The organism is Enterobacter sp. PL_is514 (assembly GCF_055816715.1).
On the sequence record NZ_JBVPGN010000025.1, the window covers coordinates 57,672 to 145,290 of the forward strand.

The following is an 87,619-nucleotide window of genomic DNA, read 5'->3' on the forward strand; positions in this document are numbered from 1 at the left end:
GGGCTGACGTGGGCGGTAGAGCAGGCCGCCGCCGCGCAGGTGATGCTGGCGGTAGAGATCATGGATACCGCGTTTATGAACTCCATCAGCAAATGGAAAAAGTGGGACGACATGCTCGCCTCGCCGTGGTTCAGCGTTTATCCGGACGTTGGCAACCTGAGCGCGTGGGGCAACGACGTCACCGCCGAGCTGACGCTGGGCATTGACCGCATTGCGGCTATTCACCTGAAAGACACCCAGCCCGTCACCGCGCAAAGCCCCGGACAGTTCCGCGACGTGCCGTTTGGTGAAGGCTGCGTCGATTTCGTTGGCGTCTTTAACACGCTGAATCAACTGAACTATCGCGGCGCGTTTCTGATTGAGATGTGGACTGAAAAAGCAAAAGAGCCGGTGCTGGAGATTATCCAGGCGCGCCGCTGGATTGAAGCCCGTATGCAGGAAGGAGGCATGACATGCTAGACGAACTCAAAGCCGAGGTACTGGCAGCAAATCTGGCGCTGCCCGCCCACCAACTGGTGACGTTCACCTGGGGCAACGTCAGCGCGGTTGACCGTGAAAGCGGCATGATGGTGATTAAGCCCTCCGGCGTGGAGTACGACGTGATGACGGCGGAGGATATGGTGGTGGTGAATATCGCTACCGGCGAAGTGATCGAGGGAAATAAAAAACCCTCTTCAGACACGCCCACCCATCTTGCGCTGTACCGCCGTTACCCGGAGATTGGCGGCATCGTGCATACCCACTCCCGCCACGCCACCATCTGGTCGCAGGCAGGACAGGATTTACCCGCCTGGGGCACAACGCACGCGGACTATTTCTACGGGGCGATCCCCTGCACGCGCCTGATGACCGCGGCAGAGATTGCCGGAGAATACGAATACCAGACGGGTGAAGTGATCATTAAAACCTTCGAGGAGCGCGATCTCAGCCCGATGCAGGTCCCGGCGGTGCTGGTCCACTCCCACGGCCCGTTTGCCTGGGGTAAAGACGCTGCCGATGCGGTCCATAATGCCGTCGTGCTGGAAGAGTGCGCCTATATGGGCCTGTTCTCTCGCCAGCTCGCGCCACAGCTTCCGGTTATGCAGCAGGAGTTGCTCGACAAGCATTATCTGCGCAAGCACGGTGTGAATGCCTATTACGGGCAGTGATCATCCGGAATTGATATGCTCTTTACAGTACCGCCGTTTCCAGACGGCGGGTGTTAGCCCGGTGTGCTTCGAAAAGATCTGCCGAAAATAGCCCACGTCATTAAAGCCGCAGCGGGTTGCCACTTCGGTAAGCGAGGCAGAATCATCCAGCAACAGCTTTTCCGCCGCCCTGACGCGCTGGCGATGTATCGCCTCCGTCAGGGTTAAATGGAACGTCCGGCGAAACACACGTCCGAGATAATCGGCATTGCAGTGCAACGCTTTTGCCAGCTGCGAGGTAGAAAGCGGTAAATGAAACTGCGTGCGAATAAGCTGTTTCGCCTTCCACGCCATTGCCGCACCGGCTTCATCTGCGTTATCTTCATAGCCTGATGAAATAGAAATTTGCTGCAAAATCAGTAATAAAATGATTTCCAGCGCCACGCTTCGCTGTAATTTTTCCTGCTCGCTCAGGAACTGGCGAAATAGAGAAATTACATACTGTGCATCTCTCACGCGGCAGTGTTGTTCGATTGCCAGATTGGGCAACCGGTGCGGATGATGTTCAACCTCAAAATGCAGCCAGTAAAATTTAAGATCGGCCGGAAAGTCGCCCACGCCCACATGGCGACGGTCTGGCCAAAGCAGCAAACTCTCTCCTGCTTTTACCTCAAATAACGTGTTTTCTTCCTGAATCGTTAATGTCCCTTTTTCGACAAAAATAATCTCCCACGACGTTAATTTTCGCGCAGGGTGGCGGCCCACGCCCCGGGAGATAAATAACCCGCCATTTTGGACCTTAATCGGAAGCGCTATGGATAATTCAAGCATGGATATTCACCATTCCGCTTTTATTGCCGTTGATATTCAACTTACGCTTTGATTATTAATCAATATTCGAATAACTGTCCGATCGGAATCACATTTTTATCATCAGGTCGGAATCGTCATCTTTTTATACTTTTCCCTTCCCTTGTTGGCCTTTCCGTTCGGTGCAGAATAAATGTGTACCTTGCACAAATACGATAATAAATTCGATTACCGAGGAGTTACTTCATGACTTCCACACCGATTACAGAATCAGACGTGACACAAGGGGCAACAGATAGCCACTTGTCCGTGCGCGAAAAAATTGGCTACGGCCTGGGCGACGCGGGCGGGACGGTGATTACCTGCCTGATCATGAATTTTCTGACCTTTTTCTATACTGATGTCTTTGGCCTGACCCCTGCGCTCGTGGGCACGTTGTTTATTGCCTTGCGCGTATTTGACGCCATTTCCGACCCGGTAATGGGCATTATTGCCGACCGCACGCAAAGCCGCTGGGGGCGCTTTCGTCCGTGGCAGCTGTGGGTCGCCTTCCCGATCGGAGTTATCGGCGTGCTGACCTTCACCGTTCCGGAAGCCAGCATGGGCGTGAAAATCGCCTGGGCATTCGGGACCTATCTGCTGCTGTCCGTCGGCTATACCGCCATCAACGTTCCCTACTGCGCGCTGATTAACACCATGACCACCCGTCACAATGAGGTGATCTCCTGCCAGTCATGGCGCTTTGTGCTCTGCGGCGTGGCGGGGTTTTTGGTCTCCGTGGGCCTGCCGTGGCTGGTCGCGGAGTTAGGCCAGGGAGATGCCGCGAAAGGGTATCAGCTTGGCGTCGGGGTGCTGTGCGCCATCGCGGTGGTGATGTTCCTGTGCTGCTTCTTCTGGGTACGCGAGCGTGTTCCGCTGGCGCTGATGGGGAAATTTACCCTGCGCGAGCATCTGGCCGGTCTGCGTAAAAACGATCAGCTGCTGCTGATGCTGGTGATGTCATTTCTGCTGATTAACGTCTTCAACATTCGCGGCGGCGGGTATATGTACTTCATCACATATGTGCTGCAGGGCAGTACCGCCTATACCTCGCTGTTTTTCACCATGGTGACCTTTGCGGCCATTCTGGGGGCGGTCATCGTCAGCCCGCTGTCGCGCCGTATTGATACCGTCAAACTCTATTACTACACCAACCTGGCGCTCGCCGCGCTCGCGGTGGGAATGTGGTTCCTGCCTGGCGGCCCGGCGCACCAGACGCTGTGGCTAATCGTCATTTTGAGCAACGGCGTCATTCTCGGGTTTACCCTGCCGCTGCACTTCTCGCTGATGGCCTTTGCCGACGACTATGGCGAGTGGAAAACCGGGGTGCGTTCGTCGGGCATGAACTTCGCCTTCAACCTGTTTTTCATCAAGCTCGCGTGGGCCTCCAGCGCCGGGATCATCAGCCTTGTGTTTATCGCCGTGGCCTACCAGCCCGGTGCGGGCAACCAGACGCCTGCTTCGCTGCAGGGCATCACCGCCATGGAGACGCTGCTCCCCGCCCTTTTCCATCTGCTGCTGGCCGTCTCTATCCGCTGGTGCAGACTCAACAACCCTATGATGTCGCGCATTGCTACCAACCTGCGCCAGCGTCACGTACCCTCCTGAGGAGAACACGATGTCCATAATGGAAGCCAATCTGCATAAACTGAAAATTAACGACCCGTTTCTCGGGCAGTATCAACGTCTGGTACGTGAGGTGGTGATCCCCTACCAGTGGGATGCGCTAAACGACCGCGTGACGGAAGCCGAACCCAGCCACGCCATCACCAACTTCCGCATTGCGGCGGGTCTGGAACAGGGTGAATTCTACGGCATGGTATTTCAGGACAGCGACGTGGCGAAATGGCTGGAAGCCGTGGCGTGGTCGCTGTGCCAGAAGCCTGATGCTGAACTGGAGAAAACCGCCGACGAGGTGATTGAGCTGGTCGCTGCGGCGCAGTGTGAAGACGGTTATCTCAACACGTACTTCACGGTAAAGGCACCGGGCGAACGCTGGACGAATCTGGCCGAGTGTCACGAGCTGTACTGTGCCGGACATATGATAGAAGCGGGCGTAGCGTATTTTCAGGGCACCGGAAAACGCCGTCTGCTGGAGGTGGTGTGCAGGCTGGCAGACCATATCGACAGCGTGTTTGGCCCCGGCGAGAACCAGCTACACGGTTATCCGGGCCATCCGGAAATCGAACTGGCGCTGATGCGGCTTTACGACATCACGCAGGAGCCCCGCTATCTCACTCTGGTGAAATATTTCATCGAGCAACGCGGCGTTCAGCCTCACTTCTACGATATCGAATACGAGAAGCGCGGCAGAACGTCGTACTGGAACACCTATGGCCCGGCCTGGATGGTCAAAGACAAAGCCTACAGCCAGGCGCATCAGCCGCTTTCGGAACAACAAACGGCCGTCGGCCATGCGGTGCGTTTTGTCTATCTGATGGCGGGCATGGCGCATCTGGCGCGCCTGAGTCATGACGAGGGTAAACGACAGGACTGTCTGCGGCTGTGGAAAAACATGGCGCAGCGCCAGCTGTATATTACCGGTGGAATCGGCTCACAAAGCAGCGGCGAGGCGTTCAGCAGCGATTACGATCTGCCCAACGATACGGTGTATGCCGAAAGCTGCGCCTCCATCGGCCTGATGATGTTTGCCCGCCGGATGCTGGAGATGGAGGCCGACGGCCACTACGCCGACGTAATGGAGCGCGCGCTATACAACACGGTACTGGGTGGAATGGCGCTGGATGGTAAGCATTTCTTCTATGTGAACCCGCTGGAAGTCCATCCGAAAACCCTGGCGTTCAACCATATCTACGATCACGTGAAGCCCGTCCGCCAGCGCTGGTTTGGCTGCGCCTGCTGCCCGCCGAATATCGCCCGCGTGCTGACGTCACTGGGGCACTACATTTATACCGTCCGCCAGGATGCGCTTTTTATTAACCTTTACGTGGGCAACGATGTTGCCATACCGGTTGGAGACGAAACCCTGGCGCTGCGAATTAGCGGTAACTATCCGTGGCATGAACAGGTAAAAATCGACATTACCTCGCCTGTTCCCGTCACGCATACGCTAGCCCTGAGGCTGCCAGACTGGTGTGCCGCGCCTGACGTTTCATTAAATGGAGAAGCGGTAACGGGCGAGATCTCCCGTGGATACCTTTATCTCACCCGCAGCTGGCAGGAGGGTGACGACATTACGCTAACGTTACCTATGCCGGTTCGCCGTGTGTATGGCAACCCACAGGTCCGCCAGCAGGCGGGGAAAGTCGCCCTACAACGCGGACCTCTGGTTTATTGCCTGGAAGAGGCCGATAACGGCGCCAATCTGCATCACCTTTCTCTGCCTGAAAACAGCGAGTTCAGGGTCTTTGAAGGGAAAGGGATTTTCGCGCACAAGATGCTAGTACAGGCAGAGGGGATTGGGTGTCACGTGGAGGACACGGATGCGCTGTGGCAGTACGATCGCTCGCCGGTACAACGTCAGCCCCGCACGCTGACCTTTATTCCCTGGTTTAGCTGGGCTAACCGGGGAGAAGGAGAAATGCGGATCTGGGTGGATGAAGGTTGAATTTCTGCGGCCTGTTGCCCTCACCCCATCCCTCTCCCACGGGAGAGGGAGTAAACAGGCTTTACCCCATCAGAAACGCCAGGTCAGGCCGGTCATCAGCGCGAAGCTGTCGTCGCGGTCGATCATCGGGCTGTTCTTCACGTCGTCAGGCAACACGGTGTAGACCGCGCTGGCGTTGAGGTACAGCTTCTGGGTTAACTGATATTTAGCCGCCAGCCCAACGTATGGCGTCCAGCTGTCACCAGCGGTGTATTGATCCAGTCCTGAGCGGCGAGACTCGCTGCCGGATACGCCATAGTAGTAGTCGTTATAGCTTTCGTCGCTGTAGAACACACCAACAGAAGGCGTCAGGGTCAGGCGCTCCATCCTGATTGGACGGAAGTAAGATACCTCGCCGATCACGCCACCGCTTTCATCCATGGCATCACCAGAGACCGCCACTTTGAGCGAACCCCAGCTCTCATGGCGGTAGTACGCGCCGCCGAGGAAGGCAGACGCTTTACGCTCATCCAGCTGCTTCATCTGATGGTCGTCGTTGTCATCAGGATCGAAATGCAGCGGCATCCACGACGCTGTCAGACTGAATTCATTTTTTGCGTCTTTCCACAGGATCCATCCGCCAGTGGTCTGACGAACATAGAAACGATCGCCTTCATAGCTTATTAACGGTACTGCGGTAGTATTTTCGTTATAGCCTTTGTAAGGAGACTCATTAAATACAGCCCCCGCTCCAAGTGAAAAGTCACCGGCCATTGCTGAGGATGTTGCAAATAACGTGGCAGCGATGAGTAAATTGTATTTAATAGTCATTACATGTAATCCATTAAAATGCCAAACAAGCGAGGCGCATAATAATGGTTACAAATTTGCCAATGCAACGCTGCGGTTTATATAATATTATATATAAAATCATATAGATGGGTGCGCATGATGAATAAATTACAGCTAAAGCCACGCGAATTAAAAATTATATCCGTCATCGCAGCCACCCACAGCATTGGTGATGCCGCGGCCCTGCTGGGCATGGCGCAGGCCAACGTCAGTAAATATCTGTCTGATTTTGAAACGCGGGTTGGACTGAAGGTGTTTGAGCGCACCACGCGCCAGCTGGCCCTGACCCAGTTTGGTGAAGCGTTACTCCCTTACGTTAATGCCACGCTGGATAAGAACAGTCAACTCGTTAATTTCATTGCTGATTATAAGCATGAAAAGCGCGGAAAGGTCACAATCTATGCCCCCACAGGTATCGTGACCTATCTCGCGCGCCACGTGATCCATCAGATAGAAGACATCGGTGACATTCGCATCTCCCTGAAAACCTACAATCTGGACCGGAATGAATTTTCAGAAGGCGTTTCCTTTCCTGATGACTGCGATATTTTAATTACCTATGCGCAACCGAAAGACGAAAGCCTGGTCGCCAGCGTGTTGACAAAATATTCCGTTACGGCATTCGCAACCGTAGAGTATTTAAATAAACATCCCTTAACGGGACCTGAAGATTTAATTAATCACTCCTGCATTCTTATTGATTCCATGCTGGTCGATGATGCGAACATCTGGCGTTTCCGCGTGCACGGCAGTGATAACGTGCACGACTACCGGGTGACCGGTAATTATATTTGCGACAATACGCAGACGGCCCTGGAGCTGGCAAGAAATAATCTTGGGATTGTTTTTGCACCCAAAGAGAGTCTGAAGAAAGAATTAACGCGGGGGATGCTGGTCCCCTGCTTCCCGCATCAGGAGGAGTGGTGGCTCGATCTGACGGCCATCTTCCGCAAACGTGAATACCAGCCCTGGCGTGTGCAATACGTCCTGGACGGCGTTCTGAACTGCCTGCGCCAGCAAATTGCTCAGGCCGCCCATGGACGGCCTGAGCTGGGCGATTAGAACAGCCCCAGCGGTTTATCGGAGTAGCTGACCAGCAAACATTTCGTCTGCTGGTAATGCTCCAGCATCATCTTGTGGGTTTCACGCCCGATGCCCGACTGCTTATAACCGCCAAAGGCCGCGTGCGCCGGATAGGCGTGGTAGCAGTTGGTCCAGACGCGCCCGGCCTGAATGCCGCGGCCCATTTTATAGGCCAGATTACCGTTGCGGCTCCAGACGCCTGCCCCCAGGCCATACGGCGTGTCGTTGGCAATCTCCAGCGCCTCCTCCATCGTTTTAAAGGTGGTCACGGCCAGCACCGGTCCGAAAATTTCCTCCTGGAAGACGCGCATGTTGTTCTGACCGAAGAGGATCGTCGGCTCAAGGTAATACCCTTCCTGCAGATCTCCTCCCAGCACTTTACGGCGTCCGCCGGTCAGAATATCCGCCCCTTCTTTCTTGCCGATGTCGATGTAGTTGAGGATAGTCTCCAGCTGTCCGTGTGAAACCTGCGCGCCCATCTGCGTGACGTTATCGAGCGGATTACCGCTGCGGATAGACTCAACGCGGCGAATGGCCCGCTCCATAAAGCGCTCATAGATGGACTCCTGCACCAGCGCGCGGCTTGGGCAGGTGCAGACTTCGCCCTGGTTAAACGCAAACAGCGCAAACCCTTCCAGGGCTTTATCGAAGAAGGCATCCTCTTCCTCCATCACGTCCGCGAAGAAGATGTTCGGGGATTTCCCGCCCAGCTCCAGGGTCACCGGAATGATGTTTTGCGTAGCGTACTGCATGATCTGCTGGCCCACTTCCGTCGACCCGGTAAACGCCACTTTAGCGATCCGTTTCGAGGTCGCCAGATATTCCCCTATCTCACCGCCAGCACCGTTGACCACGTTAATCACGCCCGGCGGCAGAAGATCGCCAACGATTTCCATCAGCAGCAGCACCGAGAGCGGCGTCAGACGCGCCGGTTTCAGCACAATACAGTTCCCGGCCGCCAGCGCGGGCGCCATTTTCCAGCTCGCCATCAGTAGCGGGAAGTTCCACGGAATAATTTGCCCGACGACGCCCAGCGGCTCGTGGAAGTGATACGCCACGGTGTCGCTGTCTACCTCGCTTATTCCACCCTCCTGAGCGCGAATACAGGAGGCAAAATAGCGGAAGTGGTCGATGGCCAGCGGCACGTCAGCCGCCATCGTTTCGCGGATAGGCTTGCCGTTATCCCAGGTTTCCGCCGTCGCCAGCAGCTCAAGATTTTGCTCCATCCGGTCGGCGATTTTGAACAAAATGGCCGCGCGGTCCTGAACGGAGGTATGAGCCCATTTCTCTTTCGCTTTGTGCGCCGCATCCAGCGCCAGGTCGATATCGCGCTTGCCGGAGCTGGCAATCTCACACAGCGGCTGGCCGGTAACCGGGGTCAGGTTGGAATAGTATTCGCCGTCGACGGGAGCGACCCAGTCGCCGCCAATAAAGTTGTCATAACGGGGCTTCAGCTTGAGGGGAAAACCATACTCGCCGGGCTGGATACGCGATGAGGGAGGATTGTTTGTCATGACCGTCTCCTTGCTGTTGGTGTACAACAAGGGTAGTTCCGGCTGGCGATTTTCTCGCCAGCCGGTAACGGTGTTTACGACGGAGGTCACGGAGTTTCAGGAAATAGCAACGAATCTCGCAATAAATGATCGTTACCGCGACGGCGGGTAAAGCCGATGCGGTTGAAATACTCCAGGATCTGAATCGCCAGCTTGCGGCCCACGTTCAGCCGGTCGCGGAAATCGGCCGCGCAGGTGGAGCCCCGCGCCTGATCCAGCTCGCGGATCAGGTTGGCAAACGCCACAATGCGATCGTTACGGTAATAACGATCTTTCACGATCGCGACTATCAGTCCCTGCTGCGCCGCATGGCGCAATACCTGACGCATCACCTGTTCATCGGTGTTGGTTTCGCGAGCCAGATCGCGAACCCACCACGGCTCATCACCAAACAGCGTGGCGACTTTTTGCCATATCGCCTCTTGCTCTGCGGTGAACCCGGCCTTGTGATCCGGCAGATGCAGCCAGCCGTGGTGGCTTTTAATCACCCCGCTTTCGCGCATGTTTTCAATCAGCAGCAGCACCAGCGCGTCGTCTTCCATCGGCAACGCCATGCGTCGCAGACGCTCACGGCCCGGGCCTGGCTCGTCCTGATGCTGTTCATGGTACGTCGCCAGCGTATTCAATATCTTACGCTGCCAGTGTGCCGCAACCGGGGCATTAAGCAGACTGTTTCCAGCCTGAATAAAGCCCGGCTGCCGGGTCAGCTGGATTAGGCCTTCCTCGCTCAGCTGGCGTGCCCATGCAAAATCACGCAGACTTACCGCGCCGCGATCGAGATGTACCCGCAGCGCGGCGTTATCATCGCTGGCCAGCGCCAGCGCGGCCAGCCACTGCAGATATTCAGGTTTACGCTTGCCGCGTCGCGGTGGATTCAGCGCGACGACCCGCGCCCCGGCCAGCGTTTCCCGCGCGGAAATATCACGCAGTACCAGACGATCGTTGTCTGCCAGCCAGAGCGGGGAATCGAATACCAGTTCGGCAAGGTCGTTTTCCAGCAGCGACACGCGCCCGGTGATATGGCTGGCCGCGTGGTGAATATGCAGCGGCTGCCACTGGGTCAGCGGCATGTGTGTCTGCAGGGAGACAATCACGCGTTCAGACGGTTCCGGCGGGGCATCGGCCAGCAGCCAGTCTCCGCGATTAAGCTGCTCTTTTTCCGCATCCCCGGCAATGTTCAGCGCGATACGCTGTCCGGCACGGGCACGTTCAGCGGGCTGGTTTTGCGCGTGCAGCCCGCGCACGCGCATCGGTTTGTTCACGCCCGTCAGCCAGAGCGAATCTCCCACGCTGACTTCACCACTCAGCGCCGTGCCGGTAACCACCAGACCCGCGCCTTTGACGGTAAACGCCCGGTCAATTGCCAGACGGAAGCGGTGATGGCTGGCGTGATTGCGCGACGAAAGCTGCTGTAAGTGGTGGCGAAGTTCCTCGATACCCCGCCCTTCTGTCGCCACGGTGACAAAAAGCGACGCGTCGGCAAAACCATACTCCCGTAAGGTCGCCTGGACCGTTTCGCGCACCTCGCGGACGCGTGCGTCATCCACGCGATCGGCTTTGGTCAGCGCCACGGTCAGCTGCGGGTTGCCGGTCAGCTGTAGGATCGCCAGGTGCTCACGGGTTTGCGCCATGACGCCATCATCGCAGGCCACCACCAGCAGGGCATGATCGATGCCCCCCACTCCCGCCAGCATGTTGGACAGAAACTTTTCATGCCCCGGAACATCTATAAAGCCCAGCACGCGGCCATCAGGCTGGGGCCAGTAGGCATAGCCAAGATCGATGGTCATGCCGCGCTTTTTCTCTTCCGGCAGGCGGTCGGCGTTAATGCCAGTAATCGCCTGCAGCAACGTGGTTTTTCCGTGGTCGACATGACCGGCGGTGGCAATAATCATTTCAACAACATCTCCAGAAATCGCTCTTCATCTTCAAGGCAGCGCAGATCCAGCCACATTCGGCCGTCGTAAATCCGCCCGATAACCGGCGCAGGCAGGCCACGCCAGCGCGACGACAGGGCGTCAAGATGGCTGCCGCGCCCGTCACGCGGGGTGAACGTGAGTGCTTCACTCGGCAGCCTGTCCACCGGCAGCGAACCGCTGCCAATCTGCGACTGGCAGGGCTCAATGCGAACGTCAAAATCGGGGTAGTGCGGGGCAATGCGCGGCAGCAGCAGTTCGGCCTGGGCGCGAATCGAGGCGGCATCGCGGCTTAACAGGCGCAGCGTGGGCAGGCGGTCGGCCAGTTTTTCCGGATGGAGATAGAGCCGCAGCGTCGCCTCCAGCGCGGCAAGCGTCATTTTATCGGCGCGCAGGGCGCGCTTGAGCGGATGCTGCTGCAGCTGCGCAATCAGCTCGCGCTTGCCGACGATAATCCCGGCCTGCGGCCCGCCCAGCAGCTTGTCGCCGGAAAAGCTGACCAGGCTAACGCCCGCCGCAATCATCTCCTGCGGCATCGGCTCTTTCGGCAGCCCGTAAAGACTCAGATCCACCAGCGAGCCGCTGCCAAGATCGGCAATCACCGGGATATCCAGCTCACGCCCTATTTCCGCCAGCTCCGCCTCGTCAACCGTTTTGGTGAAGCCTTCAATATGGTAATTGCTGGTGTGGACCTTCATCAGCAGGGCGGTATTTTCATTCACCGCCGCGCGATAATCTTTCGCATGGGTGCGATTGGTGGTGCCCACTTCATGTAGCGTGCAGCCTGCCTGGCGCATCACGTCCGGGATACGAAACGCTCCGCCAATCTCCACCAGCTCGCCGCGGGAAACCACCACCTCTTTGCCGCTGGCGGTGGCCGCCAGCATCAGCAGCACCGCGGCGGCGTTGTTATTCACAATGCAGGCATCTTCCGCGCCGGTCAGCTGGCACAGCAGCTCCGCCAGCGCCCGGTCGCGGTGCCCGCGTCCGGCGCCGTCCAGATCGTACTCCAGCGTCACGGGCGCTCGCATGGCCTGCACAACCGCCTCGACAGCCTCTTCTGCCTGCTGCGCGCGGCCCAGGTTGGTATGCAGTACGGTACCGGTCAGGTTTATCACCGGGCGTAACGCGCTTTGCGCTTTCTCATCCAGCCGGCGTTCAACTTCCTGCTCCCACGCCGCGCACCAGTCGGGCAAGGCGTTTTCTGACTGAATAGCGCATCGGGCTTCGTCCTGAAGCAGGCGTAACATCTCCACCGTCGCGGTATGGCCGAAGCGCTCAACAACAGCATGAATGCGGGGCTCGCGAAGAAGTCGGTCGATAGCGGGGATCTGGCTGTACAGCAAATGATGAGTAGTCATGAAAGCGCCTGGCGAGTAAATATCTTCCCCCCTCCCGACGGGAGAGGGAGTTAACATGTGGAGGGATTGTACCGCCTCCGACGCCGAAGTGTTATAACCCGCGTCAAGCCTTTGGCGGTTCGGTACGGGCAAAGCTCTCGCGGCTAAACAGCGTGTCTGCCAGTTTCACCAGCAGCGGACGGTCGACGCACCAGCCCGGGGAGACGCGGCGGAAGTTGAGATAGCCGATGGCGCAGGCGATGGCGATGGTCCCCAGGTTCAGGCTGTCGGGGTGAATCTTACCCTCCCGGATAAGCTGCTCGCACCTGTCCAGGCTGCGGCTGATTTTTTCCCGCTGGCGTAACAGTTCCGTTTCCGACTGCTGGGCGGCGGGTCTGGCCTGTTCCCGTACGGAGGTTAACGCCGCATCCATAATGCCATCGGCCAGGGCTTCGATTTGCTTCACTGCCAGCGCCGCTTTTGGGTCAGCCGGCAGCATGGCCGGGGCAACGCCCAGCAGCTCGATATACTCGGCAATTATCGGGGAATCGAACCAGTATTCGCCCTCGTCCGTCACCAGCGCCGGGACTTTCCCCAGCGGGTTGTACTGCGCAACGCCGTTTTCCGCGTTGTAGGGCTGTTCATTCACGAATTCAAATTCAATCCCCTTCTCCAGCAGGAGAATCGAGATCTTTCGCACGAAGGGACTGGTGTAGCTACCGATGAGTTTCATTGCCTGATCCTTGATGCTGCAAAAAAGTCAGTATGGATCAAGCGATGAAAAAAGGGCAGGTCTGCGTGTCGCATTCCTGCCCTGGAAGGATTAGTGATCGAGGTAGAGGTAGTGCATCCAGCTGGTCATACGGAGCAGCACTTTACGCATGACCGAGACGTGGGCGAAGTGGTCCGAATAGACCGCCACCTGGGCAAAAATACCGTCTGGCAGCGCATCGACCTCCGCATTGGGGTTCAGCTCAATGATGGCCTGCACACCATCACTACCCGGAGTGACCGTCAGCGACTGCAGCGCGCCCTGCGCCTGATAGGTCCCCCCCGGCACCACCGGCAGAATCGCGGTAAGCTTCCCGGAGAACACCTGGCCCGGCAGCGCGTTAAACACCACTTCCGCTTCATCACCCGGCTTCAGACGCAGCAGCGAGTTCTGACGGAACTGGGCCACAATCTGACGCTTCTGTTCAGGAATAAAGACCATCACCGGGCGCAAAGGCAGCGCGGCGGCATAGGTCCCCGGACGGATCAGCACCTGGGTGATGTAACCATTGCTTGGCGCGCGCACCACGGTCTGATCCAGATTGTATTTGGCTTCGGCAAGCTGGGCGCGTAAGGAGGCAATCTGCGACTGTTCACCGTTCACCATGCTGTCTAACTGGCTTTGGATCTGCACCTGTTCAGCCACGGAGCCTTTCACCAGCGCATCCTGCGCCAGATAGTTCTGCCGCGCGTTGTCGATATCGCTTTCAGAGAACGGATTCACCTTCGCCTGGCTGCCTTTCAGGTAGCGCTGATAATCTTTATAGAGGCGATCGCGTTCAGCGGAGACGCGCGTGGTATTGGCAACGGCTTCCGCCAGCTGCGCTTTCAGATTATCGATATTGTGCGTCGCGGTTACCAGGTCGGCCTGAAGTCTGTCGACGCGTGCCTGGTAGCGGCCAGGATCCAGTTTAAATAACACTTCGCCTTTTTTAATGAGCTGATTATTTTTATCGGTCACTTCGCTGACCACACCGGTCACCTGCGGCGTGATTGGAATAGAAATAACCGCTTTTTGCGCCGTAAAGGTATACGGGTGGTTATAGTTCATTAACAGAATAAGTCCGGCAACAATAAATACGCCGCCTAATGTTGCGGTGGCAAGCGTCCACTGGTTGACCGGAATTCGGAATATTTTAAAGATGGCCCAGGCAAATGCCACGTAGGTCAAAATAATCAACAGATCCATGATTAGCGCTCCAGCGTGTTCTTATCAGCAGCAGGCTTTACCGCGGCCAGCTTTTGTTCGAGTTCCGCCACGCGTTTGGCGAGCGCATCCATGCCCGGGACCTCATCAGGCTTTGTAATGTGGTTTTGCATACCCCAGCCACGATCTTCGCGGTACAGGGTGGCCCAAATCCACAGGAACGGCCAGATGGCATGGAGCGTAAACAGGCTAATCCACCCTGCCGTGTGAATTGCATCGGCATGCGGATGGTTACGCTTTTTGGCCATATTGTAAGGGATGTCATGAATGGCGATGATTCCGTAAAACAGAACCAGAAATACAAAAATCAATACGCCCAGCGCAAAATAGTTGAGAAACATATTCTCCTCACTTAAACAACGTCAACTCATTAAATTAATAAAACGGTACGCAACCTAATTAATTTTTATAAACACGGGGTTGTGTTCATTATTCCCAGGGCCGGGAAGTATGTATTTTTATAATATCTCCATGCAAGTTTATAAGCGTGTCAAAATATATCCTGAATAATAATAGACTTAACCTTACAATATGAGCGTAATCCACCTTTTAACTTTTCGCCATACCACACATGAAAAGTGGTTTTTTAGCTTATCGTGTCGCGCAATATCATCCTGGCGCTGAATCGCGAATCAGAGTTTGCCGCCGATCACAGCCGGAGAAATCCGCATAAAAATATTTTGTGAAATCAGTCACAATCCAGAAACAAACACATAAAATCAAAATGTGACAAACATCACGAAAAGGGGTGGTTTTTGCCGTATTTCTCGCCATCGTATTTTTTTTGCACACCTGTTTTGTGATTAAGATCACCTCATTGATGTCCACACCCCCTACATTTACGTGACATGCGTCACACAAATTTTCGCTGTCTGGACAGTTGAACGATTCAGTGCCAGATTTCACAGCATCAGAACAGGGTCCGGCTACCTCTGCCGCCTCATTAACAATAAACCTCGGGCCGCAAGCCTAAGCGTAAACAGAAGAAGGGGTGTTTTATGTCATCCGATTTCAAGATCAAAGTTCAAAGCTTTGGTCGTTTCCTCAGCAACATGGTGATGCCAAATATCGGCGCGTTTATCGCGTGGGGTATCATCACCGCATTGTTCATTCCGACAGGGTGGTTGCCTAACGAAACGCTGGCGAAACTTGTTGGCCCAATGATTACCTATCTCCTGCCGCTGCTCATCGGTTTCACCGGGGGTCGTCTGGTGGGCGGTGACCGTGGTGGCGTCGTGGGTGCTATCACAACCATGGGTGTTATCGTCGGTGCGGATATGCCGATGTTCCTCGGGGCGATGATTGCCGGTCCTCTGGGCGGCTGGGCGATTAAGAAATTCGACGTCTGGGTTGATGGTAAGATCAAATCCGGCTTCGAAATGCTGGTGAACAACTTCTCTGCGGGCATCATCGGGATGATCCTCGCCATTCTGGCGTTCCTCGGCATCGGTCCTGCGGTTGAAGTGCTGTCTAAAATTCTGGCGGCAGGCGTTAACTTCATGGTTGCGCACGACATGCTGCCGCTGGCGTCTATCTTTGTTGAACCGGCGAAAATCCTGTTCCTGAACAACGCCATCAACCACGGCATCTTCTCGCCGCTGGGTATTCAGCAGTCTCACGATCTCGGCAAGTCTATCTTCTTCCTGATCGAAGCCAACCCAGGCCCAGGTATGGGTGTTCTGCTGGCGTATATCTTCTTTGGCCGCGGCAGCGCAAAACAGTCTGCTGGCGGTGCGGCGATCATCCACTTCCTGGGCGGTATCCACGAAATTTACTTCCCGTACGTGCTGATGAACCCACGTCTGATCCTGGCCGTTATCCTCGGCGGTATGACCGGTGTGTTCACCCTGAGCGTGCTGGGCGGTGGTCTGGTTTCTCCAGCCTCTCCGGGGTCTATCCTGGCGGTACTGGCGATGACGCCAAAAGGCGCTTACTTCGCGAACCTCGCGGCTATCTTTGCGGCAATGGCCGTCTCCTTCGTGGTCTCTTCAATCCTGCTGAAAACCAGCAAAGTGAAAGAAGATGATGACATTGAAGCGGCAACCCGCCGTATGCACGACATGAAAGCCGAATCCAAAGGCGAGACGCCACTGGCAGCAGGTGATGTCTCTAACGACCTGAGCCACGTACGTAAAATCATCGTTGCCTGCGATGCCGGTATGGGTTCCAGCGCAATGGGTGCAGGCGTGCTGCGTAAGAAAGTGCAGGATGCGGGCCTGACCAACATCTCCGTGACCAACAGCGCCATTAACAGCCTGCCGCCGGATGTTGACCTGGTTATCACGCACCGCGATCTGACCGAACGCGCCATGCGTCAGGTACCACAGGCACAGCACATTTCGCTGACCAACTTCCTCGACAGCGGCCTGTATACCAGCCTGACCGAACGTCTGGTTGCCGCGCAGCGTCACGAAGACAACGAAGTGAAAGTGCGCTCCAGTCTGCAGGACAGTTTTGACGAGAGCAACGCCCACCTGTTTAAGCTGGGTGCGGAAAACATCTTCCTCGGTCGTACCGCGGCCACCAAAGAAGACGCGATTCGCTTTGCCGGTGAGCAGCTGGTGAAAGGCGGCTACGTTCAGCCTGAATATGTCGACGCGATGCTGGAACGCGAAAAACTGACCCCGACCTATCTGGGCGAATCCATCGCGGTGCCGCACGGTACGGTTGAAGCGAAAGATCGCGTCCTGAAAACCGGCGTCGTATTCTGCCAGTATCCGCAGGGCGTGCGCTTCGGTGAAGAAGAAGACGACATCGCCCGTCTGGTGATTGGTATCGCCGCTCGCAACAACGAGCACATTCAGGTGATTACCAGCCTGACCAACGCGCTGGATGATGAGTCCGTCATTGAGCGTCTGGCCAACACCACCAGCGTTGAAGAAGTTCTGGCTCTGCTTAACAAATAACGGTACTCCTCCCTCTCCCCCCGGGGAGAGGGCTAGGGTGAGGGGAAAACGTTCCTCACCCCAGCCCTCTCGGGTAAAAACATTGATGAAGGTTAACACTATGAAAGCATTACATTTTGGCGCAGGTAATATCGGTCGTGGTTTTATCGGTAAACTGCTGGCAGACGCGGGCATTACCCTGACATTCGCCGATGTGAATCAGGTTGTCCTGGATGCCCTGAATGCGCGTCATAGCTATCAGGTCCATGTGGTCGGTGAAAACGAGCAGGTCGAGACGGTATCGGGCGTCAACGCGGTCAGCAGCATCGGTGAAGACGTTATCGACCTTATCGCCAGCGTCGATCTGGTCACCACTGCCGTAGGTCCGGTCGTCCTTGAGCGCATCGCTCCTGCGGTCGCGAAAGGCCTGGCAAAACGTAAAGCGCAGGGCATCGACACCCCGCTGAACATCATCGCCTGTGAAAACATGGTGCGCGGCACCACGCAGCTGAAAGGCCACGTTCTTAACGCTGTAGCAGACGAAGATAAAGCCTGGGTTGAAGCGCACGTCGGCTTTGTGGATTCCGCCGTGGATCGCATCGTTCCGCCGTCCGAATCCGCCACCCACGATCCGCTGGAAGTGACCGTGGAAACCTTCAGCGAGTGGATCGTTGATAAAACCCAGTTTAAAGGCGCCCTGCCGACCATTCCGGGAATGGAATTAACCGATAACCTGATGGCATTTGTCGAACGCAAACTCTTCACGCTGAACACCGGGCATGCTATAACCGCGTACCTCGGAAAATTGGCCGGTCATCAGACCATTCGTGACGCGATCCTCGATGAGAAGATCCGCGCAGTGGTAAAAGGGGCAATGGAAGAGAGCGGCGCGGTGCTGATCAAACGCTACGGTTTTGATGCTGAGAAACACGCAGCATACATCCAGAAAATCCTCGGTCGCTTTGAAAACCCGTATCTGAAAGATGACGTTGAGCGCGTGGGCCGTCAGCCTCTGCGCAAACTGAGCGCGGGCGATCGTCTGATTAAGCCGCTGCTGGGCACGCTGGAATACGGCCTGCCGCACGCCAACCTGGTGAAAGGGATTGCCGCCGCAATGCACTACCGCAGCGAGCAGGACCCGCAGGCACAGGAACTGGCTCAGCTGATTGATACCAAAGGCGCACAGGCTGCGCTGGCGCAGATTTCCGGTCTGGACGCCAACAGCGACGTGGTTGTGGAGGCGGTTAACGCATACAACGCAACCAAATGATGCACAGTGAGGCGCAGGTTAGCCTGCGCCCGGATAACAGATTGTCAGATATGCAGGCAATAATGGAACAAACCCAGGCCTTTGAAAATCGTGTGCTTGAGCGTCTGAATGCTGGCAAAACCGTACGAAGTTTCCTGATTGCCGCCGTCGAGCTGTTAACCGAGGCGGTGAATATCCTGGTGCTTCAGGTGTTTCGCAAAGACGACTACGCGGTAAAATATGCTGTAGAACCGTTACTGGACGGAGACGGACCGCTGGGCGATTTATCCGTGCGTCTGAAGCTGATTTATGGTCTTGGCGTGCTGAACCGGCAAGAGTATGAAGATGCGGAGCTGTTAATGGCGCTGCGCGAAGAACTCAATCATGACGGTAACGAATACACCTTTACCGATGATGAGATCCTGGGGCCCTTCGGCGAGCTGCACTGCGTCACCGCGCTGCCCCCTGCTCCCCATTTTGATAACAGCGACCCTGAGCTCTACGCGATGCAAAAGCTGCGTTATCAACAGGTTGTCCGTTCCACGATGGTTCTCTCCCTGACTGAGCTGATTTCACGAATCAGCTTAAAAAAAGCGTTTCAGAAGTAAGCCTGCTCACATTGGTGTATCCTTCCCTGTAAATTCCCCGTTTTCAGAGTTATTTGTCATGAAAGAAGTCGAAAAGAACGAAATTAAACGCCTGAGCGACCGCCTGGATCTAATCCGTCACCAGATGGCGGGCCTGTCACTGGTCGATTCCGCCGAGAAGTACGCCGAGCTGGAAAAAGAGGTCGCCACGCTGGAAACAGAAATCGAACGCCTGCGCGAAGTGAAAGGCCAGAAGCTGAGCAAAGAAGCGCAGAAGCTGATGGACATGCCGCACCGTCGTACGATCACCAAAAAAGAACAGGCCGACATGGGCAAGCTGAAGAAAAGCGTCCGTGGTCTGGTGGTGGTACACCCGATGACCGAGCTTGGCCGCGAAATGGGCCTGAAAGAGATGACGGGTTTTTGTAAGACCGCGTTCTGATACTTCCCCCTCACCCTAACCCTCTCCCCAAAGGGGCGAGGGGACTGTACGGTGCGGTTTTCTCCCTCTCCCCGTGGGAGAGGGTCGAGGTGAGGGCATCAGGCCCCACCCCCGCCTCAAATTGGCCCAACCAATCCCCCTTTTCTTTCTCCCCTGGTTCACAATTCCATTATTTCCGCTCACAAAATCATTGCTAGCTCATAACATCTGGTTAACCATTCATTGTCATTAACCCTACAACACAACATTGGCAGGACCACTTTTACACAGACTGTGATGCAGAGATGAGCGGAGACTCACCCGCAGCGCAGGCTGTCTGGTCCCCAGGAGACCTGCATGAGCCTCTGGCAACAAAACTACGACCCGGCCGGCAATATCTGGCTGTCGAGCCTGATCGCATCGCTTCCGATCCTGTTCTTCTTCTTTGCGCTGATTAAGCTCAAGCTGAAGGGCTACCTCGCCGCGACGTATACCGTTGCTATCGCCCTGATGGTGGCGCTGTTCTTCTACAAAATGCCGGTCGATCGCGCGCTGGCCTCCGTCGTCTACGGTTTCTTCTACGGCCTGTGGCCGATTGCGTGGATCATCATCGCCGCGGTCTTTGTCTATAAAATCTCGGTGAAAACCGGACAGTTCGACATTATCCGCTCGTCGATTCTCTCCATTACGCCGGACCAGCGCCTGCAGATGCTGATTGTCGGCTTCTCCTTCGGGGCGTTTCTGGAAGGTGCGGCAGGCTTTGGCGCACCGGTGGCGATCACCGCCGCGCTGCTGGTGGGTCTGGGCTTTAACCCACTCTATGCTGCGGGCCTGTGCCTGATTGTGAACACCGCGCCGGTGGCGTTTGGCGCGATGGGTATTCCGATTCTGGTGGCCGGACAGGTCACCGGGCTGGACAGCTTTGAGATTGGCCAGATGGTCGGCCGCCAGCTGCCGTTCCTGACCATTATCGTCCTGTTCTGGATCATGGCGATTATGGACGGCTGGCGCGGCGTGAAGGAGACCTGGCCTGCGGTGATGGTGGCGGGCGGTTCGTTCGCTATCGCTCAGTACCTCAGTTCGAACTTCCTCGGCCCGGAGCTGCCGGACATCATCTCTTCGCTGGTCTCGCTGGTCTGCCTGACGCTGTTCCTGAAACGCTGGCAGCCGGTCCGTATTTTCCGCTTCGCCGACATGGGCGCCTCGCAGGTCGATCAAACCCTGGCCCGCACCGGTTATACCGCAGGACAGGTGATCCGCGCCTGGTCGCCGTTCCTGTTCCTGACCGCCACGGTTACGCTGTGGAGCATCCCGCCGTTTAAAGCCCTGTTCGCCCCGGGTGGCGCGCTGTACGACATGGTGATTAACGTTTCGGTGCCGTTCCTCGACAAGATGGTCGCCCGTATGCCGCCGGTGGTGCACGCCGCCACGCCGTATGCCGCGGTCTATAAATTCGACTGGTTCTCCGCCACCGGGACCGCCATCCTGTTTGCCGCTATTCTTTCCGTGGTGTGGCTGCGCATGAAACCTGCGGCTGCGGTGCAGACTTTTGCGGCGACCGTTAAAGAGCTGATGCTGCCGATCTACTCCATCGGCATGGTGCTGGCGTTCGCGTTTATCTCGAACTACTCCGGCCTGTCATCGACGCTCGCACTGGCGCTGGCGCATACCAGCCACGCCTTCACCTTCTTCTCGCCGTTCCTCGGCTGGCTGGGGGTGTTCCTGACCGGTTCCGATACCTCGTCGAACGCCCTGTTTGCCGCACTGCAGGCCACGGCGGCCCAGCAGATTGGCGTATCGGACGTCCTGCTGGTGGCCGCGAATACCACCGGCGGCGTAACCGGGAAAATGATCTCGCCACAATCCATCGCCATTGCCTGTGCGGCGGTGGGACTGGTCGGTAAAGAGTCGGACCTGTTCCGCTTTACCGTGAAACACAGCCTGATATTCACCTGCATGGTCGGGGTGATCACCACCCTGCAGGCCTATGTCTTAACCTGGATGATCCCATGATAGTGATGCCCAGACGCCTGTCCGACGAGATTGCCTCTCGCGTGCGGGCGCTGATTGAAGAACAACAGCTGGAAGCGGGCATGAAGTTGCCCGCCGAACGCCAGCTCGCCGCCCAGCTTGGCGTGTCGCGCAATTCACTGCGTGAGGCGCTGGCGACGCTGGTCAGTGAAGGGGTACTGGTGAGCCGTCGCGGCGGCGGCACCTTTGTGCGCTGGCAGCATGACGACTGGTCCGAGCAAAACATCGTTCAGCCGCTGAAGACGCTGATGGAGAACGATCCGGACTACAGCTTCGACATCCTCGAAGCGCGTCACGCCATCGAAACCAGTACCGCCTGGCACGCTGCCATGCGGGCAACCGACGCTGACAAAGAGAAACTCATCGCCTGCTTTGAGGCCACGCAAAGCAGCGACCCGGATATCGCCTCCCAGGCGGACGTCCGTTTTCACCTGGCGATTGCCGAGGCGTCGCACAACGTGGTGCTGCTCCAGACCATGCGCGGGTTCTTCGACCTGCTGCAATCCTCCGTGAAGCAGAGCCGCCAGCGCATGTATCTGGTTCCGCCGGTGTTTGCCCAGCTGACCGAACAGCACGAGGCGGTGCTCAACGCCATTCTGGCCGGTGATGCCGAGGCCGCGCGCAAAGCGATGATGGCGCATCTCGGTTTCGTGCACACCACCATTAAACGATTCGATGAAGACCAGGCCCGACAGGCGCGTATTACCCGTCTGCCTGGCGACAGTGATATTTCCAGGGAGAACAAAGCATGATCATTTCAGCAGCCAGTGACTATCGCGCCGCGGCGCAGCGCATTTTGCCGCCGTTCCTGTTCCACTACATCGACGGCGGGGCGTATGCCGAATACACCCTGCGCCGCAACGTGGAAGATCTGTCGGAGGTGGCTCTGCGCCAGCGCGTGCTGAAGAATATGTCTGACCTGAGCCTTGAGACAAAACTGTTCAACGAAACGCTCTCCATGCCGGTGGCGCTCGCGCCTGTAGGCTTATGCGGGATGTATGCCCGCCGTGGCGAAGTGCAGGCGGCCGCGGCGGCGGATGCCAAAGGCATTCCGTTTACCCTCTCTACCGTCTCGGTTTGTCCGATTGAAGAGGTCGCCCCGACCATCAAGCGCCCGATGTGGTTCCAGCTGTACGTCCTGCGCGATCGCGGCTTTATGCGTAACGCGCTCGAGCGCGCCAAAGCGGCGGGCTGCTCCACGCTGGTCTTTACCGTCGATATGCCGACCCCCGGCGCACGCTATCGTGATGCCCACTCCGGCATGAGCGGCCCGAATGCTGCGCTCCGTCGTTACTGGCAGGCCGTGACCCACCCCCAGTGGGCGTGGGATGTCGGCCTGAACGGTCGGCCTCACGATCTCGGGAATATCTCGGCTTACCTCGGTAAACCGACCGGGCTGGAGGATTACATCGGCTGGCTGGCGAACAACTTCGATCCGTCGATCTCGTGGAAAGACCTGGAGTGGATCCGCGAGTTCTGGGACGGCCCGATGGTGATCAAGGGGATCCTCGACCCGGAAGATGCCCGCGATGCGGTACGCTTTGGCGCAGACGGGATTGTGGTCTCTAACCACGGCGGACGCCAGCTTGACGGGGTGCTCTCTTCCGCACGCGCCCTGCCGGCCATTGCCGATGCGGTGAAAGGCGATATCGCCATCCTGGCCGACAGCGGCATCCGCAACGGGCTGGACGTGGTGCGCATGATTGCGCTGGGTGCCGACAGCGTGCTGCTGGGACGCGCGTATCTGTACGCCCTGGCGACGGCGGGCCAGGCAGGCGTGGCGAATCTGCTTAACCTGATCGAAAAAGAGATGAAGGTGGCGATGACGCTGACCGGTGCGAAAACGATTAGCGAAATCAGTAAGGATTCCCTGGTGCAGGAGTTAAGCAAATTACCGGCAGCGCTGGCTCCCCTTGCTCAGGGAAACGCGGCCTGACCTTCTCCGGTTACTCCCCCTTTCTCATGCGCCCGAAGTCCTCCTCGGGCGCTTTTTTATGCCAAAAATAACATCCAGATAACATATTGGATAAGAAAATTTGACATCCACCTGCCGCACGCAATTGTATAGACAAGCAAATACAAGAACACAAAAACAACATCAGATCGGAGTGGAGCGTATGGCGTATTCAGGTAAGGTGGATATTCAGCAGGTAATCGACGACAGTCGCTTTTCAGGGTTTCACTGGCTGCTCATTGTGCTGGGCTTTCTGGTTCTGGCGATCGATGGCTTTGATACGGCAGCGATGGGTTACATCGCGCCTACGCTGTCGGCAGAATGGGGGATACACAAACAGGATCTGGGGCCGGTGCTGAGCGCAGCGCTGCTGGGGCTGTCGTTGGGCGCGCTGATCGCAGGTCCGGTATCGGACCGGATGGGGCGCAAGCGCGTGCTGGTCTTTTCGTGTCTGTTCTTCGGCCTGGCAAGCCTGGGCACGGCCTGGGCGCAAAGTCTGAATACCCTGACGCTGTGGCGCTTTCTGACGGGCCTGGGGCTCGGCGCCGCCATGCCGAACGCCATTACGCTGATCTCAGAGTTCGCCCCCCAGCGCTGCCGCGCCATGGCGATTAATACCATGTACTGCGGCTTCCCTCTGGGTGCGGCGGGCGGCGGCGCGATCTCGTCCTGGCTTATCCCCCACCACGGCTGGCGAAGCGTGCTGCTGACCGGCGCGATTGCGCCGCTGATTTTAACGCTGCTGTTGGCGCTGTTTTTACCGGAGTCCGTGAAGTTTCTGGTGCAGCGCGGGAAAGACGTCATGCAGGTCCGCCGCATTGCCAGCCGGTTTGCCCGCGGCACGCTGGAGAGCGTCACGGGCTTTTTCCTGGCGGAGGAGAAAATCGCGTCTAAAAAAGGGAGCGTGTCGCAGCTGTTTTCCATGCCCTGGCTGCCCGGCACCCTGATGCTGTGGGTGACCTACTTTATGGGGCTGGTCATCTACTACGTCCTGCTGAGCTGGATGCCGACGCTGATGCAGGGGATGGGTTATGCGCTGGCGGAATCCGCCTGGCTCACCTCGCTGTTCACCTTCGGCGGCACCGCCGGCATTCTGCTTGCGGGCTGGATGATGGACCGCTGGGAAGCGCACAGGGTGGTTGCGTGTGGTTTCGTGCTAACGATGGGCCTTATTCTTTTGCTCGGCATTGAGCATAACCATATCGCCCTGTTTGGCGGGTTGATTTTCCTGATGGGGATCGCGATGAACGGTGCGCAGTCGGGCATGCAAACCCTGGCCGCCACCTTTTACCCTACCGAGTGCCGTGCGACGGGTATCGCCTGGATGCAGGGGATCGGCCGCTTTGGCGGCGTGGCGGGAACTATGACCAGCGCCCAGCTTCTTTCGATGCAGTGGCAGGCAGACAGTATTTTAATGATCCTCAGCGTACCCGCCCTGGTGGCCGCTGCGGCAACCGTCTACAAAATGCTGTACAGCCGCTCGCAGGAACCCGGCGTCGCGTAGTTCCTCTCTTTTCTGCTATTCTGCCCCCGCAATTAAGGGGGCAGCATGCTTAACATCGTTTTATTCGAACCAGAAATTCCGCCAAATACCGGCAATATCATCCGCCTGTGTGCCAACACCGGTTTTCGTCTGCACATCATTGAGCCGATGGGCTTTACGTGGGACGACAAACGTCTGCGTCGCGCAGGGCTGGATTATCATGAATTTACCGCCGTCGTTCGCCATCACGATTACGCCGCGTTTCTGGAAGCAGAGAAGCCGCAGCGCATGTTCGCCCTGACTACCAAAGGCACGCCAGCACATAGCGCCGTGAGCTATCAGGCAGGTGACTATCTGATGTTTGGCCCGGAAACCCGCGGCCTGCCGGCCACGATTCTGGATGCCCTGCCCGCCGAGCAGAAAATCCGTATTCCGATGATGCCGGACAGCCGCAGCATGAACCTGTCGAATGCGGTGTCGGTAGTGGTGTATGAAGCATGGCGCCAGTTGGGGTATCCGGGCGCCATTCTCAGAAGTTAAATGCCGTCACCATACTCAAACGTATGGTGAATACCGTTGAAGTGCTGATCCATGTCCATGGACGGCTTATCGCTGTCTGGTTTACCGACGATGCGCGCCGGTACGCCAGCGGCAGTGGTATGCGGTGGCACAGGCTGGAGCACCACGGAGCCTGCACCGATCTTCGCGCCGCGCCCGACTTCGATATTGCCGAGGATCTTGGCGCCCGCGCCAATCATCACCCCTTCACGAATTTTTGGATGGCGATCGCCGCTGGTTTTACCGGTACCGCCCAGGGTGACCGACTGCAGGATCGAGACGTCATCTTCAATCACCGCCGTTTCCCCGACGACAATCCCGGTGGCGTGGTCGAGCATGATCCCACGGCCAATCTTTGCCGCCGGGTGAATATCGACCTGGAAGGTCACGGAAACCTGGTTTTGCAGGAAGATCGCCAGCGCGCGGCGGCCTTCATTCCACAACCAGTGGCCGATGCGGTAAGCCTGCAGGGCGTGGAAGCCTTTCAGGTACAGCAGTGGCGTAGAATATTTATCGACCGCCGGGTCACGCGTGCGCACGGCCTGGATATCGCATGCGGCAGAGGCGATCATTTCCGGGTCTGCGGCGTACGCTTCCTCCACCACCTCACGAATGGCGATAGCAGGCATGATCGAGGACGCCAGCTTGTTGGCGAGCATATAGCTGAGCGCGCTGCCGAGGTTTTCGTGCTTGAGTAGCGTTGCGTGGTAGAAACTGGCCAGCATAGGCTCACAGTCGGCCAGCGCCCGGGCTTCGGCTTTAATATTGTTCCAGACGATATCCAGTTCTTCACACGGCATTGCTTACTCCAGACGATAGTTAATGACCAGCCAGTTCTGCGCTGGCTGGGTCATTCAGATGACAACGGTTCCGACTAGTTACTGCTGCGCTCGTCCTTGCGCGCACGACCTAATAAGGTCAATGCTGCCTCGCGCGCATTTTTTCCGCAATACAATACCTGATAAATTTCCTCGGTTATTGGCATTTCGACACCGAAACGGTGTGCCAACTCGCGGACTTCTTTGGTATTGCGGTAGCCTTCAACCACCTGACCAATCTTCTCCTGCGCGCCTTTTACATCGCTGCCCTGTCCGAGCATCATGCCAAAGCGGCGGTTACGAGACTGGTTGTCGGTACAGGTCAGCACCAGGTCGCCCAGGCCTGCCATCCCCATAAAGGTGGCTGGATCGGCACCCAGCGCTTCGCCCAGGCGGGACATTTCGGTCAGCCCGCGGGTGATCAGCGCCGTACGCGCATTGGCACCAAAACCAATGCCGTCTGACATCCCGGCGCCAATCGCAATCACGTTCTTCACCGCCCCGCCCAGCTGCACGCCGATAAAATCGGGGTTGCTGTAGACGCGGAAGCTCTTGCCGCAGTGCAGCAACTGTTGAAGATCGTCGGAGAAGGCCTGGTCGGTTGAGGCCAGCGAAATCGCCGTCGGCAGGCCAGCGGCCAGCTCTTTGGCAAAGGTCGGGCCGGAGATGACCGCCAGCGGGATCTCATCACCCAGCGCTTCGCGGGCAACGTCCTGCAGCAGGCGTCCGGTTTCGGCCTCCAGTCCTTTTGTCGCCCAGACAATGCGCGCATCCGGGCGCATCAGCGGCTTAATCTGACGCAGTACGTCGCCAAAGACATGGCTCGGAACCACAATCAGAATGTTGCGGCTGGCCGCCAGCGCGGTCGCAAGGTCGCTTTCAAGGTGCAGGGAGTCAGGGAACGGAACGTCCGGGAGAAACGCGACGTTGCAACGATCGCGCTGCAGCGTAGCGATATGTTTTGGGTCGTGGCCCCACAGGACCACGTCGTGACCATTTCTTGCCAGCGTGATAGCAAGAGCGGTGCCGTATGAACCGGCACCGATCACAGTCATTGACGCATTAACAGTGCTCATCAGGCATCCTGATGTTGTTCAGCACCTTCGCCAGCCTGCTGCTGCAGATAGTTCATGAACAGCGCATCAAAGTTAACTGGCGCAAGGTTCAGTTGCGGGAATGTACCGCGAGAAACCAGGCTGGTGATGCATTCACGTGCATACGGGAACAGAATGTTCGGGCAGTACGCACCCAGGCAATGCGCCATCTGGTTGCCTTCGATACCGCCGATAGAGAAGATGCCGCCCTGCTGTACTTCACACAGGAATGCAGTTTCTTCGCCCAGAGACGCGGTAACGGTCACACGCAGCACGACTTCATACACGTCATCTGCCAGTTGGGTAGATGCGGTATCCAGATCAAGTTTAACCTCTGGCTGCCAATCTTTCTGGAAAACGTGTGGCGCATTTGGCGCTTCGAAAGAGACATCCTTGGTGTAGATACGCTGGATCTGGAAAGTCATTTCGGTGTTGTTTTGTTCTGACATGGAAATACCCTTTTTAATTGTCCTAAAGTCTCTTAGCTCAGCAGCGGATCGAGTCCACCACGGGCGTCGAGCGCATACAAGTCATCACAGCCGCCAATGTGCTGCGCATCAATAAAAATCTGTGGAACCGTCGTACGACCACTACGTTGGATCATCTCTTCGCGTTTAATCGCGTCACCGTCGATCGGCAGTTCCTGGAACGTGACGCCTTTGCTGTTCAGCAGCGCTTTCGCACGATGGCAGAACGGGCACGTCGCTTTGGTATAGATCTCAATATGGGCCATGACTGAACTCCTTATTTACCGCGCACCAAAGGAAGATTTTCCCCGCTCCAGCCGGAAATACCTTCTTTCAGCACCGTTACGTTTTCGAAGCCTGCTTTATGAAGCGCGCTGGCAGATTCCTGTGCCTGCATGCCGGTCGCATCCACAACGATAATCGGCTGGGCTTTGTGTTTTTCAAGCTCACCGACGTTGTTCGCTTTGATTTCAGCTGGCAACAGGTTGATTGCGCCCGCAATGTGACCTTTGCGGAAATCGTCACGCTGACGCAGATCGACAACGACGGCATCTTCTTTGTTAATCAGACGCGTCGCTTCACCACGGGTGATAACCTTAATCTTAGACGTCAGGCTCTTAAATGTGGTGAACAGCACAGCAGCCAGCAGGCCAATCCACGCGATGCTCAGAACCGGATGGCGGCTAACGAATTGCATAATTTCTTGCATGGAGGGTAACTACTCCCGACTAAGTGATAAAAAAAACCAGGACAGGAGTATACCTGTGCGTTCTGGCAAATACAGCCAGCGACCCTAACCTAATCCATTTTCTGCGGCATGCCACCTAAAAAAATGCCTCAAAATGGTCTGGTCAGCACCTTGCCCCTGCGCTTTCTTTGATCTTCTGCGGCTATTTGATCGATTCAGCTGTAGTAAAATTACGCAAATTTTGACTCTTGAGCATGAGGTTGTCGCAATGTCGGTTTCTAAAAAACCTATGGTACTGGTGATTCTGGATGGCTATGGCTACCGTGAAGACAGCCAGGATAACGCTATTTTCAACGCCAAAACTCCGGTCATGGATGCCCTGTGGGCAAAACGTCCGCATACGCTGATTGACGCGTCTGGCCTGGAAGTGGGCTTGCCGGACCGCCAGATGGGCAACTCCGAAGTCGGTCACGTTAACCTGGGCGCCGGGCGTATTGTGTATCAGGATCTGACGCGTCTGGATGTTGAAATCAAAGAACGCACCTTCTTCTCCAACCCAACGCTGTCTGGCGCGGTTGATAAAGCCGTTGCCGCTGGCAAGGCCGTTCACATCATGGGCCTGCTCTCTGCAGGTGGCGTTCACAGCCACGAAGATCACATCATGGCGATGGTTGAGCTGGCCGCTGAACGCGGTGCGGAAAAAATCTATCTGCACGCCTTCCTGGACGGTCGCGACACGCCACCACGCAGTGCAGAAGGCTCCCTGAAAGCCTTTGAAGACAAATTCGCCGCGCTGGGCAAAGGCCGCGTGGCGTCTATCATTGGCCGTTACTACGCCATGGACCGCGACAACCGCTGGGATCGCGTTGAACAGGCCTATGACCTGCTGACCCTGGCAAAAGGTGAATTCCAGTTCGCGACCGCCGTTGAGGCCCTGGAAGCGGCTTATGCACGTGATGAAAACGACGAATTCGTGAAAGCGTCCGTCATCCGTGCTGAAGGCCAGGCTGATGCCGCCATGGAAGACGGCGATGCGCTGATCTTCATGAACTTCCGCGCTGACCGCGCGCGCGAAATCACCCGTGCGTTCGTCAACAGCGACTTCGACGGTTTTGCCCGTAAGAAAGTGGTGAAACTCGACTTCATCCAGTTGACCGAATACGCGGCAGACATCAAAGCCCCATGCGCGTATCCACCCGCCTCGCTGGCCAATACCTTCGGCGAGTGGATGGCGAAGAACGACAAAACGCAGCTGCGTATCTCTGAAACCGAGAAGTACGCGCACGTCACCTTCTTCTTTAACGGCGGCGTTGAAGAGCCGTTCAAAGGCGAAGACCGCATTCTGATCAACTCCCCGAAAGTCGCCACCTACGATCTGCAGCCAGAGATGAGCTCTGCAGAATTGACTGAAAAACTGGTTGCGGCCATCAAGAGCGGTAAGTACGACACCATCATCTGTAACTACCCGAACGGTGACATGGTCGGTCATACCGGGGTGATGGAAGCGGCAGTGAAAGCGGTTGAAGCGCTGGACCACTGCGTTGAGCAGGTTGCGAAAGCGGTTGAATCCGTTGGCGGCCAGCTGCTGATCACCGCGGATCACGGTAACGCTGAACAGATGCGCGACCCGGCGACCGGCCAGGCGCACACGGCCCACACCAACCTGCCGGTTCCGCTGATTTATGTGGGTGATAAGTCACTGAAAGCAGTGGAAGGCGGCAAGCTTTCTGACATCGCGCCAACCATGTTGTCGCTGATGGGGATGCCGATCCCTGAAGAGATGACTGGTAAGCCGCTGTTCATCGTGGAATAATCGCTCCCCATGAGGGGAAAGGCGATTTTTTCAATCACATGGGTCGTGAAGCCGCTTAGGTTATCAGTCAGACCTCTGTTTTACGCCAGCGCACTCAGCGCTGGCGTATTGCTGTGCGCCGCATCCGCCCATGCGGATGACCGCGACCAGCTGAAATCTATTCAGGCCGATATCGCCGCCAAAGAGCGTGCGGTACGTCAGCAGCAGCAGCAGCGTTCCGCCCTGCTCGCCCAGCTCAAGCAGCAGGAAGAGGCCATCTCCGCCGCCACGCGTAAACTCCGAGAAACGCAAAACACCCTCGCCCAGTTGAATAAACAGATCGACGAGATGAACGCGTCAATTGCCAAACTGGAGCGCCAGCGCGATGCGCAGGAGCGCAATCTTGCCGCACAGCTTGATGCCGCATTCCGCCAGGGTGAACATACCGGACTCCAGCTGATCCTCAGCGGCGAAGAGAGCCAGCGCGGACAGCGCCTGCAGGCCTACTTTGGCTATCTCAACCAGGCGCGTCAGGAGACGATCGCGCAGCTGAAACAGACGCGCGAAGAGGTCTCCACGCAAAAAGCCGAGCTGGAAGAAAAGCAGAGCCAGCAGCAGACGCTGCTTTACGATCAGCAGGCCCAGCAGGCGAAGCTTGAGCAGGCTCGCAACGAGCGTAAGAAAACCCTTTCCGGCCTTGAATCCTCCATTCAGGAAGGTCAAAGCCAGCTGAGCGAAATGCGCGCCAACGAATCAAAACTGCGTAACAGCATCGCCCGTGCGGAAGCGGCGGCGAAAGCGCGCGCCGAAAAAGAGGCGCGCGAGGCGCAGGCCGTTCGCGACAAGCAGCAGGAAGCGTCCCGTAAAGGGACCACCTACAAGCCAAGCGAAAGCGAACGTTCCCTGATGTCGCGTACCGGCGGTTTGGGCTCTCCTCGCGGCCAGGCTTTCTGGCCCGTTCGTGGTTCAATTCTGCATCGCTATGGCGAACAGCTGCAGGGTGAGCTACGTTGGAAAGGGATCGTTATCGGTGCGTCTGAAGGTAGCGAAGTGAAAGCCATCGCCGATGGCCGCGTGATTCTGGCCGACTGGCTGCAGGGTTACGGACTGGTGGTGGTGGTCGAACACGGTAAAGGTGATATGAGTCTTTACGGCTACAACCAGAGCGCGCTGGTCAGCGTCGGCACACAGGTGCGCGCCGGCCAACCCATCGCCCTTGTGGGCAGCAGTGGCGGTCAGGGCCGCCCGTCACTCTATTTCGAAATTCGTCGTCAGGGTCAGGCGGTCAATCCACAGCCGTGGTTGGGAAGATAAGTTTTGCTTCAATTTCGTCGAATCGTTTTCTCCGTCGTCAGCACGCTGGCGCTGGCTGCACCGGTATACGCAGGTAAGCTCGCTATCGTGATTGATGACTTCGGTTATCGTCCACACTATGAAAATCAGGTGCTGGCGATGCCGTCGGCCATCTCTGTCGCCGTCCTTCCGAATGCCCCTCACGCGCGTGAGATGGCGACCAAAGCCCACAGCAGCGGTCATCAGGTTCTCATCCACCTGCCCATGGCACCGCTCAGCAAGCAGCCGCTGGAAAAAGATACCCTCCGCCCGGATATGAGCAGCGAGGAGATCGAGCGCATCATCCGCGACGCCTACAACAAAGTGCCATATGCCGTTGGTCTGAACAATCATATGGGCAGCGCGATGACCTCCAGCCTGTACGGGATGCTCAAAGTGATGCAGGCGCTGGAGCGTTATAACCTCTACTTCCTCGACAGCATGACCATCGGCAACAGCCAGGCGATGCGCGCCGCTCAGGGAACGGGCGTAAAGGTGATTAAGCGTAAGGTGTTCCTGGACGATACCCAGAACGAAGCTGATATTCGCGTGCAGTTCAATCGCGCGGTACAGCTGGCCCGCCGTAATGGCTCGGCCATTGCCATCGGTCACCCGCACCCGTCTACCGTTCGCGTCCTGCAGCAAATGCTGCCGACCTTACCTGCCGATATCACGCTGGTACGCCCGAGCGATCTGCTGAACGAACCGCAGGGGGATACCTCTACGCCAAATTCTGCGCAGCCCGTGCCGACTACACCGCGTAATCCGTTCCGCGGCGTAAAGCGCTGTGTACCGAAGCAGCCGCCTGAACCGGTCTACGCGACCCGCTTCTTCTCCGTTATCGGAGACAGCATCAGTAACAGCACGCTGGTGAAATACGTCCAGCAGCAGTGGCAGGGATGGGGTAAGAAAGCCTGACGATAAAAAAGCCACCGTCATGGTGGCTTTTTTATCACTTCAGTTCGAAAGAACCGTCGAGGATCTGGCTATACAACGTCGGCTGGCCGTTGTCTGTAGTTTGGTATTGTTCTTTGTGCGAGAGCTTATAAATGCCCACGGGATCATTATTTAGCATCGCCATGGCCGTCAAATCAGGTTTCGCTGAGATGAACTGGCGAATCAGAAAGCGATTATTCCCGGTGACCGGCTGTTGATCCATGATCTGACGAAACTGCGGATAGCGCTCGCGCGCATATAAGAAACTGTAATCAATCAGGAAGTATTCAATCAGGATATCGTGGTGTTGCCAGTAGCGATACAGAATATCCCGAACCGTCTTTACCAGTGAGCATCCCTTTTGGGCTGCAAGAAAATAGGCCGTCCAGTAACCCTGGCTCAATGCGTTTTCAGGTGAATCAAAACGTAGTGATGAGAAGGTGTTCTCAAAAAATGTTTCCGGCACCGGCTTCGTCATGAACACCGTAGCGTCCATCCAGATCCCGCCATATTGATACAGCAGAGAACAGCGAACAATATCAGAGTATTGCGCCTTACTAATCAGCCCCGCCTGGTATTTCGTTTTGATGTGTTCAGGGAGAGTAAGGTAGTCAGGGATATTCTCATCCGTCAGGATAATGACCTGCGCATCCGGCGTGTTTGCTTGAACAGATGCAATGCATCGTTTCACCAACTCAGGCGCGCTATCGAGCCCCTGGAACCAGCAGATCCAGATGACGCGTGATTGTTCCGATTCAGTTAGTTGCGCAGCGTCAGGCTGAACATGCAGATCATCAATAACGCTAAAAATTGTCTCTTTTTTCTTCCGCTCAAAATGGCTGGCCGCACGCTGAAAAAGAGAAAAACCCGTTTTTTTGTGCCAGCGTCGGGTTTTCTTGATGAGCTTATTCGTTGCATTGAGATTCATCATTTCACCTTAATAAATTCAGAATAGCTCTTTTAGCGTACGGCGAAGCAGTTTCATTTTTAACTTAGCGTCTTTTTTACGCCCTCGTAATAAACAATTCATACGAGTCGATTTAAACCCACGAAAAGACATGAGCTGGAACAAGTTATTACTGCGAGTAACTTCAGACATGTACTGTCGATATTTAAAATAGAGCTTACGGTACGCATTGTATTTTTTAACTTGCGACGTAATCCGATCGCTCCCGTGTTCAGCATCCACCATCGCCGTACTGAAGCTGTACTTGATACCTGGACCATATTTCAGAATTAATTTAATCCAGACGTCGCGATCTTGCTGTTGTTTAATTTCAGGAGAAAATCCGCCTACCCCTAATAGTTTTTCTTTAGTGGTCAAGACCTGATTGCCCACCACGTTTTCGCACAAAATATCCTGTAGCGCAATTATCCTTTTATCATCAGTATCCGGATAAGTGCGGTGGGTTTTATCCAGCCGGGCGGGGGTATCCGTCACAAAGGCATACTTATCATCATACCGCTCAGCGAGTTTCGTCAGACGTTCTGGCAGGAAATAATCGTCATCATCCAGCCCCGTCACAAACACGCCGTGCGATAGCGCATACCCCCGGTTACGGCTGAAGTTTGAACCGCTGTTCTTTTCGTTACGTTCGTAGATGAAATGCACAAAACGCGCTTCACACTCCGCGCGCATACGCTCGATAAGTTGAGCGGTTTGCTCATTAGAACAATCATCGACAATAACCAATTCTACCGCAGGGTATGTCTGAGCAATAACTGAACGAATTGCGCGCTCCAGCAACGCCTCTCTGTTGTAGGTGGTGATGATTACTGAAATCAGTTCGTTCATGGCATGCTCGTCTGGTAAAAGGTATTTCTCCATCGGGAGAATACCTTTTTCCCGATGGAGAATCAAAACGATTACTTAATGACCTTATGGTGTTTGTTCTGTTCAAGGAAAACAATCGACATTATCAACGTCAGCATCCAGGCTACAGGGGTTGTTTTTGAATAGAACATCACGCCACCTACTCCGAACATAACAATCGAGACCAGGAAAGCGAAAAGAATAATACTTTTACGGATACGTAATGCATACCAGCCAAGCGATATAACAAACAGAATATAGAGAATAACGCCTGAAGGACCTTTTACAGAAAGCGTTTCAACGATTTCATTATGAAGATGGCCACGAATGTAATCCAGTGCACCTGACAGGCTTGGATCTTTATTAGCTTCATCAATTATCTTTGCGTTTCGCTCATCAGTAGACTGCCATAAATAATTATTTTTAGACGCAATCAGCCCCGTCTTCCACATAGCCAAGCGGGCACCAACCGAAGTGGCACTGTTCGCTTTATCATAGGAAGTGATATCATTATTAAAGTCATTGTAACGCTGTGTCAGACTGTCTTTCATCATAAATGCGCCTGCCAGCAAAGCGATCAGAAAAACAGACACCCCCTTCCACGGAATATGCTTGTCCCGGTACAGCTTAAACACCATCAAGCCGAAGAAAATAATCGGATAGGTCAAAATAGCTGCCCGCGTTTCTGTCGCCACCAGTACCAGGAAGGTAATAAAGAAGTGCGCGAGTATAAACAGCTCTTTCCATCGACTTGAACTGTGTTGTAGCACCAGAATCGTATAGAACGAGATAAACGCAATGGTATAGGCAGCTCCTGTTGCATCAGCTCCACCAGCAAGGGAGAGCGTTACCCTTTGGTTTTCAAGAAACAGGTGCTGGTACCCGGCGTAGACAACAATCATCACCTGCAATGCGATAGCCAGCAGCATATGAATCTTATTGCTACCTACTTTGAGCTGATTACGGTTCACAAACACGAAGATGGAAAATGCTCCGAACAGGCAGATTTTCCCGACTTCAAGATAAGCGCGATATGAGTTGATCGCCGCACTATCAACCTTATACATTCGATACCAGACCAGATCGCAAATCCCGATGATCAACAGGACCAGACAAAGCCAGAATGCATCATTCTTTCTGAAATTTTTAATATCCAACAAGAAAATAACGAATGCGGTAACACCCGCCAGGCCCAAAATTTTGGCAGATAAATTGGGTGAAACAACTACGCAACCAAAAGCGATAGCACACAGTCCAAAGAGTAATTGCAACAACGCAAACTGGACCTTATCTCGTTCTACATTAATCATCATTATTCCATTTACTAAGAAGGCAAAGCAGGCTAGCACACTGCTAAATGCAAGTTTATCGCACCAGTGTTAACGAATATTACGCCAGTCATAGGACTTCCCGGTCGTGTCCAGCACGGAAACGTTCTTATTGTAACCGGTAAGCCAGGACTGTACCGACTGGACAGGCTCCCCCTGGCGATGGATCCCAAGCCACAGCTCTGCCAGCGTATTAATATCATCAGCTGACCATACGGTATTGTAATCTCCGGTATATTGCTTACCAGAATCCACCTGATGTCCGTACCAGATAAACACCGGGATATGCAGCGCCTCTCGCGGAGGATTAACGTTACCGTGGGAGTAAGCTACAGCACGTTTCGGATCGCGAATGAGGCCATGATCGGAGAAATACATGACGGATGAGCGCGAGTTTTCCAGAAGGCTAAAGACCTTGCCCATCAACGTATCCGTATATCGCACAGAGTTGTCATAACAGTCATCGGCTTCATTATCACCGTGCAAAACCGCCTGGCTGGCAGGGAAGCGTCGACAGGAAGGTTCGTGACTTCCGTACAAATGCAGAACAATTAATTTCTTGCCCGGCGCTTTAAGCGCATTCTGCAACAGCGGCAAAAGGTCTTCGTCGTAGCCCCCGTCAATCCATTCATGCTGTTTCGTGTTCAGAGCAATGCCGGTAATGACGTTATTATGCGCCCCTCCTTTACCCTGACGACTAAACCAGTACGTATCATATCCCGCTTTATTAGCGATATTGATGACGTTATCGCCATACTTACGCGGATCGCGTGCATTCACAGTATCCGCGGTTAACGCCAGCGGTACCGCCATAATCGTGACCGGTGCAGGCGTAACGGCATTGCGGAACAGTAAGAGCTGCGATTTTTGCTTTTCCAGCTCTGGAGTAGTATCTCGTTGATAACCATAGATACTCATATTTGCCGTACGCTCAGACTCACCAATGATCAGCACATAGTTTTCGATGCCGGTATCGGATAACGTGATTTTATAATCAGGAATATTTTTGCCGATATTGGCCACCACGGCATTATCTTCAATGGCCTGCATAAAGACTTTTGATGTGCTAACAGGCGTCGCCTGAACCACGCGCTGTGCCAGGCTTTCGACGCTGCTTTTCCTGAGTTGATGCTGCAAGGCCTGACCATAAAAAGCCAGCAGCGTGACGGCAAGCGCAACGGCGGGCCAGCGACGAAAACGCGGCGCGACAGGCCATTTGCCGGTATTCGCGGTATAAATGAACAACGCGGACAGGGCGATAAAGATCAGGCAATCGCGCCAGTACAAACCGAGCATCGAACTTGCTTCACCCGGTGTCGTATTGAGTACGCTCAGCGCAAAACCATAACTAAACGCAGAATTGAAATTACTCCAGGCGTATAGCTGTAAAGTAATATCTGCTGCAACCGGAATTAATAAAATAATCGCCAGTACATTCCTAATTAATTTATTGTTTATACATTTTAATGTCAGCAATATCAGCGCAAAAACCAACGTGCGGTTAATCACCGCATTATATTTAGCATGTATAATATTAACGCCAATGACTATTAGCAGAGAAATAACGACAGTAAAGAAAGCGGTAAATCGCGAAGGTGTCTCAACCAACTTCTGTGAAAACAGTGTGGACATAATGACCTGATTAGCCTGGCAATATCTTTCCTGACGAAATCATTTTGATTGCAAGAATGAACGTGCGGAGAAGACAGAATGGATGAAATTTCGCCAGAAGTTAACAAGTAACTTCTGGAAAGTCAAACCGCTAAGAAAGAGTGCTGGCACCCGTAAAAGCGATGCCAGCAGACAGGTTACTCCCAGCTCAGGATCACCTTCCCTGACTGGCCGGAACGCATCGCGTCAAAGCCCTGCTGGAACTCATCGATGGAGAAACGGTGAGTAATAATCGGGGACAGATCCAGACCGGACTGAATTAATGCCGCCATCTTGTACCAGGTCTCAAACATCTCGCGGCCATAGATGCCCTTGATGAACAGCCCCTTGAAGATCACTTTGTTCCAGTCGATAGACATATCCGACGGCGGAATGCCCAGCATCGCGATACGACCGCCGTGGTTCATGGTGTCGAGCATGGTGCGGAACGCCGGCGGTGCACCGGACATCTCCAGGCCCACGTCAAAGCCTTCGGTCATGCCCAGCTCTTCCATCACGTCGGTCAGGCTCTCTTTCGAGACATCCACCGCGCGGGTGACCCCCATTTTGCGCGCCAGAGACAGACGGTATTCGTTCACGTCGGTGATCACAACGTTGCGCGCACCCACGTGCTTCGCCACGGCTGCCGCCATAATGCCGATTGGGCCCGCGCCGGAGACCAGCACGTCTTCACCGACCAGGTCGAAGGAGAGCGCGGTGTGTACCGCGTTGCCGAACGGATCGAAGATGGAGGCCAGATCGTCAGAAATATTGTCCGGGATTTTGAAGGCGTTAAAGGCCGGGATCACCAGGTATTCCGCGAAGCAGCCCGGACGGTTCACGCCCACGCCGATGGTATTACGGCACAGGTGCGTACGTCCGCCGCGGCAGTTACGGCAGTGACCACAGGTAATATGGCCTTCACCGGAGACGCGGTCGCCAATTTTAAAACCTTTTACTTCCTGGCCGATGCCCACCACTTCGCCGACATATTCGTGACCGACAACCATCGGTACCGGAATGGTTTTCTGCGACCACTGGTCCCAGTTGTAGATGTGAACGTCAGTACCGCAGATAGCCGTTTTACGAATTTTGATCAGCAGATCGTTATGACCGACTTCCGGTTCCGGCACGTCGGTCATCCAAATCCCTTCTTCCGCTTTCAGTTTGGATAACGCTTTCATCACACGTCCTCAGGCAATGACGCCCAGCTGTTTGCCGATGCGGGTAAAGGCTTCCACCGCACGTTCAATTTGTTCAGGCGTATGCGCCGCAGACATCTGGGTGCGGATACGCGCCTGACCTTTTGGCACCACCGGGAAGAAGAACCCGGTGACGTAAATACCTTCTTTCTGCAGTTCGCGGGCAAATTGCTGCGCGACGACCGCATCGCCCAGCATCACCGGAATGATCGCGTGGTCAGCACCGGCCAGGGTGAAACCTGCGGCGCTCATTTTTTCACGGAACAGACGGGCGTTGGACCACAGACGGTCGCGCAGCTCAGCGCCAGACTCCACCATCTCCAGCACTTTGATGGAGGCGGCAACAATCGCCGGCGCCAGGGAGTTGGAGAACAGATACGGGCGAGAGCGCTGACGCAGCCACTCAACCACCTCTTTGCGCGCGGCGGTATAGCCGCCGGATGCGCCGCCAAGCGCTTTGCCCAGCGTACCGGTGATGATGTCCACGCGGCCCATGACGTCGCAGTATTCGTGGGAGCCCCGGCCGTTTTCGCCGACAAAGCCCACCGCGTGAGAGTCATCGACCATCACCAGCGCGTCGTATTTGTCCGCCAGGTCGCACACGCCCTTCAGGTTAGCGATCACACCGTCCATGGAGAACACGCCGTCGGTGGCGATCAGTACGTGGCGAGCACCCGCTTCACGAGCCTCTTTCAGGCGCGCTTCCAGTTCAACCATGTCGTTGTTGGCGTAGCGGAAACGCTTCGCTTTACACAGGCGTACGCCGTCGATGATGGAGGCGTGGTTCAGGGCGTCGGAGATAATCGCATCTTCTGCGCCGAGCAGGGTCTCAAACAGACCGCCGTTGGCGTCGAAGCAGGAGGAGTACAGAATCGCGTCTTCCATTCCGAGGAAGCTCGCCAGCTTTTGCTCAAGCTGCTTGTGGCTGTCCTGGGTACCGCAGATAAAGCGTACGGAGGCCATGCCGAAACCGTGGGTGTCCATGCCGTTTTTTGCAGCGGCAATCAGCTCAGGATGATTCGCAAGACCTAAGTAGTTGTTCGCACAAAAGTTAATCACATGGCTGCCGTCGGCAACGGTGATGTCCGCCTGCTGGGCAGACGTGATAATACGCTCTTCCTTGAACAACCCTTCCGCACGTGCGGTGTCGAGGTCGCTGTTTAACTGTTTGTAAAAATCACCACGCATTGCAATTCTCCAGACTCGGCAAATTTCGGGACATATTACCCAAACCTATAGTTCATGACGAGATGACACGTCATCTCTTATCGTTTTTGCAGCATAAATCACGCGTACCCCTGCACTGTGAAGGTGAATGGCTGAAGGGCAGCCATACTAATGATATGATAGAGACATTAGCGTCCGGGATTGTCCCCGGGCTCCACACTTCAAAGGTTACAGTTATGATCATCGTTACCGGCGGCGCAGGCTTTATCGGCAGTAATATTGTTAAGGCTCTCAATGACAAAGGCATCACCGACATCCTGGTGGTTGACAACCTGAAAGATGGCACTAAGTTCGTCAACCTGGTGGATCTGAACATCGCTGACTACATGGATAAAGAAGACTTCCTTATCCAGATTATGGCAGGCGAAGAGTTCGGCGAGATCGAAGCCATCTTCCACGAAGGTGCGTGTTCTTCCACCACCGAGTGGGATGGTAAGTACATGATGGACAACAACTATCAGTACTCTAAAGAGATCCTGCACTACTGCCTGGAGCGTGAGATTCCGTTCCTGTACGCCTCCTCCGCGGCAACCTACGGCGGCCGCACCTCGGACTTCATCGAATCCCGCGAATATGAGCAGCCGCTGAACGTCTACGGTTATTCTAAATTCCTGTTCGACGAGTACGTGCGTCAGGTTCTGCCAGAAGCGAACTCACAGATCGTTGGTTTCCGTTACTTCAACGTCTATGGACCGCGTGAAGGCCACAAAGGCAGCATGGCAAGCGTGGCGTTCCACCTGAACACCCAGTTGAATAACGGAGAAAGCCCTAAACTGTTCGAAGGCAGCGACGGCTTTAAGCGCGACTTCGTTTACGTGGGCGACGTGGCGGCCGTAAACCTGTGGTTCTGGGAAAACGGCGTGTCCGGCATCTTCAACCTCGGTACCGGCCGTGCGGAATCCTTCCAGGCAGTGGCTGACGCCACGCTGGCGTATCACAAAAAAGGCAGCATCGAGTACATTCCGTTCCCGGAAAAACTGAAAGGCCGTTATCAGGCGTTCACGCAGGCCGATCTGACCAACCTGCGCGCCGCAGGCTACGACAAGCCGTTCAAGACCGTTGCCGAAGGCGTAACGGAATATATGGCCTGGCTGAACCGCGACGCGTAAGTATGAGAATTCTGGTGATCGGCCCGTCATGGGTGGGCGACATGATGATGTCGCAAAGTCTCTATCGCACGCTCAAGGCGCGTTATCCCCAGGCGATAATCGACGTGATGGCACCCGCATGGTGCCGTCCGCTGTTATCGCGTATGCCGGAAGTGAATGAAGCCATCCCGATGCCACTCGGCCACGGGGCGCTGGAAATCGGCGAACGCCGCAAGCTCGGTCATAGCCTGCGCGAGAAGCGCTACGATCGCGCGTATGTCCTGCCAAACTCCTTTAAATCCGCCCTGGTGCCCTTCTTTGCGGGCATCCCACATCGCACCGGCTGGCGCGGTGAAATGCGCTACGGTCTGCTGAACGATGCGCGGGTGCTGGATAAAGAAGCCTGGCCGCTGATGGTGGAGCGCTATGTGGCGCTGGCCTATGACAAAGGCGTGATGCGCAGCGCGAAAGATCTGCCGCAGCCGCTGCTCTGGCCACAGCTTCAGGTTAACGACGGTGAAAAATCCCAGACCTGCAGCACGTTTGGTCTTTCGTCTGAACGCCCGATGATTGGCTTCTGCCCAGGCGCCGAGTTCGGCCCGGCAAAACGCTGGCCGCACTATCACTATGCGGAGCTGGCGAAACAGCTGATTGACGAAGGCTACCAGATTGTCCTGTTCGGTTCGGCAAAAGATCACGAGGCTGGCAACGAAATTCTCGCCACGCTGAGCAACGAGCAGCAGGCCTGGTGCCGCAATCTGGCAGGAGAAACGCAGCTTGAACAGGCTGTTATCCTGATTGCCGCCTGTAAAGCGGTGGTCACTAACGACTCTGGCCTGATGCACGTCGCCGCTGCGCTCAACCGCCCACTGGTGGCGCTGTATGGCCCAAGTAGCCCGGACTTCACGCCCCCGCTTTCTCATAAAGCGCGCGTCATCCGCCTGATCACCGGCTACCACAAAGTGCGCAAAGGCGATGCCGCAGAAGGCTACCATCAGAGCCTGATCGACATTACGCCAGCGCGCGTTCTCGAAGAGCTTAACGAACTGCTGTTGAGCGAAGAAGGATAACGAATGCGGGTACTGATCGTTAAAACTTCTTCGATGGGCGATGTTCTGCATACGCTGCCGTCACTGACGGACGCCATGCGGGCTATTCCCGGTATTCGTTTTGACTGGGTGGTGGAGGAAGGCTTCGCGCAGATCCCCACCTGGCATGAAGCGGTTGACCGCGTGATCCCGGTGGCGATTCGCCGCTGGCGCAAAGCGTGGTTCTCCGCGCCGATTAAAGCCGAACGCAAAGCCTTCCGTGAGGCGGTGCAGGCACAGCGTTACGACGCCATCATCGACGCCCAGGGGCTGGTGAAAAGCGCCGCGCTGGTAACGCGTCTGGCACACGGCGTAAAGCACGGGATGGACTGGCACAGCGCACGCGAACCGCTGGCGAGCCTGTTTTATAACCGTCGTCATCACATCGCAAAGCAACAGCACGCGGTGGAACGTACCCGCGAGCTGTTTGCCAAAAGCCTGGGCTATGCGAAACCGGAAACTCAGGGCGACTATGCAATTTCCCGGCATTTCCTGCACGCCTCATCGCAGAAAAGCGACCCTTATTTGATTTTCCTTCACGCGACAACCCGCGATGACAAGCACTGGCCGGAAGCGTACTGGCGCGAACTGATCGGCCTGCTGGCAAGCGCGGGGCTGCGTATTAAACTCCCGTGGGGCGCACCGCACGAAGAGGCACGGGCCAAACGTCTGGCAGAAGGGTTTGATTACGTGGACGTTCTGCCACGCATGAAACTTGACGGCGTCGCTCAGGCGCTGGCAGGCGCTACGGCTGTGGTCTCCGTGGATACGGGCCTCAGCCACCTGACGGCGGCGCTGGACCGTCCTAACATCACGCTTTACGGCCCAACGGACCCGGGCCTGATCGGCGGCTATGGAAAAAATCAGTATATCTGCCGCCCGGAACACTCATCGCAGTTGAGCGATCTCAGCGCCGCTGCGGTATTTGCGCAATTAGAGCCTTTGCTGGCAGCAGAGAGAGCCTATGTCTGATTTTTTCTCAGCGGAGCGCCCGCCAAAGCGCGCGCTGATTATTAAGCTGCGTCACCACGGTGACGTTCTGCTTACCTCGCCGGTTTTTACCGTGCTGAAAAAGAACTGGCCGAACGTGGAGGTCGACGCGCTGGTCTATGACGACACGCAGGCGATGCTGACCAGCCACCCGCATATCGACCAGGTCCATACTATTGGGCGCAACTGGCGCAAAAAGGGGTGGTTTGAACAATTCCGCCTCTACCGCGCGCTGCTCAATACCCTGAAAGACCGTCAGTACGACGTGCTCATTAACCTGACCGAACACTGGCACGGCGCGCGTCTGGCGCGTCGCCTGAAACCGCGCGTCTCCGTCGGCTTTAAGCCGGATAAACGCGGGGGCCTGGCACGTCGTCGCTGGGTGAAGTCGTTCACCACGCTCTACCCGGCGATTCAGGACAACAGCCGCCATATGGTGGAAGTCAATCTGGATGCCCTGCGCCGAATCGGTATTCATCCCCAGTCCGACGAAGACAAGCATACGCTTTTTGTGCCTGGTGACGCGGCAGAAGCCTCTGTGGCCGAAAAACTGGCCGGGTTTGGGCTCAAGAGTAAATCCTATATCCTGGTTCACCCGACCTCGCGCTGGATGTTTAAGGCCTGGGATATCAAAAAGCTGGCAGCGACCATTGATAACCTGGCGGCGCGCGGCTTGCCAATTATCCTTTCCGCCGCACCGTCAAAAGAAGAGAAGGCCTACATGGACGAGCTGCGCGCTGCGCTCACCCAGCCGGTCTTTGATTTGAGCGGTCAGTTGAACCTGAAAGAACTGGGCGCGCTCATGAAGCACGCGCGGGTCTATTTCGGTGTGGACTCCATGCCGATGCACCTTGCAAGCGCCGTCGGTACCCCGACCGTCGCCATCTTTGGCCCTACCGGCGCCATCAAGTGGGCACCGTGGGGGGTGAACTATCGCGTAATCGTTGCCGGGTTTACCTGCCAGCCGTGCGGTAAAGCGGGCTGCGGAGACAGCGGTGTCTCAGACTGCATCACAGCCATCACCCCACAGCAGGTGCTGAGCGCCATCGACACGATGCTCCTGGAAAATCCTGCATGAAGCTGGCGATAGTCCGACAAACCTACAACCCCAACGGTGGTGCAGAACGTTTCGTCTCGCGCGCGCTTAACGTGCTGTCGCAGGACACGTCCCTGGACGTGACGCTGATTGCCCGCCAGTGGGAAGACGCCACCGGCTGGAAAACGCTGACGGTCAATCCGCCGTTCCGTAACCGTATCGCCCGTGAATCCGGCTTTGCCACCGAAGCCGCTTCGCATTTTGCGCAGTTTGATATTGTGCAAAGTCACGAGCGCATACCGGGAGCGACCATTTTCCGGGCCGGGGACGGGGTTCACGCCGCCTGGCTTGAGCAATATGGCCGCATCCTCTCGCCACTGGCGCGCTGGGCGCAATATCTGAGCCGCTATCACCGCTACATTCTGCAGGCTGAGACGCAGATGTTTACCCATCCGCAGCTGCGCAAGGTGATCTGTAATTCGAAGATGGTGCGCGATGATATTGCCCGTCGCTTCGGGCTGTCGGAAGACAAGCTGACGGTGATCTACAACGGCGTAGACACCGTTCAGTTTAGCCCTGAGGTCCGCGCCCTTTCGCAGCGTGATGCACTGGGCATTCCCCGTAACGCACCGGTACTGGCGTATGTTGGGTCAGGTTTCAGTCGTAAAGGTGTCGCCACCGCGCTACGCGCCATTGTGCCGCATTCTGACGTCTGGCTGCTAATTGCCGGACGCGATAAACATGCGCGGAAGTTTGAAAAACTGGCACAGGCTCTGGGGGTTTCCTCACGCGTGAAGTTCCTGGGACCCGTTGCCAACGTGCGCGAAGTCTATGGGACGGCTGATGCTCTGATCCTGCCGACGCTTTACGATCCCTTCCCGAACGTCTGCGTGGAAGCGCTGGCCTGCGGTCTGCCGCTGCTTACCAGCCACGGCTGCGGTGCGGCGGAGTGGATAAACGAGGGTAAAAACGGCTGGGTGCGTGATGCGCTGGACAGCGAAGGCTACCAGCAGGCCATATCTCAATGGCTGAAAGGCCGTGAACAGGGTGTCGATTACTCCGCTGCTGCGCGTGCAACTGCAGAGCCCTTCACCCTGGACAGAATGGCGAAAGAGCTGCAGGCACTTTATCGCGATCTGCTGCGCTGAGCCGCATCGGAGAAGACCTTCTCCATCGCGTCCAGCATACATTCGCGGGTAAAATGTGTACTCAGATAGTCATACCCCTGTTGCGCGAGCGTCTCGCGAAGGGCTGAGTCGTCATAGAGTTTCATTATGGCATCGTGCAGTGCGTTTTCGTCGCGCTGCGCGATTAAAATGCCCGTCTGCCCGTTAATCACCGCATCTCCCGTTCCACCGGCGTCCGTCGCAATAGTTGCAATACGGGTGGCTAATGATTGCAGTACGCCCTGTGGAACACCTTCCATATCGTGCGAAGGACTCAGCGCAATATCAAAGGCCGGAAACCAGCGTTCCGGATCGGGTTGATGTCCCGCCATGACCACGCGCTGCTGTAATCCCAGCGCGGCGATTTCCTGTTCCAGCGTCGCCTTGTGCGGGCCTTCGCCGACAATCGCCAGCTTGATGTGTGGATTGTCGATTTTCGCCAGGGCGCGCAACAGTACGCTATGGCCTTTGTTCGGGCGCAAATGCGACACCACGCCCAGCCAGAAATCGTCTCCGGACAGGCCACAATGCGCGCGGGCTTCGTGCTTATCTCCCGGGTGAAAACGCTGCGTATCGACACCGCTTGGCACCGAGGTACTCTGGGACATCGGCACGCCAATATTTGCCACCTGATGACGCAACGCCTCCCCCGTGGTCACGATATGTGCACAGGCCGTGCGGAACAGCCAGCGGGTCGTCCAGTTGTTGCGCGGTACGCCTGACGCATGACGGGTGCGGACCAGCGGCACAGGGTTGGCGAGCGTCAGATTCGCCAGCGCCACCAGCCATGTATCGGCAGAGTTGTGACTGTTGATAACGTCAATCGACTGACGGTTATCCTTCAGCCAGCGACGCAGCAACCGCAGATTTTTAAGGTTCTTGCGCTTCAACGGCATCGTGACAACCGTCAATCCGGCATTGCGCGCCAGCGCATGCAGCGGCGCGGTTTCCGGACAAAGGAGAGTAACCTGATGGCCACGCTGAATCATCCCAAGCGATTCGTTGATAATGCGCAGAGGCTGTCCGCCTTTGCCACCGTCTGCTTCAGTGTGAACAATATGCATACATTTCCTGTTAAGAATCTCGTCCGCGTGACGCTAATTTGCCGCCTGGCAGGATCTTTGTCCCTCCAGGCATATGTTTTTAGTATCCACCAGATATAATACAGCACGAATGGTATCACCATATTGGGTGGCCTGCCCTGAACACAACGGAGAAAGCATGTCCGACACACCTTTATTGAGCCTTGTAGTCGCCGTCTATAACGGTGAAAAATTCCTCAGCGCATTTTTCGACAGTATCAAAGCTCAACATCTGGACAGTCTGGAACTGGTCGTTGTGAACGACGGGTCAAGCGACAACTCCTCGGCCATCATTGCGCAGTACGCCGGAGAATTCCCGTTCTACAAGGTCATTGACCAGGCGAACCAGGGCGTCTCGGCGGCCCGTAATACGGGTCTGGCGCAAGCGACAGGCGAGTACGTCGCGTTCCCGGATATCGACGATGTCATTTATCCGGGCATGTATCCGCGACTGCTTGAAATGGCCAAAAATAACAATCTCGATGTGGCTACCTGCAACGGCACGTATATCTACGATGACGGCAGGCCGTCGAAGAAAATCTTCCCGTCCGACAAACTGCAATCTACAGACGTGCTGGATGGCCCAACGTGGCTACAGCGCGCGCTGGCGTCGCGTAAATTCCTGCACGTTACCTGGCTGAATATTTATCGCCACGCATTTATTAAAGAGCAGGGTTTCACCTTTGAGCATGGTCTGCGTCATCAGGATATCCCGTGGACCACTGAAGTGCTGCTTACTGCAAAACGCGTGCAGTACACTGACGAAACGTTCTACGACTACCTGATTCATTCCGCCTCCGTCTCGCACACGCCAGGAACGGATGACACGCGTATGCGTAACGCCCGTCACTACATGAAAATCCTGGAAATGCTGGATGTTATCAACCAGCGCTACCCGGAGGCCGTGCGCCGGGTGCCGGCCTGCAGGTGGCAAATTGCAAAAGAGGGGCTGGGCATTCTGCACGCTATTAACAACATCGGCGATCTCAGCAAAAAACGCGAAATCATCCGAGAACTGTTCGACCGCGGTATCTGGGCACTCATCTGGAAAAATGCCCGTGGACTGCGCCAGCACTGGCGGCTGGGTCGCCGTTATTTCCGTTTGAAACGGTATCTGGCATAAGAGATAGCTTTACCTGGCCTAAATGCTTAGAATTTGCCCGCCGAAACTAAAAAAACGGATAATCGCTTGGAATTGTTGTATACCGCTCTGCTCTACATCATTCAGCCACTGGTGTGGCTGAGGCTGTTGCTTCGTAGCCGTAAAGCGCCTGCGTATCGTAAACGCTGGGCTGAACGCTATGGCTTCTGCCGCAATAAAGTCGCTCCGGACGGTATTTTGCTGCATTCCGTTTCTGTCGGTGAAACGCTGGCGGCAATCCCGCTTGTTCGCGCCCTGCGTCACCGCTACCCGTCGCTGCCAATTACCGTCACGACGATGACGCCAACCGGCTCGGAGCGCGCGTTATCCGCTTTTGGCAAAGACGTCCATCACGTCTATCTCCCTTACGATCTGCCCTGCGCCATGAATCGTTTCCTCAACACCGTGCGCCCGAAGCTGGTGATTGTGATGGAAACCGAACTGTGGCCGAACATGATTTCCGCCCTGCATGCCCGCAAAATTCCGCTGGTGATTGCCAACGCGCGCCTGTCAGAGCGCTCGGCGAAAGGCTACGGCAAGCTGGGTAAATTTATGCGCCGCCTGCTGAGCAAGATCACGCTGATCGCCGCGCAGAATGAAGAAGATGCGGCACGCTTTGTCTCTCTGGGCCTCAAACGCAACCAGCTCGCGGTGACGGGCAGCCTGAAATTTGATATTTCGGTTACCCCTGAGCTCGCTGCCCGTGCGATCACGCTGCGTCGCCAGTGGGCCCCGCGTCGTCAGGTCTGGATTGCGACCAGTACCCATGACGGTGAAGAAGAGATCATCCTGCAGGCTCACCGCAAGCTGCTGGAAAGCTTCCCTGATTTACTGCTGATCCTCGTGCCCCGCCATCCGGAGCGTTTCAAAGATGCCCGTGAAATGGTGCAGAAAGGCGGTTTCAGCTTCACGTTGCGCAGCAGCGGTGAGATCCCTTCCGGCAGCACCCAGGTGGTGATTGGCGATACGATGGGCGAACTGATGCTGCTGTACGGCATTGCTGACCTCGCGTTTGTCGGTGGCAGCCTGGTCGAGCGTGGCGGACATAACCCGCTGGAGCCGGCAGCCCACGCCATTCCGGTGCTGATGGGGCCGCACACGTTTAACTTCAAAGATATCTGCGCGAAATTACAGCAGGCCGATGGTTTGATTACCGTGACCGATGCAGATTCAGTAGTCAAAGAGGTATCGACCCTTCTGACTGACGAAGATTATCGCCTGTGGTACGGGCGCCATGCGGTCGAAGTGCTGCACCAGAACCAGGGCGCCCTGACCCGTCTGCTGCAGCTTCTGCAACCTTACCTGCCCCAGCGGAGCCATTAATGTCAACGCGTCTGTCGGTCGTGATGATCGCCAAAAACGCCGCCGACCTGCTTCCGGACTGCCTGGCCTCCGTTGCCTGGGCTGACGAGATAGTCATTCTTGACTCCGGAAGTACGGACAACACGGTGGACGTTGCCCGGGCAGCGGGGGTAAAAGTGTTTGTCGACGCTGACTGGCAAGGCTATGGCATCCAGCGCCAGCGCGCGCAGGGGTATGCCACCGGTGAGTATGTCCTGATGCTCGATACTGACGAGCGCATTACGCCAGAACTTCAGCAGGCCATTCAGGCGGTACTTTCCTCGCCCCAGCCTGGCGCCGTATACAGCATTGCCCGCCGCAACTACTTCCTTGGCCGTTTTATGCGCCACAGCGGCTGGTATCCTGACCGCGTGATGCGCCTCTACGAGCGCGAGCGGTATCAGTACAACGATAATCTGGTGCATGAATCCCTGAGCTGCGATAACGCCCAGGTGATCCCCCTGACGGGCGATTTGCTGCACCTGACCTGCCGCGATTTCGCCAGCTTCCAGCGTAAACAGCTCAACTATGCCACCGCATGGGCGCAGGAGCGTCACCAACGCGGCAAGAAGGCCTCGCTGACGGGTATCTTTACCCACACGCTGGGCGCGTTCCTGAAAACGCTGCTGCTGCGCGGCGGCGTACTGGACGGTAAGCAGGGCTGGTTACTCGCGGTAGTGAATGCCCAGTATACTTTCAACAAATACACCGAGCTGTGGGCGCTCTGCCGCGGCTACTCAGAGAAAACGTGAGCCATGAGCACAAAAGCGATTTATCCGGGTACCTTCGATCCGATCACCAACGGTCATCTTGATATCATCACCCGTGCGGCGTGCATGTTCGACAAGGTGATCCTGGCCATAGCCGCCAGCCCCAGCAAAAAGCCGATGTTTGACCTCAACGAGCGCGTGCAGCTTGCCACCGATGCCATTTCGCACCTGCCGAATGTTGAGGTGGTCGGATTTAGCGACCTGATGGCTAACTTCGCCCGCGCTCAGCAGGCAAACATTCTGATCCGTGGTTTACGCGCGGTGGCAGACTTCGAGTATGAGATGCAGCTGGCGCACATGAACCGCCACCTGATGCCGGAGCTGGAGAGCGTGTTCCTGATGCCCTCCAAAGAGTGGTCGTTTATCTCGTCCACGCTGGTGAAAGAGGTGGCGCGTCATCACGGGGACGTTACCCATTTCCTGCCGGTTAACGTCCACCAGGCGTTGATGGAAAAGCTAAAGTAACCCTATTTCTGGCACTGACGGCAGTAGAACGTGGCGCGCTGGGCGTGCTTCGTGGCAATAACTGGCGTGCCGCAGACTCTGCACGGTTCGCCCTTACGGCCATACACCTGAAGCTCCTGGGCAAAATAGCCCGGCTTGCCGTCACTTTGCAGGAAGTCCTTCAGCGTTGTCCCGCCCTGCTCAATCGAGCGAAGTAATACGGCTTTAATCACCCGGACCAGCAGCTCACACTCCTGCGCCGACAGCGAAGAGGCCAGCCGATCGGGATGGATCCCGGCGGCAAACAGCGATTCGCTGGCATAGATATTCCCCACGCCGACCACCAGCTTGTTATCCATCAGCCAGGGCTTAATCGGGCTTTTCTTCTTCGCGCACTTCGCCTTGAGGTATTCTGCGTTAAACGCGTCTGAGAGCGGCTCCGGGCCCAGATGTGCCAGCACGTTATGCCCTTCCAGCTCCTTCGTCCACAGCCACGCGCCAAAGCGCCGTGGGTCGGTGTAACGGAGCACTTTGCCGTTGCTCATCACCAGATCGACGTGGTCGTGCTTTTCAGCAGGCAGTTCTTCGGTAAGAATGCGCAGGCTCCCGGACATCCCCAGGTGGATAATAATCCAGCCGTCGGGCAGCTCCAGCAGCAGGTACTTAGCACGGCGCTGTACGCTAAGGACGGGTTTATCGCTCAGGGCATGGATCTCATCGGACACCGGCCAGCGCAGACGACCGTTACGGACAACCGCGTGAAGAATCGTCGCGCCGACCAGATGGGGCTCAATGCCGCGACGGCTGGTTTCTACCTCAGGTAATTCAGGCATGGTTCCTCCGTTGAGATACAGAATGCAAAAAACCCCGCAGTTGCGGGGTTTTTCGATACAAGGAGACTAAAATTATTTGATTTTAGCTTCTTTGTACAGTACGTGCTGGCGTACAACTGGATCGAATTTTTTCAGTTCCAGTTTTTCCGGCTTAGTACGTTTGTTCTTCGTGGTGGTGTAGAAGTGACCTGTACCAGCAGAAGAAACCAGCTTGATTTTCTCGCGAATACCTTTAGCCATGATTTATTTCCTCTTTAAGTACTTAGTACTTTTCGCCACGGGCACGCAGTTCAGACAGAACTGTATCGATGCCTTTCTTATCGATTACACGCATACCTTTAGCAGATACACGCAGGGTGACAAAACGCTTCTCGCTCTCAACCCAGAAACGGTGAGAGTGCAGGTTCGGCAGGAAACGGCGTTTAGTCGCGTTCAGTGCGTGGGAACGGTTGTTACCGGTCACCGGACGCTTGCCAGTAACTTGGCAGACTCGGGACATGTCTATTCTCCAAAAATCAAATTAGCTCGAGCTTCGTATGGGGTATCGGCGCCTCGTCAGGCTTTACAGCCCGGTCATCGCATAGTTCTAAGTGAACTCTCGATTGCCAGGCCCAAATGCCAAACCCGAGATTCTCAAAGGTGGCGTAGTATACGCTGACTCGGCGGTGTGCTCAAGTCCCGAACAGACAAAGATCCCGATGGATCGCGAGAAATAGCCTAAATCCAGCCATGTTCTGCGAAAGAAATGTACTCACCGCGGCCAATTATCAGATGGTCCAGCACACGAATGTCCATGAATTGACAGCATTTGATAATGCGTTCGGTGATTTCTTTGTCCGCTCTGCTCGGTTCTGCACAGCCAGAGGGGTGATTATGCGCGAGGATCACGCCCGCTGCATTCACTTTTATCGCTTCCCGCACAATTTCACGCGGATGCACCTCAACGTGGCTCAAAGTGCCCGCAAAGAGACAGCTATGTTTCAGCACCCGATTTCTGTTATCAACAAAGATCACCATAAAGATCTCGCGTTCAATATCGGTTAACTGGCTTTGCAGGAATTCGCGCGTCATCGCGGGCGTCAGGATCGGATCGTCCTTCTCCATGCGGACATTGTAAAAACGGCGGGCAAGTTCGGCAATGGCCCGCAGCTGGGCATATTTCGCCACGCCGATCCCCTCAACGTGCGTAAACTGCGCCAGATCGGCGGTCAGTAAACCGTACAGCGAACCGAAACGTGCTATCAGCTCTTTTGCCAGCGTAAATACCGTTTTTCCGGGCGTTCCGGTACGTAAAAAGAGCGCCAGCAGTTCATCATCTTTTAACAGGGTGACGTCATAGCGCAGCAGTTTTTCGCGCGGCAGCAGCTGCTCATCCTCTTCTTCCATGCTCTTTCTCCTTTTTTTAACCGCATGCTGCCACACGCCAATCCGGCGCTCGACGGTCACGTTGCGTTCTTGCGTAGAGCCTCGCAAAGTGGTCGAAGGACAAAATCACCCCGCTTTGGGGATTGTGATAAAATGCCTGCTCTCTGGTGAAACCCAACAGGAAAGAATCATGATGAGCCTGGCCGGTAAAAAAATCGTTCTTGGCGTGAGCGGCGGCATTGCTGCCTACAAAGCGCCAGAGCTGGTGCGTCGTCTGCGCGAGCGCGGGGCAGATGTGCGGGTCGCGATAACCGAAGGCGGTAAAGCCTTTATCACTCCTCTGAGCCTGCAGGCCGTTTCAGGATACCCGGTATCTGACAGCCTGCTCGATCCGGCCGCCGAAGCCGCGATGGGCCATATTGAGCTGGGTAAATGGGCTGACCTGGTTATCCTTGCCCCCGCCACGGCTGATTTAATCGCCCGGGTGGCGGCCGGTATGGCAAACGATCTGGTCTCTACCATTTGTCTGGCCACGCCTGCCCCTGTTGCCGTCGTTCCTGCCATGAACCAGCAGATGTACCGTAACGCGGCCACCCAGCACAATCTGGAGACGCTGGCCTCACGCGGCCTGCTTATCTGGGGTCCGGACAGCGGCAGCCAGGCCTGCGGCGATGTTGGCCCGGGTCGCATGCTTGACCCGCTGACGATTGTTGATATGGCCGCAGCCCATTTTTCGCCTGTCAACGATCTGCAACATCTCAACATCATGATTACCGCGGGCCCCACGCGCGAGCCGCTGGATCCGGTGCGCTACATCACCAACCACAGCTCCGGTAAAATGGGCTTTGCGATTGCCGCCGCCGCTGCGAAGCGTGGCGCGAACGTCACGCTGGTGAGCGGCCCGGTCTCGCTGCCTACCCCTGCGTTTGTGAAGCGAATTGACGTTACTACCGCGCTGGAGATGGAAGCCGCCGTACAGGCTCATGCGCAAAGCCAGCAAATTTTTATCGGCTGTGCGGCCGTCGCAGATTATCGTGCCGAGACGATCGCCGAGGCTAAAATTAAAAAGCAAGGCGATGAATTAACACTAAAAATGGTAAAAAACCCGGACATTGTTGCCGGTGTCGCCGCACTAAAAAGCCACCGTCCATACGTTGTTGGGTTTGCCGCAGAAACGAATAATGTGGAAGAATATGCCCGGCAAAAACGTACCCGCAAAAACCTCGATTTGATTTGCGCGAACGACGTATCGCTGGCCACACAAGGATTTAACAGCGACAGCAACGCACTGCACCTTTTCTGGCAGGATGGAGATAAAGTCTTACCGCTTGAGCGCAAGGAACTCCTGGGCCAACAATTACTCGACGAGATCGTTACCCGTTATGATGAAAAAAATCGACGTTAAGATTCTGGACCCGCGTGTTGGCGAGCAATTCCCGCTGCCAACCTATGCCACCTCCGGCTCTGCCGGTCTTGACCTGCGCGCCTGTCTCGATGACGCCGTAGAACTGGCTCCGGGTGCCACTACCCTGGTTCCAACTGGCCTGGCCATTCACATTGCTGACCCGTCGCTGGCGGCGGTGATCCTGCCGCGTTCTGGCCTGGGCCATAAGCATGGCGTTGTGCTGGGGAACCTGGTCGGCCTGATCGACTCCGACTACCAGGGTCAGCTGATGGTCTCCGTCTGGAACCGTGGTCAGGACAGCTTCACCATTGAACCGGGTGAGCGTATCGCACAGATGGTCTTTGTACCGGTGGTACAGGCAGAATTTAACCTGGTGGCAGACTTTGACGCCACCGACCGCGGCGAAGGCGGCTTCGGCCATTCCGGGCGCAAATAACGGCCCGACAGACACGTATCTCACAGCGTCATAATGCAATAACAAACCGCAAACGCCCGTTTGCGGTCGCTGTGTGGATGCCAGCCTGGCAAGTGCTTATTTTCAGGGGTATTTTGTAACATGGCAGAAAAACAAACCGCGAAAAGGAATCGTCGCGAAGAAATACTTCAATCTCTGGCTCTGATGCTTGAATCCAGCGATGGCAGTCAACGCATCACCACCGCTAAACTGGCCGCCTCTGTGGGCGTGTCTGAGGCGGCGCTGTACCGTCATTTTCCGAGCAAGACCCGGATGTTCGACAGCCTGATCGAGTTTATTGAAGACAGCCTGATCACGCGCATCAACCTGATTCTGAAAGACGAAAAAGACACCACCGCGCGTCTGCGTCTGATTGTGCTGTTAATCCTGGGCTTCGGTGAACGCAATCCGGGCTTAACTCGTATCCTCACCGGCCACGCGCTGATGTTTGAGCAGGACAGACTGCAGGGCCGCATTAACCAGCTTTTCGAACGCATTGAAGCTCAGCTGCGCCAGGTACTGCGCGAAAAGAAAATGCGCGAAGGCGAAGGTTACAGCATTGATGAAACGCTGCTGGCAAGCCAGATTCTGGCGTTTTGTGAAGGGATGCTCTCTCGCTTTGTGCGCAGCGAGTTCAAATACTGTCCAACGGACGATTTTGACGCCCGCTGGCCGTTAGTGGCTGCTCAGTTGCAGTAACACCGTTGCCGGGTGGCGGCTTCGCCTTATCGGGCCTACGAAATGCGCAGGCCCGTTAAGCGTAGCGCCACCGGGCAATTTAACTACACCCCGAACGCTTCCCGGTACGCACGTACCGCTGCCAGATGGTCCGCCATCTCAGGCTTCTCTTCCAGATACGCAATCAGGTCTTTCAGAGTGATAATCGACGTCACTTTGCAGCTGTAATCGCGCTCGACTTCCTGAATAGCGGAAATTTCCCCGCGACCACGTTCCTGACGATCCAGAGAAATCAGCACGCCAGCAAGCGTCGCACCGTTGGCCTGAATGATCTCCATTGATTCGCGGATCGCCGTACCCGCGGTGATCACGTCGTCCACCAGCATCACGCGGCCCTGCAGCGGGCTGCCAACCAGATTCCCGCCTTCACCGTGGGTTTTAGCCTCTTTGCGGTTAAAGCAGTACGGCACGTCACGGTCATGGTGTTCCGCCAGCGCCACCGCGGTGGTGGTCGCAATCGGAATGCCTTTATAGGCCGGGCCAAACAGCAGGTCAAAATCAATCCCGGAATCCACCAGCGCTTCGGCATAGAAACGGCCTAACAATGCCAGATCGCGCCCGGTATTAAACAGCCCGGCGTTGAAGAAATAGGGACTCTTACGCCCGGATTTCAGCGTAAATTCGCCAAACTTGAGTACCTGCTTGTTGAGCGCAAACTCAATAAACTGGCGCTGATACGATTTCATGGATTTGCTCCTTTGGTTTTTCTGTCTTACAGGCAAAAAAAAGGCGACTCATTGGTCGCCTTTAAAATCAATTTTCTAACGCCGCTTTCTGCGTCGTTACAATAGATTCGATTCCCCCTCGGGCCAACGCCAGGAGAGAGAGAAGTTCTTCGTGGGTGAACGGCTCGCCTTCCGCCGTACCCTGTACTTCAATGATGCGACCGTCTTCGGTCATCACCACGTTCATGTCGGTTTCGGCTGCGGAATCTTCAACGTATTCCAGATCGCAAAGCGCTTCGCCGTTAACGATACCGACAGAAACCGCCGCAACCATGCCTTTCATTGGGTTGGTTTTCAGCTTACCGGCCGCAACCAGCTTGTTCAGAGCGTCCGCCAGCGCCACGCAGGCACCGGTAATGGATGCAGTACGCGTACCGCCGTCTGCCTGAATCACGTCGCAGTCCAGCGTGATGGTGAATTCACCGAGGATTTTCAGGTCAACGGCGGCGCGAAGCGCGCGCGCGATCAGACGCTGAATCTCCATGGTACGACCGCCCTGCTTACCCTTTGCCGCTTCACGGGCATTACGGGTATGGGTCGCACGCGGCAGCATGCCGTATTCTGCGGTGATCCAGCCCTGCCCCTGACCTTTCAGGAAGCGCGGAACGCCTTCTTCGATGGAGGCAGTGCACAGCACTTTAGTGTCACCAAACTCAACCAGCACGGAGCCTTCTGCGTGTTTTGTATAGTTACGGGTCAGGATGACGGGACGCACCTGGTTGGCGCTACGACCTGATGGACGCATGATGGATTCTCCGGCTTGAAACGAATGTGGCTGCGCATTATACGGATAAAGGACGCTTATTCCTATCCTGAGAAGCCCCCGAAAGCTATAATCCCCCCATCTCTCCTTTAAAAACGGGAATGTCTATGATCCGCAGTATGACCGCCTACGCCCGGCGTGAAATCAAGGGTAGCTGGGGTAGCGCCACATGGGAAATGCGCTCGGTAAACCAGCGTTACCTGGAAACGTATTTCCGTATGCCGGAGCAGTTCCGCAGCCTTGAGCCTGTTGTACGCGAGCGTATTCGTACGCGTCTGACACGCGGTAAAGTGGAATGTAACCTGCGCTTTGAGCCTGATGCCAGCGCACAGGGCGAGTTGATCCTCAACGAAAAACTGGCGAAACAGCTCGTGAATGCGGCGAACTGGGTCAAAATGCAGAGCGATGAAGGTGAAATCAATCCGGTTGATATTCTGCGCTGGCCTGGCGTCATGGCCGCCGGTGAGCAGGATCTGGATGCCATTGCCGCTGAAATCCTGGCAGCCCTCGACGGCACGCTCGACGACTTTATCGTTGCTCGTGAAACCGAAGGTCAGGCGCTGAAAGCGATGATTGAGCAGCGTCTTGAAGGTGTGAGCACCGAAGTGGCGAAAGTCCGCGCCCATATGCCGGAAGTGCTACAGTGGCAGCGCGAACGCCTTGTCGCCAAACTGGAAGAAGCGGAAGTTCAGCTGGAAAACACCCGTCTGGAACAAGAGCTGGTGCTGATGGCGCAGCGTATCGATGTCGCTGAAGAGCTGGACCGTCTGGAAGCGCACGTTAAAGAGACCTACAACATTCTGAAGAAGAAAGAAGCTGTGGGCCGCCGTCTGGACTTTATGATGCAGGAGTTCAACCGTGAGTCGAACACCCTGGCGTCTAAGTCGATCAATGCTGACGTGACGAATTCAGCGATTGAGTTGAAAGTGCTGATTGAGCAGATGCGCGAGCAGATTCAGAACATCGAGTAATGCCTTTCGGGTGGTGTCGACGGCACCACCCATTATTATTTCTAATCCATATCAACATCCGTTTTTACGTTTTACCGCCTATCATCAAGCCTGCTCAAGATAAATTAATAAAATTTTTTAGGGCAACCTGACTCGCCTTAGAAAATCTCAATCGTGATCTTGCGCACAAATCGCTAACCTCCCCGCGTTCACACCGGAGGGTCTATGCTGCTTCACATCCTTTATCTCATTGGCATCACCGCAGAAGCCATGACCGGCGCGCTTGCCGCCGGACGTCGCCGTATGGACACCTTCGGCGTAATCATTATTGCTACCGCGACCGCGCTTGGCGGTGGTTCCGTGCGCGATATCCTGCTTGGCCATTACCCGCTCGGCTGGGTTAAACACCCTGAATACGTGATTATTGTGGCGACTGCTGCCGTGTTAACCACCATCGTGGCGCCCGTTATGCCCCATCTTCGCCGCCTGTTCCTGGTGCTTGATGCGCTGGGGCTGATCGTCTTTTCGATCATCGGTGCGCAAATCGCGCTCGATATGGGGGAAGGACCGGTTATCGCCACCATTGCCGCCGTGGTCACGGGCGTATTCGGCGGTGTGCTGCGCGATATGTTCTGCAAGCGCATTCCTCTGGTCTTTCAAAAAGAACTGTATGCCGGCATCTCCTTTGCGGCAGCGGTGCTTTATATCGCCCTGCAGCATTACGTTTCTAACCATGATGTGGTGGTCATCTCGACGCTACTGTTTGGCTTTACGGCCCGCATGCTGGCGCTGCGCCTGAAGCTCGGGCTGCCCGTTTTTCATTACAAACACAGCGCACACTAGTTTCAGAACCCGTTGATGTGCTGTTCAGCGAGCCATTTCGCCAGCACATCAATCTGAGGCACGAGCATCCAGTTAACGATTTGTCGCGCTTTTTCCTCTCCCGTTCCCGGCAGGGCCTGCCAGTCCTTTGCGTTGCGCCCGCTCATCTTCTGCCACGATATGTCTCCCATCGCCTTCAGCGAAGCCTGCGTCATTGGCACACCCAACGCCATGAGCCAGCGGATAAACGGCTTCTCGCGCACCAGATTAAATCGGTGCCAGAGCGCCAGCCCGCGTGCTGAGGAAAACCCCGGTGTAGACTGCAGCTGCGCCTGAGTTAATAACAGCCATGAAAAGAGATGTTCAAAATGATGCGCCTGCCAGAGGGTACGCCAGCCTGACTCGCCTAATCCTTCAATATCAAGCACCTGCTTTGAACTGAGCCAGGTCAGCCGGGCAAAGAACTGCTCCATACACTCCGGGGAAGCGTAGAAACAGCTAAGCGAATGATAACGCGAGGCCGGAGGCTCTGGTTTATGTCTGTCCGTCCCGCGCCAGAGCACTTTATCAAACCGGGGGATACCCTGCCCGGCCAGGCTGATCTGTATCTGATCCCCCGGGGCAATATCCAGTATCTGCCAGCGCCCAACCGAGCCCAGGCTCACCCGCTGCACCTGTTTATCATCCAGTTGCACGGGTTCCAGCGCGGCTACAACGGAAATTTTGCCCGTTCGCCCCACGGAAAAATGAATATGACTCACCTCAGCAACCTGGGCTGTAGGCGCATATTTCCACGCAACAACCCAGTTGCCTTCTCCCGGTAACCAATCTTCGCCCGCGGGTTCATCCTCCGAACGCACCACAATGCCATCCGTGGCAAAGGGTAATGCGGTCGCGTGCCAGGTCGCGCGCTGTTTCTCGACGCCATCAACAGATTCGGCGGGAAGCGTATACCGTGCCGACAGCGTAAAACCAGCCTGAGACAGTTCAGCTAAAGAGGTCTGCATATCTTTCGGTCCGTCCGGCCAGGCCCAGATGAATACGCCGATCTTGCTCAATAGCGAGTTATCCTTTTGCCGCATCATCGCCCCCGCCACCTTTGCACGAGCGTTCATTCCGCCCATCTGCTGCTGAATGTGGTTGTCGCGCAACCAGAAAAGCTCGCCCTGTAAGACGCTGTTCGCCAGCTTGCCGGTGAGCTTTTGCGGAACAGACGGGACTAAGCGCACCTTCCCGGTCCAGTCTTCCCCTTTCAGGCCATCACCGCGACTGATGGCCTGGGTTAACTTCCCGTCACGATAGACCAGCGTCACCGCCACACCGTCAACTTTCGGCTGCAGCCACAGATGCTGTCGGGCACGCATCCACTGTCTCAGTTCCTCTTTGCTGGCCACCTTATGCACGCCCGTGTGGGCAACAGGATGTTTTACGCTCCCCGTCAGCGCGGGGAGTTTCTCTTCTGAAGGCTCACTGCCAAAACAGCTCTGCCACTGCGTTAAACGCCCGTGAAGCTGGTCGTAAACCTCGTCGTTGATCTCGCTCACGCCCTGCTTCCAGTAAGCCTCATCCCAGCGTTTGATTTGCGCGCTTAACGACGCCATCTCTTTCTCTGCTTTTGCCTGCGACCACACCGGACACATCGCCGCGCCATAACCGCACCACAACAGCATTAACCCGCTTATCCATCGCCACATCGCTACCCCTCCTTTGCGTTGCAGGAGGTATACCCGGATGCCTGAAACAACGCTAACGGCAACGTTTCGCATTGCGAGACGCTATCCAGTATTTCTTTTGGTTGCTGAAAACCACAGATAAAACCTGAAAACGGCACGCAAAATTCAATAATCGAGGGGAAAAAGTGTGACAAAGGCTACGTCACACGGCGGTGACGTGTATAATAAGCCCGTATGTAGGACTTCTTCGTTAACACATACAAAAGACTCTCATGGCTCAAGGCACGCTTTATATTGTTTCTGCCCCTAGTGGCGCGGGTAAATCCAGCCTTATTCAGGCACTGTTAAAAACCCAACCGTTGTACGACACACAGGTTTCTGTTTCTCACACCACGCGCCAGCCGCGTCCGGGTGAAGTGCACGGTGAACACTATTTCTTTGTGGATCACGACGAATTCAGAGCGATGATCGGCAGAGACGCGTTTCTTGAACACGCTGAAGTATTTGGTAATTACTACGGTACTTCGCGTGAAACCATTGAGCAGGTTCTGGCCACGGGCGTGAATGTGTTCCTGGATATCGACTGGCAGGGCGCACAGCAAATTCGCAAGAAAATGCCTGACTCGCGCAGTATCTTTATTTTACCGCCATCGAAAGATGAGCTGGATCGCCGTCTGCGTGGCCGCGGTCAGGACAGCGAAGAAGTGATCGCAAAGCGTATGGAACAGGCTGTTGCAGAAATGAGCCATTACGCGGAATATGATTACCTTATTGTGAATGATGATTTTGATGCCGCATTGAGCGATCTCAAAACCATTCTTCGTGCAGAACGTCTGCGTATGAGCCGCCAGAAGCAGCGACATGACGCATTAATCACCAAACTGTTGGCAGACTGAACCCACTTTCAGTATCATGCCCAGTCATTTCTTCACCTGTGGAGCATTTTAAGTATGGCACGCGTAACTGTTCAGGACGCTGTAGAGAAAATTGGTAACCGTTTTGACCTGGTGCTGGTCGCCGCGCGTCGCGCTCGTCAGATGCAGGTAGGCGGTAAAGATCCGCTGGTACCGGAAGAAAACGATAAAACCACCGTTATTGCACTTCGCGAAATCGAAGAAGGTCTGATCAACAACCAGATCCTCGACGTGCGTGAGCGCCAGGAGCAGCAAGAGCAGGAAGCCGCAGAACTGCAGGCCGTAACCGCTATTGCTGAAGGTCGTCGTTAATTAAACCTGCGGGTCGCCCTTGTATCTGTTTGAAAGCCTGAATCAACTGATTCAAACCTACCTGCCTGAAGACCAGATTAAGCGTCTTCAGCAGGCGTATCTCGTTGCACGTGACGCTCACGAGGGCCAGACACGTTCAAGCGGTGAACCCTATATCACGCACCCGGTAGCGGTGGCCTGTATTCTGGCCGAGATGAAACTCGACTACGAAACGCTGATGGCCGCTCTACTGCACGACGTGATCGAAGATACCCCTGCCACTTACCAGGACATGGAACAGCTGTTTGGCAAAAGCGTTGCCGAACTGGTGGAAGGGGTCTCTAAGCTTGATAAGCTGAATTTCCGCGACAAGAAAGAGGCGCAAGCCGAAAACTTCCGCAAGATGATTATGGCGATGGTGCAGGATATCCGCGTCATTCTCATCAAACTCGCTGACCGTACCCACAACATGCGCACGCTGGGCTCACTTCGCCCGGATAAACGTCGCCGCATTGCCCGTGAAACCCTCGAAATCTACAGTCCGCTGGCGCACCGTTTAGGTATTCATCACATTAAAACCGAGCTGGAAGAGCTGGGTTTTGAAGCGTTGTACCCGAACCGCTATCGCGTGATTAAAGAGGTGGTGAAAGCCGCACGCGGTAACCGTAAAGAGATGATTCAAAAGATCCTCTCTGAAATCGAAGGGCGCTTACAGGAAGCGGGGATCCCGTGCCGCGTCAGCGGTCGCGAGAAACACCTGTACTCCATCTACTGCAAAATGGTGCTCAAAGAGCAGCGTTTTCACTCGATCATGGATATCTACGCCTTCCGCGTCATTGTCCATGACTCGGACACCTGTTATCGCGTGCTGGGGCAGATGCACAGCCTCTACAAACCGCGTCCGGGTCGCATGAAAGATTACATCGCCATTCCAAAAGCGAACGGCTATCAATCTTTGCACACCTCGATGATTGGTCCGCACGGTGTGCCTGTTGAGGTGCAGATCCGCACCGAAGACATGGACCAGATGGCAGAGATGGGGGTTGCCGCACACTGGGCGTATAAAGAGCACGGTGGCGAAAGCAGCACGACCGCACAAATCCGCGCCCAGCGCTGGATGCAGAGCCTGCTGGAGCTTCAGCAGAGTGCGGGCAGCTCGTTTGAATTTATCGAGAGCGTTAAATCCGATCTCTTCCCGGATGAGATTTACGTTTTCACCCCAGAAGGTCGCATTGTCGAACTGCCTGCGGGCGCAACGCCAGTCGACTTCGCTTACGCCGTGCATACCGATATCGGGCATGCCTGCGTCGGCGCGCGCGTCGACAGACAACCTTATCCACTGTCTCAGCCGCTCTCCAGCGGCCAGACGGTAGAAATTATTACCGCGCCGGGTGCACGTCCTAACGCGGCCTGGCTGAACTTTGTCGTGAGCTCCAAAGCACGCGCCAAAATTCGTCAGTTGCTGAAAAACCTCAAGCGTGATGATTCCGTCAGCCTGGGGCGTCGTCTGCTCAACCACGCGTTGGGCGGCAGCCGTAAGCTGGCTGAAATTCCGCAGGAGAACGTCCAGCGTGAGCTGGAGCGCATGAAGCTTACGTCGCTTGACGACTTGCTGGCAGAGATTGGCCTCGGCAACGCCATGAGCGTGGTGGTGGCGAAGAATCTGCAGCAAGGCGACACGACAGCGGTGCCGGCAACCACGCAAAGCCACGGACACCTGCCGATTAAAGGCGCGGACGGCGTGCTGATCACCTTCGCAAAATGCTGTCGTCCAATTCCTGGCGATCCGATTATTGCGCACGTCAGCCCGGGCAAAGGGCTGGTTATCCACCACGAATCCTGTCGTAACATTCGCGGCTATCAGAAAGAAGCCGAGAAGTTTATGGCGGTCGAGTGGGATAAAGAGACCGCGCAGGAATTTATCACCGAAATTAAGGTGGATATGTTCAACCACCAGGGTGCCCTGGCGAATCTGACGGCAGCGATCAACACGGCTTCGTCCAACATTCAGAGCCTGAATACGGAAGAGAAAGATGGCCGCGTGTATAGCGCCTTTATTCGTCTGACCGCTCGCGACCGCGTACATCTGGCGAATATTATGCGCAAGATCCGCGTCATGCCGGACGTGATTAAAGTCACCCGAAACCGAAACTAGGTTTATGAATTCACAACGTTATGCACGTATCTGCGAAATGCTCGCCAGGCGTCAGCCTGACCTGACGGTCTGCATGGAGCAGGTGCATAAACCTCATAACGTCTCTGCTATCGTTCGTACCGCAGATGCCGTCGGTGTGCATGAAGTGCACGCCGTCTGGCCGGATGGCCGTATGCGCAATACGGTCTCGGCGGCAGCAGGCAGCAACAGCTGGGTGTCTGTTAAAAATCATCACACCATTGGCGAAGCCGTATCGCACCTGAAAGGGCGCGGGATGCAGATCCTGGCCACTAACCTGTCCGCTAAAGCCGTAGATTTCCGCGAGATCGACTACACCCGCCCGACCTGCATTTTGATGGGTCAGGAGAAAACCGGGATCACCCAGGAAGCGCTGGATCTGGCGGATCGGGACATCATCATTCCGATGATCGGCATGGTCCAGTCTCTTAACGTCTCCGTGGCGTCCGCGCTCATTCTGTATGAAGCGCAGCGCCAGCGTCAGAACGCCGGGATGTACGAGCGCAGCAACAGCATGCTGCCGGAAGAGGAACAGCAGCGCCTGCTGTTTGAAGGTGGCTATCCGGTGCTGGCTCGCGTTGCGAAGCAGAAAAAATTGCCTTACCCCCACGTCAACGCGCAGGGCGAAATTGAAGCCGATGCCGAGTGGTGGGCCACCATGCAGTACGCCGGGTAAGCGATGAAAGGCCGCCTGCTGGATGCCATCCCGCTTAACAGCCTGACGGGCGTGGGCGCGGCGCAAAGCAATAAGCTGGCAAAAATTGGCCTGCACACGGTGCAGGATCTCCTGCTTCACCTCCCCCTGCGTTACGAAGACCGCACCCAGCTATACAAGATTGGCGATCTCCTTCCTGCCATTTACGCCACCGTTGAAGGCGAAGTCCTGAACTGCAACATCACCTTCGGCGGGCGCCGGATGATGACCTGCCAGATCAGCGACGGCACCGGCATTCTCACCATGCGTTTTTTCAACTTCAGCGCGGCGATGAAAAACAGCCTGGCGACGGGCCGCAGGGTGCTGGCCTATGGCGAAGCCAAACGCGGGAAATACGGCGCAGAGATGATCCACCCGGAGTACCGCGTGCAGGGCGATCTCAGCACGCCGGAGCTGCAGGAGACGCTCACCCCGGTTTACCCGACGACGGAAGGCATCAAGCAGGCGACGCTGCGTAAGCTCACCGATCAGGCGCTGGAGCTGCTGGATACCTGCGCCATTACCGAGCTGCTGCCACCCGAGCTGGCGCAGGGCATGATGAGCCTGCCCGAGGCGCTGCGCACCCTGCACCGCCCGCCACCAACGCTGCAGCTCAGCGACTTAGAAAGCGGCAAACACCCCGCTCAACAGCGTCTTATCCTTGAGGAATTACTGGCCCATAACCTGAGCATGCTGGCGCTCCGCGCCGGCGCGCAGCGTTTCCACGCCCAGCCCTTAAGTCAGAATGATGAGCTCAAAGATAAGCTGCTGGCCTCCCTGCCGTTTAAACCCACCGGCGCACAGGCGCGCGTCACCGCCGAAATCGAACGCGATATGGCGCTCGACGTGCCGATGATGCGCCTGGTGCAGGGCGACGTGGGGTCCGGTAAAACGCTGGTCGCCGCCCTGGCGGCCCTGCGCGCGATCGCCCACGGTAAACAGGTGGCGCTCATGGCGCCGACCGAGCTGCTGGCCGAGCAGCACGCCAATAATTTCCGCGCCTGGTTTGCGCCGCTGGGGATTGAAGTGGGCTGGCTTGCCGGGAAGCAAAAAGGCAAAGCGCGCCTTGCGCAACAGGAGGCTATTGCCAGCGGGCAGGTGCAGATGATTGTCGGCACGCACGCCATCTTCCAGGAGCAGGTGCAGTTTAACGGCCTTGCGCTGGTGATTATCGACGAGCAGCACCGCTTCGGCGTGCACCAGCGTCTGGCATTATGGGAGAAAGGCCTGCAGCAGGGCTTCCACCCGCATCAGCTGATCATGACCGCTACGCCGATCCCGCGCACCCTGGCGATGACGGCCTACGCCGATCTGGATACCTCCACCATCGACGAACTGCCGCCGGGCCGTACGCCGGTCACAACGGTCGCCATTCCTGACACGCGCCGCAGTGATATCATCGACCGCGTGCGCAACGCCTGCACCCACGAAGGGCGTCAGGCCTACTGGGTTTGTACGCTGATAGAAGAGTCGGAACTGCTGGAAGCGCAGGCTGCCGAAGCCACGTGGGAAGAGCTTAAGCTGGCGCTGCCGGAGCTGAACGTGGGCCTGGTTCATGGACGCATGAAGCCTGCCGAAAAACAGGCGGTGATGCAGTCGTTTAAGCAGGGCGAGCTGCATTTGCTGGTCGCCACGACGGTCATTGAAGTGGGCGTGGACGTCCCGAACTCCAGCCTGATGATTATCGAAAACCCGGAGCGCCTGGGCCTTGCCCAGCTCCACCAGCTGCGCGGGCGCGTTGGCCGTGGCGCGGTAGCGTCCCACTGCGTCCTGCTCTACAAAGCCCCGCTCTCAAAAACAGCCCAGATGCGGTTGCAGGTGCTGCGCGACAGCAACGACGGTTTTGTGATTGCGCAAAAAGACCTGGAGATCCGCGGCCCGGGCGAACTGCTGGGCACGCGTCAGACGGGGAACGCGGAATTCAAAGTGGCGGATTTGCTGCGCGATCAGGCTATGATCCCCGAGGTTCAGCGCCTCGCCCGCCACATTCATGAACGCTACCCCGAACAGGCGGCAGCGTTAATTGAGCGCTGGATGCCGGAAACCGAACGCTATTCCAACGCCTGATTCAGGCAAACATCGGCAGCATCAGGTACAGCTTAATCACCAGCGCGTTGACGATATCAATAAAGAACGCCCCGACCATCGGGACCACCAGAAACGCCATGTGCGAAGGCCCGAAGCGTTCGGTGATCGCCTGCATGTTGGCGATAGCCGTTGGGGTGGCCCCCAGACCAAACCCGCAGTGACCCGCCGCCAGCACCGCCGCATCGTAGTTTTTGCCCATCATCCGCCAGGTCACGAACATGGCGTACAGCGCCATAAACAGGGCCTGCACCGCCAGAATCGCCACCATCGGCAGCGCCAGCGAGGCCAGCTCCCACAGCTTGAGACTCATCAGCGCCATCGCCAGGAACAGCGACAGGCAGACGTTGCCGAGCACCGACACCGCCCGTTCAAACACGCGATAGAAGCCCATCAGCGCCAGGCCGTTGCTCAGGATCACCCCGATAAACAGCACGCAGACAAACGTCGGCAGTTCAAACGCTGAGCCCGCCAGCCATTGCGCAACCACTTTGCCCACGGTCAGGCAGATGGCGATCGTCGCGATGGTTTCAATCAGCACCAGCGAGGTAATGCTGCGCCCGACGTCCGGCTTTTCAAATGCGGTCGGCACCAGCTCATCGTCCGGCCTGCCGTCCGGTGTGGTGGAGTGCTTCACCAGATAGCGTGCCACCGGGCCGCCAATCAGGCCACCCAGCACCAGCCCAAAGGTCGCGCAGGCCATCGCCACCTCCGTCGCGTTTTCAAACCCGTAGCGCTCGATAAACAGCTTGCTCCATGCGGCCCCGGTACCGTGGCCGCCCGAAAGGGTAATTGACCCCGCCAGCAGCCCCATCAGCGGATCCAGTCCCAGCAGCGTCGCCATCCCGATGCCGATAGCGTTTTGCATCAGCAGCAGCCCCACCACCACAATCAGGAATACGCCGAGCACTTTACCGCCCGCCCGCAGGCTCGCCAGGTTGGCGTTCAGGCCGATGGTGGCAAAGAAGGCCAGCATCAGCGGGTCCTTCAGGGACATATCAAAATCGATTTCCCAACCCATGCTTTTTTTCAGTATCAGCAGGGCCAGCGCCACCAGCAGACCACCGGCGACAGGTTCAGGAATGGTGTATTTCTTCAGAAGGGAAACGCTATGTACCAGCTTACGGCCAAGCAGTAAGACCAGCGTTGCGGCAACAAGTGTCGACAACGTATCGAGATGAATCATAGAAGGCTCCTGTTTTGCGCGTGTTCCATACACACGCGGCGTTATCCTGGGCCGGTTTGCGCTCTTCATGAGCTCCCGGCGCGAAAAAGTGTAATTTTTTTTCCCGATACGTTGTAGAAAACCTGCTCACAGCGGCAGATTTTCTTCCCTTTTTTTGCTGGCAATCGTTTGCTTTTACCAGGTGGTCAGATAAAATGCCCGCTTTTCCACCGTGGGATTGCCGCCGATGTCCGTTAACACCATAGAGTCGCCTGATGCGCAACCGATTGCGCAGAAGCAAAATAGCGAACTGATTTACCGCCTTGAAGACCGCCCGCCGCTGCCGCAAACGCTGTTCGCCGCCTGCCAGCATCTTCTGGCGATGTTTGTTGCGGTGATCACCCCGGCGCTGCTGATTTGCCAGGCGCTCGGTTTACCGGCGCAGGACACGCAGCACATTATCAGCATGTCTCTTTTTGCCTCCGGCGTGGCCTCGATTATTCAAATTAAAGCATGGGGGCCGGTGGGGTCGGGATTATTGTCGATTCAGGGCACCAGCTTTAACTTCGTGGCGCCCCTGATCATGGGCGGTACGGCGCTGAAAACCGGCGGTGCGGATGTCCCGACCATGATGGCGGCGCTGTTCGGCACGCTGATGCTGGCCAGCTGTACGGAGATGGTGATCTCCCGCGTTCTGCATCTGGCTCGCCGCGTTATCACCCCGCTGGTTTCCGGCGTCGTCGTGATGATTATCGGCCTGTCGCTGATCCAGGTGGGCCTGACCTCCATCGGCGGCGGCTATGCCGCAATGAGCGACCACACCTTCGGCGCGCCAAAAAACCTGCTGCTGGCAGGCGTCGTGCTGGCGATCATTATTCTGCTTAACCGTCAGCGTAACCCTTACCTGCGCGTGGCCTCGCTGGTGATCGCCATGGCGGCGGGTTACCTGCTGGCGTGGGCGCTGGGCATGCTGCCGGAGAACACCGCGCCGACCAACAGCGCGCTGATCACCGTTCCTACGCCGCTGTACTACGGTCTGGGCATTGACTGGGGTCTGCTCCTGCCGCTGATGCTGGTCTTTATGATCACCTCGCTGGAGACCATCGGTGATATCACCGCCACCTCCGACGTCTCCGAGCAGCCGGTGTCCGGCCCGCTGTACATGAAGCGCCTGAAAGGCGGCGTGCTGGCGAACGGCCTGAACTCGTTTGTCTCTGCGGTATTCAACACCTTCCCGAACTCCTGCTTCGGTCAGAACAACGGCGTGATCCAGCTGACCGGCGTGGCCAGCCGCTACGTTGGCTTCGTGGTGGCGCTGATGCTGATCGTCCTCGGCCTGTTCCCGGCGGTGAGCGGCTTTGTGCAGCACATCCCTGAGCCGGTGCTGGGCGGCGCAACGCTGGTGATGTTCGGGACGATCGCGGCCTCCGGCGTGCGTATCGTCTCCCGCGAGCCACTGAACCGCCGCGCGATCATGATTATCGCCCTGTCACTGGCCGTCGGTCTGGGCGTTTCCCAGCAGCCACTGATCCTGCAGTTTGCACCTGACTGGGTAAAAAACCTGCTCTCTTCCGGCATTGCCGCAGGCGGTATCACCGCTATCGTGTTGAACCTCGTTTTCCCGCCTGAGAAAAATTGATTTCTCTCACGGCAGGCAGTCAATGCCTGCCGTGACATCTAATTACACCATTCCCGCCTTGAGGATTGCGCATAAATCGTGCATAACTCCCTTATGTGCGTTTTGCGGGATGGAAGACCATGAAATTTATTGGAAAGCTCCTCATCTATCTTCTGGTAGCCCTGCTCATTGTGATGCTGGCGCTCTACATTCTGCTCCAGACCCGCTGGGGCGCGTCTCAGGTCAGCAGCTGGGTGACGGTGAATACCGATTACGAACTCAGTTTCGACAAGATGAATCACCGCTTTTCGTCGCCTTCCCACATTATTCTGGAAAACGTCATCTTTGGTCGGGACGGTAAACCCGCCACGCTGGTCGCCAAAAAAGTCGATATTGGCCTGAGCAGCCGCCAGGTAACCGATCCGCTGCATATGGACACCATCACCCTGTTCGACGGCACGCTGAATCTCTCGCCGCAGACGGCGCCGCTGCCTTTCCAGGCGGATCGCCTGCAGCTGAACAACATGGCCTTTAACAGCCCGAATACCGAATGGGACCTGAGCGCGCAGAAGGTGACGGGCGGCGTCAGCCCATGGCAGCCGGAAGCCGGGAACGTGCTGGGGAACAACGCGCAGATTCAGATGAGCGCAGGCTCGCTGACCCTGAACGGCGTACCGGCCACCAACGTGCTGATCGAGGGCCAGCTTAACGGCAAGGAGGTGGTGCTGAAAACGATTGGCGCCGATATGGCCCGCGGCTCACTCACCGGCTCCGCCCTGCGCAACGCCGACGGGAGCTGGATTATCGACACCATGCGTCTGAACGAGATCCGCCTGCAGAGCGATAAAACACTGACGGCGTTCTTCGCGCCGCTGGCCACCATACCCTCTCTGCAGATTGGTCGTCTGGACGTGACCGACGCCCGGCTTCAGGGCCCGGACTGGGCGGTGACCGATCTCGACTTAAGCCTGCGCAACCTGACTCTCAGCAAAGGCGACTGGCAGAGCCAGGAGGGCCGCCTGTCCATGAACGCCAGCGAGTTTATCTACGGCTCGCTGCATCTTTTCGACCCGATTCTGAATGCAGAGTTTTCCCCGCAGGGCATGGCGCTGCGTCAGTTCACTTCCCGCTGGGAGGGCGGCATGGTGCGCACCTCCGGTAACTGGCTGCGCGACGGTAAAGCGCTGGTGCTGGACGATGTCGCCATCGCCGGGCTGGAATACACCCTGCCGCAGAACTGGAAGACGCTGTGGATGGAGCCTCTGCCGGAATGGCTGAACAGCGTCACGCTGCAAAAATTCGGCCTGAGCCGCAACCTGGTGATCGACATCGATCCTGCCTTCCCGTGGCAGATCACCTCTCTGGACGGCTATGGCGCAAACCTGCAGTTGGTGAAAGATCGCCAGTGGGGCGTCTGGGGCGGCAGCGCAACCCTGAACGGCGCGGCGGCGACCTTTAACCGCGTGGACGTGCGCCGTCCGTCGCTGGCGCTGAATGCCAACGCCGCCACGGTGAACATTACCGACCTGAGCGCGTTTACCGAGAAAGGAATTCTGGAAGCAACGGCGACGGTTTCTCAGCTTCCGCAGCGGCAGACTACGGTGAGCCTGAACGGGCGCGGCGTGCCGCTCAACGTACTGCAGCAGTGGGGCTGGCCTGCGCTGCCGATTGCGGGCGACGGCAATATTCAGCTCACCGCCAGCGGCAGCGTGCAGGCGAATACCCCGCTTAAGCCGACGGTGAACGGCAAGCTGAACGCGGTGAATATGGATAAACAGCAGGTGCAGCAGACGATGACGGGTGGCGTGGTGTCGACGGTGGCTCCGGCACAGTAAATAGCCGGGTGGCGGCTATGCCTTACCCGGCCTACGATCCCATGTAGGCCCGGTAAGCGAAGCGCCACCGGGCATTTTTACGGCTCAGAGGTGAACCACCACCTCATTCCCCTCCGCTTTCACCAATACGCCCCACTCGCTACCCGCCTGTGAGCCGCCTTTCACGCCATTCACCTTCTGCACGTTGCGCAAGCACACCGACCAGTTTTTCGCGTCTCCCGCGCCGGTAAAGGTCACGATATCGCCCTGACGCGATGCCTTCAGCGTAAACGCCACCGCGCCGTCCGCCGCAGGCACTTCGCTCACCGCCGTTGCGCCGTCGCTCAGGTTAAACAACTGGAAGGCCGTCCCCTCATTCCACGCGTAGTCCGGCTTCTGGTTGTTGCTGCCCAGCGCCAGCAGCGTATTGTCGCGCACATAGACCGGCAGGCTCATGAAATCGTGCTGCTGCTTATGCCAGCGGCTGCCCTGAATTTGGTCGTTAAGCCACAGGTGCGTCCAGCGGCCTTCCGGCAGGTAGAACTGCACGTCGCCCGCCTCGGAGAACACCGGTGCCACCATCATTGCATCCCCCAGCATGTACTGACGATCGAGGTAATCGCACGCCGGATCGTCCGGGAACTCCAGCATCATCGCCCGCAGCATCGGCGTACCGAACTCGCGGGCCAGCGCCGCCTGACGGTACAGGTACGGCATCAGCTGACACTTCAGCTGCGTGAAGTGGCGCACCACGTCGCAGGACTCGTCATCGTAGGCCCACGGCACGCGGTAGGATTTACTGCCGTGCAGGCGGCTGTGGCTGGAGAACAGCCCGAACGCGCACCAGCGTTTGTAGACGTGCGCCGGGGCGGTGTTTTCGAACCCGCCGATATCGTGGCTCCAGAACCCGAAGCCGGACAGGCCAATCGACAGCCCGCCGCGCAGGCTCTCGGCCATAGATTCATAGTTGGCGTAGCAGTCGCCGCCCCAGTGCACCGGGAACTGCTGCGCCCCGACGGACGCGGAGCGGGCAAACAGCACCGCTTCTTCTTCCCCCACCGTCTCTTTCAGCACGTTCCACACCAGCTCGTTATAGATGTAGGCGTAGTAGTTGTGCATCTTCTGCGGATCGGACCCGTCAAACCACTGCACGTCCGTCGGGATACGCTCGCCGAAGTCGGTCTTGAAGCAGTCGACGCCGATCTCCACCAGGCCTTTCAGCTTGTCGGCATACCACCGGCACGCGTCCGGGTTGGTAAAGTCATAAATCGCCAGCCCCGGCTGCCATTTGTCCCACTGCCACAGGGAGCCGTCCGGGCGCTTGAGCAGGTAGCCCTTCGCTTTCAGCTCCTGGAAGATCGGGGATTTCTGGCCGATGTACGGGTTAATCCACACGCAGACCTTCAGCCCTTTCGCCTTCAGGCGGCGGATCATGCCTTCCGGATCCGGGAAGGTCACCGGGTCCCACTCGAAATCGCACCACTGGAAGGCCTTCATCCAGAAACAGTCGAAGTGGAACACGTGCAGCGGCAGGTCGCGCTTGGCCATGCCGTCGATAAAGCTGTTTACCGTCGCTTCGTCGTAGTTAGTGGTAAACGAGGTGGTAAGCCACAGGCCGAACGACCAGGCAGGCGGCAGCGCCGGACGCCCGGTGAAACGGGTATAGCGGTTTAATACCTCTTTCGGCGTCGGGCCGTCGATCACGAAGTACTCGAGATATTCGCCTTCAACGCTGAACTGCACTTTGGAGACCTTCTCGGAGCCGACTTCAAACGAGACGTTCTCGGGATGATTCACCAGCACGCCGTAGCCGCGGTTGGTCAGGTAGAACGGGATATTTTTGTAGGACTGCTCGGTGCTGGTGCCGCCGTCGCGGTTCCAGGTTTCGACCGTCTGGCCGTTGCGCACCAGCGCGGTAAAGCGCTCGCCGAGGCCGTAGACCGTTTCCCCCACGCCCAGATCCAGACGTTCGAACACGTAATTGCGGTCGGCGTTGGTATCCTGCACGTAGCCGTTGTTTTTCAGCTGGCTGCCGGTAATGCGCTGGCCGTTACGCAGGAAATCCAGCGCCCAGAACTCGCCTTTGGTGACGCGCACGCTGACGCTGCCGCTTTTCAGCTCGGCAAACTCGGCGTTGTTTTCAATCTCTACCTTCACGTCCTTCAGAACGTTCAGCGGATAGTGCGGGCCGTTGTTCAGCGCGCCCTGGAAATGCTCAATGCGCACCCCGACAATCCCTTCCTGCGGGGCAAACAGGCGCACCGTGAACATCAACGTGTCGAGCTGCCAGGTGCGTTCGCGCACGTCGCGCGGCGCCACGTACACCACCAGGTCATTGCCCTGCTGCTCCACGTCGAACACCTGAACCGGATACGTCACGTTCAGGCCCGGTTGAATAAGCCAGTTTCCATCACTGATTTTCATGCTTTCGTCCTCTTAGTTCTGCAATTCTTTGCTGACCGGCAGGGTTTCAAATTCCTGCTGATTGCGGCGCGCGCCCTGTGCCAGCTCGCCCAGGATTTTGGTCAGGAAGGGGGTTTTCAGCGTGTAGTAGCGTTTGGCGATGATGGCGCTCAGCACGTAGCAGACCGCCGGGGCTAGGGTAAACAGGCCGATAATGATGCTGATGGTCGCGCTGTTCTGGGTTTTGGCCGCCGCGTCGTAGCCTCCGCCTGCCAGCATCCAGCCGATCATCGCCCCGCCCAGCGCCAGACCGAGCTTCAGCACGAACAGCGTGCCCGCAAAGCTGATGCCGGTCAGGCGTTTGCCGTTGGTCCATTCGCCGTAGTCGACGGTATCTGACATCATCACCCACTGAATCGGCGTCACCAGCTGGTGCAGCACGCCAATGGCGAAGATAAAGGCGAACATCAGCACGGTGGCATGCATCGGCACGAAGAACATCGCCACGCTGACCACCGCCAGCGCGGCGTTGGTCCACCAGAAGATGCTGACCTTGCACTTCCAGTCGGTAAGCGGTTTCGCCAGCGCGGAGCCGATCAGGTTGCCAACGCAGTAGGTGGTGAGGAACGCGACGAACACCTCCGGCGAGCCCATGATCCAGGTGCAGTAGTACATCATCGCGCCGCCGCGCACGCAGACGGCGAGGATGTTGAGGATGGTCAGCACGCCAACGATGCGCCACTGGTCGTTTTGCCAGATGTCGCGCAAGTCTTCCCGCATGGAGGTGGTGCTCGGCGGCACCTGGATGCGCTCTTTGGTGGTAAAGAAGCAGAACGCCAGCATCAGGAACGCGACCACCGACAGCACGGCGATGCCGCCCTGGAAGCCGAACGCCTTATCGTCGCCGCCAATCAGCTTCACCAGCGGCATCATCAGCACCGTGGAGAGCATGCCGCCCGCGGTCGCCAGCACAAAGCGCCAGGACTGAAGGGAGATACGCTGCGTCGGGTCGTTAGTGATTACGCCGCCGAGCGCACAGTAGGGGATGTTGACCACGGTATAGAGCAGGGTCAGCAGGGTGTAAGTAATGGCGGCATACACCATTTTGCCGTTGAGGCTGAGGTCCGGCGTGGTGTAGGCCAGCACGCAGACGATGCCGAACGGGATGGCACCAAACAAAATCCACGGACGGAACTTACCCCAGCGGCTGCGGGTGCGGTCGGCGATCAGCCCCATGCACGGGTCGGAGATCGCATCCAGCGCGCGCGCCAGCAGGAACATGGTGCCGACAAACCCGGCGGGAATGCCGAAAATATCGGTGTAGAAAAACATCATGTACAACATAACGTTATCAAAAATTATGTGGCTGGCGGCGTCACCCATGCCGTAGCCAATCTTCTCTTTTACTGACAATACTTCGCTCATCTTTTTTTATCCTTCACGCTGTAGGGGGCGCTGAGACCGGTTACAGAGTTTTAAACCATTGTTTCAGGAGCGGGTATTGCGTTTTCTGATTAGCAGATTACGTTTCTTGTTTTTTGTGATCGCGGTAAATGTTGGGAAGCAGAAAGGCTAACATGAGGATTTTCTTAGGAATTACCTGAAACAGGGGGGTACAGGTCAAAAGAGAGGTGAAAAAAGTGGTGTGGGGTATGTGGTAAATGCCTGAAAGTAGCTATAATGCGCCCCGCCTCCATGTAGCAATCGAGGCGCGGAAGATCGTCATCTCCGGTGAGGTGGCTGGACTTCAAATCCAGTTGGGGACGCCAGCGTTCCCGGGCAGGTTCGACTCCTGTGATCTTCCGCCAAAATCATTCCTTTTTATACAAACTTTCTAGTGCTGCCAATAAGTCCCTTAATCCACTGTTAAAATCATTTCTAAAATCTGCGTATTTTTTGTTTTTAACAACTCAGGTATTTTGCAATCTTTCAAAAGTAAAGGAAGCACATGAATACAATTGTGTTGAATTTCATTCCAATATTTTGTTTGCCATTCTCTTTCTACCCATTTTGATGAAACCGTATTTTCAGAAAGAATAACAATTACAAAATCAGCTTCTTCTAGTCCGTCTGAAATTCGCTCGGGAATACTTCCCCCCACTTTTATGTCCCATTCATCCAACCAAGGAGCATACCCATTTTCTTCAAGGTCCATACATAACATCTTTGCAAACGGTTTATCTAATGATGAATGAGAGATGAAAATTTTTGCCCCGTTAGGTTTATTCATATAGCGCTGCTCCACAATTTGGTCCAGAAGAGTAGTTTCAATGTAATGTAATTCTGAAAAATAACTGCACAATTTCTTATATGATATTTTATTGTATGGAGAGCACAGTTTAGTGAGTTCAGCTTTACGATTTATTACGAGACAGGCAAACCAAACTCGAGCAGTTCCTGCAATTTAACGACCGGACGTTTTAGAAGGGGCAGGCAAGATCAGCAAGAAAGTGGCTGATGAAAAGGCGTGCTCAGAATACATTGAGTTTGAAAAAAAGCAGCGCCTGCTGAAAGAAGCCGAGGGTGAGAAAGATATCGTCGGCTTATTAAAATGGGATAAGCAGGCTAAGCGCTAATCCCGGTCCCCCGGCTCGCATCATCCACAAACAGCATTTCAATGCGGTTTCATCCATGCCTAAAAAGCCGTGAATAACGCCTGCGTCATCCAGGGCTGAGCGCGACGATTAACTCCGTGTAACTGCCGGTGGGCAGCAGGACAGGGCTGATATTCAGCCCTGTGACAGTTATTTTCAGCGACATCTTTCAGATATTACGCACTGAGATCTCTGCTTTTATTAAGCTGTATAGCTTATCTGATAACTCATTAAGGGTATTGTTTTCAGCTTGCAGCATTTTGCCGTTATTTTGCAATATTAAGTCGTTAAAGGAACCAGCCCCTCTGAAAATAGACCTAATACCTAACACGACCTGGTCATAATCAGAATCCAGGTGCTCACGATAATAAATTAGTCTTTTTGACCAAACACTTTCATCACAAGAGACAAGTAATTCAATGATTTGATTAAGTAACGTATGTATTTCTGATTTCATTTCAATCCCCCAAAATTAACCGTCTCTACGCCTGGAATATTCCAAGGTGCAGGGATTACGACTTGCTCAGTACCTCCAGGGAAAATATCAGACTGGTAGCCCACCTCTCCGACATATACCTTCGATCCTGCAGGAATTTTTATCTCATAAAAACTATCGATCACAGATTCAGAACCGTCAGGCCATTTTGGTAACACAGCCTTATCGACACGCGTCTGTAGTACTCCTAAAGGTCGTTCATAACTGAAAAATCGACCCAACTCTGTGCCGCTTTGACCACCTCTAAAAAATGTGGTGTCCTGAGACAATGTTATTTCCTTGTAAGCTCCGCCTGAGAATGTTTCGGCAAAGCGCTCATTTAATGGTCCGGGCTTTATCATCGAGTATTCACCCTCGACTTTTCCCAGAACATGGAGATTGTTAAGCTCACTCGCCGCCCCCAGTCTGCCAAGGCCAAGACCCGCAGCAACAGAAGCGCCAGCAATAACCAGCCCTTTATTGTCCATAACCTGATTGTAACCCGCTGGCGCATCGCCACCGAGCTGCTGCGCGGTCTGATGGAATCCCTCGATATTGCCATTATAGATCCCGCCCGCGGCCAACAAGCGACCAGCAGTTTTGCTGTTGATGATTTTTGCAGCCTGAGCATGTTGCGCAGGTGCCGCCGGGCGAACGTGATATCCCGGGCGTTTCAGTTGCCGGGACAGGAGATGGCTGAGCCGGGTATGAAGGAACAGCGGCAGATCATTGCGAAGGTCACCGGATGTCGTCAACACTCCCGAAATAGCATGCCCGGTTATGTCTTTTCTCAGCAGAACGAGCTTCCCAGATTTGATGTCGGCAAGAGTGTCACGGTATGCCATCCACGGATGCTGCCAGTGAAACGGTTGATAACGGCTGACAAACCGGGTGTAGCCCTGTGGTAAATTCCACTCCTGAATTATGCGGTTGGGCAGTGCAGTTTCTGCGAGATCTCCTGCCGCAGTGTCCGGATGGATAATGTGAGGAATGTCCTCAAGGTAGATGTCGTCCAGTGACATTGCCTGACTGTGATGAAGCATAGTGTCCCTTTTACGCTGCCGTTATACGCCCAATTATTGCGCATTCCAGGCAACAGGCAAAGACCCCTAATGCCCCGCGGTTGATTGACCACATACCCTGCCTGGGTTATGTCTGACCGGAGATGGACCAGAAAACGTCCGCTACGAGCGAGGAACTGAAGTTCGCAGTTACTCTCAAAGTCGATGAAGAAATTGCCAGCATTACTGTGTATTAATCAATGGGGAGCAGGTCAAGGGCGTTAAGCCTGTCCACCCAACCGCATATGCAACAGCGGAAACGGATTCCCCTGCCCGTCCAGTTCCGAGCGTCCGACCTGCTCAAACCCCATATGGCGATAAAATCCCACGCCCTGCGGGTTCTGCTCATTCACGTCCACTTCGTTCGCGCCGAACGCTGCGATGGCGTGTTGCAGCAGAAATTTCCCGACGCCCTTCCCCCGGCTCGCGTCATCAACAAACAGCATTTCAATACGGTTTTCATCCACGCCTAAAAAGCCGTGAATAACGCCTGCATCATCGCGAGCCATCACGACCTTGAGGTTAGGCAGATAGGCGTTAAGCAATAACGGGCGCAGCGCCGCAATATCGCTTTCCTGCAAAAAATGATGGGTGGCGCGGACGGAGGATTCCCAGATCGCGACCAGACGTTCGAAGTGTGAGGGGAGTGCGGTTTCTATTTTCATGGGGGGATCATGTTTGGAAAACCGAATTATTTCAAGCCACGCTTTGCGGTCTGTTCCCCCCTCACCCTAACCCTCTCCCTCAGGGAGAGGGAACTGACCGTGCGGTTTTTCATCCCCTACCCTAATCTCCATCACCGCGTACACCCCATCCTTCGGCACGACGACGGTGACGTTGTCCACCGGCACGCCCGCCGCGAGGTGGATATCCTGCAGCTGCTGCAGCGTCCTCGGGTGAATATCCTCCCAGCCGATACCGCGCAGCACAAAGTCAATGTGCGGGCTACTGGTGAGCATGTTCGACACAATCACCGCCCCGCCGGGCTTGACCAGCCGCAGCGCGCGCTGGAGGAAAGTCACCGCATCGGTATCGTTGAAGTATTCGAAGATCCCCAGCGCATCGACCAGTTCGGCCTGATGCTCGCCCAGCTCCAGCAGCAGGTCCTCGTTACGCACCAGCGTATGGAGCATGTTGCGCCTGAGCAGCGTCAGCTGTTCACCCACCACAATGCCTTCCTGCGCCGCCATGGTTTCGGCCCAGCTCAGCGCCACCGGGTCTTTGTCTACCAGCGTGAGATAGACCTGCTGGCCGTCGAGCTTTGCTTCACGCAGCGCCTCCAGCACCGGAATGGCGGCACCGCTCGCGAGGCTGACCCAGTTGTTCTCGCTCTCATTGTGAATGTACTTATCCACCAGCGCGGCCAGCACCCTGGCGCGGGAACGCACGCCAACCGCATCGTTAGCGTGGATAAACCACTGGCGGCTGTCGCTGTCCATTTTAGTGCCGTCGGGCAGGCGATCTTCCAGCAGGTTTTGCACCACAAACAGCGCCAGCGCGGAGGGCACCAGCCGGGTGCGCCACGCGGTGAGCGCCGGGCGGTTGCGGAAGGCCTGTTCGGAATAGCGGTTCTGGGGGACAAGCACGGCCTGCCCGCCCTCGTCGTATTCCACCCGCGGCGGCCGGAGCGCTGGCTCAGCTTTCAGGGCGCGGTCAAGGGAGGCGATCTCACGGGCAGCGTCGTCTTTCATCGGCCACTGGTCGCTGACGTCGGGAAATGACGCGCTGAAAATCGTCATATTTTCCGGCGCATCGCCGCGAAAAGGCTGCCAGTTCATGTCGTCTTCCCTCCGTTAGGCTTTTAACGGAAGTCTATCCAGGCGAGCCAGTAATGCCCCAGGAAGAAAGCACGATTTTTATTGCTTCACCCACACCAGCTGGTCAATCCGGAAGCCCAAGCTGCGCGCGGTGTTCAGGTAATCCTGCTTCACCGCATCCGGGATGGTCGGCGTGCGCGACAGGATCCACAGGTAATCGCGGTTCGGGCCGCTGACCAGCGCGTACTGGTACTTATCGTCGAGCCTGATCACGTTATAGCCGCCGTAGAATGGGCCGAAGAAGGAGACCTTCAGCGCGGCCGTGGTCGGTTCGCCGGTAAAGTACGCTTTCCCCTCGCTCTCATTCCATTTGTTCTTCACCGGATCGTAACCCCGGTTGAGGACGCTGATGCCGCCGTCGCTGCGCTTGCCGTAGGTGGCGGTTACCTGCTCCAGCCCGCGTTCAAAGCGGTTTTCCAGACGGGCGACCTCATACCATTTGCCGAGATAGCGGCTGGCGTCAAAACCGGAAATAGGCTGCACGCCCTTCGGCGGCGTGGGGGATTTACAGGCGACCAGCGTCAGCGCAATGGCAACACCGGTCACAACAGGCCATAGCTTCATGAGAATTCCTTTCATTTGCACGGTTGGACGTTAAGTGTAGTGCACCGTTTCGGCGCTTCATCCCGTTCGGGAAAATTCGTAGTATATTGAGAGTATTCCTCCACTCTGGACACGGACATGGCTTACTCCATCGGCGAATTCGCCCGACTCAGCGGCATCACCGCCACCACCCTGCGGGCGTGGCAGCGTCGCTATGGTTTACTCAAGCCACAGCGCACGGAAGGCGGCCATCGCCAGTACAGCGATGAGGACGTCCAGCAGGCGCTCAAAATCCTCGACTGGGTAAAAAAAGGTGTTCCGATTGGCCAGGTCAAACCGCTGCTGGAACGCCCGACGCCGGGACGGACCAACAACTGGCAAACCCTGCAGCAGAACATGCTGCAACGCCTGCAGGACGGCAAAGTCGAATCCCTGCGCCAGATGATTTACGACGCCGGACGCGAGTACCCAAGGCCGGAGCTGGTCGCGAACGTGCTGCGCCCGCTGCGCAGCCAGGTTTCGGCCAACGTCGCCGCCGCCATGACCCTGCGCGCGATCCTCGACGGCATCATCATCGCCTACACCTCGTTTTGCCTCGAAGGCGATAAAAAAGCGCCGGGCGATAATATTCTGCTCAGCGGCTGGCACCTCAACGACCCGTGCGAGATCTGGCTCGAAGCCCTAACGCGCACCGGACAGGGCCATCGGATCGACATCCTGCCGGTTCCGCCTGACGCGCTGGCACCGGAAATTTTCCCGGAGCGCAAATGGCTGCTGGTCACCAGCGGCAAACTCACCGCCGGGCGGAAAAAGCAGCTGGAGCAGTGGCAGCAGCAGGTATCGCTTGAAGTGATTATCCTCTAATCATTTTCTCCTGCGGGAATCTTCACGAAAATTTGAATATTTTCCCGCGCCGCAGATGCTAACGTTTTCCAGTGACGAATAACCCCACAGGAAAACACCATGAAAAAAACTGCCCCTCTGCTGATCCTGGCCTCGATGGCCTTTGCCCCTGCTGCCTTTAGCGCCCCTGCCGGCACGCTGAGTGTCCACATTCTCGACCAGCAAACCGGGATGCCGCCGTCAGACGTGACCGTCACGCTGGAGAAGCAGCAGCAGGACAAATGGACCCCCATTGCCAGCGGCAAAACCGACCACGACGGACGCATCAAATCGCTCTATCCGCAGGATCAGGACATGCAGCCTGGCGTGTATAAAGTGACCTTCAAAACCGCAGATTACTTCCACGGCAAAAAGCTCGACTCCTTCTTCCCGGAGATCCCGGTGCTGTTTACCGTGACCCGCACAAACGAGAAACTGCACATCCCGCTTCTGCTGAGTCAGTACGGTTACTCGACCTACAAGGGCAGTTAAGACGCATTGATTTTAAAGGATTATAAAAAATAGTTCCGCGAATACTTGGACAAATTAGTCATGTTGTGTAAGTTTTAGTTATATGAACGGGAGGACAACACCATGACAACGAAACCTGTGCTCGGTATTAGCGGATGTTTGACCGGATCCGCCGTTCGCTTTGACGGCGGACATAAGCGTATGGGCTTCGTCATGGATGAGCTGGCCCAGTGGGTGAATTTCAGGCCCGTCTGCCCGGAAATGGCCATCGGCCTGCCGACCCCTCGCCCGGCGCTGCGTCTGATCGTGACGGAACACGGTGAAACGCAGATGCGTTTTAGCCATGCGCCTCACGAAGACGTTACGCAGAAAATGGCGGACTTTACGGCAGATTTTTTGCCGAAAATCGGCGATCTCGCTGGTTTTATCGTCTGCGCTAAATCCCCAAGCTGCGGCATGGAACGCGTGCGTCTGTATGATGAAAACGGCAACCGGGGCCGCAAGGAGGGGGTCGGGCTGTTCACCGCCGCCCTCCTTGAAACCTGGCCGTGGCTGCCTGTGGAAGAGGATGGACGTCTGCACGATCCGGTGCTGCGGGAAAACTTTGTCGAACGTGTTTTTGCCCTGCACGAACTGAACGCGCTGCGTAAAAATGGGCTCACGCGCCGTGCGCTGCTGGACTTCCACAGCCGTTACAAACTTCAGCTGCTGGCGCACCATCAGGCAGGCTACCGTGAAATAGGCCCGTTCGTTGCCTCGCTGCACGAGTGGGAAGACCTGGATGCCTTCTTCGTGGCGTATCGGGAAAAGCTGATGACCATCCTGAAAAAACCCGCCTCGCGGAAAAATCACACCAACGTGCTGATGCATATTCAGGGGTATTTCCGTAGCCAGCTGAACACCCGCCAGCGCGGCGAGCTGCGCGACGTGATCCTGCACTATCGCAACGGGCAGTTGCCTATTCTCGCCCCGATCACGCTGCTGAAGCACTACCTGGCCGAATACCCCGACCGATATCTGATGACGCAAAACTACTTTGATCCCTATCCTGATGATTTGGGTCTGCGTCTGGCAGTCAAGTGATCATAAAAATGCGAAGGCCCCATTGACCCGTAGAGGCCCAAAGCAGTACCCCGTTTAGACGACATCCTCACTGTCGTCTCTTTTTTGCATTTCATCCAAAAGCCTGTGATTATACACAGGTTTATTCTGCAAAAAAGGGGCCTGCCAGTGATCAACACCCTGCACATTCAAAACTACCGCTCCATCCGCGAGATGTCGCTGGAGCTGGAGCAGCTCAACATCGTCTTCGGGCCGAATGGTACCGGGAAATCCAATATTTACAAGGCGATACATCTGATGCACAGCGCCGCCCAGGGGCAGTTTTCCCAGGCGCTGGCGAACGAGGGCGGCATTCTGAAGGTGTTCTGGGCAGGCAAAACCCGCAGCGACCAACTGCGGCGGATGAATCTGGCCGTAGAAACAGAGACCTACGAATACGAGCTGCAGGTCGGGTTTGTGGAGAAGCTGCCCTATCCCTCGCAGTTTCAGCTCGACCCGGTGATCAAAGAGGAGTCCATCTGGCTGAGCGGCCAGCACCGTCGGCCTTCGTCACAGCTGATGAAACGTAAGAACCAGGCGGTCTTTCTGAACAACGTGCATCACGAGAAGGTGACCCACAGCGGCACGCTGTACGAGAACGAATCGGTATTCGGACAGCTCGGCGAACCGCATCTTTACCCGGAAGTGTCCCAGATGCGCGAGTCCCTGCGTAACTGGCGCTTTTATCATGAGTTTTCCGTCTCATCGGGCTCGGCGATGCGGGCTCCGCAGGTCGGTTTCCGCTCCCCGGTGCTGGCCAGCGACGGCGCCAACCTGGCGGCCGCGTTTCAGACTATCGTCGAGATTGGCGACGAGCTGCTGCTGATGCGCATTCTCGATCAGGCCTTCCCCGGCTGCGTGTTTTACAGCGACAACACCGGCGGACGTTTTCGCATGATGATGCAGCGCGAGGGATTGAGCAGGCCGCTGGAACCGGCAGAGTTCTCCGACGGCACCCTGCGCTTTCTGTGCCTGGCGGTAGCGCTGCTCAGCCCGCGCCCACCGGCGTTTATCGCGTTGAACGAACCGGAAAACAGCCTGCACCCGCAGATGCTGCCCGCGCTGGCGAGCTTAATCGCCGAGGCCAGCCGCTACTCGCAGATCTGGCTCACCAGCCACTCGCCGGAGCTGGCAAAGTTGATTGAGAAGCAGAGGTCGTTTTCGCTGTATCAGCTGTCGATGGTTGAGGGGGAGACGAGGGTGGAGAGGCTGGGGTAGTCTCCAGAGGCACGGAGACTGTTTTTTCGCATCTCGCTTCAGTGAAGTATGCCAATAAAGAAACCCAGATACCTGGCCCGACTTAAAGCAGGAGGGGTCCTTCTGGTTTATCTTTCTTTCTGAACCAATTAGCCCCACTGTCGAGCTATTCTTGCCTGTTGCGTTCGATTGATTCTAAATTCATGTTTTCATACCCGAACTCAGCACCACAAATACGACGCACATAAAAATTTTTACTAATAATTACAGTAACCTACGTTTTACTTTTATCCTTCATGTGCAAGATCTAGTTTAAACACCGTTTTGCTCACCCCTTCAAATATCTTCCTGGAAAACAATTTTATAAACTGCCGCTAAAAGGATAAACCCCAACAAAAAAAATCACATATTTTTCAGTATCTTATAACTTGAAAAACATAGACACTTGGTACTCATCACACGTAAATCCCTCTTGTGGAGTATCATGAGGCGTACCCTTTGTTGACCAATAACGGAGGTTCGGAACGTTGTCTTCAATTGATTGACGTAATTCCGGGGTCAATTTTCCAGACAACTCAATTACCTGATTCATCTTTGACCATCCAGTAGACACGTTCTCAACGTGGTACCCAACTGATATAGCTAAAGCTACGGCATGTTCGATGTAAGGGGACATAATCATTATTAATGCTCCAGATCTATCTTATCGATCAATTGTAAATTATCTCGGTAATCTTTGATAAAATACTGCGTTGCGCCTCCTGGGCCAAGTAATGGGTTTTCTTTCACAATGCCTGATGGAATTGTTATATCATTGAGTACCTCATAAACACCTATTTGCGGCCGATAACCGAACTCAGGATGTGGTGATACCTGCAGGCTCTGGAAAATACTTGTTCGACTGTAATTTCCGTTTATGAGTGTTTCCAGTGAAGTGTAGTAAGACGATTGCCCAGGAATGCCTCCATATACTTTTTGTCCCGCAGGAATAGTTACTCTTTCCCATAAATCAGCAGCATAACCCCACTGAATTTGATCTGATTTAGCGATGTGAATATCAAAATTCGATGATTCTCTACCTGCCTGGCTAGCAGCAATATTGGCTTTTACATTGCTGGCTATTGTCTTCGCTGTTGTCGCTTCAGCAACTGACTTGCCTATCCCAATTGCGCCACCAGCTCCGACCCCTCCAGGAACTATCGCCTCTGAAGCCATTATCCCTGCATTGTTCAGACACAGTACCGCATTACTTGTACAGGCTGCTAACACAGCTTTTGCTGCAGCGGCTATTTCCGGCGAGGCTGCGGCCAGAACACCACCGCCCAATCCCGCTGGGAGCGCCACCATCAACGCTTCCTGCGTAGACAGACCTCTTTGACATGCTGCACCACCAGGATCAGTATTACAGGACATAACATTTTTCGTATGTTCCTGCATGGCTTTTATCTGACCTTCCTCGGTTCCACCGCCTAGTAAATTATTCTCCGCAGTATTCCTCCCTGCACTGGCCCCAGTCGCCGCGCCAGCCGTATTTCCCCCAGCAATCCCGCCAGCTATGCCCGCTGAAACAGACGCCAGCGTGCTCACGGTCTGCCTCTGCTCTTCCGTCAGCATCGACGGGTCTGTGTCCGGATAAAACTGTTTGGCAATCGCTGTCGCAATCAGTTCGCCGGATGCGGCCCCCACAGCACCCGCTGCGGCACTGTTGCCCTGAAGGGCTGCGGTTACGCCGCCGAGGATGGCATGGGCAATCGCTTTTGCCGCCGTATCGTCATCAATGCCTGCATGATGGCCGATGATGTTCGCCAGCTCCGGTGCTGACGCGCCCGCCAGCGCCCCTCCGATATTGCCGCCCGCCAGTCCCTGCAGCGCTGCCGTAGCCGCCTGGATGCCGCGCTGCATGGCGCTGCCGGTTCCGTACGTCACCATCACGTTTTTGTATGCCTGGGTATCACGCAGTTTCGCAAGATAGTTCTGGCGCTCTTTTTCTGTCGCATTTGCGGGGAGTGTTGCGCCGGTTTCTTTCTGGGCCGCCTTCAGCCCGTTAAGATCACCCTGCGTCCTGGCAATATCCGCCACCTGGCTACCAATGTCGCTGATCATCCCAACTGCGTTCAGGCGGTTCTGCTCTTTCTCCTTGTCGAAGATTGGGCTGATGCTGTCGTTGGCATGTTCGGTGTCGCGGCTCAGATCGGCCACGTCCTGCTTCTGGTTTGCTTTGTCGCGGATAGTGAGGGAGCCCTCTGCCACGGCGGCCTGCGTGGTGCCTTCCTTATGGCCTTTATTGCCCGCAACGGAGATCATGCCGCCCGGCAGATTGCCCTGGAATTTATCCCCGAAGCTGCCACCGCCGCTCAGGCTGATACCGGAGTGCGAGGTTTTAAAGTCCGCTTCGTTGTGGATATCGCTGAAGCCCAGCGTCCCGGTATCGAGGCTGTTTTTGTCCGGCGTGGCGGTAGAGGCGATAACCGCGCCATCAAGCTGGGTATGATGCCCCACGGTGATGTCGAAGCCGCCGTCCCCGGCATACAGCCCGGTTTGTTCGGCCACCGAATCAAAGCGGCTCTTCATCTTGTCCTGGCTGGCGTTGATATAGCCTGAACCGGACATAGTGCCGAAGGTGAAGCTGCCACCCGCCGCAACGCTGGTCTGCTTGCTGTCGTAGTCGCTGTTGTTCTGCTGGCTGCGCATCAGCAGGTCGTGACCAACATCTGCCACGATTTTATTGCCGTTAACCTGAGCGCCATCAAGCACGGTGTCGTGCCCGCTTTTTAGGGTGACGTTTTTGCCGCTGTCGATCGTGGTTTCGGTCCAGTCGGTACCGTTGCCTTTATCCTTGCCATGCGCGGCGTTGACGTTGGCAAACACGCTGATACCCGCGCCGTTGCCGCCGGCACCGATGCTCACGCCAATGCCGCCGCCGCTGCTGCTGTTCTTGCCGCTGGTTTTTTGGGTATTCGCCGCGCCGGACAGCAGAATGTCGTTCTGTGCATCCAGCGTAGTATCGCCCCCGGCTTTCAGCTGGCTGCCCGCAATCACGATGTCGCCACTGTTTGTACCTTTGTTTTTGCCGCTCGCGGTGATGGAGAGATTGCTGCCTGCGTTCAGCGTGCTGCCTGCCACCGCATCACTCTCAGCATGCTGCTGTGATTTCGACTTCTGGGTCGTCAGCGAGAGGCTCACACCCATTGCGTTCGGGTCGCCGGTGGTTGCCGCCATATCCGCTGCCTGCCCGGCCTGCACGCCGGACAGCACCGTTTTGGTGGCCTGAAGGGCTTTCAGACGGCCATCACTTTGCTCTTTGGTCTCCTGCGCCGCGCTCACGGCATTGTTAATAGCGCTACCGACGGTGCCGGAGAGCGCCACGGTGAGCCCGCTTTTCTTCTGCTCGAAGGCTTCATCCCGGGTGCGCTTGTCGTGCCCCGGCTCGATGATGACGCTGTCGCCACTGAGGCTTAAATCCTTCCCGGCGATAAGATCCGCCCCGCCGACGTGGGCCTGGTTTCCAGCAGAAATCGCGACGTTACCGCCCGTCGAACCCACCGTACTGAAGCTCTGACTCTGGGAGGTGCCCTTCTCACGGAGATCGTGCGTGCTTTTGCTGCTGCCGATGGTGAAACCAATCCCGCCCGAGCCCATCAGGCCGGATTTTTTCTCTTCCTTAAAGCGCCAGGAGGTGTCGCTGTTCGTGGCCGCCACGATATCGACGTTGTTGCCCGCCTTAAGCTTCACGTCGCCGTCGCCCGCCACGGCGGAGCCGAACACCCGCAGGTTATTGCCCGCCACCACCTGCACGTTATCGCCGCTCAGCAACGAGCCGGATTCACGCGTCGCGCTGTTCTCCTCGATGGTGTGGGTGGTTTTCTTGCTCAGGAACCCTTTTTTGGTTTTGGTCTGCTCTTTGTAGTGATAATCGCTTTCGGTTGCGGTATTGAGATTGACGTCACGGCCCGCCGCTACGCCGATATCGCCCTTCGCCGTCACCTGCGCGGCTTCGGTGGTGACATCGCGTCCGGCGAGGATCTGGGTATTCGCCCCGCTGGCGATCTCGGTTCCCTGCTGGCGCACCGATTCGTTAATAACGGTTTTCTTGCCTGACCTATAGCTGTCGCCCTGCGTGGTCTCTTCCGCAGCCAGATTCACGTCGCGACCCGCCTGCAGCCCGACGCTTTTCTCCGCCGCCAGCGCGGCGGCCTGAGCGTTGATATCCTGTCCGGCCTTCAGGACCAGGTTATCGCCTGCGGAAATAGTGGTGCGAGCGAGTCCGGTGCTGTGGGATTCGCTTTTCCCTTTACGGCTGCTTTCGCTGGTCTGTGTCGCGTTCAGATTGAGATCATTGCCCGCGTTCAGCAGCATATCGCCGCCGGAGGCCAGGTTCGCCCCGGTAACGGTGATGTTTTTTCCCGCCTCAAGCGACAGGCCATCCTGCGCGGTAATGGATGCCGTGTTGCCTGGCAGGGTGTCTTTCAGGCCGATCTTGCCGTACTTCCCTCCGGCGTTGATATCAATCTGCTCAACCTGGGTCAGGTTGTTGATGCTGCCGTCGAGGCTCTCCAGCGCGACCGTTTTGCCGCTGATGGTGGAGCTGATGTTATTGATATCGCCGATGGCGCTCAGGTTCAGGTCGCCGCCCGCTTTCATCAGGCCGTTGTTGAGGTTGCTGATGCTGTTCTGGCTGTCGAGCGTC

78 protein-coding genes, 1 tRNA gene and 3 pseudogenes (1 of these 82 running past the window's edge) are annotated in these 87,619 nt (G+C 56.2%); 44 read left to right on the forward strand and 38 right to left on the reverse strand.

All coding sequences use genetic code 11. From position 1 onward, the window contains the following. Positions 1-459 carry the 3' portion of an L-ribulose-5-phosphate 3-epimerase gene (locus AC0TNG_RS02355; protein ID WP_473712725.1) on the forward strand. 402 nt of this gene lie to the left of the window's left edge, so only the last 459 of its 861 coding nucleotides appear in the window; the start codon falls outside the window, past its left edge; the stop codon is at positions 457-459. Continuing rightward, positions 453-1,148, forward strand: coding sequence for an L-ribulose-5-phosphate 4-epimerase (gene araD, locus AC0TNG_RS02360; protein ID WP_473712726.1), 696 nt, complete (start codon positions 453-455; stop codon positions 1,146-1,148). The genes AC0TNG_RS02355 and araD overlap by 7 nt, the downstream gene beginning before the upstream one ends. Here araD and AC0TNG_RS02365 read toward each other — a convergent pair whose 3' ends face one another. Further along, entirely contained in the window at positions 1,149-1,958 is an 810-nt protein-coding gene (locus AC0TNG_RS02365) for a helix-turn-helix domain-containing protein (RefSeq protein ID WP_267217738.1), read from the reverse strand. A 225-nt stretch (positions 1,959-2,183) separates the two neighbouring features. On the opposite strand from AC0TNG_RS02365, the gene AC0TNG_RS02370 reads away from it, so the two are divergent. Beyond that, positions 2,184-3,584 carry an MFS transporter gene (locus AC0TNG_RS02370; protein WP_267215382.1) on the forward strand — a complete coding sequence of 467 codons (1,401 nt, stop codon included), beginning with the start codon at positions 2,184-2,186 and terminating at the stop codon, positions 3,582-3,584. Positions 3,585-3,594: 10 nt separating this feature from the next. After that, the gene (locus tag AC0TNG_RS02375) at positions 3,595-5,544 is read left to right on the forward strand and encodes a glycoside hydrolase family 127 protein (RefSeq protein WP_024906592.1); all 1,950 of its coding nucleotides are present in this window, start codon (positions 3,595-3,597) and stop codon (positions 5,542-5,544) included. 69 nt (positions 5,545-5,613) lie between these two features. Here AC0TNG_RS02375 and AC0TNG_RS02380 read toward each other — a convergent pair whose 3' ends face one another. Then, the gene (locus tag AC0TNG_RS02380; RefSeq protein ID WP_024906593.1) at positions 5,614-6,354 is read right to left on the reverse strand and encodes a MipA/OmpV family protein; all 741 of its coding nucleotides are present in this window, start codon (positions 6,352-6,354) and stop codon (positions 5,614-5,616) included. A gap of 117 nt (positions 6,355-6,471) precedes the next feature. Here AC0TNG_RS02380 and AC0TNG_RS02385 point away from each other — a divergent pair, with 117 nt between their 5' ends. Then, positions 6,472-7,437, forward strand: a complete 966-nt coding sequence (locus tag AC0TNG_RS02385) for a LysR family transcriptional regulator (protein ID WP_071994444.1) — start codon at positions 6,472-6,474, stop codon at positions 7,435-7,437. Here AC0TNG_RS02385 and aldB read toward each other — a convergent pair. From aldB to AC0TNG_RS02415, 6 genes are all read right to left on the reverse strand, one after another. Next, entirely contained in the window at positions 7,434-8,972 is a 1,539-nt protein-coding gene (gene aldB, locus AC0TNG_RS02390) for an aldehyde dehydrogenase AldB (protein WP_024906595.1), read from the reverse strand. The genes AC0TNG_RS02385 and aldB overlap by 4 nt on opposite strands. An 86-nt stretch (positions 8,973-9,058) precedes the next feature. Then, positions 9,059-10,906, reverse strand: a complete 1,848-nt coding sequence (selB, locus tag AC0TNG_RS02395) for a selenocysteine-specific translation elongation factor (RefSeq protein WP_473701901.1) — start codon at positions 10,904-10,906, stop codon at positions 9,059-9,061. Next, positions 10,903-12,288, reverse strand: a complete 1,386-nt coding sequence (gene selA, locus AC0TNG_RS02400) for an L-seryl-tRNA(Sec) selenium transferase (RefSeq protein ID WP_473701902.1) — start codon at positions 12,286-12,288, stop codon at positions 10,903-10,905. Before selA ends, selB begins: the two co-directional genes overlap by 4 nt. A gap of 103 nt (positions 12,289-12,391) precedes the next feature. Beyond that, entirely contained in the window at positions 12,392-13,000 is a 609-nt protein-coding gene (locus AC0TNG_RS02405; RefSeq protein ID WP_024906598.1) for a glutathione S-transferase, read from the reverse strand. Positions 13,001-13,090: 90 nt separating this feature from the next. After that, positions 13,091-14,227, reverse strand: coding sequence for an HlyD family secretion protein (locus AC0TNG_RS02410; RefSeq protein WP_024906599.1), 1,137 nt, complete (start codon positions 14,225-14,227; stop codon positions 13,091-13,093). 2 nt (positions 14,228-14,229) lie between these two features. Next, positions 14,230-14,586, reverse strand: a complete 357-nt coding sequence (locus tag AC0TNG_RS02415; RefSeq protein WP_024906600.1) for a DUF3302 domain-containing protein — start codon at positions 14,584-14,586, stop codon at positions 14,230-14,232. Between the two features lie 657 nt (positions 14,587-15,243). Between AC0TNG_RS02415 and AC0TNG_RS02420 the strand changes: the two genes are divergently transcribed. The 9 genes from AC0TNG_RS02420 to trmL all read left to right on the forward strand — a co-directional run bounded on the left by AC0TNG_RS02420 (position 15,244) and on the right by trmL (position 25,395). Then, entirely contained in the window at positions 15,244-17,151 is a 1,908-nt protein-coding gene (locus AC0TNG_RS02420) for a PTS mannitol transporter subunit IICBA (RefSeq protein WP_473712727.1), read from the forward strand. A 100-nt stretch (positions 17,152-17,251) separates the two neighbouring features. Continuing rightward, a complete protein-coding gene (gene mtlD, locus AC0TNG_RS02425; protein ID WP_024906602.1) occupies positions 17,252-18,400 on the forward strand; it encodes a mannitol-1-phosphate 5-dehydrogenase in 1,149 nt (382 codons plus the stop codon). Further along, the gene (gene mtlR, locus AC0TNG_RS02430) at positions 18,397-18,987 is read left to right on the forward strand and encodes a mannitol operon repressor MtlR (RefSeq protein WP_032645094.1); all 591 of its coding nucleotides are present in this window, start codon (positions 18,397-18,399) and stop codon (positions 18,985-18,987) included. Before mtlD ends, mtlR begins: the two co-directional genes overlap by 4 nt. 58 nt (positions 18,988-19,045) lie before the next feature. Continuing rightward, the gene (locus AC0TNG_RS02435) at positions 19,046-19,408 is read left to right on the forward strand and encodes a YibL family ribosome-associated protein (protein WP_048992832.1); all 363 of its coding nucleotides are present in this window, start codon (positions 19,046-19,048) and stop codon (positions 19,406-19,408) included. Positions 19,409-19,744: 336 nt separating this feature from the next. Further along, on the forward strand, positions 19,745-21,400 hold the full coding sequence (lldP, locus tag AC0TNG_RS02440) for an L-lactate permease (RefSeq protein ID WP_023294815.1): 1,656 nt from the start codon (positions 19,745-19,747) through the stop codon (positions 21,398-21,400). Then, entirely contained in the window at positions 21,397-22,170 is a 774-nt protein-coding gene (lldR, locus tag AC0TNG_RS02445; RefSeq protein WP_023294814.1) for a transcriptional regulator LldR, read from the forward strand. Before lldP ends, lldR begins: the two co-directional genes overlap by 4 nt. Beyond that, entirely contained in the window at positions 22,167-23,354 is a 1,188-nt protein-coding gene (lldD, locus tag AC0TNG_RS02450) for a quinone-dependent L-lactate dehydrogenase (RefSeq protein ID WP_023334042.1), read from the forward strand. Before lldR ends, lldD begins: the two co-directional genes overlap by 4 nt. Positions 23,355-23,535: 181 nt before the next feature. Next, complete coding sequence (locus AC0TNG_RS02455; protein ID WP_473712728.1) at positions 23,536-24,876, forward strand: MFS transporter; 1,341 nt, start codon at positions 23,536-23,538, stop codon at positions 24,874-24,876. A gap of 45 nt (positions 24,877-24,921) precedes the next feature. Next, positions 24,922-25,395: a tRNA (uridine(34)/cytosine(34)/5-carboxymethylaminomethyluridine(34)-2'-O)-methyltransferase TrmL gene (gene trmL / locus AC0TNG_RS02460; protein WP_033147028.1), complete on the forward strand. Its 474-nt coding sequence runs from the start codon at positions 24,922-24,924 to the stop codon at positions 25,393-25,395. Here the strand turns inward: trmL and cysE are convergent. From cysE to AC0TNG_RS02485, 5 genes are all read right to left on the reverse strand, one after another. Beyond that, positions 25,392-26,213 carry a serine O-acetyltransferase gene (gene cysE / locus AC0TNG_RS02465; RefSeq protein WP_008502718.1) on the reverse strand — a complete coding sequence of 274 codons (822 nt, stop codon included), beginning with the start codon at positions 26,211-26,213 and terminating at the stop codon, positions 25,392-25,394. The two genes, trmL and cysE, sit on opposite strands and share 4 nt — an antisense overlap. A 74-nt stretch (positions 26,214-26,287) precedes the next feature. Further along, positions 26,288-27,307 (reverse strand): NAD(P)H-dependent glycerol-3-phosphate dehydrogenase, encoded by a 1,020-nt coding sequence (gene gpsA / locus AC0TNG_RS02470; RefSeq protein ID WP_032650747.1) that lies wholly within the window; start codon positions 27,305-27,307, stop codon positions 26,288-26,290. Further along, positions 27,307-27,774 (reverse strand): protein-export chaperone SecB, encoded by a 468-nt coding sequence (gene secB, locus AC0TNG_RS02475; RefSeq protein ID WP_003860835.1) that lies wholly within the window; start codon positions 27,772-27,774, stop codon positions 27,307-27,309. The genes gpsA and secB overlap by 1 nt, the downstream gene beginning before the upstream one ends. Before the next feature lie 32 nt (positions 27,775-27,806). After that, positions 27,807-28,058 (reverse strand): glutaredoxin 3, encoded by a 252-nt coding sequence (grxC, locus tag AC0TNG_RS02480; protein WP_008502715.1) that lies wholly within the window; start codon positions 28,056-28,058, stop codon positions 27,807-27,809. Between the two features lie 11 nt (positions 28,059-28,069). Further along, positions 28,070-28,501: a rhodanese-like domain-containing protein gene (locus AC0TNG_RS02485; RefSeq protein ID WP_023309913.1), complete on the reverse strand. Its 432-nt coding sequence runs from the start codon at positions 28,499-28,501 to the stop codon at positions 28,070-28,072. Between the two features lie 247 nt (positions 28,502-28,748). Between AC0TNG_RS02485 and gpmM the strand changes: the two genes are divergently transcribed. From gpmM to AC0TNG_RS02500, 3 genes are read left to right on the forward strand one after another with little or no spacing between them, the layout of a single operon-like run. Further along, positions 28,749-30,293, forward strand: a complete 1,545-nt coding sequence (gene gpmM / locus AC0TNG_RS02490) for a 2,3-bisphosphoglycerate-independent phosphoglycerate mutase (RefSeq protein ID WP_090420381.1) — start codon at positions 28,749-28,751, stop codon at positions 30,291-30,293. Between the two features lie 33 nt (positions 30,294-30,326). Further along, the gene (gene envC, locus AC0TNG_RS02495; protein WP_229231479.1) at positions 30,327-31,586 is read left to right on the forward strand and encodes a murein hydrolase activator EnvC; all 1,260 of its coding nucleotides are present in this window, start codon (positions 30,327-30,329) and stop codon (positions 31,584-31,586) included. 3 nt (positions 31,587-31,589) lie between these two features. Beyond that, positions 31,590-32,522, forward strand: coding sequence for a divergent polysaccharide deacetylase family protein (locus tag AC0TNG_RS02500; RefSeq protein WP_473712729.1), 933 nt, complete (start codon positions 31,590-31,592; stop codon positions 32,520-32,522). A 34-nt stretch (positions 32,523-32,556) separates the two neighbouring features. Here the strand turns inward: AC0TNG_RS02500 and AC0TNG_RS02505 are convergent, their stop codons facing one another. The 6 genes from AC0TNG_RS02505 to kbl form a co-directional block, all read right to left on the reverse strand. Further along, a complete protein-coding gene (locus AC0TNG_RS02505; protein WP_228117546.1) occupies positions 32,557-33,471 on the reverse strand; it encodes a capsular polysaccharide synthesis protein in 915 nt (304 codons plus the stop codon). 15 nt (positions 33,472-33,486) lie between these two features. Further along, positions 33,487-34,335 carry a glycosyltransferase gene (locus AC0TNG_RS02510; protein ID WP_024906613.1) on the reverse strand — a complete coding sequence of 283 codons (849 nt, stop codon included), beginning with the start codon at positions 34,333-34,335 and terminating at the stop codon, positions 33,487-33,489. Positions 34,336-34,406: 71 nt separating this feature from the next. After that, the gene (locus tag AC0TNG_RS02515; RefSeq protein WP_473712730.1) at positions 34,407-35,666 is read right to left on the reverse strand and encodes an O-antigen ligase family protein; all 1,260 of its coding nucleotides are present in this window, start codon (positions 35,664-35,666) and stop codon (positions 34,407-34,409) included. 66 nt (positions 35,667-35,732) lie between these two features. After that, entirely contained in the window at positions 35,733-37,313 is a 1,581-nt protein-coding gene (locus AC0TNG_RS02520; RefSeq protein ID WP_024906615.1) for a phosphoethanolamine transferase family protein, read from the reverse strand. A gap of 176 nt (positions 37,314-37,489) precedes the next feature. Further along, complete coding sequence (gene tdh / locus AC0TNG_RS02525; RefSeq protein WP_024906616.1) at positions 37,490-38,515, reverse strand: L-threonine 3-dehydrogenase; 1,026 nt, start codon at positions 38,513-38,515, stop codon at positions 37,490-37,492. Positions 38,516-38,524: 9 nt separating this feature from the next. Beyond that, complete coding sequence (gene kbl, locus AC0TNG_RS02530; protein WP_024906617.1) at positions 38,525-39,721, reverse strand: glycine C-acetyltransferase; 1,197 nt, start codon at positions 39,719-39,721, stop codon at positions 38,525-38,527. A 215-nt stretch (positions 39,722-39,936) separates the two neighbouring features. Between kbl and rfaD the strand changes: the two genes are divergently transcribed. The 5 genes from rfaD to AC0TNG_RS02555 are packed head-to-tail and all read left to right on the forward strand — an operon-like array spanning position 39,937 to position 45,110. After that, on the forward strand, positions 39,937-40,869 hold the full coding sequence (gene rfaD, locus AC0TNG_RS02535) for an ADP-glyceromanno-heptose 6-epimerase (RefSeq protein ID WP_024906618.1): 933 nt from the start codon (positions 39,937-39,939) through the stop codon (positions 40,867-40,869). A 2-nt stretch (positions 40,870-40,871) separates the two neighbouring features. Beyond that, positions 40,872-41,918, forward strand: a complete 1,047-nt coding sequence (gene rfaF / locus AC0TNG_RS02540; protein WP_090420369.1) for an ADP-heptose--LPS heptosyltransferase RfaF — start codon at positions 40,872-40,874, stop codon at positions 41,916-41,918. 3 nt (positions 41,919-41,921) lie between these two features. Further along, positions 41,922-42,908 carry a lipopolysaccharide heptosyltransferase RfaC gene (gene rfaC, locus AC0TNG_RS02545; protein WP_024906620.1) on the forward strand — a complete coding sequence of 329 codons (987 nt, stop codon included), beginning with the start codon at positions 41,922-41,924 and terminating at the stop codon, positions 42,906-42,908. Further along, positions 42,901-44,004, forward strand: coding sequence for a putative lipopolysaccharide heptosyltransferase III (rfaQ, locus tag AC0TNG_RS02550; RefSeq protein WP_024906621.1), 1,104 nt, complete (start codon positions 42,901-42,903; stop codon positions 44,002-44,004). Before rfaC ends, rfaQ begins: the two co-directional genes overlap by 8 nt. Continuing rightward, positions 44,001-45,110 carry a glycosyltransferase family 4 protein gene (locus tag AC0TNG_RS02555; RefSeq protein WP_024906622.1) on the forward strand — a complete coding sequence of 370 codons (1,110 nt, stop codon included), beginning with the start codon at positions 44,001-44,003 and terminating at the stop codon, positions 45,108-45,110. Before rfaQ ends, AC0TNG_RS02555 begins: the two co-directional genes overlap by 4 nt. Here AC0TNG_RS02555 and AC0TNG_RS02560 read toward each other — a convergent pair. Then, entirely contained in the window at positions 45,089-46,192 is a 1,104-nt protein-coding gene (locus AC0TNG_RS02560) for a glycosyltransferase family 4 protein (protein WP_024906623.1), read from the reverse strand. The two genes, AC0TNG_RS02555 and AC0TNG_RS02560, sit on opposite strands and share 22 nt — an antisense overlap. Positions 46,193-46,349: 157 nt before the next feature. Here AC0TNG_RS02560 and AC0TNG_RS02565 point away from each other — a divergent pair, with 157 nt between their 5' ends. The 4 genes from AC0TNG_RS02565 (at position 46,350) to coaD (ending at position 49,927) form a co-directional block, all read left to right on the forward strand. Then, positions 46,350-47,333 carry a glycosyltransferase gene (locus tag AC0TNG_RS02565; RefSeq protein WP_024906624.1) on the forward strand — a complete coding sequence of 328 codons (984 nt, stop codon included), beginning with the start codon at positions 46,350-46,352 and terminating at the stop codon, positions 47,331-47,333. A 66-nt stretch (positions 47,334-47,399) separates the two neighbouring features. Then, complete coding sequence (gene waaA / locus AC0TNG_RS02570; protein ID WP_024906625.1) at positions 47,400-48,674, forward strand: lipid IV(A) 3-deoxy-D-manno-octulosonic acid transferase; 1,275 nt, start codon at positions 47,400-47,402, stop codon at positions 48,672-48,674. Continuing rightward, entirely contained in the window at positions 48,674-49,444 is a 771-nt protein-coding gene (locus AC0TNG_RS02575) for a glycosyltransferase family 2 protein (protein WP_024906626.1), read from the forward strand. Before waaA ends, AC0TNG_RS02575 begins: the two co-directional genes overlap by 1 nt. Positions 49,445-49,447: 3 nt before the next feature. Then, positions 49,448-49,927 (forward strand): pantetheine-phosphate adenylyltransferase, encoded by a 480-nt coding sequence (gene coaD, locus AC0TNG_RS02580; protein ID WP_024906627.1) that lies wholly within the window; start codon positions 49,448-49,450, stop codon positions 49,925-49,927. Between the two features lie 2 nt (positions 49,928-49,929). Here coaD and mutM read toward each other — a convergent pair whose 3' ends face one another. The 4 genes from mutM to radC all read right to left on the reverse strand — a co-directional run bounded on the left by mutM (position 49,930) and on the right by radC (position 52,125). Next, positions 49,930-50,739 carry a bifunctional DNA-formamidopyrimidine glycosylase/DNA-(apurinic or apyrimidinic site) lyase gene (gene mutM / locus AC0TNG_RS02585; protein ID WP_023309890.1) on the reverse strand — a complete coding sequence of 270 codons (810 nt, stop codon included), beginning with the start codon at positions 50,737-50,739 and terminating at the stop codon, positions 49,930-49,932. Positions 50,740-50,811: 72 nt separating this feature from the next. Continuing rightward, entirely contained in the window at positions 50,812-50,979 is a 168-nt protein-coding gene (rpmG, locus tag AC0TNG_RS02590; protein ID WP_003024094.1) for a 50S ribosomal protein L33, read from the reverse strand. Positions 50,980-51,001: 22 nt separating this feature from the next. Continuing rightward, complete coding sequence (gene rpmB, locus AC0TNG_RS02595) at positions 51,002-51,238, reverse strand: 50S ribosomal protein L28 (RefSeq protein ID WP_002436699.1); 237 nt, start codon at positions 51,236-51,238, stop codon at positions 51,002-51,004. Positions 51,239-51,456: 218 nt separating this feature from the next. Continuing rightward, positions 51,457-52,125 (reverse strand): RadC family protein, encoded by a 669-nt coding sequence (gene radC / locus AC0TNG_RS02600; protein WP_024906628.1) that lies wholly within the window; start codon positions 52,123-52,125, stop codon positions 51,457-51,459. A gap of 172 nt (positions 52,126-52,297) precedes the next feature. Between radC and coaBC the strand changes: the two genes are divergently transcribed. The 3 genes from coaBC (at position 52,298) to slmA (ending at position 54,662) form a co-directional block, all read left to right on the forward strand. Further along, complete coding sequence (gene coaBC / locus AC0TNG_RS02605) at positions 52,298-53,509, forward strand: bifunctional phosphopantothenoylcysteine decarboxylase/phosphopantothenate--cysteine ligase CoaBC (RefSeq protein ID WP_024906629.1); 1,212 nt, start codon at positions 52,298-52,300, stop codon at positions 53,507-53,509. Then, positions 53,487-53,945, forward strand: a complete 459-nt coding sequence (dut, locus tag AC0TNG_RS02610; RefSeq protein ID WP_008502691.1) for a dUTP diphosphatase — start codon at positions 53,487-53,489, stop codon at positions 53,943-53,945. The genes coaBC and dut overlap by 23 nt, the downstream gene beginning before the upstream one ends. Positions 53,946-54,065: 120 nt before the next feature. Beyond that, a complete protein-coding gene (gene slmA / locus AC0TNG_RS02615) occupies positions 54,066-54,662 on the forward strand; it encodes a nucleoid occlusion factor SlmA (protein WP_024906630.1) in 597 nt (198 codons plus the stop codon). Positions 54,663-54,745: 83 nt separating this feature from the next. On the opposite strand, the gene pyrE is transcribed toward slmA, so the two are convergent. Continuing rightward, positions 54,746-55,387: an orotate phosphoribosyltransferase gene (pyrE, locus tag AC0TNG_RS02620; protein WP_024906631.1), complete on the reverse strand. Its 642-nt coding sequence runs from the start codon at positions 55,385-55,387 to the stop codon at positions 54,746-54,748. A 67-nt stretch (positions 55,388-55,454) separates the two neighbouring features. Beyond that, positions 55,455-56,171 carry a ribonuclease PH gene (gene rph, locus AC0TNG_RS02625; RefSeq protein WP_024906632.1) on the reverse strand — a complete coding sequence of 239 codons (717 nt, stop codon included), beginning with the start codon at positions 56,169-56,171 and terminating at the stop codon, positions 55,455-55,457. Positions 56,172-56,296: 125 nt separating this feature from the next. On the opposite strand from rph, the gene AC0TNG_RS02630 reads away from it, so the two are divergent. Continuing rightward, entirely contained in the window at positions 56,297-57,160 is an 864-nt protein-coding gene (locus AC0TNG_RS02630) for a YicC/YloC family endoribonuclease (RefSeq protein WP_032650708.1), read from the forward strand. Between the two features lie 204 nt (positions 57,161-57,364). Beyond that, positions 57,365-57,982 (forward strand): trimeric intracellular cation channel family protein, encoded by a 618-nt coding sequence (locus tag AC0TNG_RS02635; RefSeq protein WP_023334014.1) that lies wholly within the window; start codon positions 57,365-57,367, stop codon positions 57,980-57,982. Between the two features lie 2 nt (positions 57,983-57,984). Here AC0TNG_RS02635 and ligB read toward each other — a convergent pair whose 3' ends face one another. Next, complete coding sequence (gene ligB / locus AC0TNG_RS02640) at positions 57,985-59,655, reverse strand: NAD-dependent DNA ligase LigB (protein ID WP_473712731.1); 1,671 nt, start codon at positions 59,653-59,655, stop codon at positions 57,985-57,987. 251 nt (positions 59,656-59,906) lie between these two features. Between ligB and gmk the strand changes: the two genes are divergently transcribed. From gmk to recG, 5 genes are read left to right on the forward strand one after another with little or no spacing between them, the layout of a single operon-like run. Beyond that, positions 59,907-60,530 (forward strand): guanylate kinase, encoded by a 624-nt coding sequence (gene gmk / locus AC0TNG_RS02645; protein WP_008502674.1) that lies wholly within the window; start codon positions 59,907-59,909, stop codon positions 60,528-60,530. 54 nt (positions 60,531-60,584) lie between these two features. Next, entirely contained in the window at positions 60,585-60,860 is a 276-nt protein-coding gene (gene rpoZ / locus AC0TNG_RS02650; RefSeq protein WP_000135058.1) for a DNA-directed RNA polymerase subunit omega, read from the forward strand. 19 nt (positions 60,861-60,879) lie between these two features. Further along, positions 60,880-62,994 (forward strand): bifunctional GTP diphosphokinase/guanosine-3',5'-bis pyrophosphate 3'-pyrophosphohydrolase, encoded by a 2,115-nt coding sequence (gene spoT, locus AC0TNG_RS02655; RefSeq protein WP_024906643.1) that lies wholly within the window; start codon positions 60,880-60,882, stop codon positions 62,992-62,994. A gap of 4 nt (positions 62,995-62,998) precedes the next feature. Beyond that, positions 62,999-63,688: a tRNA (guanosine(18)-2'-O)-methyltransferase TrmH gene (trmH, locus tag AC0TNG_RS02660; RefSeq protein ID WP_024906644.1), complete on the forward strand. Its 690-nt coding sequence runs from the start codon at positions 62,999-63,001 to the stop codon at positions 63,686-63,688. A gap of 3 nt (positions 63,689-63,691) precedes the next feature. After that, on the forward strand, positions 63,692-65,773 hold the full coding sequence (gene recG, locus AC0TNG_RS02665; RefSeq protein WP_024906645.1) for an ATP-dependent DNA helicase RecG: 2,082 nt from the start codon (positions 63,692-63,694) through the stop codon (positions 65,771-65,773). A gap of 1 nt (position 65,774) precedes the next feature. On the opposite strand, the gene gltS is transcribed toward recG, so the two are convergent. Next, on the reverse strand, positions 65,775-66,977 hold the full coding sequence (gene gltS, locus AC0TNG_RS02670) for a sodium/glutamate symporter (RefSeq protein WP_061716221.1): 1,203 nt from the start codon (positions 66,975-66,977) through the stop codon (positions 65,775-65,777). Positions 66,978-67,203: 226 nt separating this feature from the next. Here gltS and xanP point away from each other — a divergent pair, with 226 nt between their 5' ends. Together xanP and AC0TNG_RS02680 are read left to right on the forward strand one after the other, a co-directional pair. Beyond that, positions 67,204-68,595, forward strand: a complete 1,392-nt coding sequence (gene xanP / locus AC0TNG_RS02675) for a xanthine/proton symporter XanP (RefSeq protein WP_014881972.1) — start codon at positions 67,204-67,206, stop codon at positions 68,593-68,595. 119 nt (positions 68,596-68,714) lie between these two features. Further along, entirely contained in the window at positions 68,715-70,409 is a 1,695-nt protein-coding gene (locus AC0TNG_RS02680) for an AsmA family protein (protein WP_473712732.1), read from the forward strand. An 84-nt stretch (positions 70,410-70,493) separates the two neighbouring features. On the opposite strand, the gene yicI is transcribed toward AC0TNG_RS02680, so the two are convergent. Then, positions 70,494-72,812, reverse strand: coding sequence for an alpha-xylosidase (yicI, locus tag AC0TNG_RS02685; RefSeq protein WP_473712733.1), 2,319 nt, complete (start codon positions 72,810-72,812; stop codon positions 70,494-70,496). Positions 72,813-72,824: 12 nt separating this feature from the next. Then, positions 72,825-74,216, reverse strand: coding sequence for a glycoside-pentoside-hexuronide family transporter (locus AC0TNG_RS02690; protein ID WP_024906649.1), 1,392 nt, complete (start codon positions 74,214-74,216; stop codon positions 72,825-72,827). A 288-nt stretch (positions 74,217-74,504) separates the two neighbouring features. Between AC0TNG_RS02690 and AC0TNG_RS02695 the strand changes: the two genes are divergently transcribed. Next, positions 74,505-74,599: transfer RNA gene (locus AC0TNG_RS02695), tRNA-Sec, on the forward strand. Between the two features lie 47 nt (positions 74,600-74,646). Here the strand turns inward: AC0TNG_RS02695 and AC0TNG_RS02700 are convergent. Further along, complete coding sequence (locus AC0TNG_RS02700; RefSeq protein ID WP_050597740.1) at positions 74,647-75,021, reverse strand: toll/interleukin-1 receptor domain-containing protein; 375 nt, start codon at positions 75,019-75,021, stop codon at positions 74,647-74,649. Between the two features lie 134 nt (positions 75,022-75,155). On the opposite strand from AC0TNG_RS02700, the pseudogene rhuM reads away from it, so the two are divergent. Beyond that, positions 75,156-75,367 (forward strand): annotated as a pseudogene (gene rhuM, locus AC0TNG_RS02705) (RhuM family protein); the annotation flags it as partial. Here the strand turns inward: rhuM and AC0TNG_RS02710 are convergent. The 6 genes and pseudogenes from AC0TNG_RS02710 to AC0TNG_RS02735 all read right to left on the reverse strand — a co-directional run. Next, positions 75,366-75,463 (reverse strand): annotated as a pseudogene (locus AC0TNG_RS02710) (GNAT family N-acetyltransferase); the annotation flags it as partial. The pseudogenes rhuM and AC0TNG_RS02710 sit on opposite strands and share 2 nt — an antisense overlap. Positions 75,464-75,554: 91 nt before the next feature. After that, positions 75,555-75,842, reverse strand: a complete 288-nt coding sequence (locus AC0TNG_RS02715) for a DUF6966 domain-containing protein (protein WP_024906650.1) — start codon at positions 75,840-75,842, stop codon at positions 75,555-75,557. Then, positions 75,839-76,903: a hypothetical protein gene (locus tag AC0TNG_RS02720; RefSeq protein WP_208763382.1), complete on the reverse strand. Its 1,065-nt coding sequence runs from the start codon at positions 76,901-76,903 to the stop codon at positions 75,839-75,841. Before AC0TNG_RS02720 ends, AC0TNG_RS02715 begins: the two co-directional genes overlap by 4 nt. A 239-nt stretch (positions 76,904-77,142) precedes the next feature. Continuing rightward, positions 77,143-77,586 (reverse strand): acetyltransferase, encoded by a 444-nt coding sequence (locus AC0TNG_RS02725; RefSeq protein WP_024906652.1) that lies wholly within the window; start codon positions 77,584-77,586, stop codon positions 77,143-77,145. 66 nt (positions 77,587-77,652) lie between these two features. Next, positions 77,653-78,699, reverse strand: coding sequence for a class I SAM-dependent methyltransferase (locus tag AC0TNG_RS02730; protein WP_473712734.1), 1,047 nt, complete (start codon positions 78,697-78,699; stop codon positions 77,653-77,655). Positions 78,700-78,777: 78 nt separating this feature from the next. After that, positions 78,778-79,302, reverse strand: coding sequence for a lipocalin family protein (locus tag AC0TNG_RS02735; protein ID WP_032650679.1), 525 nt, complete (start codon positions 79,300-79,302; stop codon positions 78,778-78,780). Positions 79,303-79,419: 117 nt separating this feature from the next. On the opposite strand from AC0TNG_RS02735, the gene AC0TNG_RS02740 reads away from it, so the two are divergent. From AC0TNG_RS02740 to AC0TNG_RS02755, 4 genes are all read left to right on the forward strand, one after another. After that, positions 79,420-80,145: a MerR family transcriptional regulator gene (locus AC0TNG_RS02740; RefSeq protein ID WP_061716237.1), complete on the forward strand. Its 726-nt coding sequence runs from the start codon at positions 79,420-79,422 to the stop codon at positions 80,143-80,145. 99 nt (positions 80,146-80,244) lie between these two features. Next, a complete protein-coding gene (gene uraH, locus AC0TNG_RS02745) occupies positions 80,245-80,655 on the forward strand; it encodes a hydroxyisourate hydrolase (RefSeq protein ID WP_024906656.1) in 411 nt (136 codons plus the stop codon). Positions 80,656-80,757: 102 nt separating this feature from the next. After that, positions 80,758-81,717, forward strand: coding sequence for a YbgA family protein (locus tag AC0TNG_RS02750; RefSeq protein ID WP_024906657.1), 960 nt, complete (start codon positions 80,758-80,760; stop codon positions 81,715-81,717). Positions 81,718-81,864: 147 nt separating this feature from the next. Next, positions 81,865-82,953, forward strand: a complete 1,089-nt coding sequence (locus tag AC0TNG_RS02755) for an AAA family ATPase (protein WP_024906658.1) — start codon at positions 81,865-81,867, stop codon at positions 82,951-82,953. Positions 82,954-84,402: 1,449 nt separating this feature from the next. Here the strand turns inward: AC0TNG_RS02755 and AC0TNG_RS02760 are convergent. Continuing rightward, a pseudogene (locus AC0TNG_RS02760) lies at positions 84,403-87,619 on the reverse strand (hemagglutinin repeat-containing protein); the annotation flags it as partial.

Bases quoted from the DNA above. Each gene is read 5' to 3' on its own strand.
- araD (WP_473712726.1), top strand. From the start codon at position 453: ATGCTAGACGAACTCAAAGCCGAGGTACTGGCAGCAAATCTGGCGCTG.
- AC0TNG_RS02365 (WP_267217738.1), bottom strand. From the start codon at position 1,958: ATGCTTGAATTATCCATAGCGCTTCCGATTAAGGTCCAAAATGGCGGG.
- AC0TNG_RS02370 (WP_267215382.1), top strand. From the start codon at position 2,184: ATGACTTCCACACCGATTACAGAATCAGACGTGACACAAGGGGCAACA.
- AC0TNG_RS02375 (WP_024906592.1), top strand. From the start codon at position 3,595: ATGTCCATAATGGAAGCCAATCTGCATAAACTGAAAATTAACGACCCG.
- AC0TNG_RS02380 (WP_024906593.1), bottom strand. From the start codon at position 6,354: ATGACTATTAAATACAATTTACTCATCGCTGCCACGTTATTTGCAACA.
- AC0TNG_RS02385 (WP_071994444.1), top strand. From the start codon at position 6,472: ATGATGAATAAATTACAGCTAAAGCCACGCGAATTAAAAATTATATCC.
- aldB (WP_024906595.1), bottom strand. From the start codon at position 8,972: ATGACAAACAATCCTCCCTCATCGCGTATCCAGCCCGGCGAGTATGGT.
- selB (WP_473701901.1), bottom strand. From the start codon at position 10,906: ATGATTATTGCCACCGCCGGTCATGTCGACCACGGAAAAACCACGTTG.
- selA (WP_473701902.1), bottom strand. From the start codon at position 12,288: ATGACTACTCATCATTTGCTGTACAGCCAGATCCCCGCTATCGACCGA.
- AC0TNG_RS02405 (WP_024906598.1), bottom strand. From the start codon at position 13,000: ATGAAACTCATCGGTAGCTACACCAGTCCCTTCGTGCGAAAGATCTCG.
- AC0TNG_RS02410 (WP_024906599.1), bottom strand. From the start codon at position 14,227: ATGGATCTGTTGATTATTTTGACCTACGTGGCATTTGCCTGGGCCATC.
- AC0TNG_RS02415 (WP_024906600.1), bottom strand. From the start codon at position 14,586: ATGTTTCTCAACTATTTTGCGCTGGGCGTATTGATTTTTGTATTTCTG.
- AC0TNG_RS02420 (WP_473712727.1), top strand. From the start codon at position 15,244: ATGTCATCCGATTTCAAGATCAAAGTTCAAAGCTTTGGTCGTTTCCTC.
- mtlD (WP_024906602.1), top strand. From the start codon at position 17,252: ATGAAAGCATTACATTTTGGCGCAGGTAATATCGGTCGTGGTTTTATC.
- mtlR (WP_032645094.1), top strand. From the start codon at position 18,397: ATGATGCACAGTGAGGCGCAGGTTAGCCTGCGCCCGGATAACAGATTG.
- AC0TNG_RS02435 (WP_048992832.1), top strand. From the start codon at position 19,046: ATGAAAGAAGTCGAAAAGAACGAAATTAAACGCCTGAGCGACCGCCTG.
- lldP (WP_023294815.1), top strand. From the start codon at position 19,745: ATGAGCCTCTGGCAACAAAACTACGACCCGGCCGGCAATATCTGGCTG.
- lldR (WP_023294814.1), top strand. From the start codon at position 21,397: ATGATAGTGATGCCCAGACGCCTGTCCGACGAGATTGCCTCTCGCGTG.
- lldD (WP_023334042.1), top strand. From the start codon at position 22,167: ATGATCATTTCAGCAGCCAGTGACTATCGCGCCGCGGCGCAGCGCATT.
- AC0TNG_RS02455 (WP_473712728.1), top strand. From the start codon at position 23,536: ATGGCGTATTCAGGTAAGGTGGATATTCAGCAGGTAATCGACGACAGT.
- trmL (WP_033147028.1), top strand. From the start codon at position 24,922: ATGCTTAACATCGTTTTATTCGAACCAGAAATTCCGCCAAATACCGGC.
- cysE (WP_008502718.1), bottom strand. From the start codon at position 26,213: ATGCCGTGTGAAGAACTGGATATCGTCTGGAACAATATTAAAGCCGAA.
- gpsA (WP_032650747.1), bottom strand. From the start codon at position 27,307: ATGAGCACTGTTAATGCGTCAATGACTGTGATCGGTGCCGGTTCATAC.
- secB (WP_003860835.1), bottom strand. From the start codon at position 27,774: ATGTCAGAACAAAACAACACCGAAATGACTTTCCAGATCCAGCGTATC.
- grxC (WP_008502715.1), bottom strand. From the start codon at position 28,058: ATGGCCCATATTGAGATCTATACCAAAGCGACGTGCCCGTTCTGCCAT.
- AC0TNG_RS02485 (WP_023309913.1), bottom strand. From the start codon at position 28,501: ATGCAAGAAATTATGCAATTCGTTAGCCGCCATCCGGTTCTGAGCATC.
- gpmM (WP_090420381.1), top strand. From the start codon at position 28,749: ATGTCGGTTTCTAAAAAACCTATGGTACTGGTGATTCTGGATGGCTAT.
- AC0TNG_RS02505 (WP_228117546.1), bottom strand. From the start codon at position 33,471: ATGATGAATCTCAATGCAACGAATAAGCTCATCAAGAAAACCCGACGC.
- AC0TNG_RS02510 (WP_024906613.1), bottom strand. From the start codon at position 34,335: ATGAACGAACTGATTTCAGTAATCATCACCACCTACAACAGAGAGGCG.
- AC0TNG_RS02515 (WP_473712730.1), bottom strand. From the start codon at position 35,666: ATGATGATTAATGTAGAACGAGATAAGGTCCAGTTTGCGTTGTTGCAA.
- AC0TNG_RS02520 (WP_024906615.1), bottom strand. From the start codon at position 37,313: ATGTCCACACTGTTTTCACAGAAGTTGGTTGAGACACCTTCGCGATTT.
- tdh (WP_024906616.1), bottom strand. From the start codon at position 38,515: ATGAAAGCGTTATCCAAACTGAAAGCGGAAGAAGGGATTTGGATGACC.
- kbl (WP_024906617.1), bottom strand. From the start codon at position 39,721: ATGCGTGGTGATTTTTACAAACAGTTAAACAGCGACCTCGACACCGCA.
- rfaD (WP_024906618.1), top strand. From the start codon at position 39,937: ATGATCATCGTTACCGGCGGCGCAGGCTTTATCGGCAGTAATATTGTT.
- rfaF (WP_090420369.1), top strand. From the start codon at position 40,872: ATGAGAATTCTGGTGATCGGCCCGTCATGGGTGGGCGACATGATGATG.
- rfaC (WP_024906620.1), top strand. From the start codon at position 41,922: ATGCGGGTACTGATCGTTAAAACTTCTTCGATGGGCGATGTTCTGCAT.
- rfaQ (WP_024906621.1), top strand. From the start codon at position 42,901: ATGTCTGATTTTTTCTCAGCGGAGCGCCCGCCAAAGCGCGCGCTGATT.
- AC0TNG_RS02555 (WP_024906622.1), top strand. From the start codon at position 44,001: ATGAAGCTGGCGATAGTCCGACAAACCTACAACCCCAACGGTGGTGCA.
- AC0TNG_RS02560 (WP_024906623.1), bottom strand. From the start codon at position 46,192: ATGCATATTGTTCACACTGAAGCAGACGGTGGCAAAGGCGGACAGCCT.
- AC0TNG_RS02565 (WP_024906624.1), top strand. From the start codon at position 46,350: ATGTCCGACACACCTTTATTGAGCCTTGTAGTCGCCGTCTATAACGGT.
- AC0TNG_RS02575 (WP_024906626.1), top strand. From the start codon at position 48,674: ATGTCAACGCGTCTGTCGGTCGTGATGATCGCCAAAAACGCCGCCGAC.
- coaD (WP_024906627.1), top strand. From the start codon at position 49,448: ATGAGCACAAAAGCGATTTATCCGGGTACCTTCGATCCGATCACCAAC.
- mutM (WP_023309890.1), bottom strand. From the start codon at position 50,739: ATGCCTGAATTACCTGAGGTAGAAACCAGCCGTCGCGGCATTGAGCCC.
- rpmG (WP_003024094.1), bottom strand. From the start codon at position 50,979: ATGGCTAAAGGTATTCGCGAGAAAATCAAGCTGGTTTCTTCTGCTGGT.
- rpmB (WP_002436699.1), bottom strand. From the start codon at position 51,238: ATGTCCCGAGTCTGCCAAGTTACTGGCAAGCGTCCGGTGACCGGTAAC.
- radC (WP_024906628.1), bottom strand. From the start codon at position 52,125: ATGGAAGAAGAGGATGAGCAGCTGCTGCCGCGCGAAAAACTGCTGCGC.
- coaBC (WP_024906629.1), top strand. From the start codon at position 52,298: ATGAGCCTGGCCGGTAAAAAAATCGTTCTTGGCGTGAGCGGCGGCATT.
- dut (WP_008502691.1), top strand. From the start codon at position 53,487: ATGATGAAAAAAATCGACGTTAAGATTCTGGACCCGCGTGTTGGCGAG.
- slmA (WP_024906630.1), top strand. From the start codon at position 54,066: ATGGCAGAAAAACAAACCGCGAAAAGGAATCGTCGCGAAGAAATACTT.
- pyrE (WP_024906631.1), bottom strand. From the start codon at position 55,387: ATGAAATCGTATCAGCGCCAGTTTATTGAGTTTGCGCTCAACAAGCAG.
- rph (WP_024906632.1), bottom strand. From the start codon at position 56,171: ATGCGTCCATCAGGTCGTAGCGCCAACCAGGTGCGTCCCGTCATCCTG.
- AC0TNG_RS02630 (WP_032650708.1), top strand. From the start codon at position 56,297: ATGATCCGCAGTATGACCGCCTACGCCCGGCGTGAAATCAAGGGTAGC.
- AC0TNG_RS02635 (WP_023334014.1), top strand. From the start codon at position 57,365: ATGCTGCTTCACATCCTTTATCTCATTGGCATCACCGCAGAAGCCATG.
- ligB (WP_473712731.1), bottom strand. From the start codon at position 59,655: ATGTGGCGATGGATAAGCGGGTTAATGCTGTTGTGGTGCGGTTATGGC.
- gmk (WP_008502674.1), top strand. From the start codon at position 59,907: ATGGCTCAAGGCACGCTTTATATTGTTTCTGCCCCTAGTGGCGCGGGT.
- rpoZ (WP_000135058.1), top strand. From the start codon at position 60,585: ATGGCACGCGTAACTGTTCAGGACGCTGTAGAGAAAATTGGTAACCGT.
- trmH (WP_024906644.1), top strand. From the start codon at position 62,999: ATGAATTCACAACGTTATGCACGTATCTGCGAAATGCTCGCCAGGCGT.
- recG (WP_024906645.1), top strand. From the start codon at position 63,692: ATGAAAGGCCGCCTGCTGGATGCCATCCCGCTTAACAGCCTGACGGGC.
- gltS (WP_061716221.1), bottom strand. From the start codon at position 66,977: ATGATTCATCTCGATACGTTGTCGACACTTGTTGCCGCAACGCTGGTC.
- xanP (WP_014881972.1), top strand. From the start codon at position 67,204: ATGTCCGTTAACACCATAGAGTCGCCTGATGCGCAACCGATTGCGCAG.
- AC0TNG_RS02680 (WP_473712732.1), top strand. From the start codon at position 68,715: ATGAAATTTATTGGAAAGCTCCTCATCTATCTTCTGGTAGCCCTGCTC.
- yicI (WP_473712733.1), bottom strand. From the start codon at position 72,812: ATGAAAATCAGTGATGGAAACTGGCTTATTCAACCGGGCCTGAACGTG.
- AC0TNG_RS02690 (WP_024906649.1), bottom strand. From the start codon at position 74,216: ATGAGCGAAGTATTGTCAGTAAAAGAGAAGATTGGCTACGGCATGGGT.
- AC0TNG_RS02700 (WP_050597740.1), bottom strand. From the start codon at position 75,021: ATGAATAAACCTAACGGGGCAAAAATTTTCATCTCTCATTCATCATTA.
- AC0TNG_RS02715 (WP_024906650.1), bottom strand. From the start codon at position 75,842: ATGAAATCAGAAATACATACGTTACTTAATCAAATCATTGAATTACTT.
- AC0TNG_RS02720 (WP_208763382.1), bottom strand. From the start codon at position 76,903: ATGCTTCATCACAGTCAGGCAATGTCACTGGACGACATCTACCTTGAG.
- AC0TNG_RS02725 (WP_024906652.1), bottom strand. From the start codon at position 77,586: ATGAAAATAGAAACCGCACTCCCCTCACACTTCGAACGTCTGGTCGCG.
- AC0TNG_RS02730 (WP_473712734.1), bottom strand. From the start codon at position 78,699: ATGAACTGGCAGCCTTTTCGCGGCGATGCGCCGGAAAATATGACGATT.
- AC0TNG_RS02735 (WP_032650679.1), bottom strand. From the start codon at position 79,302: ATGAAGCTATGGCCTGTTGTGACCGGTGTTGCCATTGCGCTGACGCTG.
- AC0TNG_RS02740 (WP_061716237.1), top strand. From the start codon at position 79,420: ATGGCTTACTCCATCGGCGAATTCGCCCGACTCAGCGGCATCACCGCC.
- uraH (WP_024906656.1), top strand. From the start codon at position 80,245: ATGAAAAAAACTGCCCCTCTGCTGATCCTGGCCTCGATGGCCTTTGCC.
- AC0TNG_RS02750 (WP_024906657.1), top strand. From the start codon at position 80,758: ATGACAACGAAACCTGTGCTCGGTATTAGCGGATGTTTGACCGGATCC.